Genomic DNA, 110,585 nt, shown 5'->3' on the forward strand with positions numbered 1-110,585 from the left:
GTACCGCACCATAATTCACGAAAGTATATATAAAAAGCAAAAAAAAGTCAATTTTACGACGGTAATTAATATTTTAAGGTTTGGACAATTGGGGACAAGAGGTGACAGGAAAAGACAGGAAAGTAACATGGTATAGGCACGTTTTAGGCACCGTTTTTTTAAGAAAATTGTTGCCAGATATTAACCTATGGCCTTGCGTGTCTTTTTATTTATCATTTTCGCTAAATATTTGTCATGATTACGTGCAACATCCTTTTTAACTTCTTTAATTAAACCAACTATTTTTTTTAGATTTATTGATTTTTTAATCATGTGGAACCTCTATCTTTTGAGTTAATGGGGGGTGGCAATTTGCCCCCACCCTTTTGAAAGTTCCATATCGCGGCGGCGCATATCCTTAATATATCCATCCGGTTGGACAGAATCCGTGAGAGCCGCCACAATATCCCCAATAACACTAACTGTTATATGGTCTTTCCTGCGATCGAGCGAAATGTATCTTTAGACTTATTTTAAATAGAATTCCGCAACCTCAATACCACCTTGGGGGTAGTATAGGTCAAGCTATTTTGTCAGCTTGGCAGATAGTGCTATGTATCTTATAAGTTTTTTTTGGTTTATTTACGGGCAGTGCCTGCTACACGGCGGCCTGTGCTACTTTCAGTCATCTACAAATTGTAAACAAATCAATTCATTTTGTTAAAAAAGCTAATATCTCTGTTTCTTTTTCTTCTTCTAAAGCTTTTTGTATCATCTTTTGCCATTTTTTTGGAAGAGAAATATATAAATCTTTTAATTTATCTTTTTGGCCTATTTGAATTAAGGCTTTTAATATTTGAATTGCCATAAACTTGTCTTTTTCAGCTTTTTCTTTCTTTTGTCTTCTTTCGGAGATAATTAGCTTATGAAGGGCAAATATTATTGGGTTTGGCAGAGTGACTGGAATTCCTTCTATTTCTACAGTAATTGTGTTTTCTGTCAAAATATTTAGGAATCTCAAGGGCTGTGCATTTATACTAAATTTGGGTAGTGAAAACGGTTTATCTGAGCCTTTGCCTTTTTCAGGTATGAGAAACTCAATTATCAAATCCGGGTGCTCAAACTTCATATATCCTGATGGATAAGACCTATTGATAATGAATCCCATGTCTTCCAAGAGTTTTGCAATGTCTACATTTTTTCTTATCCGTGATGGTGAAGGTATCAGAAAATCAATATCGCGAGTTCTAAAAGCAAGATCGTAATCGGTATTCTTAAAATATTCTTTATAGAATGGCAAACACCAGCTTCCAATAAGAATGACATTAGCCAGTATGCCATTTTCATTAAAACGCTTTAGTACTTCTATACAAAGTTCATATTGCTTCTTTTCCACGTATAGTTCCTTTGATAAACTTAATCTGTTTCTTCACCTGTGATAAAAGTTTTCTATATTTAGCTCTTTTTTCCTTACCTTCTTTGTACATTTTTATTTCCTTTTCTGATAGGCTTCCCAAATAAACGTCTTTAAATTTACCATTTTCCCGCTTTGCCAAGTAATAGTAAACTTTTCCTGTAATCTTTTTTGCCCGCAAACTGCCATTGGGCAGTTTACTCAAGGCTTTTTCATATCCCTTTTTCATTGAGATTGAATTTTTTAACTCTTCTTTTAAAACTGATTTAATAAATGGCATATATCCTCTCACAAATTAAGTTACCCAACAAACATGCGAATATTATACTTTGTTGGGTAAAAATAGTCAAAATATATTCCTTACTAGATTTTCTTTAGAACATATTTCTCCTGCAATAAAGAGAGATATTCCTTCTCCATTAGGATCATAATAAAGTATTTTTTTGAATCAACATCAATTCCTCTAACTAATACTTCTACCATATCTCTAATTACTTTTTTGTTATAGAGTAAAAGAAATAAATTCATCTTATTTCGTAGAATTATCCGGAAAAACAATCTTGTTTTTGAATTAATGAGTTTTAAAACTTCATTAAACTTCTTATCTGATTTAATTCTTCTAAAACCGGCACTAGCTTTTAACATGGTAATTGATGTAAGCTTCCCATACTCATCAGCCCATGATAAAATATCTTTTATGTCTTTTGCTTTTTCATTTTGTAATATATAAAAATCGTCCATTTTTTCATCCTTTATTAATGTATTTTACTATATTTGGGTGTAATTTAGCTAACTAAATATCTCTTAGTTGCGCCTTTTGACATTGCTACCATTTTGTTGACATCAACAAAACGATGATTTACTGGTTTTCCAGCATTCTCGTATCCTATTTTGGTTTTATCCATCACCTGAACTGTAAGGCTTGAGATCAGACCAGCGACCCAGTTAGCGACCCAGTCGACGCATCTAAACCTGGTTCTAACTAAAATGAATATATGAGGTTGAGTCTTGCATATATTTTGGATCCATGTGTAAGTATATTTCAGTTGTTTTTGTGGAAGAATGCCCTAGAATCTTTGAAAGTTTTAAAATATTCATACCTTTCATCACGCATTTACTGGCAAACGTATGCCTTAGAGTATGAAAACCTAATCCCTTTCTGTAAATTCCAAGCGATTTTAATACCTTAACAAATTTTTTATTGTAATATTTGTATATTTTATCAGAATCAGTATTTCTATTGATTATATTAAGTTCTTTGTCTCCCCAGGTTTTGTCAATAACAAAACCTGTTTTACTCGTTAATTTATGAGCTCTTAGAACAGGCAACAAATCGTCTTCAATATGAAAATCACGCACTTCATAGTCCTTAGGGCTCCAAATATCGGTACAAAATATTGTTTCAAAAATTATGAAAATATGGCATTTGTCACAAATTGGGCACAAATTGTATAATTTCAAATAAATATATTAATAAAATATGATTGAAATTATAGGGAATTTACGATATTTAAAAAATAGGCAGGGAAAGGTTTTGCAAACCTTTTGAAAACGGTGTCACTTTACTATAAGAATTTCTTTACTTGATATCAATTTGATTAGACTTAGGAAGCGTGCTTATTTTTCCGTTGTTATACGACACCATTTCACCGGTCTCGTACTTCAAGCAAGCGCCTTCTGTGTAACTGTTTCGTTTTACAAGCCCTAAAACAACAATACCTTTTGGAAGCTCGTTTTGACCTATAAGCTGGTGTGCTAATTCCATAGACTTTGCATCTGTATATATTTCAACGTACATGTCACATATCCCCCGTCTTAAAATATTAATATATAATTAACGATCATTCATTCGCTTTTTATATTATACATTATTTATTTTATCTTTGTTTTTAATTTTAAGATTTCAGCGATTTTATGTTTAACTTGCGGGATTTTTACAGATGATACACTAAAATTTGTTAATCCCAGATCAAGCAATTTCTTTGTGTAATTTACATCAGCTGCAAGTTCGCCGCAAAGGATACATTCTTTATTCTGTTTTTTGGCTTCAGATATGACTTTACCTATATTTTCCAAAACAATTTCCGCACCAGCATCGAAATATTCTGCGACTGAAACATTTTCCCTTCCTGCAGCCATGACATATTGAATAAGGTCGTTCGAGCCTATGCTGACAAAATCCACAAGAGCCAGTATCTCTTTAATCTTTATAACAGAAGCTGGCGTCTCTATCATAGCCCCGACTTGTATTTTCCTGTCTTCATGTTTTTTCAGGCAGTTTTTTAACATTTCCTTAACCTGAACAATTTCCTTAGGAATACTTACCATAGGGATAAGCAGTTTTAAATTGTACTTTTTACTTAAAGTTACAAAAGCTTTCAGCTGAGTTTCCAGCAATTTAGGGTTTTTCAGCAATACTCTTATTCCTCTTAAGCCAAGTAAAGATTCATTTCCTTCCATATCGATATATGGTAATGTCTTGTCGCCGCCCACATCCAACAGCCTTACGGTTATCTCTCTTTTACCGATACCGGCGAATGAATCATTCAGTATCTGAACCAATTCATCAGAATTTGGCGGGATCCTTCTGCCCATATATATCATCTCGATCCTATATAAACCTATACCGTCACAGTTGTAGTCTATGGCTTGTTTTATGTTTCTTTTTAAACTTGCATTAGCAAGAACTTTAATGCCCGTATCTTTTTTTATTAAAGCTACATCCTTGATATTTTTACTTATATCTATTTCTTCCTGCTTTTTCTTTTTAATAGACTCTTCGTATTCACGAATCTCTTTTTTATCAGGATTTACTATTATTCTGCCCTTATCGGCATCAGCGATTATATAGGCATTGTTATTAATATCTTCCATACTTTTGTTTGTTTTTGCTATGTAAGGCACATTCATGCTTCTTGCCAACAATGCAGCGTGTGAATTCTTGCTTCCCTGTTCTGTAATTATCGCATTTACGTTGTCCCTGTTAAGACGTACTGTATCAGAAGGAAGAAGGCGTTCTGATACTAATATACTGCCTTTGGGAAGCCGTGCCAGGATATCAGCATCTTTCCCTGTCAGTGTAAGGAGCAACCTTCTGGCCAGGTCAGCGATATCATCTGACTTATCCCTTATGATCTCATTTTCCGAAACTTTAAACCTGTTTTCTAACCTCTTAAAAACTATTTTCACAATTTGTTCGGCATTAAGTTTTTCGCGCCTGATCTCATCCTCCAGGTTTTTTATTATCTGCGAATCGCTCAACATTACGCTTTGAGCATCAAAGATATCGGCATATTTTTTTTCAAGAACATGTTCAACACGGTCTCTTGTTTTAATAATATCTTTTTTAACCTCTTTTAAAGCGCTGCATATCCTTTTGAATTCAAGTTCAACTTCTTCTTCTTTTAATTCGCGAAACTCTATCTCTCTTGTCAATATATCCTTGTATAAAAAAGCTTTGCCCATGGCTATGCCGCCGGAGATCGGAGTGCCGGTTATTTCGTACCTGATACTTTTTGTCCTATGCCTGAAATCAATTATGCCTTCTTTTATTTTCTGGGCTTCGGTTTCTAAAATTGTCTTTTTATTCCTGTCAAAAATACTGATTTTTTCCTTACCTGACCTCTTGGCCTTATATAAAGCATCATCTGCAACTTCTAACAGTGTTTTTGCGTCATCAACATTTGACCTGTTAAAAAAGGAAACACCTATGCTTACAGAGATATCTATCATGCCATTATTTGCTTTAAATGAGGTTTTACGAACAGCCTTAAACAATTTCGAGGCAATTAGCTGAGCATGTTTTTTCGAACATTCAGGCAAAAGCACCACAAATTCATCCCCGCCAAACCTGTAAACAATATCTGATTTCTTTCTATGCTTAAGCAAAACAGCGACAACTTTATTAACTACTTTATCACCAGCAATATGCCCAAATTTATCATTTATCTTTTTCAATTTATCCAGATCAATAAATAATATTGATAATTTGCCCCCATCTTTTCTTATCTGCTTGATCTTAATATCCAGATCATGAAAAAGAATCCTCTTGTCAAACAATTTGCTGCCCAGATCTAAAACCGCAGATTTTGCTATGCTTGTTATTTGAGCTTCTTTTATTATTGTAGAGTCGTGCATAATTTCTTTTTGATTCCTGAAAAAATCCAGGACCGCGACCTGAATACTTATCCTTCTTTTCAGTTTACTTTCAATATGTTTTTTATGCTTTACTATTTTGTTAAAAGTATTTTTTGCTTCCCCGGGGCTTTTAATGAATATATGTGTAAGAAAGTATATAACTTCAACATAGAACGCATTCCCTAATTCTTTCTTATACTGTTTTATTAATTTTGCATCCGAAGCAGTACCCCTGGTGTCACCGGCCAATATTTCTATCATTTTTATGTTAATTTCATGCTTATTGGCTATCTTCAGCTCTTCTTCTTCTTTGTTTAAATGTATCTGTTTCATTTTTCAATCCTCATTTTTACAATATTGATTAGAATAAATATGATAAATTACAGACAACAATGTTTATTTTGTAGCTTAGCAAATTGTTGTCAATAAATGAATCTGTATAAATATATTTTATCGTGAAAGACAAGCCTTCTTGTACAATTTTTTCAAGGCCGCTTTCAAAATAGAAAGTGTCAGTTCTATTGTCATTGTTTACTTGCTGAGACCCCGGACCTGCTTTGATTGACATTCTTACACCGTTCACCAAACCTCTTCTATATGCGGCTATATAACGTTGAAAATTGATAGTCTCAGGGTTAAAATATCCTATAGCGTTTATATTTGTATTTCTGAACTGGCGGTGCCATACCTGTAGAGACAATCCTTCTGGCGGAAGAAACAAGATACCTTTTAAAAGCAAACCTGTTCTTTCATTCCCATCACTGAAACTTCTGGAGTCGACGCCCGCTATTGCTACAAACTTTTTATGAATTGGAACATCAAGGCTTGCAAACAAAGTCGTGACAGATATATCATTATCAAAACAAATGAAAGTATCTACTATGGTTTTGTCTACAGTTGTTTCAAACCGGAATCCGCCAGGAGTTGTATAGACTGCATTACCTCCAAATAACGGCATTGATCTTTTCAGGTATTGAAGCGACCCTCCTTGTAAAGAAAATAGCCACCTGTCATATGCTTTATTCGTATATTTTAATTGATAAGATTGAGTACTTTGTGATCTTATTGAATCGTTATACCCGGAATAACCAAACAACAAACCAAGCGTTGAATGTTTTCTCAGTGCATCATTAATAGAGAAAATATGCTGCTCAACGAACAGGTTATCGCTGTCCTTGGCATAATATCCTTCGTAAGCCGGAAAAAATGCATCGCACATGACAGATAAGAACAACAAAATGGAAGTTGCGACAATTACTTTCCTCATCTTGAACCCCACGTTTTTTTCAGGGACAATAGCTCCGTAAAATAGCCTGAAACAGATGCCGGTGAAAGGAAGAATTGATACACAGTAATATACATTAAGAATCCCCATAAATTTCTTCTTACTTTCAGTCCCTGCGTATAAAACATTTTATTTTGTATCGTAAACATTAAATAATTCATAATAAAAGTCAACGGCAAAACGAGCAAAGTGTAAGGCCCTGCAATGAAAAAGTATCCGAATAAAGCCAGGATAATACCCGGAACGAATATGAAGAGATAAACAGAATCAAGCATTGGAAACGCCAAGTTCCAGAATATGAACAAAGTTGAGAACCTGTCTTGAAATAGTATCCTGGGGTTATACTTGAAACCTTCTATCATGCCTCTGGCCCAGCGTTTTTTCTGCTGGTAAAATGCTTTATATGTCTCAGGAACATTAGTAAATGATACTGCGTTTTCCGCAAACCCGGTGCGGTAGCCTCGGCTCAATAAATCCCATGTTAGAACTATATCTTCACCTACAACCGTCCTCCATCCGCCTATCTTCTTAAGGATATCTTTCCGGTATATTGAGAATGCCCCCTGCACTACAAGCGTACCCTGAAAAAGGCTCTGCATCCTCTTTATTGAGCCTATACCCAGGAAATAATCCCATTCCTGCAGTTTTGTCAGCATATTCTTCCTGGAGTTCCTTGCAAGCACAGCTCCGGCTACAGCTGCGGTATTTTGCGGATCAGAATACATACGTTCAACTATGTTCTTTAAAGCATTACGCCACAGATATGTATCTGAATCAACTGATACTATGAGGTCGTACTTAGCCTCTCTTAACCCTGCATTTAACGCCTCCGCTTTACCCTTGTGGTTATTATTTAGAACCTTTATTCCTGGCAAGGCTGTAAGTATTAGTGAAGTCCTGTCTGTAGAACCGTCGTCAACGACTATTATCTCTAAAGGCCCTTCATATCCATTTTTCTGTATAGATTCAACCGTATCCACAATTTTATTCGACTCATTATAATCAGGAATGAGAATAGTTAAACCCGGATATTCAGAACAATATTTCGTCTGCGGGCGATGGTCAGCCAGGAGGCTCAGGGCTAAAAACATATATATGTAACCAGGAATGATCGCTATGGAATATACAAGAAAACAAGCAATAATGAAAGGCATATATTTCGCAAGGCTTTCCATCCATGGAGTAGCCAGATATATGCACAAAACCACCCACAACATTGAAGCTGTCAGGCAGAAATAGAATTTATTTTTTACGGGAATGTACATAGAATGTGGAACCCCTCAGGTAGTCCCGCATTGCGGGAGTTTAAATAACGTGACATCCCGCTATGGCGGGATCGATGAGGTTATTTCATAAAACAGCGCTGCTTTTTAGCACAACTTTTTTAGAAATTGAAAATACTTCTACCGGTATAGGAATATTTTTGAAAGAGAGTTTTCCTTTTGTCACCGCGGCAAAAGGGAATCCCTCTTGGTTATTATTTTTTAAACCGGCTTTTTCAATGGTTTCAGCAAGGGTCAGGATTTCTCCGGCCTTTGCTACGGAGCACAGGCGGCTTGCCAGATTTACAGCATGGCCAAGGGCCGTATAATCCATCCGGTTGCTCGTTCCATAAGCGCCTATTACTGTCTCACCCGTAGCTACGCCTAAACCCAACGGCCGGAATGGACGTCCCAAAGACGAACGTTCCTCCATCCATCTCAGGTGTGCCAGTTGAATGGCAACAGAAGCTTCCAGCGCTCGCAGAGCGTGGTCATCCTGGCGGAACGGAGCTCCGAATAAAGCCATAAATCCGTCACCCAGGAACTTGTCTATCATCCCGTCTGCTTTCTCAACACCGGCAACCATAACCTCAAGGAAAGAGTTAAGAGTCTCCTGGATATCTTCCGGTGTTACCTCATTGGCAAGGGTGGTGAAGCCTCGCAGATCGCCGAATAATACCGTTATTTCACGCCTTTCCATTTTAAGGAATTCGCTTATATTTCTTTTCTTCATAGTTTCCACAACTTTAGGAGAAACAAAGCGGGAGAACGTGTATTCAAGGAACTGGTTCTTATCTTTTAGGAACTCTCTTGTGGCCTTAAGCGTCAGATGCGTTTCTACGCGGGCACGGACTTCCTCTGAATGAAAGGGTTTAGTTATGTAATCTACACCTCCAGCAGCGAAAGCTTTTACCTTATCCTCCTGTTCGCTGAGAGCGCTTAAGAAAATAACAGGTATATCTTTAAGTTTCTCATCCTCTTTCAAGCATCGGCACACTTCGTAGCCGTTCATTTCAGGCATGTTTATATCTAAAAGGATAAGGTCGGGTGCATCGTTATGAGCTGCCTCAAGTGCAATTTTCCCGCTGACGGCGGCTCTGATCTTGTAACGGCGTTCATCCAGCATAGCAAAAAGCAGTTCCAGGTTTGCGGGTGTGTCGTCTACAATAAGAATTTTAGGAATGTTTTGGTGAAAAATAGCATTATCTGTCATTTAGCATCCTTTTTATCCCGCCATGGCGTGATGTCACGTTATTCATCCCGCTTTGCGGGACAGCTCATGCCGGATGGGTTCCACAGAGATGGTATCGGGCACGGCCTGCTTGCTTGGCTTGATACATAGCGATATCGGCGTTTTTCATGAGGGTACTTTCATCTATTCCATCATTGGGATAGACAGCGATTCCAACACTCGTTGTCACAACAAGTTGATGGCCGTCAATGAGAAATGGCTTGCAAAAACTCTCAACTATCTGATGTACAACCTGGATTGAATCTTCTATTTCCTTAAGGCCTGGAAGTATCAACACAAACTCGTCGCCGCCGAAACGCGCAACGGTATCACATTTTCTCAGAGCTGCACTTAGCCGCTCTGCCGCAGCTTTTAGAAGGTTATCCCCCACAGCATGTCCCAGGGTATCATTTACACCCTTAAAATTGTCAAGGTCGAGCATAGCGATCCCTACTTCTTTTTTATCCCTCTGGGCCTGGGCTAAAGCAATATCCAGGCGATCTGAGAAAAGCTTCCGGTTCGGAAGGCCAGTCAGGGAATCATGGTAAACCATTTGCTGTATTTTTTCCTCTGACTGCTTTCGTTGAGTGATGTCTTCGATAGCCAGAAGGATTATCCGTTCCTTGCCCATACCTCTTTTAATTTGCCTGGCATTCAAGAGCATGATGTGCCTGCCTATTGCGGTAAAATCGTGTTCAACCTCATAGTTATCAAAGGTTGTCTTTTGTGGAAGGATAGTTTCCAATAGCTCCCTCAGCTTCGGGATATTCCATTGTTTATTGCCTAAATCATATATAAGCTGTCCCACGGTCTCTTCAGGTTTAACCTTAAAAAATTCATAGAAGGAACGGCTTACTGAAACAACTCTGAGGTCTTGATCCAAAGAAATTAAGGGTTCACGTACGGTATTGATAATGCTCTCGGCGTATTCGCGAGCTTCATCTACTTCGTCATGCAAAGACTTTACTTTTAGAAGCGACTTTACCCTGATTAAAAGCTCATGTTTATCAAAAGGTTTAGAGATAAAATCATCGCACCCTGCTTCAAGAGCTTTTATCCTGTCTTCTGTCTCATTAAGCGCCGTGACCATAACTACAGGGATTAGATGCGTCTTTTCATCGGAGCGTAATTCCTTAAGCACTTCAAAACCGGACATCCTGGGCATCATTATGTCTAAGAGGACCAGATCGATTTGAATGCCTGAAAGTTTTTCCAGCGCTTCTTGGCCGCTTGCCGCTTTAACAACTTCATAACCCTGCGGAACAAGCTGTGCTTCCAGAAGTTCTATGTTTTTAGGCTCGTCATCAACAATTAAAATTACCGGTTTAGTTTTCACCCTACATCCCTATGTTTATTTTTTTATTATTTAATATGTTGAGCGATTTCTTTTGCAAAGGTGCGCGTATTTATCGGTTTGCCTATAAATCCTGAGTTCGTTATGTCTTTTATCTCGTCTCTGCCTTCTCCCATTACAGAAGCAGTCACAAAAACAATTGGAATATCGCTTGTGTCTTTACCTTGACGCAACAGCCTGGCTGCATCGGAACCACGCATATCAGGAAGCCTAATATCCATAATGATAACATCCGGCTTTTCTCTTTTTGCAATAGCAATTCCATCTGCGACATTTTCAGCTTCGAACACTTCAAAATCGGCAACTTCTAAAAGGTCTTTTTCCAGCATAAGATTATTTCTATTGTCATCGACAATTAATACTTTCTTTTTCATAACACAATCACCTCTCTGGATATAATAGGTAAAGTAAACCTGACCAGCGTGCCTTTATTTAAGCCTTTTGATTCTACGGAAAGCTTCCCGCCGTGCAGTTCAACGAGCTTTTTAGAGAGCGGCAAACCAAGCCCGGTGCCTTCAGTTACCCGTGAATAAGGGGTATCAACGCGAAAAAATCCTTCAAATATTTTCTCCATGTTTTCAGGCGCAATACCGTCACCAGTATCCCATACCTCTACTTCAATATCTGAACCCGTGTTCTTCGCACGCATGCCGATATTACCTCCCTCCGGGGTAAACTTAACTGCGTTTGATAGCAGATTGTAAATTATCTCCTTTACCTTGAGCTCGTCTGCCTCAATATTCGGCAGGTCATCTGCTATTTCAAGCTGCATTTGAAGCTTCTTTTTACTGACCAGATCCGCTATCAGAAGAGAGATTTCGTTTAGCAGGCTTTTTAACGGCAAGGTGGATAACGATGTCTTCATCTTTCCAGATTCGACTTTTGCCATATCAAGTATCTGATTTATAAGTAAGAGAAGGTGCTTTCCGCTGGTCAAAACGTTGTTAACATATTTCTTCTGCTTGTCATTAAGCGGACCGAAAGTCTGGTCGTATAATACTTCCGAAAAACCGTTAATCGAGTTTAGCGGTGTCCTAAGTTCATGCGACATGTTTGCCAGAAATATGGATTTTGCTTTAGTGGTACGTTTTAACTCGATAGCCAACTCTTGTAATTCTTCATGTGCTTTTTCCAAACCATTCTCTATCTCCCTGCGTTCCGTAATGTCTTCAATGGCAAGAAGGATGATCCTCTCTTTTCCCAGCACTCTGTGTATCTGCCGGGCATTCAAAAGCATGATGCGCCTGCCAATGGCGGCAAAATCATGTTCAACTTCATAGTTATCAAAAGTTGCCTTTTGGGGAAGGATAGTTTCCAGCAATTCCCTCAATTTTGGGATATTCCACTGTTTATTGCCCAAGTCATAAATAAGCTGTCCCACTGTCTCCTCAGGTTTCACCTTAAAGACTTCATAGAAGGAACGGCTGACCGAGACTACCCTTAGATCTTGATCCAGGGATATAAGAGGTTCACGCACAGTGTTAATAACGCTCTCGGCGTATTCGCGGGCCGCATCTTCGGATATTTTAGTTACTTCCAGTTCTTTACGGACTTTTTCCAGGCCGTTTTCTATTTCCCTGCGGGCTGTAATGTCCTCGATTGACAGGAGGATAATCCGCTCTTTCCCCAACACTCTTTTAATCTGCCGGGCATTCAAAAGCATGATACGCCGGCCAATGGTTGTAAAATCGTGTTCAACTTCATAGTTATCAAATGTTGCCTTTTGGGGAAGGATGGTTTCAAGGAGTTCCCTAAGTTTCGGGATATTCCATTGTTTATTACCGAGGTCATAAATAAGCTGCCCCACGGTTTCTTCAGGTTTCACCTTAAAGACTTCATAGAAGGAACGGCTGACCGAGACCACCCTTAGATCTTGATCCATAGCGATCAAGGGTTCACGCACGGTGTTGATAATGCTCTCTGAGTATTCGCGGGCCGCATCTTCGGATATTTTAGTTATTTCCAGTTCTTTACGGACTTTTTCCAGCCCGTTTTCTATCTCCCTTCGCTCGGTTATGTCTTCGATAGCCAGAAGGATTATCCTCTCTTTTCCCAACACTCGTTTAATCTGCCGGGCATTCAAAAGCATGATACGCCTGCCAATAGTGGCAAAATCGTGTTCAACCTCATAGTTATCAAAGGTTGCCTTTTGGGGAAGGATGGTTTCCAGCAGTTCACGCAACTTAGGGATGTCCCACTGTTTATTGCCCAGATCATAAATAAGCTGTCCCACGGTCTCTTCGGGTTTTACCTTAAAGACTTCATAGAAAGAACGGCTGACCGAAACCACTCTTAGATCTTGGTCCAAAGAAATTAATGGTTCTCGAACAGTGTTAATAACGCTCTCAGCAAATTCACTGACATCATCTGCTGATTTCTTTATAGTTTCCAGTTCTTTACGCGCTTTTTCCAGCCCGTTTTCTATCTCCCTGCGCGCTGTGATGTCTTCGATGGCAAGGAGGATGATGCGTCTTTTCCCCGATTCTCTTTTAATCTGGCGGGCATTTAAAAGCATGGTGCGCCTGCCGATAGTGGCAAAATCGTGTTCAACCTCATAGTTATCAAAAGTTGCCTTTTGAGGAAGGATGGTTTCCAGCAGTTCCCTAAGTTTGTGAATATCCCACTGTTTATTTCCCAAGTCATAAATAAGCTGTCCAACGGTTTCTTCAGGTTTTACCTTAAAAACTTCATAGAAGGAACGGCTGGCGGTAACCACCCTCAGATCTTTATCTAGTGCGATCAAGGGTTCACGTACTGTGTTAATAATGCTTTCTGCGTATTCGCGGGCTTCATCTTCGTACATTTTAGTTGTTTTTAATAGCAGATGTTGTGTTTCTTGATACGTCAGAAAGGTTAACACAAATGCAAATAAAAGCATAATCAGTCCGATTATAACGATGGTTATAAACAGGTAGCGCATGTTAGATTGGAACTCTGCTTCGTGATGATCTAACGCTTCTTCTTCTATCTGGATGAAGCCGCGCATCTCGGCCCGGATCGAATCCATCAACCGATTGCCCTGGCTGCTGCGTACATTTTCCAAGGAGGCGCTCATGTCATGGTTGCGGCGTAATTTAATGCTGTATGCCAGATATGACAATTTAGACCCTATCAATGGTTTCAGCACATCCAGCCGCTTATGGGCATCGCCGATCAATGTAAGGTGACGCAATTCATTCAATCGTCCCTTGATACTATCGCACACCGCTAAATAGGGTTTCAGAAAAACCTCGTCGCCTGTCAGAGAATAGCCTCGCTGGCCTGTCTCGGCATCTATCAATGAAGACATCAAATCGTTAGCGCGGTTTATCAGAATTAACGAATGCTGCCGTGACGCGGCTGCTTTTTTTATCTGATTGAAAGCCCAGAACGAAACTACCACCATCGCAATAAGTATCGCCGCTCCAACAAGCGAAGCAATAACTTTATAAGTATTTTTCACAGAGACCTCCATAAAATCTAGCGTGGAGCGTATAGCGCATAGCGGATAGTAATTTTTTGACTTGCCTATACCCTAAACTCTCTACGCTATACGCTGTCACTTAATTATCGCAAACTTGCCTTTCTTTGTTTCTCCGTTTGCTGGATTTGTGGTAAAAAATATGTAGATGCCGCTTGCGAGTTTTTCGCCGTTGTCATTTCGCATATCCCACGCATAAAAATCAACGGAAACATCAGTTTTATTCAATGCTGCAACAAGCTCTCCTGCCATGTTAAAAACTTTAATTATCGCTGCCGGTGTAAGCGCTTTAAAAGTTAGGCCCTGCGCATAATATGGGCTGCCGGGCGAGTTAGGCTTAATGGGATTAGGATAAACAAATGCAGTTTCAAGGTTGGGAGACGCAGCATTTGTATTTATTGTATTTTGAACTATAATATCTCCTGATTGAACTGAATAATTACTACTTTTCGGTATTACTTCGCTAAAAATAGCCTGCCCTAAAACTCCCACTGACACAGAATAGTTTTTAGAAGATGGAGATCCGTTGCCGCCAGTGACTTGTCCTAATAGTACTTTATAGCGCTCGCTTACTGATACAACTGCAAGGCAAAGAGATACTGCAGCTATTAAACAAAAAACAGCAGCTATATATTTATTATTTTTCATCCGAACACACCTCTACTTTTGATCGATTATTCATTAAGTGCTACTCGGGTTTTAAACTTAAACTATACCAAGTACTCGGATGACCCTCCGAAGCTATGTCGTAAATGCGGCGAATAGCCGCGACTATTTACGACATGTCAAGCGAAGGAGGGTAACTTCTATACTGATTTTTGTCTATATTTACCAAACTTCAAGAGTACTACCGGCCTTTGCCGTAATCGCTGTGCTGGTAACTTCTCCTGCAAATCTGACCGTAACGGTTCCACTCTCTGAAGGGATGATCATTCCTTCAATTATCGCTACATTCCCTGTATAAAGTGAGTCTGTATTGCAAGCTGCCGGCATATCAAAGGCTGATACATAATTTACTGTCAGAGATGTCTCGCTAAGAGTGTACATTGACATATAGCTTAACAATGTTGGCGCCGTTGCTGTAACATCAGACCCATTCTTCTCATTTATCGACCATCTTGTCCCGCTTGTTAGCACTTCAGCAGTATACATTATCGTTGCATGGAATCTATACTTCGTTCCGGCTATAACCGCAAAACTCAATCCTGTAACATCTTTAATAGTATTTGTGGTAGCATCATTATTGATCACATCAGATCCTAAAACTATCAGTTGTCTTCCATTAAGGCCCGATATACCTGACAAACCGGATAGTCCTGATAAACCCGTTACACCGGATATCCCTGACAACCCTGAAAGGCCGGATATTCCTATTGTGCCTGAAATTCCGGATAAACCAGAGAGTCCAGATAGGCCAGACAACCCCGATAAGCCGGATATTCCTGTTGTACCCGATATTCCGGATAATCCGGAGAGCCCTGACAAACCGGACACACCTACACCGGAAATTCCTGATAATCCCAAGAGGCCGGATATTCCTGATATGCCGGATACTCCTATTACACCTGATATCCCTGACAAACCCGAAAGGCCGGATATCCCGGATATCCCAGATATACCTACTGTACCAACTATTCCAGATACCCCTGATAAGCCTGAGAGTCCTGATAAACCCGACAACCCGGATAAACCTGAAATCCCTGATATAGCACACGGCAATCCAGATATTCCGGACAACCCGGAAAAACCTGATACTCCCGATAATCCAGATAAGCCGGACGGACCAAAACTAATACTTATCCATGTAGGAGCTGCCGCACCATTGCTGGACAATACAAAGCCAGGTTCTCCAGGCGTTAAAAGGCCTGTTGTATTTGAACCTGATTGATACGGAATCGCTCCGGCTGTTCCACCGGTTAAATTATTACTATATGTTGATGTCCCGCTTCTAACCGAATATGTTGCTGTGCCTGAAATAACGGAATAATGGGAATTGGCAGCAGTAAAGTTTATAGAACGCGCATCTATATTGGAAGCAAAGTTTGAAACAGTTATTGTACTGTCTGCTATTTGATAACCGCCTATACTTTTTGCACCGATGTTTTTGCTAATTTCGGGTTTACCAGTAATATTTTGCCATGCAACGCTTTTTGCATAAGTTGCCGTATCAGCTCCGACAGCATAAAAAGAGTATACAGCTGATGTTAACCTGAACCTCGGACTCATTTCCAGATCATTGCCAATGGCCATCCCCAGCCAATATTGATTTTCAAAAGTTAGATCAATGGGAGTAGAACTGCCAAGCATTACACTATATACCCCGCTTTCATCAAGTTTAACATTTTGGTTTTCACTCCAAACAGACACACCTCCTATTTCATCGGTATAAAACTTAAACTTTATATTTATAGTACCTGCTACTGATTTCCCACCGGCGCCTGCAATTTTACCCTGAAAGTTAATATACCTGGGAACTGCTGCAAAAGAAGTAATTGAAGCAAAAAAAGATATAAATAAAACTGCGGTTAGCTTGAAAATCATATATTTCATCTTTATTCCTTTTGTCGATTTGACAATATAACTTTTGTCTTTTCAACAATATCAAAAGCTATTTTCTCAGATTTAACTGTTTTTGAGCCTGTGCGGCCTTTACCTGGAGATAAATAATCGCCCACTGCATTTAAGAGAACTATCTTTTTCTGCACATTTTCATCTGCAAACACCTTAATACTTCTTTCTTTCGTTGTAATTTCAATAAAGTTAATTATTACTATAGCTCCATATTTGTTTGCCTGCATATCTCTGAGTGTCGCTCCTGAACCAAGTTTGACATAATTACCATCCTTTTTCAGCATTTCTGCTACTTTTAGGATAACTGGGTCGTTAGGCCTATATAAATTAGAAAATATCAACACTTTGCCTGAAGGTTTTTTGTCCCCTTTCTCAATAGCCATTTCATGCCCTGCAAACACAAAAAATAAGGCACAAATCAGTAGTAAACCAATAATTAACCTGCCACTTATATATTTTATATTCAAAGTAAAACCTCTGGATGCCCGGATTTGAGGTGATTTCAAGGTGCGAAGAGGGAGCAATGCAGTAAGCATTGTAACCGATGAGCAACGCAGAAATCGCCCAAAGGCGGGCATCCCCTAAAATACCCTCAGCAAATGTCAAGGTATTTCAGGGACACTACACTAGCTCTTTGAGCCGGTAAAGCAGGTATTCGCCAACCATGATATCTGAACTTATCATACTGCTCCCGCCGAGCGATCCGATAAATACTCGCCTCGTTTGGGATATTATATTTCAAATGGTTTGACTATGCTCACCATTCTAAAGGTCTTCGCCTGACCTCAGCCGAATGTTTTTACCGAAGGATCTGGCTGCCCAAATCATTATTTATTACGAGTCAGCTCTGAAACGACAGCGCCGGAAACATTGACAGCTTTCTTTACGCTTTTTGAAAGATCATTCGCGATATCGACTACATTCTCTTTTGTCGTAGCAATTTTGTCATTCACTATTTCTACTTTTTCTTTCACTGCCTCCACAACTTTGTCAACACGTTCTCCGATGGTCTTTTTTTCATCCATGATGTTATCTCCTTTTAGCCTATTTTTCCGTACCGTTAATGTTTATTTCTTTAAAATATAATTAAAATGCTATTTAGCCATTGCTGTTGTTCCTATTAAGTCGCCACTCACAATAATCTCTACACGGCGGTTTTTCTGCCTGCCTTCAGCGGTGTCATTTGATTCTATGGGATTGTTTTTTCCAAATCCGCGTGACATTATGTCATTAGCCTTCACACCCTGGCTCACAAGGTAATCCCTCGATGACTGGGCCCTCTTTTCCGATAACCCCTGATTGTATTCATCACTGCCAACACTGTCTGTGTGTCCTTCAACATCCAGTTTTAACCCGGAATGAGAGGATACGATCCCAGCAATTTTTGCCAATTTTTCGCGTACCAGCGGCTGTAGTTCTGAACTTCCGGTTTTGAAAAGAGCACCTGACATATTTACAATAAGTCCTCGGGCGGAATCCTGCGTTTGAAGAATTGAATTTAACTGAGTTAATAGCTGAGCGCGTAAAACGGCTTTTTCGCCTTCTGCTGTTTGTGCTCTATTAATGGCTGCGTCAGCCTGGCTTTTGGATTTTACTGCAGCGGCTCGTGCGACTTTCGCATCTGCCTGGGCTGCAACAGAAGATGCGGCGGCGTTGGTTGCCAGAGAAAGCGCTATAGTGCGTTCTGCATCCGACTGCCCTTTTGCCTTTTCGGCTTTTGCTTGAGCATTTTCTGCTTTTACCTGGCCTACGTTTGCGACAAAAGCTTCATTGTTGGCACTATTGATTTTATCTTTCGCATCCTGTCGTTCCAAGGCAAGAGCTTCATCCGCCTGGCGTTTCACTGAGATAGAGCGGCTGTCCTCGGCGCTTTGAACTGCTTCACGCGCTGTCATTGCCCGGCCTTTTTTGCCGTTTTCTTTTTTTTCAGCTGCTGCAAGCAGCCTCTCTGCATTTCTGAAAGCATCGATCGCATAAACTTCTGCGTTCGCAGCTTTGGCTATTTTTACAGCGTTGCGGGCCTGATAAACCATGAACGGCGTCTTTTTATCCATAGCCTGCGGCAGAAGGTCCGTAGCGGATATATTCTTTACGTATTCTCCTCTCGGAAGCAATTCGTATTTGGCGTCAATTAATTCTACATTCTTTTTATTGCCTGGTTTGATAGCATTTTCCAGGATAACCGCATTGCTCGGTTGTGAAACAGCGAAGTAAGGCTCCGCAGACACCAGAAGGCTCATGGCCTGTAGAGGTGTTTTTGCATTTATGTAACTTTTGCCATTTTTAACGATCAGTTCCCCGAGATTTGTCGCGCGTCCATCCGGTGACACTGCCCAAAGAACATAGGTCAGATATATGGGGCCGAATTGAGTAGCTGATGTCAAGTTCTCAAATTCCGCCTTAATTTCCATGACGCCTGATCTGTTCTTAATGTAAGCGGTGCCTTTTGCATCGGTAAGAAGCACAGTGCCTTTAAAATCAATTTCTACTGATCCTTTCAGATTCCTATAATTGATCGCTTTTGCTGCTGTTTGCACTACAGAGACCTGCGAAAGAGCTGCCGCTTGAACCTGGCTTTGCCCCATCAAAAATGCTGTGAAAATGAACAATACTGCTAATTTTTTCTTCATAAAATATCTCTCCTTTTTTAATTTAATATCAAACTCGTTTAAACACCTTATAGTAATCTCGAAACTGCAATTTCGAAATCCGAAAAAAACTACAATATCAAAAATTCAAAACTTCAATGCTCTGTTTTTTGCAGTGTTGCTTTTTGTTTTTTGAATATTTTTTCGAAATTCGAGATTCGAAGTTGCCTTTATTTTATAACACTCTGCGGCCTTGAATTATGCGGATAAGCACTGCAATGATCGCCAGCACCAATAAAATATGAATGAACCCTCCCAATGTATAAGCGCTAACTAATCCTAATAACCATAAAACCGTTAATCAAGAGCAACTGTCCAAAGCATATTTTAACCTCCTCTGCTTTCTTGCGTACTTTAAAATAAAAAATTCAGGGCGATAGTGATCATCGAACCACTGTCCTGATATGTTTTATCAATTAAATTTGCGTCCTTGGATGTCACACTTTCAAGCCAGATATAGCGGTAACTTCCATCCAGAGATAATCCCTCGTTCACCATGAGCTCAAAACCAAAACCGAGATGCGTGCCAAATCTTGATGTGTCATGGCTAAAACCTGCCGCGCCGTCTACCTGGGTATAATACCATCCTCCGCCTCCGAGCAGGTAGGGGCTCCAGTTCATCCCGCTTAAAAGATACGCCAGCAAGCTCGCCTGGACAGGGTAAGTTCTGATCGTGGTGAACCTGCCGTAATCATTGCGGCGATAATCGATAGAACCCTCCAAGCCCATGGTCGGTGATACATGCAGGCGTACTTGAGCGCCAGCATACCATTGCCCCTGGTCTGCATCTTTTGGAATTGAATAGGTTGCGCGGGGACCGATAGACAATTGTTTCATTCCTACTTGAGCGGTCTCAGCAGATACCATTGCCGGTAAAATCAAAAATAATGCCGCTGTTATGACAGACATCTTAAGCTTTAAACCATTCATCTTACATCTCCTTTTTTAACTTAAGCTTCGCTTAACAAATTCAATTAATGGCGAATTTGACTCCGATACCAACACGGGTTTCTTCGCGTTTAAATAATTGGCCGTAATATTCCGGGCCTGTAGTGTACTCTAAAAAATAGGAAATACTCCTCCCGTTCTTTGACTTTCGTCCTACTTTTATCCCGATCTGCGAGTTAAATTGCGCTTTCATATCTGTTCGTTCCCACCATTGCATATCATTAGCCCAGTATGCCTTTGCATAGCCGTTGCCGAAGAAATTTGAGGTAAGCTCAAAACCCGATTGGAAAGTATGTTTTTTTTGTTCCGGAGGATAAACTAAGAGGTGGTAGGTATATCCGCCATATAAACGCAGAGCAGAGTTAATATCGTAGGATAGAATAGACCTCAGGCTGTTCCATGAATTACTGCTGGCGATCTGGCCACTCGTGCGAATGTAGTCGTCGCCTAGATGAGAACTGACGTGATAAACCATAAATCGGCCTGACCATTTATTCAAACGCACATCGAATGGTATATTTCCATAAAAATCTATAACCTGAAGGTCCCTGTTATTTGCGAAGTTGAAACGCGGGAATATTCCTCCACCTATATTCACTTGCACCGCTCCTCTGTCGTTGGAAAATGCCCAGCGATAGATGCCATAATAGTGCCCGATCGCTACTTCCGCAGCAGCTCCGTCTTTCTGAGGAAATGCCATGCGCAGCGCGAAATGCAACTCTCTCGGGTCTGCCAAAAGCGGGACAAAAAGCTCATCCGGAGGCGGGGCCAGCCCGGTTATGAATTGTGCCTGGCCCTCAGCCAAAATAGGAATAGAAAGAACACTTAGAAAAACAAACAATAACAATATTTTTTTCATTCAATAGATTCATCATGAACCGTTTCATTTAAGGTTGTTTTCCTGAGGCCGGTATCGTTTTTGTGTTTCTTACGAAGACTTCAAAGAGAACTCTCATGTTGGCTCGCGCTTGCTTTGTGTTGACCATCTCACATACCGGTTCATAGCTGGACGGTGTCGTCTCTCCATAACCAATCGTTGTTATCTTTTCCGGCGCTATACCGGCTTCTTTAAGTATCGCCTTTACAGTATTTGCCCTTTTTTCGCTCAACTTCTGGTTGTACTCTGCAGTGCCTGAGCAAGAGGTATACCCCGCAATACGTATTTTAGCTTCAGGGTTTTCATTCAAAATTTGAAGATTCCTTAGCATTTCCTGAGCCCCTTTTTTTGTAAGAGTATCCGTACCTAATTTAAAATGTGTATCCTCAAGGACTATCATCTTCTCGAGAATAATAACGGTCGGCCCTTTCGTTGTAGCACAACCCCAAAACAAGGTTAGTCCGACAACTCCTAACATAGACAATAAAATAATTTTCTTCATTTTTCCTCTTTTTGTTCGGTAGGGGCGGGCCTTGCGTCCGCCCATTTTGATGATTCTATATTATTTTTATATCGGGCGGACGCAAGGCCCGCCCCTACAGATTTTACAAATTGTTTTTATTTCACCATTATTTCAAAAAGAACTCTCATATTGGCTTTAGCTTCCTTGGAGTTAATATCTCCCGGGGAGACTTCACACATTGCCGGTTTTGTTCTGCCATAACCTATTGTGGTTATTCTTTCTTTCGCGATACCTTTTTCGATAAGATAGTTCCCTACAGAATTTGCTCTTCTCTCGCTTAATTTTTGATTGCTTTCGTCACTGCCTTGAGCTGAGGTATAGCCTGCCATGCGCACCTTCATTTTTGGATTTTCTTTTAAGACCAGAACTTCCTTATCCAGCAAAGCTTTCGCTGTATTGGTAAGAGTCGACTCATTATAATCGAAATGCGTATCGCCAAAGGCGATCACGTCTTCGTCAGGCTGCTTATCAAGTACAAGCATCATGACCTTGAGGTCTGAAAGGTTCTTTTGAGACAACTCCACCTTGGGTGCCTGCCTGAACAGCATAACCGAAAGGATTACTACGATAATGCATAACATTCCAATAATACCAAGAAGAACGTTGCGCATAAATTCGCTGCGTTTGGCCCTGGGCCGTGCTCCGGTTTTCATCAGCCGTTCTGCTTCAAGCCAGTCAACAAATTCATTACCGTCCTGAAAACCGTGTTTTTCGTATAGCTCGTACGCTTTGGCTCGTATTTCCTTGTTTTCTTCATTCAATTCTTTCTGTATCATTTTTCCCTCTTTTTTTAATTATTTCGATAGTTTTTTATGGACTTAGGATTTAAACTGTAGAATGCATAGAATAGACACAACGACGTATAATATTCCCAGCATTGTAAAAATTATATTTTGTGTTTGTTTCCTGCTTTTCAACCTGATCTTTGTTCCCATATCCCGTTCCGCTTCAAGCCAATCAATAAATTCATCGCCATCTCTAAAACCGTGTTTTTCATAGAATTCAAACGCCTTGTTCTTTGTTCCTTTATTTTCTTGTGTCATTTTATCCTCCAGTCTACAATTACAATGTCAAAGTCACTTGAACCTTTGTTTTCCAAAATTAGAAACCAAATATATAAAACAAATTGATTCAAGTCTTGCAGTTTTCCTTTTGCCTCCTTGATATTTTATCTCCCATCCCAATGACTTGATCTTATTAAATCAAGTCATTGGGGATAAGCGTTCTTTAATATTCTATATTGTTTCTAATCATTCCTATTTTTCTGTTATCCTAATCTCAAGAAGCACTCTCATGTTAGCTTTTGCTGACTTTGAGTCAATGATCTTGCATACCTTTTCAAATTCGGCAGGGCTGTTTTCCCCATAGCCGATTGTTGATACCCTTTCCGGCGCAATGCCATCTGCAACGAGTACTTCCTTTACTGCTATTGCCCGTCTTTCGCTCAGCTTTTGGTTGTACTCTTTGGCACCCGAACAGGAGGTATAGCCTGCAATATGGGCTGTAGCTCCAGGGTGATCTTTCAGGATCTGGATATTTTGTGACACTACCTTTTTTCCGTCAGACGTAAGAACCGCTGAATCAAATGTAAAATGCGTGCTATCCTCAAGGACTACCACCTTATCAAACAGGATAATGTGTTCAGGCACAGGAGGCGGAGGCGGAGGCGCTGGCACATACTTAATGACCTCAACAACATTTTCTTTTACAGGTTCCGGGCATTTTTTAGGCGAGAATCTGTACGTTAAGCTGATACGCTGTGAGGTGCCGAGATCTCCATACGGAAGGTAGGCATAATCAAGTATTATATCCCTGACAACCTTAACACCTAAACCTACGGTAACTCCGCTGATGCCGTCAAGCTTGTTATCTTCAGCTTCATACGTGTAGCCTGCGCGAAGAGCTACCATATCATCAAGCCAGTCTTCAATTCCCACATTAACGCGGTCTAACCCGCCGTCGGGGTGAAGGTCGCTGGCAAGCGCTAAAATCAGTTTCTTGTTCACATCGTAGGAGGCGCCTGCACGCCAGCCTGAATCAAGCCGCCTGCCTACCACTTCCGTGCCAATATTGGCATAGACCAAGCCAAGGTTTAAGCGGTTAAGCGGGTTCCATAAAACTCCGAGAGTAGCAGCATAAGCTTCATACGCCTTGTTGGCAAGAGTCTGCTGATTGTACTTTAAGGCTACACCGGCGGAAAAACCGGGAACCCATTGTTTGCCCCAGCCTATACTGCCGCCTATATCTCCGGCGGTGTAGTTGCTGGTCAGGTTACCTGCGCTGTCTCTGCCTTCAAAGGTTCCATTATCCACGTAATTCAAAGATGCTGCAAAGCCTCCCAGGGAACACTTGGGCATACCAAAAGCTATTTTGTCGTTTTGGGTATCACCCACTCCGGCGTTGTGGTACACGCCAAGTTCCATATACTCACCCATTGTGCCGAGCCCTGCCGGGTTCCAAAACAATGATGCTACTCCCAGCGACGGCATACCTACGACCGCAGACCCCATTGACATGGCCCGGGCTGTGCCGCCCTCCTGAGACAAGGGCATGGCTATGTTCGTGTTATCAGCCGCAAAACTCAAGCCGCTGATCAAAACTGCGGATAAAAATCCGGTTACCAATCTCTTAATGTTCTTAATTTTCATGTGTTTGACCTCCTTATTTATTTTCATGATCTCCTCCTTAGTGTTGAACAACGAACTTGCGCTTGGAGTACTTCTCAGTACTTCCATTATCATACGTCATTTTCAAAAGGTATAAATAAACCCCAGGCGCCAGCCTGCCAACATCGATGCTTGAACCCTGTGTGCCCGCTGACTTTCTTTCGTCCTGAGCGTACATCAGGTTCCCGATCTCGTTGTAAACACGGAGATTCACTTGCCCTGCTCCAGCCATGAAATAGGCTATGCTGGCAGTGCTCCCTGTGGTGGGTGATGGAAATATATAAGGGTCAAAGTAACCGTTGACAACGGGCGTGAGAAAGTACGTAAATTTATCCGCAGGAACAATGGCGGATGAACCGTTCAAGCTCGTAGCTACAACGTCTACTACCCCTACTGCATGTGCATTTGTTACAGCCGTTATCTGATTATCAGAATCAACGCTATAACTCGCTGCGTTCAGGTCTCCAAATTTGACGCCGTTTGCGCCGATAACTCGGGTAAACCCTGAACCGGTAATGACTACTGTTGTGCCGCCTGCTGAGGTACCGATAGCCGGATTGAGCCCTGTGATCGAAGGCGCTGGCATGGCCACACTATAATAAGTGTAGTTATCTGCCGGCACGATCGCAGATGAGCCGTTCAAGCTCGTAACTACGATGTCCACAACCCCGGCTAGATGCGCCGGTGATACAGCCGTGATCTGCGTATTTGAATCAACAGTATAACTCGTAGCATTTAACTCACCGAACTTGACCCCGTTCACGCCTGTGACCGGGTTTGCACCGTTGAACCCTGTGCCGGTAATTACTACCGTTGTGCCTCCGTCAACAAGGCCGAGAGTCGGGCTTATGCTTGTGATACTTGGCGCTGGCGCTGGCGGTGTGACAGTAGAACCTACTAATGTATATGTGTAGTTATCCGCAGCCACTACAGGTGAGACACCGATCAGTGTTGTCACTATAATGTCTACAATCCCTGCCGCATGCGGCGGCGTCACAGCCGTTATCTGTGTGCTGGAATTCACGCTATATTTTGCGGCGTTCAGCAGGTCGAATGTGACTTTGGTTGTACCGACAAACCCGGTACCGCTGATTTGAACCGTTGTGCCACCCAGGAGCGTGCCTCCGGCCGGTTTAACACCGGTTATTGCAGGAGCGACCTGTGTGGAACCTGTTACAAAATATGTGTATATATCATTTGGATTAATCGCAGATGAACCATTCAGTGTCGTAGCTACTATGTCCACCGGGCCCGATGCATGAGCCGGCGCTACAGCCGTGATCTGTGTACTAGTATTCACGGTATAACTCGTGGCTGCCAGAACGCCGAAATTGACGCTGGTTGCATCGGTAAAGCCGGTACCGTTAATTATGACCGTAGTACCGCCTGCTGGGACGCCTCCTGTCGGATTAACCTTGGTAATCGTTGGAGCTGGCGTGGGCGTCGTAGAAGTTGAAATTGGTAAAATATATGTATATCTGTCATTCAGCCCGCTCGCAGATGAGCCTGCAGGATTCGTAGCTACGATGTGCACTACCCCCGCCGCATGTGGCGGTGAATTCGCAGTGATCTTCGTGCTCGAATTAACTACATAATTCGTGGTCAGAATTGAGAGCACATCGAACTTAAGGTTGTTGATGAAGTTAAACCCTGTGCCGGTAATGACTACTGATGTGCCACCTACTGTTGTGCCTGAGGGCGGCAAAACACCGGTTACTACGGGCACTCCATAATACGTGTAGTTATCTGCCAGCACGATCGGAGTTGTGCCCGCCGGGCTCGTCGCCCTGACGTCCACCACACCAGCCGATATCTGCGCAGGCGGTATAGCTGTCATCTTTGTACTCGTGATCACGTTATAACTCACAGCATTCACTGTGCCGAACGAGACATTGGTCACACCGGTAAACCCGGAGCCGAAAATTACGACAGGCGTTGTACTGCCTGTGACGGGCCCGAAATTCAGGTTAACGCTGGTTATCGCAGGTAAAAGCGCCGGTGATGTAGCTGATATCTTTGTTATGAAACCGTCTTTATCTCCTGCCTTTGATGCGAAAAGCGGAACAGCAGTCGGGTAATCAGCTGAATTGGTCCATCCGGACAAGTAAATATTATTTCCGGCATCCATGGCGATTCCCGTACCTTCCTGATCCGTCACGCCGCCTATAAATGTATTCCATACACGGGTATCTCCTGCAGGCCCTATTTCAGTAATAAAGGCTTTAGCAGTCCCGTTCTGTGCTGTATACATGGGTGTATTAATGGAAAGAGGGTTCACAGTAAGAAAATCTGTGGACTCTGTTCTGCCTGTCACATATGCGTCTCCGAAAGTATCTATTATCATTGCATTCAAAGTATCCAGGCCTGAACCGCCCAGGAAGGTACAATATATACCGTCTGAATGGCCTGTATTAAGCATTTTCATTTTAAATACAAAATTGTCAAAATTGCCTACGATCGTTGTTTGTCCGACCTTTGCAAATCCGACCGTAATACCGTCTGTTATAGCGTCCGGGAAACTGCCGGAATTATTTTGGCCGGCTACATAAACATTGCCCGTGCCGTCCAATACTATGGCTGTCCCCTTTGATATCCCTGCGCCTCCCAGATAGGAGGAATAAACTAAATCTAAAGAGCCATTGCCATTGGGGGCTATCTTTGTTATAAATGCGTCTTGCGCACCGCCAATCGTCAGCTTAAATGCGCGCGCCAGAGGAAGTACGCCTGAAGGAAATGTAGGCCAGTTTGCCACGGTTCCGCCGGTCACATATATATTGCCTGTGCCGTCAACCGCGATGGCATTGCCCTGAGTCTGGTAAACACCCGGGTCAGTGGCTCCGCCGAGATACGTAAAATACTGCCTTAGGCCTGCTGAGTTGAATTTGGCAACAAAAGCATTTGCCACTCCTCCAGCTCCGCCGCCATTTTGTGTCTGATAAGCGCCGACCGTTGCCGGCAGTCCGGTTCCTAAGGTATTATTAGAGGTTGTTCCTCCGGTCACATAGGCATTGCCTATGGTGTCTAAACAAACAGCGTTCGCAAAATCAAGGCCCGCGCCGCCTATGAATGTCGAATATACCAAACTATTTCCGTCTGCATTCACTGCAGTGAGAAACCCGTCAATGCCGCCTTTATTCACTACCTGAAATGCGCCGGTGCTGAACGGAAACGAAGCGCCCGCAGTAAAGGTAGTGGAACCGCAGATATACACGATACCTGAAGGGCCCACAGCAATGGATTTACCGATGTCGTCTCCTGCGCCGCCCAAATAGGTGGCCCACATGATCGAGCCTTGAGGGCTGAGCTTTATGACAAAAGCGTCAAAAGCTCCGCCTTTGTTTGCGGATTGATAATGCGCCGCAACACCAGGGAAGAGATCTGCTACTACAGCCGTCTGGCCTGTCATATATACAGTGCCGTCAGCTGTCACAGCCATGCCGTTGATCCTGTCTTCTACGGTCGTTCCTAAATAGGTTGAATATACTAATGTAGGATCTATAATAAGTTCTTTACTTTTATCGTAAGCTCCAACCTTAAAACGAACCTGAGTATTGCTTGCCATAACAAAACAGCCTTCTACAGGTTGTCTTATATCCCCTGTTTTCTGGTAGAGCGCCGGGGCATTGAATGCCAACTGGCTGTCCTTTAAACTAAGTACCAGGTTGCCCTGCTTATCAAGTTCAAGGTTTTTGGCTCCCTGAAAATCCATGCTGATAAGGCCGGGGTTTGCACCAGGAGCGACTACGAAGTCATATTCCAATTGCCCTTCATTGCCATAATATATCATGTCGATCCCGGGATAGACCTGCTTATACGCAACTTTGGAATACTTCTCCACGTTGGTCTGCCATTTCTTAGGGTCATTACCGGTCATGTAGTTACTATGACTTGCCAAAACATCCAGCCCTTGTATTATCGGGTCGGCATTGGCGCCTTTAAGGCTCATGCGCACCACATCAAGCCCTTGGGCAGTTTGTGTTTTTAAACTCAGCACGGCTTCTGCAGGAGTTAAAAACAATGTATATCCCTTGCCGCGCGCGAGGAATTTGACCGATGCATCGGTTTGTCCGCGGTTAGCTTCAAAAGATATTGGCAGTTTGGAATATTTCTCTTCTGCCTTGGCCTGAGCGCTTAGATCCATTGTCTTGGCCTGCCCGAATCCGTTCAGGGCTTCCATTTTCGGCGACATACTCATTGCCGCTGCCGCAGGAGTTATTGCCGCGGAACTTATTATCAAATTCGTTACTAAGATCATACAAATTAACCTTGAAATTGATTTCATGTCTATTTCTCCTTTTTTAAATTTTCCCAGCACTTTCTACATTATCTTCTTAAAACAGTCTTTGCTAATTTTACAAACTGCGCTTTAAAACTTTTCCTCCTTTGAATTTTAAATTAATCATGTTCATCTTGTCCTATCAGTCTTGTCCCTGCTGATTTACAGAGATCCTGCCAGATGTATATTCGATTATATGCTAAGTTCAGTTAGCGGTCAATTGTACCTTGGTATAACATTGTTTATTTTTCAAAAAAGAATATTTAACGCTAACGTGACCATTGTACCGCTGTCCTGAAAGTTTTTGTCAAGCGCATTCAAATCCTTGGATGTTACACTCTGCAGCCAGACATAGCGATAGCTTGCATCCAGAGAAAGCCCCTCGTTAATCATGATCTCAAAACCTGCCCCTGCATGCAGGCCGAACCGGAAATCAGTATTGCTGAAATTGGCCGGCCCGTTCACCTCGGTATAATACCATCCTCCGCCGGCGAGCAAGAATGGGTTCAAGCTGTTTCCCGGCATTAGATATACCAGTAAGCTGCCTTGAAAAGGATAAGTTGTGATAATTGTGAAACTGTTGAAATTATTGCGGCGATAATCAATAGAACCTTCCAATCTCAAACTGGGAGTTAGATGAAACCTGGCTTGAGCTCCGGCATACCACTGCCCTTGGTCTGCGTCTACCGGAGTGGAATAGGTCGCGTGGGGCCCGATTGAAAATACTTTTTCGCTAATGCCAATTTCTCCGAATACAGCCAGCGGCAAAACCAGCAATAAAGCTGACGTTATGATACATTCCTTAAGAGTGAAACTATTTTTATTCATTGGGATCCTTTTAGTCCTTAAAAGCTTTTGCAAGATGTATCTTCACATCATCATCAGATTTCAACCTGACGATTCTCATATTTGGCTGATTGAATTTGACTTCAAATCCGGTTTCCTTCCTAATTATATTTTCGAGGCCTTTATAAGACCAATTTTTAGGATCAAATTTTACAATGTTTAATTTACCTACGTCCAAAGAACTCCTGGACGTTCCAGGAAGATATATTGCCCCGGTACCAAAGTCAACAGCAAAGGCAATGATCCCTGGAATTACAAACAACAATAATCCTACCCCGTCCATAACAGCGACTCCTGCATCGATCTTGCCGGCATGCTGCCCTCTGCGTTGAGGGTACAGAATAGTTCCGCAACCTAAAAATTGCGCAATTAAGACAGTGCAAATCAATACTTCTAATACACGGGCTAATTTTGAAAACATTTTTCCTCCGATAAAATATGAATCTGATTCAAATACTTATTTATCTGGTGCGGGATTAATATTAAAATCTTTACACTTTTACTTCATCGCTATAAGGTTCTTTTAGCTCTATCTTGACTCCGTCAATATTGCAGGTTGCCGCCTTTTTAACTTTGTTACCGGCATCTTTGCTGAACTTATAGGCCGCGTTTACCGCTTCCGTTGCGGCTATAGAAGCTGTTTTCTTGACATCTATGCCCATTTCCTTTGCTGAATGAATAACCCCCCTAAGCAGGCCTTTGGTCGCGGCGTTAAGGTCTGCTTCTGCTGCTATCGCCGCCTTAATTATCGCCCTTGCTAAAGAAGAGATAGATGCTATGGAACATAAAGAAATGAATTTATCATCTCCTTTAGCCGTCAGCCCTTTCAATATTCCTATTACTAGGGCTTTTACGCCGTTCTCCAAATTCTTTCCTGTTTCAACCACGCTAGTTATAGTAGAACTGATAACGTGCTGCAGAGATTCTATCAACTCTTCGCCGTTTTTCTCTGTATCTTCAACAAGTTTTGTCACTTTTGGGTAGATATTATCAACAATATTGTTTACGATATTTTCTGTGCCTTTTATCACGCACTTGATGTCCTTATTTACTCCCTTAATAATGCTTTGGGCTGTCTTCTTCATATTATCTCTCCTCAAACCTATTTTATCTTGCAGGCATTAGCGCCCTCTTTTTCGTTCCCGCAAGCATCATCATCTATAGTTGATTTACCGGCATCCTGACCGCCGATACAGGGTTTGATGATCATGTTATTTACCACACCCGTGACGCCCTTTATGTTCTTGGCAAGTTTTCCTGCCAGCGCTTTTTCTTCATTATTGGAGACTGAACCGCTTAGGGTCACCAACCCGTTGTTCGTGCTAACCCTGCTGTTAACAGCGCTGGTAGTGCGATGAAACAAGAGCGCCACTTTAACCCTGGCAGTGATGGATGCATCATATATATTTTCAATCGTACTTTGCTTCGCAATATTTAATCCCTTATCAGCTGGAATTTCATTCTTGGCAACTTTGACACCTACTGCATCGTGATATTTAGGCAGATTTGCATTTTTTTTGATTGTTTTTTTAGCTGCTTTCTTCGGAGATTCCTTTACTGTTTTTTTTGGATCGGTCTGCTCCGTGCTGCATTTAAGCGGGCACGAGCCGCTCTTCATAATCCCGCAGGTATCACAGATATCGGCAAAACCTAAGCCTGCCATAAAAAATGTAGTTAAAATACAAATAGAAATAAGTTTCATAATAAACATCCTTTTGGTCATAATATCCTAAAATTCATCCGGAGCCTCAAAACGGGACAGATAAGACCTTCGTTTCTTTTTCCGTTTTCAGGTTCTTCATGTTTTGGGCCTCAGCAGCAGTTACTTTTCCTTTTTTGTTTTTTGTTGTTGTTTTTACTGGTTTATTTGATGCTTTATTTAATGCCTTCTTTTTGTCGCTCTGGGTTGCGCTGCATTTGAGCGGGCAAGTGCCTTCCTTCATTCCTGCACAAGAATTACATTCTGCGTAAATCATGCAGTTCATCAAGATCAGGGTTAAAACAATATTAATACAAAGCTTCAGAATTGAATCAACTGCCTTACTTGGGGCTATTTTCATTTTTTATATCCTTAATTGGCTGCTCTGTCTTTTGTTCCGTCTGCACTCCGTATCCTGCTCCTTCGTGCCCAATAAAATTCTGCAAAGTCCGGCTGCAGCCGGTCATGGCCATTACCAGGATCAACAGCATTAAACCCTGGTATTTTTTTATTACATGCGACATGAAAACCTCCGACTTTATTCGGAGAATGAATGCAAATGTTGTCGCAGTAGGCCGCGTTATCAAAGAAGCCTCCGGCTTCAGCCGGAGGAGCGTCACTGCCGGCAGGCATGTTTTTATTTTATTTATTTGCATCTTGTTTCTTAATATACCTTATTGATCAAATCTACTAATTCCTGGGCATTAACCGGTTTTTGCAAAAACCCGGCGCCCCCGGTCTTTAAAACCTTATTCTTCAAACCGCCGTTTTTGTCCGCTGAGATTATAATAACCGGACGTTTTGATCCGGACTCAATGATACGCTTTAACGCTTCCATCCCGTCCAAACCTGGCATGTGAATATCCATGACTAAACAGCCCTTAGCGCTATTAGGCATCGCACTGAAATATTTCTCTGCGGAAAGATAAATGCTTACTTCAAACCCAAAAGTCATTAACAGGCATTTAAGCGCCCGGCATACCGATTCATCGTCATCTACAATAAAGATATGTTTCTTGTCTGCCAACATTTGCCCGCGCTCCTTGAGATATGCTTTGTGCTTTATATTTGATTGTATGCTTAATTCAGGAAGCTATCAATTGTACCTTGGTATAACAACCCCTTTCTGGAACAGATGCTTTACTGAACCTCCTTCAACTATTCATTGTGAATTAATTGGTTACGGGTTGAGAGATAGCGTTTTGATAGACTCTTCTAATGAATTTTTTTTCTACCAGATAAAAAAAGGTGAAGACTATAAGTTGATTTATTAAAACCGCGATCAAACCGTATTTTGAACCGCACAGAGCCGCAAGCGCGTAAGCCTGGAATTGCCCGACCCCGTACATGGGATTCTTGAAATATTTGTACGGCCCGGTTTTTACGAAGCCTGCTATTTTTTTTCCGAGGAACATGTCTTTCCAATAATAGATATCTATCGAAACCACTCTTGCAGCCCACAGTTTCATGGTAAAGCCAAATATACAGACTATTACTAATAATATGTATAGAAACCCCTTATGAATAAAATCCGGCAGGCTTCCCGCTGTTGAAGAGATGATATACCCGATACTTACTGCATTGTGAAAAAAAATAAAACCCAGTGTCGCTTCATATGCTAAATACCCTTCATTTTCACTGCCCCATTTCTTAATGAACCAATGGCGATACCCATCTTCTGAAAGGACAAGGGTTATAAAACATATATAAAACACCTCTATCATGACAAAATAGAAAATAGCAAGCGTGTAGTTGTACGGCTGGTAATTGACAAGATATATGAAAAAAATAAAAGATAGTAATAGGGCAATTATTCTGGGCTGAGTGGTGTGTTTTATTACAAATCCCGAAATGGAGGCCACAAGCTCTATAAAAATGTTGGTCTCCTTAAAGAGATTAGTAAAGTAATATTGAATTCGATTTTCTCGCTTTATTGCATTCTTGGAGTTCATAGTTGGATTATATGGCAAATACAGTAAGCGGTCAATTGTACCTTGGTATAACAGGTTTTTGGCGATTGGTTATTTATTTTAGATTTTTTAAGGATTCGTAATTGTAGTTTCGAAATTGTCTGTATTTGTTGACGGGCTTAGGCAGGATCTTTCTGATTTTACAATATAGTTTTTTTACACTTTAATCTTCTCGTGCAATGTTTTTCCATTTTTTTTATCTTTACCGTACAGCTCTATGGATTCTACTTTTGGGATCAATGCTCCTGATGCAGTTATGAAAACTTTATTTAGGTAAGCCGGTTTGCCATTAATGACCATTTCGGCTCTGACCATTTTCTTGTCATGATAAACCTTTATTTCTCTTTTATCGAAAGACTTTATCAATAGTTTATATACACCGGTGTTTTTATCGAAATCACATTGGAAACCGTATGCTTTACGGTCCATCGCGCTAAGTTCTTCACGTTTTCCATCCTTGGCCAGCAATAACCAATACGCGGCAACCGGCTGCTTCTGGTCTATCTTGCCGTCAGCGCCCACATTTGCGTCATACCGCACGATATTCGCATTTTTACTGCGTCCAATTACGAATAGTTGGTTTGTTTGAGCTCCGAAAACATTAACGGACAACATAACAAAAACAATAATATATACGAAGCGTTTCATAGTTAGATCCTTTACTGCAAAATTAGTATGTATTAAAAGGCCCGGCTCATTCTTATGCCAAGATTCTTCTCTTTTACAACAGGCTGAATAGTCCAGCCTTTGTAGGGTTTTGTCAACATATATGTGCTGACAAAGGCTATAGTCGCGCCAGCAAAGACATCTATGGGATAATGGACATTGGTCCTGAGCCTGTCATAGCCGACATATGATGCTATGAAATAGGCAGGCAGGCCGTACTTCCACCCATACCGTTTGTACAGGAATTCTGCGGATGCAACCGTAATAGTCGTGTGCCCTGATGGAAAGGACTGGGGTTCTCCATTGGGACGTGTAGAAGTGACCGTATATTTCAGGGCCAGGGTAATACCCATCGCAGTCCCTGCGGACTGGGCAAACTGCAGTGTCCCGGCTTTATCTTTTTCTACGAGGGTCATTCCAAAAGCAAATGCCGGTAGAACATACACTACCGCATTGTCAATATTGTTAAGCATATCTCCCTGTTCCGTAACACTGCCAGCTTCAGGAACAGAGAAAAGACAGAAAATCGTTGTAATCATGGTAAAGGTAATGAAATTTTTAGCGAAATTCATATATTTGTTTACTCTTCCGGCATATTGTCGCGCCACTCTACGGCGCCAAAATCTGTATGGCTTAGGAAATTGTAAGTTAGGGTAATAGTTCTGACTAATTGATCCCTGCCAGGTAAACTACTGCTATAGCGCGCGTTGCGGCTGGCCAAAAGATAACCTATAGATAAAGCATGACGGCCAAAGACCCGCACAGCCAGCGACGTGCTGAGGTATTGAATACGCTCCTCGCCTGGAGCCCTGCTTGCGATTATATCTGTAATGAAATAATTATGCCCTGAAGCATCGATCATGACACTTTTGCCCATAATAAGGCGCAGTGCCACGAGCTGTTGAGGAGTGACTCCGTAATGAAAATCCGTTTCAGAGCTGTCCGGAAGGATCGTTCCTGCGCCGCCAAACCCCAAGCCTATCAGGCCGGTCGCCTGCAGCGCTACTTTTTTAGATACCCACCACTGTCCAGTGGTCCCGAACGAGCCCGCAGTTGAAGAAAGCCGGTAAACCTGGGGAGCCAGGTAGTCGAAAGTTCCATACAAGCCCCAAATGCCGCGGTAATTATCGCCTGACTCATAGAGCGCTCCAAAAAGCAAACCTCGGATCATAGCGCTGTTATACTGGCTGGTTTTTTCAATGCGCGAATCTATTTCAAAATCGAAATAATCAAAAGGGCGATTGTAACTATAACCGGGTTTTCCCGGTAAACCGTAAACAATCTTAAAATCGGCGTAACTGACCGTGTTCACCAAGGTCGTATGATTACCGATAACATTGAGGTCAACATTGGAGCCTGTGCCAGCCTGCAGGCGGTAAAAAATCGCAGGATCACGGCTTGTCAGAACAGGGCCGTAACGTTTCCCGAAAACAAGCCGGTTAAGTTCCGTAGGAGGATAGACAAGGCCTGCCATAAATTTACGCCATGCCGCAGGATGCCCCCCTCCATTTTCAATTATTAAATTAGAAAGGCGGTAAAGCACTTCTCCGACAAAGCTCCCGGCTGTACCACTGGCTACTTGATCGTTCAAAGAAGGGTCTGTAGTTTCACCGCCGACTTCCCAGGCGAAAGCGCCCGCATTACTGTATATAAGAGACTCCCAATAATTCAAACCCGCTGAACGTGCGAACCCATAATAGAGCGCGCCCGAATATGGGTGTCCGATCTGATTCATCGTGAAAGCGTCTTGATCTACAACCCAGGGGCCTTTATTAACATGGTCCCGGATCGAATAATTGCTGACATCATACTCTCCAGGGCCGTAGAAAAGAAGGTCTAAACGATTCAATAGGATAATGAATGCCGGGATCTCAAGAGCAGGAATAAGATAGCTTTTTCGTGTTGGAGGTTCTCCTGGTTTAACACGGTCAGGAGAAGTAGGCCCCTGGTTATCGGCTGTATCTTTTGTAGGCATTATCACAGTACTCGGCGTAACTTTGATCGGAGCCGCAAAACCTCCGGCAGTTAAAAAAAAGATCAAAAAAATGCTTTCCACGGCTATAAAGTATTTATTCACAATACTCCAGGAACGGCCCGGCGCCTTATCCGCATAAACAGCTGTTCTTCTTTGTTTTCTTTCATGTATTTCTCTTCATATGCACTCACTTAAAGCTCATCTCGTCTTCTATTTCAGGTTTAGCTTGATACTTTAAACCAGGTTTTACTGTATGGTTCCGTGTTGTCCAGCTTTCCAGCAGCACTGAAGTTACAGTAAGGGCTAAAGGCCCCAGAATGAGCCCTGAAGAACCAAAGAATATCAGGCCCCCGACTATAGACAAGAATGCTAAAATGGTGTGGAATTTAAGCCGTTTCCCCACCAGGACGGGGCGAAGCAGGTTGTCTACAGTACCGACAACAAAGCTGCCCCATAATGTGAGGATCAAGGCTTTTCCCCAACTGCCTTTCAAAAGCAATAAAATAGCCGCCGGAACCCAAATAATGAAAGCACCCAGCACGGGTATCACTGATAGCAAAGCCATAACCACTCCCCATAGCAGCGGAGCGGGTAAACCCAGCCACCAGAACATCAATCCGCCTAACAGGCCTTGAATGGATGCCACGGCCAGCGTTCCGTATACCGTGGCATAAATAGTATCACTGACCCGGCAAAACAGGCTGTCCATTTCTTTTTCAGAGAGCGGCGATAAAGACCTGAGCGATCTAAGCGCTGCACGCCGGTCGCGCAGAAAAAAGAAAAGCATATAGAAGGTCATAGCAATATCAATCAGCTGGAACAAGGAACCTTTTACAATAGACCCTGCCGTAGAACTCAACCATTTAGCAAGTGTAGTAACTGTTCCGGGCAAATCTATCTGCTGCTCGATCTTATCGGCAATAGGCGCCAGGCGCGGATGGCCTTCAAGCACGTGCCGCCATTCGCCGGACTTGACCTCCGTTTCGATAAGTTCCGCTCCTTTCTCCGCCTGTATGAAAAGACGCTCCCCTACGAATGTTGCCGGGGCCACTACGATAAAGCCTATTGCCAAAACTGAGACTAGCGCAGCCAGGCTGGGGCGTTTAAGTTTTAACTCAAGCCACTCTTGCAACGGAGTGAACAAGACCGCCAGCGCCAGGGCCCATGTAAGCGAAGGTAAGAATGGCTCGGACAACCTGTAACAGAGATAGATCCCAAAAGCAGTCGCAACTATCAACACGAGGGTCCGGATGCGGCTTTGTGATTCCCATTCATGAAAGGCCGAAGTAGCCTGGTGCTTATCTGGTTTACTCATAATTTTAACCCCTCTTTGTTTTCAGCAATTTCTAACAAAACAAATTATGTGCGTATTATTCTCTTATTGTTTTCAAGTCCGCTTTAATAGAGCCGATAGCTATTTCAGAACTCATCTCGACCGGTGTTTTTTTGTTATCATCCGTCAACCAGACGCTAAGGCTGCCCTTAGCCTGGAATATCCCGGTGCCTTCTCTTATGTTCGGTTCAACTACATAGCATTTAAAACTGCCTGCAGGCACTTTTATTTCTTCTTTTCTCAAGATCCTGACTGACAGCGGCCAGGATTTCCCTCCGGAATTAGCGTCAATACTAATAGTTTTCCCGTCTGATATATTTTTCGTCCTTAGATAATAAAGGCTGGACAATACATCCTGCGCCCAGTTAGGGATCGCTCCAATTTTTTTTGTTTCAGGAATATAGTAGGTATGCCGTACCTGGTCAAAGATCAGAGTTTCCGTGTTCCTGTAATTTCCTTCAGACAACTGCTGGCGGAATTTAAGCGAGCATAAGCTCTTTGTGTCGATCCAGGATTCATTGACATCTCTGACCTTGAAAAAATGATCAAAGAACGCGGCTGTCCTTGCTTCGGTCACTATGTGATAGCAGTCCCTGTTTTGAAATTTTTCTATATTCTTGACAGCCATAGTGGCGTAACCTATGACCACGAATTTATATCTTATATCGAACTCAAGATATTCGCCGACCTTGAAGGCGTCGTTCTTCTCCTGCCGCCATACAAATTTCTTTATTTTGTTCTGTTTGTGCGTCTTTTGAGGCTTCTGAGTGGCAGAAAAAACAGGAAGTATCAGATAAACCGATATCAATAGCGCTGTAACACATTTTTTAAGCATAAGTTATCTCCGGGTATTAAATATAAAATACGAAAAAAAATATTTTCGAAATTACGTATTTTGCGATTTAACGAATTAAATCGAGAAGTAGGTAGACGCTGTAAGGACTGAATAGAGCACCGGCAACCTTGGCTCAAGCGCCTTGCCGACAAAAACATTGAACTTTAAATTAATATGCTCAAATAATATCATGTCACACCCCAAACCGGCGCTGAGAGATGACTTCATGTTGTAGGAGTAGCCAAAATCGGCGACATTACCGATCTGCGCGGTCTCGGATGTTATATCTATAGTTAGTATCTGTAATTTGGCTCTTAAGGCGTGTTTCTTAACGTTTCTTACTATCGGGATGTGGTAGTTCAATTTGCCGTATGCAAGGGTGTTGCCATAGAATTCATTATAACCATAGCCTCTTAGCAGGTCATACCCGCCGGCAAAATACACATCGCTCAAGGGCCTGAAGTCTGTGGTGATCGGAAAATAGAACTTGAGGTATGCCTCCAGGTAATCCCATTTCTGCGGCATATAAGTGCTCTTTATATCGATCTCTCCCTTTGTGAATTCGTAATCGCTTCCCGTCCCGCGGTAAGACCCTGAAAAAGTGCCCGAAAGCTTACTGCCGTTGGGAACAGGGTTCAACGGGTCTGCCGTATCGTATTTGATATTAACAGACTCAAGTAAGACATTGCCCTTGTCGTATTGGACGTTCTTGTCTACCGAAGCTGTGACCGTATTGGCTACGGAGACAGCGGTTTTTACCTGGGTAAATTTGTCGAGGTTATACCCGAAATACGGGACGATCTCGTGTGTTCGCTGAAAGTATGTTTTGGGGCCAAGGTTCAGCTCAAAATAGATCGTGTCGGCAAGGGACGCACCCGTGAAGAACTTTGAAAAATTGTACCGCAGGTCAAACCCGATATTAAAAAATGTATTTAGCATATCGTATCTGGAGGTTATGTCGAACGTAGTGCTGGATATCTGCTGATGAACTGAGAACTCTATCTCGCTGTTCGGCAACACAAATCTGAAGTGCGGCATCTGCACCATTCTTGCATCCGTGATCTTTATATCTGCCACCTCGGCCAGTGCCGGCACAGCTGGCACACACAGCAGAAAAGCCGCAAACAGGACACCTCTCATCATAAAAACTGTCTTTGACCTGCTCATTGAATTATTCTTTCCACATTTTCTTTTAAGGTTCCGCTGTTTATCGTAAGATCCGTACATTGTTTACTGTTAACATCATAATCTATCTGCCAGAACGCACTCCCGCCTTTTGAAACATCCACATACTCTTTTTTCCATTTAGCGTGTTTTTTGCGGTCGTACATAAAGAAATTGCAGTATACAACCTTCCGGCTGTCAAAATTTATGCCCATATATTGGACTCTGTATTTCCACAAAAGATCGCGGATTCTGGTGATCTGTCTTTTATTGGGTGCAATCCTATTTTGGGTAGTTACGGCCATTTCTTCATTCTTTAACTTTGAGAGTTTTGTAATATACCTGCTTACCGCGGCCAAAGCTTCATCGGTTTGCTGATTTGTAGGGATCCAAAATCCTGCGGATACAATAGTATCCGGCTTCTTCTCAAGCACAATCTGGTGTTCTCGTTCAATAATGTCTTCACAAAAAACGGGTTCAAGTGCAGTAAATGTAATTCCAGCAGTGACTATCGCGCAAATAATAATGTTGAAATGTTTATAAAGCACATCCATTTTTCTTTCAATATCCATACCAAGCTCCTTTTACATATATTCTTTACGTCTTAGGGTTCCGGGTCAGGTATCCTGACAAAAATAATGCCAGCAGTGTGTATGTCAGGAACAGGTAATACCCGGGCTCTAGAGAAGTGCCGTTGGTAGTCAGCATAGCCGTTTCACCGGCTGCTATTTTCATGTCGCTAAGCTGGCTGGTAATTATCCCGTTAAAGCCGACATAGGCCATGAATATAGCGACCACCATGACATCTGCCATGGACCATTTCCCTGATTTTAAGACAAAAAACTTAATAACAGGGTTCTCCTTTGCGCTGTGAAAATTGTAATAATACAACACTGACGAAGCTATTTTTAACAGCGGGAAAAAAATACTGAAGGTAATGACCAGGAGCCCGACTAATTTCATTTCTATATCTTTGTGGACTATCATGATGCGAAATATATCTACGATACTTTTGCTTTGAAAATACAATACCTGGTTCTCGAATTGTATAGGATGCCCGAGCAATACAAAACTCATGTGCGAGATCTTTGCTTCTATATCTATCATTGGTGTGGTTACGCCGGTTACCAAAAGCAGGATAAGAGACGCAACCAGAATTAGATATCTTGAAGGGACTAAAGGCTGTTCGCTAAAACCGGATAAAGCAAAAAGACTAATAGATAATATGATAAGCAGAACAGTTTCCTTAGAAACCAGCTTGTATTTAACTGAAATTACTTCATTAAGTTTGATCCTCGCGCTTTCAACATCCTTAGAATCGGTCTTAAGAAGAATACTATCTATTTTAGATGTATCCTGTGTATTATGTGTTTGGCTAATATATTGTTTAAGCTGTTTGTTCAGCACATCCTTTAGCTGCCCTTCTGTCTTCACAGTCGTCATCTCACGAAGAATGGCATTCGTATATTCAGGAATTCCTTTTTTTATATCCTTGATACTGACAAAAATATTCATAAAGGCTTGTTTAAACCACCCTCCGGCTGAGCCTTTGTTCTCTTTTTTGATATTCTTGGCAACTTTATCAATAAGGGTGTTTAACAGGACTTCAATATGTTTTCTGAGCGCCCGCTCGTTCGTCCTTGACAAAGACAGCTTGTTAATCTCCTCTGTAAGAATTACGCTGAGCTGGCGCTTCCATTCATCAACGCTTAAAAGCCCGTATTTGATATGGTTGAGCTCGGCATAATCGTTCTTGTTCTTCTGGTTGGAGATCGAATTTGAAATGATCTGCTGGCACAGAACAGCCGATACCATGATAATTACTAAGGATAAGATAAGATTGATTTGTTTCATAATGGTTACCTTCATTGTCTCCAAATTGTAGGGGCGGGCCTTGCGTCCGCCTATAAAAAGAATTCGTATTTATGTGGTCATTATTCATTCGGGCGGACGCAAGGCCCGCCCCTACAGGACAAATATTATTAACCGTCAATAATCGAACTTCCAGAACAGATCTACTCCTGATGTCTTCGGGTCACCGAGCTGTGAATTTAAGCTGTAATGTTTGTCTAATTTGTAATCCAGCAAGGTCTGGGGGCTCTCATCCTGGCCGGAACGCCATTCGTATTTTGCCGTAAGCCTGTCCGTTATATTCTTGCCCACGCCCCAGGAGCCTTCGGAAGGCTTAAGGGTCAACTCATCTATAGGAACGACCTTGCTGACCATTCCTTTGATGTCTTTTTCTGCGAACCCGGCCATTACATCGAAAGACGTATTCTGCAGAGAAGCGCTCTGCGACTGCGACAGTTTGGTGGACTGGGCTCCGAAAGCAAGGTATGCTATGATGTCTTTGCGCTCCATGGACGGGTCGCTTTGAAAAGTTATTATAGGGTTATCCAGCGTGCCTCCAAGTAACACGTCTATAGAAACATCCCCAATGACACAGGATGCTTTTGCATTGATCAGTGAAGTCAGGAAATCCGATCCTCTGGGAATGATCTTCGCTCTGGTTATAGAAAGGGGCCTCTCGTTTATCTTATAGATACCGCGCAATGCGTTGATCTCTCCGGCATAGGACATGGGACCATTCTTTTTTTTTGTTATATCCAGGTCACCTTTTACCTCGGCTGATACGTTCTGGGCATATACCCAGGTTTTTCCCGGTGCCAGCACGTGGAGATCCAGGCTGAGCAGTTTGTAGAACTCAGGGGAAGCTGTAGCTGACGGCACCGTCATTACGGCTCCGCCCCGGTCGGTTTTTATGAACTCTATCTCACTCAATACAACCCTGGTATGGGACGGGATATTAACTACCCCTTGAGTGAGGGTCACATTTCCTGCGGCATAAAGCCCTTTTATTTTTATATCTGAATCGATGCTTCCCGTAAAAATATTTGTGTTCATTACCTTGAAATCACGGCAGGCCAGCTTCAATTCTGCATCCGCAGGAACAAAGCCTTTAAGCATTATTTTTCCTGTAAGTTCGGCGTTCCCATCTCCGCTTTTAAGGGTGAAATGACGCAATAATATCTCGTTGTTGTCCAACTCGATACTGGCGTTTATGTCGTGGTACTCGGCCTCAGTCGCGGCAAGGGTCAAAGTCCCGCCGGTTATGCCGATATTTCCCTTGATCTTTGGGGACATGGGGTCGCCCTCGATAAGGATATCAGCCTGTATCTTTCCGGACGATGATCTGACCTGTTCTGTTATCCCGGGAAGGATATCAAAGCCAAGCCCGGTGTTCTTAATAGAAACCCTGAGGCCTGTACGCTGGATGCGTTTCTTTACCGGGCCGAGAGACAGGTCCACAGGGACCGCGCCTTCCACTGAAAAAAGCGTCTTACCCTTATTTTCAACCCGCGCTTCGAACTTGAGATTTTTTTCCGCGTATTTGAGCTTTGCTGGTATTTTATCGAACGATAAACCTCTTGCCTCAGCATTTACTATATCAACAGTGCCTGATATATGAGGTGAAAGGTAACTGCCTTCTATTCCTATATCTGCGTTTACAATCCCTTCCAGCGGAATATCTATTCCGGTCAATAAGCCGAGCCCTCTTGTGTCCGCATTCTTTACTCTAAGATCCATGTTCATATTCTTTAAGCTGCCTATCACTCCGCTTGCTGTTATGAGCTGAGGGCCGTTTGATATCCGCAGAGACTCAACTTTTATTTGTTTTGATGAGGCCTCTATTTTTATATCGCCGTCATTGGACCAAGTAGATGTACCGGCAGAAACGCTTATTTTGTTAATGTCAAAGAGAAAAATACTTTTGCCTGTCTCTTTAAAACCTGCATTAGCAAGAAATTCTACGTTAGTATTCGTTCCTGCTCTAAGTTTAACTAAACCTGTATTTTCCCTGTTTTGCGCCAGGATAGATATATTGTCAAAGGCCGTTCCTCCGGCTTTAAAACCGGTTATCTGAACATCTGCGGTTCCGTCAGGAGGCAGTTTAAATCCTTTAAGTGATACTTTAGCTTTTACACTGTCCGCGGCGAGCCCTGAAAACAACAGGTCCCTGCCTTCCAGCTCAGCTGATATATCGGATGAAGATAGCGTGCCCTTTAAGCTACCGGTAGAAGATAAAATGCCTTCCATTTTTACTGAATCAAGGAAAACAGATACAAATCCGAGGTCAACCTGTTTAAGGTTGTAGGTCATATCGAGAGCTTCGTTCCTGCCATAACCCATAACCCCTTTAGAAGAAAGCCCAAAATGGGCCGACTCTACCTTAAGTTTATCGAGCCTGAAAGCTTTTTCGCCTGCCAAACCCAGGGCAGCGATGGCAAAATGCTCTCTAAAAACTTCGATATCTGCGTTCAATGAAACAAGCCTCTTTGCGATAACCGCGGTTATGGTGCTTTCACCTACGCTGAAGCCCGCGAACTTTGAAGGATGGATCTTTACCGAAACGCTTGAGCGGAGTCCGTCTAAATTTCTGCCTTGAGCCTGTATACTGATATCCAAAGAGAGCTCGCCTGTCGGGCAGGCTTCTTTTTTGTATACCGCAAAAACTGGCATTATGTCGCACGGCTTAAGGCCTGTGATCCTGCTATTTACCACTAGACTGGGTACCTCGGGCCGAAAGAGCGCTTCGTTATCTATCTTAAGTGAGTTATATTTAAAAGATTGGACTATTTTAAGTTCGTCAAGGCCGCCCGTGAGCTTTATATTACTGGAGAACGCTCCTATAGGCCTTATTCGCGGGTCCAGCGCCGAGATATCCTTGAGAGAACCCTCAGGGCAGTCAATATTGATGTCAAATACAGGCCTGGCCATATGCTTTATAGTTCCGTCAATACTGAGTTTCGAATACTCTGTACTTAAACGGAGCCCTTTTATATTCAGGTCTCGGCCCTTGACCTGCACACTGCCGCTAACGGCCTTTATATCTAGAGCAGGCCTTGTGCTTTTTGCGCTAAGCGTGGTAATGCCTACATTAGTAGTATCTCCATTGATAGCAGCTGACGCAGAAAGGTTAATGTTTGTTATCTCTATAACCGCCGGCTTGTTCCTGAATTTCACCGATACAGTGCCGTTGTTTATGCGGACTTCTCTTAACAAGACAGAGTTGCCTGCGCCGCTTTTCGAAGATGGAAAAAGCCCGCTGTAACTCCAGCGGAGGGCTGAGTCCTGCGATATGGTAAAAGATGGACTTGTCAGGGTAATATTATTGAAATAATACCTGCCTGCCATGAGTGCGGGTAAGGAGTAAAAGGCTTCGATCTTTTCGGAGTAGAACACCTGTCCGCCGGCCCCTGCGAGCCTGACCTCCTCAAGAGTTATGCCGGTAAAGACGTTGCCGCTTATTTTGTTAACGGTAAATCTCCCCCCGGTAATAGGTCCTATTTGAGAGGCCAGAGTATTTTTTAAATAACTTTTAAAATACCCTGTTTCGACAAAAACAACCGCGGCAATAGCGATCACAGCCACAGACAAAAGTAAGTATTTGGATATCTTAAGTATTATATGCATATATTAGACCCAATAGAATGTAGGGGCGGGCCTTGCGTCCGCCCGTAACAATATACAATTGCATAATATTCAACGGTTTTAATAATCGGGCGGACGCAAGGCCCGCCCCTACAATGGTTTTAAAATGGTATCATCATTCAAAATCCTTGCCCTATGGTCAGGTAAAAGTGATATGACCCGAGATCTACGTTACGGTAATTTTCAGCTGGGAACGCCAGGTCAATCCCCAGGGGGCCTATGGGTGTAATGTATCTTACGCCTGTACCTACGCCGTAGTTGAGGCTGTAAGTATTAAAAGAAAAACTTGACTGGTAAATATCGCCTGAGTCCACAAAAACCACGCCCTTAAAATTGCCCTTGATCGGGAAACGGAGCTCTATGTTACCTTCAATCAGGTACTGCCCGCCCAGAGGGTTTCCTTCCGGATCCTTAGGCCCGATCTGTTGGAACCCGTAGCCCCTGACACTGTAGCTCCCGCCTGTGAAAAATCTCTTGAATATCGGTATATCGGTAGTGAAACGGTTTGGCCTGATGAATCCTATCTTGATCCTGGATGCGGCTATCAGTTCTCTAAAAAGAGTGCCGTAGAGATGGGTTTCCATGACACCTTTAAAGTAATCAACTTCCGACCCGAGCAGGAACGTGGCTGGTTCAAAGTAAAGCGAATAGGTGGAACCGTGAGACGGGTAAGCGGGGTTGTCTACAAAAGAATAGTTCAAGCCCGCGGATAGGCTCGAAATGTAATACGATGAACCCGGGGTCGCGGTAAGTATGTCAGAAAGAAGAGTGTCGTGCAGGTCCACCGGCCTGTTCACTTCCAGGTTGTAGGCCGTAAAAATCGAAAAGTTATTTTGTAAATTCCTTTTTACCTGTAGTTGCGAAGATATCTTTTCGTTCGTGTAACTCGGAACGACTTCTTTGTCCAGGGCGCTTGTAACGCTCAAGCTGTTCTTTCGGTCTATAAAATATGGTTGGATGACAGTACCTGTAATGTTCTGTTCTATAGAAGAGTACAATGCCCCCAGGGTCAGAGTCCTGGGCCTGCCCCAGAGGTAATAGCGGCTCCATTGGACGCTTGTCCTGACTTTGGCTTCTGTAGCATAACCCAGCCCAAGCCTGATCTGCCTCTTGTCACCTTCTTCCATCGCGATATTTATTGGAACGATCGCGGAAGCCGAACTAATTACCGGAGTTACGGACACCAAGCGGAAAACACTCAGATTGAATATGTTTTCACGGCTCTGGTCGATCTTTGTGTTCGAGAATACATCACCCGGTTTAAAAGCCAGCTCCGCCGTTATATCTTTTTCTCTTACGCTCTTATTGCCGTTTAGTGTCACAGCGCCGAATCTCTGGAGCAGGCCCTCATCAACGGAATACTCTATATCTACTGAGTGAGCCTGCTTATTTACAAGAGCCTTGCCTGCCACGGAGGAAGTTCCGTAACCGTTGTTTTTAAGGCGATCCTGTATATTTTTTTTTGACGTTTCGTAAAGCTCATACCTGAAACGTTTCCCTCTTTCAAGCGTTACTAGACCGTACAAGGTTGATATAAGTTCTTTATCCTTGCCTGTCATGCTCAAAGTTATTTTTTCTGTCAGGCTCGGCCGGCCTTCGATAATACCGATAATTATCTTTGCGACCGCCTTTTTTTTATCCTTCATTATTGTATAGCCGGCCGAAGCGTCAAAGTATCCGTTTGACTGATAATACGTTTCTATGTTCTTCATATCGCTTTTCAAGATGCCTTCATCCAGCGCGGGTTTTTTAGCGAATGGCAGCCAACCCGGGAATTTTGTATCCATTATCATTTTGATGTCACCGGCCTTAAGTTCTTTTATGCCTGAAAATCTTATACTAGCTATACGTGTTTTTACGGTATTTTCAGCGAGCGAAGGCGATGAAAATAAAAAAACCAATCCTACTGCAAAAATGATAGATATTCTTTTGCGTTGAGGCATTGTTTATTGATCCTCGCACATGTGAGCGCACGTTAAAGACATTACCTGATATATTTTTAAGTGACAATTGAAGACGAAGCATATCCGCACATCCTAACGGGGTGTTGACTTTGCAATTTCAGAAGGAAGCACCCTGCCTGAATATTGCTTGGCATAGGCTCGTGTAAACTGCGCACCGTAAAAAACTATCATAGAAGAATAAGAGGCCCAGATCATGATCAAGATGACAGAACCTGCTGCGCCGTACCCCAGGCCAGGGTTTACTTGCCCAAAATATAACCCCAGGCCAAATTTCATGATCTCAAACAGAAAGGCGGTAACAAGCGAGCCGATCCATACATGCCGCCATTTTATTTTTGCATCCGGAATGTATTTGAACATAAACGCGAATAACACGGAGAGAATACTCAAGGATAAAATGAAATTGAATATCTCAAGCGTCATGAAAAATGAATTAGAAAAATGGCCTGACAGCCAATTACCGAAAGCCGCAAGTGTTGCGGAGATCACAAGAGATACGATTAGCATGAACGCAACAGAAACTAACAGGCCGAATGAAAACAACCGCACTCTGATTAAATTCCAAATACCCGACTTAGAAGGGTCTGCCTTTACTTCCCAGATAATGTTTAATGATTTTTGGAACTGCGCAAATACTCCTGTTGCGCCTATAATGATCGTTACCACCCCTATCACTGTTGCCAGGGTGTTGTTCTTTAATTCGCCTGCTGTTGTGATCATACTCTTAATTTGTTCCGCTGTGTCTGCCCCAAGAGTAGCCGTGATCTGGGCTGTCACATGGTCGCTCACTGTATCGCGCCCGAACAGGTACCCGGCAAGCGTTGTTATCACCACAAGCAGCCCCGGCAGCGAAAAGATCGAATAGTACGCGATCACGGCGCTTTCACGTAACGGGTCTTTTTCCATCCATTCTTTATAGGCGGTTTTAAAAATATTAGAAATATTATGAAAATGCAGCTTCATTTGTTTTGGGCCTCATTCTGTTATCACTATAAATATATCTTATGTAAATATCAGTAAGCACTCAATTGTACCTGGGTATAACAGAGTTATGGCAAGGTTGGTTTGTAAACAATATAGGAGTGAATAGATACTTAAAGTGAATTAATGAAATGTGATCAGAGTGCTAACTTTTGGAAGAAATAATGCCTGCTTTTTGGGCGAAGTGGATAAGTTCTGTTACGGTTGTAGCCTGCATCTTCTGCATGACTCTGCCGCGGTGGACTTTTATTGTCTGAAGGGAAGTCCCCCTCTTGTAGGCGATCTGTTTGCTCAGCATCCCCTTGGTTACCAAATGAAAAACTTCCAGTTCCCGCGGGGACAAGGTTTTGATGCGTTGCTTAATTTTTGATATTTCGGCGAATTCTTTGTTTAGAATTTTGCTTTTTGAAATTGCAAGCGTCACGGCGCCAAGCAGTTTCTTCTCGGTAAAGGGTTTGGGAAGAAAATCAACAGCTCCTGCCTTCATGCCTTTCACGCTCATCGGGATATTCCCGTGTCCGGTTATAAAAACAATGGGTATAGCAAGCTCTCGAAGTGTCATTGCCTCTTGAAGGTCAAGCCCGCTCATATCCGGCATTTGTATGTCGCTTACCAGGCACGACGGCAATTTAAAATGTTTAAAAGCTAAAAAATCGGCTGCACAGGTAAATGTCTCAACCGCAAACCCATGTGATTTTAACAATAAGGATAGGGCTCTGCACACAGAAGTATTATCGTCAACAACATAGATGATAGGTTTAATCATCGAGAATCCTTTGTCTTAACTGGAATGGTGAAATAGAACGTTACACCGCGTTCAGGATTATTTTCTGCATATAATCGTCCGCCATGCGCCTCGATAATGGAACGGCTGATAGACAACCCCATGCCCAACCCATCCGGTTTGCTGGTGAAAAAGTGAGTAAAGAGCTTAGGCATATTTTGCGCAGTGATCCCGCTTCCGGAATCCTTTACCGCCACCATGATCGCATCAGTGCCTTTCAGTACCTTTTGCGATGTGCGGATCGCTATTTCTCGAGGGCCTTTATTGTCCTCCATGGCATCAAAGCTATTGCTTATAAGGTTCAGTAGGACCTGTTGCAGTTGTATCCTGTCGCCCTGGACAAGAGGAAGGCCGCTCTCCAGCTGAAGTTTTATTAAAGTGTTCCTTACAATAGCATCAGTTGAGCTAAGGATCATAGTCTCATTAATAAGAGTATTTACATCAAGAGGTTTTATTTCAGGCCTGCCCTTCTTCAATAGTGACCGTAATCGCTGGATAACCTCACTTGCCCGCTGGTCATCATCAATAATATATGACAGTATTTTCTCTAATTCGGTGGCCTTGCCGGCAAGCATACGTTTGGCAGCCTGGGCGTAGGAAAGGATGGACGTAAGAGGCTGGCTTATCTCATGAGCCAGAGACGAGACAAATTCAGCAAGTTTCCCCACCCTGGTAACGTGTAAAAGCTCCTCGCGCTGTGTGTTGATCATTAACTCTTTCTGCTTTATCAAAGTAATGTCTGTAAAAACTATACAGACCCCGGCATTATCTATTTTCAGAGGGCTGCAAGAGATATGCATAGATAAGATTGTTTCATCTTTTCTCCTGACCGTAACTTCTCCGCTGCTTGAACCCAACAACCCTTGTGCTATTATTGAGTTATATTTGGCAAGATCTTGCGGTTGAATAAATTCTTTTATCGAGTTGCCGGTAATTCTTTTAATCGGAACCCCAAGCATTTGTGACAAGCGCTTATTACAATACATCACTGTACCATCGGAAGTAAGTGTAGCTGCGCCTTCATTCATGGTTTCTACAAGGATGCGATAGGCATAATCAGCGCCTTTAAAAGTAAAGACTTTTTCGCCTTTATGCCCGGTTACCACAAGCGCATCAACATTACCTTTTCGTATGGCATTTAGAGTTTCTTCCACTTCACTGAGCCTAAGGCTCAGCTTCTCGTTTTCCTTTAATGTTCCGGCAGTGATTTCTTTTCTGCTCTCATTTCCGAGTGTCTTATTCTTTTCTTTTGGCGCTAAACCCAGGCCCACAAGAAGCTTTTCGATATTTGACATATCTCCGATAAATCTTCGCGAAGGCTCAGGAAACTCCTTAATTAAGGTAGGTGCTGCAATAATATGCCAGTCTTTGGCTAATTTTGGATTCTGATAAATATCGATTATCTCAAGATCATGCCGTCCTTCCAGGCATTCACGGCACAGTTTCTTTATATTCGCTATTGCCTTTTGAGATTTTGGAGTTAATCCGGACACAAAAAGCTTTAGCACATATTTTTCTTTTTGTTTTTTTTCAGTCTTCTGTTCGAGAGAGTTTTTTATACTATTTTTTTGCATATTAATAATTCCTTGCAACTAGTACATTCTAAGTTTTCGGCACTATATCTAAGCCTATAAGAACTTTTTGTGTGTTAGAGAAATCGCCTATGATCTTTCTTAAGGGAGGAGGTAACCGCTTTACAAGCGTTGGGATAGCCAGTATCTGATCCCCTTTAGCAAGCCTGGGATTGGCCAATATATCAATTATCTTAATTGAATACTTTCCTTTGAGATGGTCCTCGCATATTTTCTTTATATTAGCAAATGCCGCCATTGATTTAACTGTCTGGCCGGCAATATACAACCTTAACATCCATCTTTCTTTTTGTTTGGCCATTTTAGCCCGCCTTTTTGGTTTTTAGGCCATTATTTATCTGCACACCGTTATTAGTTATAAAGAATTCCCTTATCTGATTAGAGTGATGCATGCCGCGTGATTTCAGGATGCTTATGATCCGGGTGCGCTCATTGCCTCTTTCAATATTCAGCAGTTTGATCCAGGAATCACATAGAGAAGAGATATTTATTTCTGTCTGTTCGGCTCTATCCCCAATGGTGAACAGGTCTGTCATGAGAAGGGTTATTTGAGAAGCCTTCAAAAAATCGATGAGCCGGGTCAACATTGCTTGCGCTTCGATGAGCGTACCTGAAGTAATTAAATTAGATATTGGATCGAACACTACAACATTGGGCTTGAATTCATTTATCATATTGTGTGCATTCACAAGGTGCCTTTCCAGCCCGTAAAGAGCGGGGCGAGAGGCCGAAATCCTTAAAAGGCCTTTATCTGCCCATTTTTTAAGGTTGATACCTATATTGCCCATATCTCGGATGATCTGATTTTCTGACTCTTCAAAAGCAAAGAAGATGCATTTCTTTCCACGGCTGCATACCGAATCAGCGAAATGAGAGACAAAACTTGTTTTTCCTGTTCCTGAACCGCCGGAAACGAGAATGGCGCTGCCGCGATAATATCCTTTATTATCAAGCATACCATCAAGGTCTTTTATCCCGGAAGAAATTCTTTCAGAAGATACAGGGTAGTCTAATCCTAATGAAGTGACAGGAAGTACTGATAGGCCTTTTTTGTCGATCAAAAACGGGTATTCGTTGCTCCCGTGTATTGAGCCGCGATATTTGATTATTTTAAACCGCCTGGTCGAGATCTGCTCATTTACTCTATGGTCCAGGAGAATAACGCAATCGGCGACATATTCCTCAAGGCCGTATCTTGTCAGGCTCTTATCGCCGCGTTCGCCCGTTATTATTGATGTAACACCTTTCGTCTTAAGCCACCGGAAAAGCCTTCTTAGTTCTGCTCTCAGGACATTTTCATTGTTTAATCCCGTAAAGAGCGCTTCAATGGTATCCAGCACTACCCGTTTTGCGCCTATAGAATCGATCGCATGCCCCAGCCTTACAAATAATCCTTCAAGATCATACTCGCCTGCTTCCTCGATTTCACTGCGTTCAATGAAAACATGATCAATGATCAATTTTTTGTGTTTTATAAGATTATTTAATTCAAATCCGAGTGAAGAAAAATTCTTTGTCAATTCTTCGGCATTTTCTTCAAATGACATATAGACACCCGGCTCGTTAAACTCATTTGTTCCGCGGGTAAGAAATTCCATCGCAAATAGCGTCTTCCCGCACCCCGCGTTACCGCACACAAGCGTAGTCCGTTCTCGAGGCAATCCGCCAAATGTAATCTCATCCACACCCTGAATACCGGTCGGACACTTTAGCAACTCAAACTTCTCTACTTTTAGTTTTTTTGTTGATTTAGACATGCTTTCTCCCTTTAAGAATTATGTCAAGTATGGGTTGGTTATAAATACGCGGCTTTCTTTTCGATCGTTTTGGAGTAATTAAAGTGTTGGTGTAAGGTAGATATTTTTTAGATTAGTATATAGGATTCTTTACCCTTCCATAGCTCCGGTTTTATTGTACTACTATTAGAATAATTGGTCAAGCTGCATTTGTTTTTTGGGATATGATTTCCGACGTAATCTTATGATCTTTCTGCCGAATGCATATTTGATCGCGGTTCTCAGCCTAAGCAAAAACGAACATTAAAACCGATAAAACCAGGAACAAAACTCCTGTTAAAAGCTTAACTGCCCTTACTTGTTTTCTGCCCAAAGCCTGCATTCTGCCTGATCTTGAACTGATCAGCACCCCTACGAATATGAATACAAGAGGCAGAATGAAAACAAATGAATAGATGGTAAGATAAAATACAGCTTTTCCTATCATCTCCGGTACGCTTACCATATACATTATCGTAGGCAGATAGATCTGCCCAGTGCAGAAAAACTCCATGAAGGAGACCACTATGCCAAGAATAAAACCGAATGGTATCAAGTATCGCACATCAGCGTATTTATGTATAAAATCGTGCATCTTTACCTTCATCCACATAGGAAGCTGAAGCGTGACATTAGCCTCTTTCCCAAGCTCAGCCCCTTTAAGCGAAAAGTAATCCTTAAAGCTTAAGAATGACAATACCAAAGTGCCGCAGCCCATGATAATATACAATATTTTAGCAACGTATTTTATGGCGTTAAGGGCGACAAAGACCTTTGCAAGGCCTACCCCTATCAAAAAGTAAACAATAAAAATCCCTAAGATATACATCATCCCGGTCCAGAAGACTTCATAGAAAGCTTTCTTTTGTATCAGGCTTAAGTATGCCACAAGAAATATTATTCCTGCAAAGGCACACGGGTTTATCCCGTCTATAAGGGCGGCGGCTACTATCGGGAAGACCTTCAAGGATTTCATCCTTTCAGTTGTTTCCTGTTTTACTATTTTATCATCCGGCGTGAACAAATCCTGCTTTGCTTGTGCCGGATTATTTTTTAATGCCGACACATACTTTTCAAACCCGCCTTCTATCTTTTCCTGCCCGCCGAATATCTCGCCCCCGACGACTATCGCAGGAAGCTTATTTCCTTTACTGTTTAGTCTGTTTTCCACAAGAACGAACCTTTCATAATTTTCTTTAACATTAAGCAGGTAGTTTTTTATATCAAACTTTAGATTATATTTTTGCGCGAGTTCCGGCAGTATCTTTCCTTTTAGTTTTTTGCAGTATGAACAACCAGGAGTGGCGTACAGCTCTATTTCGATTACTGAGTTCTGGACCATGAGTATCGAGTCTTGGGTCGTGAGTCCTGAGTCTTGAGTCTTGGGTCCTGTTCCCTGGTCACCGGTAACTGGTAACTGTTCACTGTTAGCTACCACTTCGCCTTCAATAAGCCATGTTATGGAAGCATTGTCAGGGTCGTTACTATCAATGAAAATATATTCACTTTTTTTGCCCGGAGAAAGCTCTTTTGGGTCTAAGGATATCTTGAAATCACATTTTTGGTTTTGTTTTATTACGGCTTTTGCCGGGGTTATTGAGATGCACGGGCATGAACTTCTGGCTGATACTTCTAAATTTCCAGTTCCTATGTTGCGTACCGAGAGAGTTTCATTGATCACAGTCCCCTTAATTATCTTTCCAGTATCCCAATAAGCTTTTGACAATGAAACTTTAGGCTGGGCGAATAAGCAAGACGGTAATAAAACAAGCAAATAGAATATTTTTAAACATTTCATTTGTATACTCTCCTATTTTAAAAAAACAAGCGGCAGAAATCTTTTGCCCGCTATATTTCATATTATAGGGAATTTCAAGAAAAGGCTCAATTGTACCTTGGTATAACATATATTATGCCCAAATATGGCATTTCGTAAAATGTGATACAATTAAAATAGTTTTTTGTATATTAAACTTTTATAAATATTAGGCACAAATCAGGATTGGGAGTATTAGAAATGTGTTAAAAAAAATATTAAAGATTAACGGAATTCTACTACTAACTGTTTATGAAACATAGAAGCTATTTTTTCTAACGTTCCTATGGTTACGTTATTATCATGCCGCTCTATTTTTGAAACAGTCTGCTGTGTAATTTTAAGTTTTTTTGCCATCTGTCTCTGGGTTAAGCGATACCTTTTCCTTAATCCTTCAATCTGAACGGCAATTAAAGCCCTTGTATGTGCTTTATCAAAGGCTTTCTTGAATTCTGGATTCTTTAATGCTTCTTTTTTAATTTCGTCAAATGACACTGATGTTTTCATGGTAAAATCCTCCCTTCTAGTTTATAAAAATTCTGCATATGATTTTTAGCTGTCTGTATCTCTTCCTCAGGCACATGGTTTGTTTTCTTAAAGAATCCATGCGTAATGATTATCTCTCTGCCGGAATAAAAGTAAAGTAATCTTATTTCCAGTCTCCCGAATGAAGCACGAAGCTCATAAATCTTGTCTTTCAGCTTATCAGCATAAGGCCGCCTTAACATCGTTCCTTGCTGTTGTAATAGCTCCATTCGCTTGTATAGTTTAGCTCTTACTTCTTGCGTTAATCCTTCCAAAAAATCCATAACAGGTATATTGCCGCGCTCGTTTCGGTAGAATCTAATCTTATACATATAGCTCCTTTTGTAATAATATTATACAGCTTATAGGTTGTATTGTCAATAGCCCCCAAAAAAATATTTTTTAGGATATCTCTTGATTGTACTAACTTAAAATTATCCATTTGAAAAAATAGAGAAGTGTTATTAATGATGCAAAGAGAAGGCACAAATTAGGCACAAATGAGGTTTTTGACTTGATTTGCGTGGTTAAAAAGTGATTGAAATTACAGTGAAATATAGATATGGGTTAAAGTTTTAGCTAAAGGTTTTGCAGACCTCTCCCTTAGCCACTTGGGTACCGCACCATAATTCACGAAAGTATATATAAAAAGCAAAAAAAAGTCAATTTTTAGACGGAAATAAATATTTTAATGTTTGGACAATTGGGGACAAGAGAGGACAAGAAAAGACAGGAAAGGAACATGGTATAGTAACCGTTTGGTAACCGTTTTTATGATAAAATTCGATGCAAAAAAATGCGCTTTTATTTTCTGAAAAAAAGTATTCAAAAAACAAAAAAACCACGCGCACATGCGGTGGTTTTTTTTGTCAAAATATAGCACTACTTCGTTAAGTCGAACGTTCCACGACAGTCTTTTTTCTTCGGTGTCTTTGCGAGGAGCGAAGCGACGTGGCAATCTCCAAAACGCCGAGATTGCTTCGCCTCCGGCTCGCAATGACAAACCTCACTTAACGAAGTAGTGATAGAAATTGACGCAATCTCCTCAAATAATCATCCTTTTGAACACAATAAGTCACATAAGTCATGCTTGGCACCGATTTGGCACCGATCTATCATGTATCTTACAATTGTTTCCGCAATAAAGGCATGACCATCCTTATTAGGATGTGCGTCATCTTGGCTTAGCCAGAAGGCACTTATATCTTCCCATCCATTCTTTTCCATTATTTCCTGGTAAACAGGATAACTGTCAATAACATAGTAACCATAATCACTAAGCTTTTTTACTATGGGTTGGTGAAAAAGAGTATAAAGAGGGTCATCCATGAAATTTGAGTAGCGCTTTATCCATGGATTGAACACAAAAGCTATTACAGGTATATTGTGTAATTTTGCATTTTCAGCTAAGGCCTTTAGTTCATTTAATTGTGTATCATAAGTTTTTCCTGAGTAATAATAATACGAGTATGCTTTGTCAGGGTTTGTGGGATCAGACTCCATAAAAGTCGTCATTTTTTTCACTTGGTGAAGACGCCATTTTTGAATAAGTAATTTCAGTATCATGGAGCCTAAAATATTGTTCCCATATTCAGGTGAGATATAATTTGGAGGTTTTGTGTCTATTGGTTCGGGATCGTTGTGGTCGTAATGCAGTATAACAAGGTCCGGCCCCCAAGGTAGAACAAACTTTTCAAAAGCGGCTCTATTGTGTTGGCAGTTATATCCAGGCACACTGAAATTGCCGAGTTCAATTTTTTTATTATAATGTTTTTCAAGCATTATTCTTAAAAGTTCCGCATATGTCTGGTTATATTCAACACCCCATCCAAAAGGTGATGAATCACCTAAGACAGCGATACGAAAATCTGGGTTCTTTATTTTAATATTATTGGAAGAAATGCGCCGTCTCCCATGTTTGGATGTAGCAATACGCACTCCCTTCCATTCTATATTGATGCCAGGTTTAAGCTTATACACCATTTTAGGATAAGGGCTCGGCTTAGTGAATTCTGCTATCAATGTTTTGTCATCTGTTTTTTGTTGAGAAATTGAAGGGAATTTATTTAAAAAAAATAATCTAAATATAATTTCAGCTGCCAAACATGAAAATATCAATGATAAAATACATAGGGAAATGGATTTTAACAATCTGTATTTGTATATATTCATAATCCGGTATCACCTCTAACTTCACTAACTATTTTGCATCTTAATGTATCTATTGACTTGTTCTTCAGCCACGTCCAAACCCGCATCGGACGCGGCAATCATTGTTTCTTTCCCTTTTAAGTGTAGGGTCAAGAGTTGGCGCAGTAGTTTAGGTTATGCCTATCTATTTCTGTCCCTTTCGTCTGACAGTGCCTCATTAGCGTAACCATGCCCCGTTTCCAACTCCTGCCACATCAAACCGTACGTGAGGTTCTCCCTCATACGGCTTTCCGACAACATTCTTCTGTTGCATTCAAAGTGCCTGTTTCTCGGCTCTTCTTGGCTGACAGATATAACGTGAGCTGGAGTTCTCGTGATTTTTTTTCTGGTGTTGTTGGCCTGTTAGGGCATGCACCGTCACTTACCTCCGTTACATGTCTTGTTGAAGCAGAGACCCTTCCCTATGAAAAGTTATGTTGTCTTTTCAATCATCGGTACTATGACCTCATCCGACTTCTTGACAGGCTTCGTTCAGAGTTTCGCTTTCGCTTATATCCTTACTTCCGCCTACTTCTTGCGACCTGTCAAGCTCTCCCTTGTTTCATAAAATACTTTCCCAGCATTCCGCTCCCCATATGCCGAAGAGTTCTTCAGGGCTGCTTCTCCAGATTCTTCACCCCTTATTTCGCCTTCGCTACATTAGAACAGCTCGGCTCTCTTTCTTAAAGCTAACGACACTGCAGGATTCCCTTTAATGGTACGGACTGCTGTTTTGCATCTCATCCTCTGAGATTTCATCCGCTTTGACGCATCCAGTCACCCAGTGCATCAGGATTTAGCTATCTGGCTCTCTGGCGATTACCAGTATCGGACTTCCACCGATGAGTATTCTATGCCTTGCAAGGCACACCAATATGTATCTTATGTCCGGAAACCGGCATGAAATTCTTTGTGTCTGGCGGCTAAAGAATATTCATCCAAGGATTACGGTGCTTGGCTTATCTAACCGGCTACTTCAACAGCTTAACATGTTTTGACAGGCCTAAATAATTTTTTTTTGTGGAAACTCGCTTGCCTGTTTCTTTTTCGTGATATTCTCTTGCCTTGCCGGCCACAGTGCCGCCTCTTTTTGCAACATCTTTGTTTTGCTCGAAACCTATCGCATCTTCGGTCTGGGCAATATCTGTTGTGGAAGCTTCGCCTAGCATTGTAAATATCAACTCAAGGTCTGTCATGTGGTCGCGCAGGTTTTCTCGTTTCAGGTGTTTGAATTTCACATACTGGCTTGGAGTCATGCCGAAAGTTGCTTTCGATATTTCCGCGGTAAGTATTGAGTATTCTCTTTCTTCCTTTACGTTCCGGTTTTTCCATTCATCCGTGAGTTTGTCACGGACGGCAATACCGCGCATTCGTTTTTCTATCCAATCATCAGGATAACCCTTGAGTTTATAAAGCATTCTGGTTCTTTTAGTGGCAAGCTCCGGGTTCTCTATTTCCTGTACCCGTTCATAGCCCACTTTCGCCAGCCAGCGTTTGAAAGGTTCAGCTTTGGGTGATGGGATTGACTGGATTATCCTGAAAATGCCTTCTGTATTGGCACAGTTCATTTTCTGCCTGCCTCCCCCTGTCTGGATTTCAAGGGTATGGACAATTTGTCCATACCCTTTGGAAAGCTCTTCATCTCTAAGACGCATTTTGTTTATATAGTCTTTAGGGTTGTGAGTATTGGTCAACGCTAAAACTACATCTTCAACAACAAACCACCACTCATTATTGTGAATTGTTTTTCTGATGTTTTTGTTTTTGAACACGGCTATTTTTGTTTCCATTTCATCCTCCCAAAGAATTTTGAGATTTTGGCGGCTTCTCTAACCTTACTTACTCTTTTGTGATTAAATATATCGTAAGACTTATTCTTCGAATCGCGACAATATATAGAGTTTAGTCAAGCCTGACCTGGCACAGTTCTAGTTCTCTTATTTATATTTCTTACTAGATTTTCTTTAGAACATATTTCTCCTGCAATAAAGAGAGATATTCGTTTTCCATTAAGATCATAATAAAATATTCTTTTGAATCAACATCAATTCCTCTCACAAATATTTCTACCATATCTCTAATTACTTTTTTGTTATAGAGCAAAAGAAATAAATTCATCTTATTTCTTAGAATTATCCGGAAAAACAATCCCGTTTTTGAATTAATGAGTTTTAAAACTTCATTAAACTTTTTATCTGATTTAATTCTTCTTAAACCGTCATTAGCTTTTAACATGGTAACCGATGTAAGCTTCCCATGCTCATCAGCCCACAATAGAATATCTTTTATGTCTTTTACTTTTTCATTTTTTAATATATAGAAATCGTCCATTTTCTCATCCTTTATTAATGTATTTTACTATATTTGGGTGTAATTTAGCTAACTAATTCATCTCGTTATTTGCGCCTTTTGGCATTGGTATCGTTTGTTGACATCAACAAAACGATGATTTACCGGTTCTCCAGCATTCTCGTATGCATCTATATATCATAATCAATATCTGGTGTGGAATCATGTAAAAATTCTTTACTTAGATGTATATATATCATTGTGGTTTTTGTTGATGAATGCCCCATTATTTCTGTATCCAGGCAGGACAAACAGATGAGATAGTATATACTATAGTCGATTTGTTATGTGGCGCGCCACAGAAGATTTAGAGACAATGAAATGTGAACGGGTGAGGGTTTAAAGCCATAAAGAAGTTAGTATACTTAGCGAAGCCAGGCACAGATTTCTTTGCGCTATATGCTTGCCTACCGATCTTTTCGGGTTGCTTTCAGCATCTCCTGCATTTTTTGTATTCCTTCTTTAAGCCTTGTGGCATCAGCCTCGCTTATACCCGGCATGGACAAAGCCTGCTGCATGTTATTAATGATATCGTTTGCCTGAGCTCCCCCAAGCATGCCAACCGGATTACCCGATGCTTCATCAGCCGGATGTTCCGGCATGGCTTCCGTATTAGTGTTTTGCAGGTTCATCCTTTTAAGCTCATCAAAACTATGTTGCAGCTCCCTTGCTTTTTGGGCAGCCCGTTCGTTGGCTTCTCTTGCTTTCCCTTTATCTTTTTCTTCTTTTTTCGCCAGCTCAACCTGTTCCTTTATCTGTTTTACAAGTTCATTGGCAAAGGCTATAGCCTGCTCGGCATCATCCTTCTTCCTGTTAAACTTCAATGTAGCACAAAACCCGCTTTTTGTTGGTTTTATATACATTTTCTTGTTTTCCGGCTTTATCTCGCCCAGGTTGTCCCTGCCACCCGCCACTTGCCCCCTGTCCCCTGATGTTGATAGCGCCTTATTTACCAGAGTTTCAAGGTTTTTTACTGAAAGTCCTTCTTTGTCAATCCTTTCAATCATAGCGATTTGCATTGCAGTATCAGTCAGTTTTGATATCTGGTTGATATGGGCTATACCAATTGTAAATCGATTTACAATTTCGCGGACAGGCTCAGAAAGCTCTGTAGCAGCAATATATTGGCTTACATGTGCATGCGTTTTTTTCAAGTCCGCAGCCAGTTCTTCCTGTGTCTTCCCCCCTGCTTCCATAGCCCATTTATATGATAAACCCCTATCAACAGGCAGCAAGTCCTCACGCTCATCGTTCTCCGAAATAGTGATCCGGGCCTTGTCATACTCTGAAAGCCCTTCCCTTACAAGGCACCTGATCTGCGGCCAGTTGAGCTGTTTTGCTGCCAACAGCCTCCCCTGTCCTGCTATAAGTTCATACCGAACTTGCCCTTCCGTAGCCTTGTGCGAAGGAGGGTCCTTTTTACAAACAACAATATCCTGAAGCTGCCCTATCGTTTTCATATCCTGCGCCAGCTCAGCCACCTTCCCAGCATCATGGTACCTGCCCCACTGTATTGATTCCCCGGGAATCATGTGGGGCCTTACATGCCCAGGCAAGTCTATAAGCCCCACATCCACCAACCGAATTTCCTCAGGCATCCAACCCCTCCATCTAATTTGGCTATTTATAGAAACCTTAGCGTTCTATCAATTTTCGTATCCCCTTGCGGGATACGAAAATTAACGTTCCATAAATATCGGTATCCCCTTGCGGGATAGGAACAGTCAAAATCTACTCTTATATAAGTATTGTGTCCCCCGATTTCCCAATTATGTAGAATTATCTGCTTTCTCTTTTTGCTTTTTTTATAAGCCTTTTCTCTTTCAATGTTTTCTCTGCTGTCTTTTTTACTTCTTTTCTTGCCTTTTGGTCTTTACCCATGGTTTTTCTCCTTTACTTAATTTTACATCTACTGCTAAATATTGTTTTAAATTTTTAAGTCTTAATAACGCCTTAAGAGCAAGCAAATTATCGCCATGAATGATCATGTTCTTGGTATCTTTATCACCATATGACAGTTTAGGATTTTCTTCAAGTATACGTGGTTCAATATTTGAGATATCGTACTCAGGGTTATCTTTACCAATCCATGTCAGTTCAAGTTTCTGTTTCATTTATTTTCCCTTTGTTTTGTACGCCTGATCCGGATGATTCTTAATAGTCGGGTATTTAAGCTCAAGTACGCCTTCATTAACCATGGAGGTTAAATACTTCTCTTGCAAAGCTTTCGGGTTTCTGTTAAGAAGCCGGCTCAGCTCTTTTAAAGAAACTGCTCTGTTTCTGCACAACCCCTTGATAATGGCCTGCATATCAGCCTGTTTTACCTTTCCTGGCATTGTTTTATACCCTAACGATGCAAGGATTTCTGCTAATAAAGCATTCAAATATGGGGAGTTCCCGCTCAAATGTGGTGAGTTCCCATCCAAATATGGGGAGTTACCGCTCAAATGTGGGGAGTTCCTTCCCAAATCTTGGGAGTTCCCTGCTAAATCTTGGGAGTTGTCCATTGATGAAGATATACTTATATCATCTGATTTTTCAGGTTGTTTTTGAATTTCAGCTGGTAGTTTGTAAAAACTTGCCCTGGTTTCTCCTTCTTTAACCAAAATATGTTCCTGCACAAGAGCGGCAAGCATTGCGGTTATATCACTGCGATGGGCTGTGGAAAGCTGTTTGACTCTGTCATGATTGACCATGCCTTCCGTTGCCGCGGTAACCAGGATAATCCTGCCAAGTTCGGGCAGCTGCCGGAAGCGTTCCCCAAAAAGGCCGTCAAGCATGCGCACACTTTCATCGGGAAGCAGGCTTATCATTCTGAGTTCAAGCAGGGTGTACTCATGCCGCTTATCTTCAGAAAGCAGCGGTGCCCGCCAGTGCTGCTGTTTCCAGTTCCGGAAAATCTTTGAGAGGCCGGAGCCTGCCTGATCGCCAAGCCCCACATAGCGGAACATAGCCTGAATGCGGCGGTTTCTGCAGTCGCTGATGCCTCCGCGAAGCGCTTCTTCAAGAGAAACACGCATAAGGCCCGGGTTTCTGAACCCGAACATATCCGGGCGCTTGACTACAAGTACCGAAACACGACCCGTAAAATCCGCATGGATAAGCGTATTAGTCAAGGCTTCACGTACAGCTTCATGAACAGGAGTGTCATCAGTGCGGACGCCTTCTTTTAACTGGAACGGGATTTTCAAATCAGAGGTAAGCTTTCGGTATGCCTTTTGAAAAAAATCGTACAGATTACCCGACCAGGTACCATCAGGCACTAGCCGGTCTTTCCAGCGTGGCCCTGCCGTGGTCTCCGGCTCCTCTTGATAATCCACCATATAATTCGGGAATATATCCCGGATAGCTTCGTATTTCCCAAACATGAGAAGCCCGCCCGCACGAAGCCCTGATTTTCCGCTGTTTCTGTCTTTGCCTGTTGCACCAATTTTCTCAAGGAACTCCACAACCGGCAAATCTATCCAAGGATTGCCTCGCCTGACAGCTGAGAATAGGTTACGGTACCCATCGATTGTTTCCTTATCAAGGTCATCAATAGTAAAGCCATCCAATATTTTATCATCACGGGAATCTTCGATACTTTCCGCTAGCATACGCTTTACGGTTTCATCATCAGCTTTGTAATCTCCTTCATGTCTGCGTACATATGTGTTGCCTAACGGGTTTGTACCCAGGTACACCGGCTTGTCTTGCCGGCGGGCTCTGGGAATGGTAGCCCTAATAATCTCTTTATCATCTACAACAATAACCTCTACATCGGAATCCTGAAGAATATTTTTATTAACTTTGTTTTTACCGTTAATTGTATCCCACAGGGATTTTTTTACTTTATTTGTATCTTTTATACCTAAAACATTTAATGACCCGGGCTCCTTTTCTTCTATGCCAAGAAAAATTTCGCCGCCGTCAGTATTGGCCATGGCGCTGTATGTTTCCCAGAAGTTATTAGGAAGTTCTCCACTGCCGTCGCGCCCTTGAGCAGACTTAAATTCAAGATCAACTGCTTCGCCCTGAGCAACAATATCTTCAAGCTTGTATTCTTTCATACCTATACCTCAACTTTGATTTATAGTACCTTCAATTGTATCAAAAACAGTTCATTTCTGCTTGCCCTTTGTTTCCAATCCCATCTTTAGCAAAAGTTTTGGCTTTACTTTTTCAACACAATGCATCCTTGCCCTTGTCTGATTGTATTAGTGAAGCCAGGCACAGATTTCATGATATTGGAGTTCTGTTTTTTGTGCTTTAAAGAATCAAAAATACCTAAGATGCTCATTCCTTACATTCTCCCTGTGCCTTCACATACAGGATATTCCGCAATTTCAAGTCCGACACTGTTCTACAACGACGAAGGAGTCCTGACGCAAATTCATTTTCTTCTCGATTCCGAGAGGCCGATTGCTATCGCTTGTTTCCTGCTTTTGACCCTAGGGCCATTTTTTCCGATAGTCAGCTTTCCTTGCTTGAATTTATGCATCGCTTTTTCAACCGTCTGCTGTGATTTTTTGTTGTATCGTGTCATTTTATTTTCTGCCCCTTCCTGATATTCTCCCCGGTTTCTCTTTTTTTATAAAGTCTAAGATGCGGTCACATTATTTCTTTATAACTTATAAGTATCATTAGGCACGCCTGCCACGAATCCTTTACAATAAGTCACATAAGTCATGCCTGGCACCGTTTCTTCGTTAAGTGAGGTTTGTCATTGCGAGCCGGAGGCGAAGCAATCTCGACGTTTTGGAGATTGCCACGTCGCTTCGCTCCTCGCAAAGACACCGAAGAAAAAAGACTGTCGTGGAACGTTCGACTTAACGAAGTAGTGATAGATTATGTCGCATTCTTGTTTTGTCAATATTATTTAATCCCATTATTTCCTTATGTCTTTTTTAATGCTCCATCAAGACGAAGCATAACGAACTGTATCATTACCAAACAAAGCTGCCTTAAAAGACGTGCTTGGTCTTTTTCAGCCATATAAGGATGAGAGCCGGTATGACTAAGTAGACCATATATTTTATCAATTGTTTCTTTCTCTTTCTTTTCAACTAAACCTTTTTTTTCAAGATATTCACGAACTTCAACCGGCCTTTTAAAAGATATACTTTCACCAAATGATGCTGCATATTTACTGGCTACTTGTTCTAATATAGCTTCAAAAAACTTTCGTGCATTGCTAATACAATCAGACCAGAGCCCTGCCACATAATGGTCTTCAGCTATTTTTAGAAATTCAAATGTCTGTTTTATATCTGGCAAGCTTAAAGAACTATGAAGTTTTTCTAACAATCCTTTTTCTGCTTCAGAATCAAGAATGTCAGTTTCTTCTTGATAAAGCTCGTCATCTTTAAAAACATAACCATCCATTTCTAAACAGCGAATCATTTCATCATGCAATTCCGTTAATTTATCGTGCTCGTATCCCGTAGTTTTTCTATACCATATGCTAATATCACGAGAAAGATTTTTAAGATAAGATTGGCCTAATGTTTTCCTCTGTTCCCAAGACCAATTCAGAGTATTTTGCGCAAAACTTTCTCCTGTATGAATTTGCATTAGAAATTCCTGGAGTTTTCTTATACTATAATGTTGCGATTTTACTAAATTACAAAACCAGGCATCATAATTAAGTTCATAAAGATAATCATAAAAAGTATCACTATGAATTACTTCTTTTGTAGCAGTATTACCATAATCGTAAATTCTATCAATATACGTAAATTTTCTAGTGTAAATCTTGGCTATTACATTTGCTGTTTTACGACTAATCATCTTGCACTCCAAATTTGTTATTTTTTAAAATAGTGAAATTAGCTAAATAATACAATATTCAATTTTATCAATCATTTCTAGTCAATTGCAGCTATCTTCCTGATGAAGACCTAATCATTTTTTTGACAAAAGTGTAACCACTGCTAATGCACACGTGGCAATTGCTAATACCCAAGTCCCAATTACAAGCCACATAGAATGTGATAGTTGTTTTTTGTTGTATTCATTTTGCTGCCAAAGTATTTTCTTCTGTTGCTCGTTCTGTTCGCTTAATAATTGTTGTTGTAATTTATATTGAAAAAAGTATTCGCCAATTTCTTTCTCAAATGTAATACTAACAACTGTTTGTAATTTCTCCAGGATTTCTTCTATACTCATGTCTTTATTAAACTTAGGCATACATTTGTCCCCCTATTACGTCATATTGGATCGTATGACTTATTCTACTTCCCTTTGCTATATCTCATCAATTTCTTTACGAAAAGAACCACCCCTGACCTGAATGAAAGCTTCGATAATTTCCCATAATGGATGATTCAAGACTTTATAAAATTCCTGATAATCAGTATCTTCAATTTTTTTTAATAACAATTCAAAATAACCAGCAACAATGCAGTCAGCAAAAAATGGTTTTCTTTCTGCCATCGCGTCGCCACGCGAAATATATGCCCTGCTTTTAGGTTGACTTATAAAATGATTTTTATATCCGTTAATCATGTTGCCATGATTCAAATCATAGTGCGAAGCAACATGATTCCTCATCCTTTCACATAATTCCTTCAAAGGTTTGTATTTATCATATTCAGGAATGTTTTTTTGTACATTTTTTGAAACATCTATGAACATATTCCATTTTTCACGAGCTTCCTTTGATAATTTTCTTAGCACTTCTTCAAATAATGGATGTGAGAGGATTGCTTCTGATTTGGATATATTCTCCATTAATTCACGCAATATACTGAACCATAACTTTCGTATATACCATGTCATTCCACTGTATTGTCCCGCATGTCTATTACACTTTCCCGGAGAAATAGGCTTATCTTCATTAATACATACATTTATCTGCGATAAATATTTTAAGTCATTATATGCTAAAGATAGCATAAGCATAAAGCTACATACATCTGCAGTATCAGAATTGTCCTTATCATTGGGTAGAAAAACATTGGCATCAAAGCTATATAAATCCCCAATTTCATGTACACGTAAAATACCCATAAACATCCTTTTAGTGTAAGTTATTAGTTAAGCGTCTATATCTTTACTATTTTTTGACTTATTGTATCTATTGACTGTTTCTCTAAGAACATGTCAATTTATAGAAATAGACTCAATCTATGGTTATTTAAGTATTGTGTCCCCCGAATTCTAAAGGCGAAATTCTCCTTTTTTTGCAGCTGTTCTTAATAATTCTATTTCTTCTTGCGTAAGCTCCTTTTTTCTATAGTTCCTATAATATTTACTTCCTTCACATAAAACTGTTTTACATAAGGTTATCAAAGATATTAAATCAATCATATTTCGCCCCTTTTTACGATTTATATTTCTTCCTTGGGCAAGCAGTGAAGTTTAGTAAAGCAAGTAAAGACTGACACCGTTTTCCTGCTTCCTGCAAATACCGGCCAATCTGGCTACCAGGGAGTCTATTGTTTTCCGTATCTCCCAATACATTCGATATCTGCTCTATGTTCGCTTCGTTAAATTCCGAAATAACCATTTATTGACACCTTAATCTTTGAAGTTAATCTCTATTAATTTAGTACTGCAACTAAAATCATTCACTTTTACGTCTTCCTCTTCTATCGAGAGCATAATTATTTGGTGCTAAATTCGTATGTTTCGCCCAATCCATTAATATTTTCGCATTGGTTTTTGCTGTTGAGATGGCCCAATCGGCATTTAGCTTTTGCTTTAATTTAATTCCTAAATCATTCAAATTTAAGCCATTTTCTATTTTCGCATTTTCATTCAACACCTCAATAAAATATTTAAACATAGGATAATGTTGTATTGCTTTTTCTGCAAAAAGCCTTGGCCGTTCAGTAACATTCCCAACAAAAATAAAAGCATCCTGGAATAAATTGATCGTTTTAGATTTATCTTCTCTCGAAATAAAACCTATGGTTTCTAATACTGCCAAAGATTTTGATATAGTACTTCTAGCGAGGCCATCCCAATCAATTCTCCCGCCAGTTTTCGCTGCATTAACCATCCTGCAAAGGATCTCTTCCATTGGCGAATATTGAATAATAGATGATCCGCTTCTCTTTCTAATTACAAATTTATTCTCGCGGATTTGAGTCCCATGTTCATATTTAAGAATATTGCCTTTTTCTACTAAAACAAGGTCAGCGGAATCCATCCATCCCATAAAATTACGGGCATAACTTAACCAAGTATTTTTAGATGCAGCAATATATGGACAGGATTCTTCTAATATCGCCGCCACTTCCTGCAAAGATAATTTCCCTTTACTTACAAGTTGTTGCAGAATTTTATTTATCAATCTGTTTCTTTTCAAATTGTCATTCAAATATGTTCTCAATAATTTGTCAAATTCTTTATCATCTTTCATCTCTATATTTAAACTTAATAATCCATTTTTGATTTTTGAAATACCAAGTAATTCCATGTCTTTAGCAACATTAAACAATGTTCTTTTTGATAACCCTGTATTGCCTTGAAAAGCTTCTATTTTTTGTTGACCCATTCTTGTTAATGCTTTTGTTACTTTATAAACACTTTGTATGGGAGATCTAATAATGTAATTTTCCTGCTCAGGTAATTTTCCAGAATTTAGATAGTCTCTAAATATATCCCAGTAAATATCGTATTTATGTCCGATTTTAACAACAAGTCTTTTAGTTATCAAAGGTTGAATAATTTCTAAGCGAAATTCTTCCCCTATTTCGTTAACGCTAATAGGAGCAGATTTTGCGATACTACGCAATGCACTTTCCTCTTTAGAACTCAAACCAATCATATCTGCCTTGAACAATTCCTCAACGTTTAAGACACCGGTTGCTATGTCGGCCTGAGAAATACCTTTGTCACGCTGTGCTTTAACATGCGCGCATAGTTTTTTCAATAACCAAGGGTATCCTTGCGAATATTCAGAAAGAAAAAATTTCAGATCGTTGCGTAAAGAAGATTTAATTTCCTTACTAAGTTTATCCAACAAACAGTTAATTTCCTGCTCTGAAAATATACCAAGGGATATACACTGGCTTTGACTTGATATTGAGTCGCGTAATTCAAAGGGAAACTCGCTTGTTAAACCGATTAAATCAGATTTCCATGAAAACCCAAAGACTATATTCAACTTTTTGTCACATATTTTCAAGAACAAATTACAAATATTTTTTAATGTCTCTTGCTTATAGAAGATGTTCTCAAACTGGTCATAAAATATTACCAATAACTTATTTTGAGGTTTTAGTCTATCGGAAACCTTTTCCAACATTTTAAATGCCCCATCATATCCCGAGATGGTATTGTCTTCTGATTTCATTAGATCAACAACACTTTTACTCTCAATAACATACTTTACCACATTTAAAACAAATCTTGAGGATGAAGCAGATCTGGAGTCTATAGCAATAGAAATATGCCCGTTTTGCGTTAGACTTTCTACACATTTGAGCACAGTTGAACTCTTTCCCCATCCCGAATTTGCTTCAAAATATACACCCCTTGATGCGACCTCGCCATTGACAACTTTTGCTGTAAAATCATTAAATTCTTTAAGAATATTTTCCCTGCCAACATAGTACTGAGGCGATGCAGGGAACTGATACTCAAAACATGCATCGCTACCTCTCACCTCAACAATTACCTCAATATCCTGTGTCGTCTGATGAGATGAATTAATTGGTGTGCTTAAGGGTAGGATTTCAAAATCCTTCAATTCGGGAATATTGTCTATAATATATTTTACATCCGCGGCATTACCTATCACATTTCCTTTTCCATCAAATAATGCAACATATCTTGGGATTACGTCTCCTGCTTTAATAACATATTGCAGCCAAAAGTATCCTTTATCGGAATAAATAATGTTCCAATCACCAGCTTCGCCAACTTCTTTGGGAATTTTCTGTGCAATCACATCAGCCCCGACAATTAAGCCTGAATCAAATATTGCATCCAGAACATGTTCTTCTTCAAATAATTTCAAAGTAATTTCAGAATTTGGTTCTATACTTTCATGATAGAATCCTTTTGCATGGCTGTTTAATCCCGGAATCGCAATAAATATACCGTGAGTCTTCTTACACTTCCCCCATTTTGCCATATATTTTCCAAAGAATGCCTGTATCTTAGGGGAATCTATTTCGTTTTCATAGAATTTACATTCCGCATAAAGAGGGATATCTGTTGCAATATGTTTGCCCTCAATATCTATTTCCATTCCAGCATAATTCACAGAAGGATTGCGATCTATCTGATATCCGTAATGCTTCAATACTTCTGCCATAAGCTTCTCAAAAAGCTTTCCTTTTTGTTGATTTTTCCCTTGTACTGAATCTGAATCGGACAGTATCTTTAATTTACTCATATACAACTCCTCGTTTTCCTAAGTTCCGCTAATGGTTTCGGTGTCACTTTACTTGCTTTACTAATTGATGATTTATTCAGTGCCGTCTTCAACGATCTTTATTTCTTCTTTTGTGAGGCCATATAGTTTATAAACCATCTGGTCAATTTGTTTTTCGTATTCTTTGACTTCTTCTTTTTTTGTGGGATTTTCCATATAATCGTTGAATTTAGTAACCACCAATATTTTATCAACGATCTCGATGATTTGATTCCGTTGCTTCTCCGAAGTTGCCTTGATGACAAGGTTCTCAACATGCTCTTTCTTGATCTCAGCGAGGGCCTCACCCTTTTCAGGGTTGAGCCACTGAAAATAATAGTTAAGCAGTCGTGAATTAAGCAGACCCAAGATGAATTTCAAATCATACGTCTTGTTTCGTTGAGTAATAGTGTGCATGTTTTTCATGCAAATGAACTGCTTCGAGTCGAGCGTGGCTATTAGAGAGTCTCCGGTTTGACGGATGACTATCTTTTCTGCCGCATCGAATGTCTCAACACGGCGAGGAGCAGCTAGGTTCGGCCCATACTTAATCCAGCGATGACCATCCCACTTCGTCACATACCGATCGATATCCCGGCCTCTTAATAGTGGCCTGTACGTCTTGTCCTTCTTGTGGTCGGCATCGTAAATGCGCTTATTGAGGTCGGACCTGGTTTGTCTCGGCGTGCCCTTTCCAACTTCATAGGGACTCATCCCTGCCAAGACCTCGCACAGCTCCTTGAGGCGAACTGATTCCGCCCTAATTTTTTCAATCAGCGCCTCTTGATTGGAATCGACGAAAATGTTGACAGGGTCGCCGCCCGTCGAAGCCCATTTCTGTTGTTCAACGAACCGATCGATTGAGGAACCTGCATCGGTTACAAGTCTGACCAATACACGATTGTTTTTTGGGATCTCTTTACTGACGATTACCACCTCCGTGTCAACGGTGGCATCAAACACCTTACGCGCATAGTGAATAATCTCTCGAACGCTTTGCTGTCCGAACAGGAAGCATCGAATCTTTCTGAGCTTCAGATTGATGAGCCAAGGGTTGGGGATGATATAAGCGAGAACGGCGGCTGTATGCAGGAGGTCGAACCCCCTTTCTAGAAAAAGGAGGTAGCTGTCCAGCTGGTAATCTTGATGGTGGTACTGGCGCAGAAACACTTGCTTCTCCGGTGCAGAGAATCGTGCACCGTAGGGTGGGTTTCCAATCACAATATCAAAACCACCATTTTCAAAAACATCTGCAAAGTGAAGTTTCCAGAGAAAGAATGGTTTTGTGTTTGATTTTTTGAATTGCTCTATTTTTTTCAGTTCAGATATTTTATTCTGCTCTTTAAGCGTGGCTTCAATAAAATCCCACCCAATTTTATCAATCTGTTTTTTAATTTTACCCTTTGCTTCCTTCTCGTTGGTTTCAAATAATTCCTTGTGAAGTTGCTTTAACATCTCTCTTTTTTGCTTTGCCTCATTTTGGCCGTCAAAAAGTCCGGCGGTTTCCTCAGCTTTAATGTCCTGCTTGTCTAAACCTTTCAATTGTTTATCAAGCTTTTTTAATTCTTCATTTAATCCTGCCTGCTTAATTTTTGTAAGTTTATTTTTTGCGTGAAGATCCAAATATTCTTTTTGCAATTCTGACTGTTTCTGTTTTATTGATTCAATGAGTTTTTGTTTGTCAAAATCATTACTGGTAATAAGTTTTTCATCAAAAAGTTTTACGCCCTCATATTCTTCAAGCAGGCTATTGCCCTGCATAATCTTAAAATCAAGATTTGGCAATGGTTCAATGTCCCAGTTTTCTTTCGTTTTATCAATCCCTTCGTCAACCAAAAGAGAGATAAAAAAGCGCAGTTTTGCAATTTCTACAGCAATCTGTTGAATATCAACGCCATATATACATTTTTGAATTAAATACAGTTTTCGCCCGTAATCCGCATTTTTACCTTTGAAAAATTCTTCAATACGATTTTTGGTATCCTGCTTGATACGCGAATCGGGTATTGTATCTGCCGCCGAAAGCTGGGCTTGTTTCCAAAGTTCATTACACGGATCAACTTTATTTAAAATAAATACCAATTTATTAAGTGCACCCATTGGAAAAGCGCCAGAACCGACCGCCGGATCAACAATTCTAACACTTTCAATCAGTTCTACAAGTTTTTTTGACTCTGCTTTATTAAAAGGATTTTCTTCGCTTCCCGTTGAAAAAAGTCGGACAATTTTGTCATCTAAATCTGGAATAGCTGAAAGATGTGTTTTGAAATATGCCTTAAGCGATTCGGTTACCATATAATCAACTATTTCTCTTGGGGTGTAATAACTGCCAGTGGCTTTGCGGGCAGTAGTAGAGGTTTCAGGATTAAAACTTGCCAGAAGATTTTCAAATACTCTACCCAAAAGCTCGGGGTCAAGGGCGATATCCTGATCGTCCGGTGAGTTCTCATCAATGGTAAAATTAAACGAAGAAAGAATATCTAAAAGTCCTCTAACTTTATAGGTTTGGTTTTTTGTGCCGTAGGCATTATTGAGATCAGCTTTTTGTTCCCCGCTAAAAAAAAGAAAATTCGGAACATTTGGCTGGTTCTTTTTGGTGCGGGAAAATCCATCAATATAGATTCTTTCTTCTTTGTTATCTAAACATTCAAAAAGTCCACCATTTAAAAAAGGTATTTCATTAAAATAGTCCTTTAATTTATCCTGATCCGTAAAACACTCGTGATACCGAAACAGACTGTGATTTCCAAAATCTTCATTGTAACCTTTACCAAATCGTTTTTTATCAGTAAATTTTCTTTGGTCTTTCGGCGTACTCAAAGTCGCAAAGAATAGATTTTGTAAAATTGCTTTGTAATATGTTGATTCATCAGGAGATAAATCTTTTAACCGCTCAGCTATTTTTTTATTATCAAATAAATCTTTCGGTACAAGTCCTCGTTCTCGCATAAACCAGATAAAAATCATTCTGGTAATTAGGCGAATGACCGCAATATTTCTGCCGTTTTCCTCTTCCTCTGCATCTTTTGGGAAAGTACTATGTTTGACCGCCCAAAAATACCAATTAGCAATATCTTCATAAAACTCTTTGGTAACCTTCTCAACTGAAAAAGCGTCTTTTATTTTCTCTAAACTGGAGAAGTCGCCGTCGCCTATTCGTTGTTTGAATGTTTTATTGGTAAAATCGTTTCCGACAAAATAAGTAAAACGGCGAAAAGCGCTCCAATCTCTTTTTTTACCAAGATAATTAGCGTAAATAAGAGAAAACCGGAAACTGCCCACTTTATTATAATAAATAAAAATACCGGCATCAGTTTGAGTTTCTTTGAGGATTTTCTTTCCTAATTCATATTGTGCTTTTTTGCCGGAGCGTTCAGAAAGCTCTTGTTTTGCTTCAAAAGCACAGACAAGCAGCGTGCCGTCATCCAAATGCAGCTCGCCAAGTTTCAAACCACCGAAAAAATTATCGGTATTATAAAAATCGTAACTTTCTTCTTTTGGGCGAAATTTCCCATTTTTTTCTGAAAAAAAACGCTTTAATCTTTGAATATCAAAATTGTCTATTATATTTTGCAATATTTCTCTACTCATAGTTTTTGGTTCTCAATAGCTATAATAATTTCTTTGGACAAATCTTTCTGTCGGTCTTTTTCTTTTCGTAGATAATTCTCGCCTCCTAATTCTTTTTTAATCGCATCAATTTCTTTGACAGTATATTTAATATTCTTATCGTCACTACTTTCCAAATTGGAAATTCGGCGCAATGTGTAGTCCGAAAGCGTGCCGTAGTCAATAACATCTTCAAGCAAGGTCCGCAGGAAGTCTTTATGAGGCATTATCTCTTCGTGCTGAACAGTATTTATTAAGGATTTGAGATTAATAATCGCTTTTTGCTCCAAGCTCTGCTCACTAATTGGGCTTACACGATATTCTTTGAAATTTTTAACATTTTCGTATGATTCCCAAGCGCGGTCTGAATATTTTAATGGTTTTTCTTCTTTATCGCAAATTATGTTATTAAATACATCCTCAAAAGTGGTTGGAGAAACTTGGTCTTTCCCATCTTCGCTGTATTTAACGCTATGGACATACAGCCGGCCTTTTTTTAGGAATACCAAAAGTTCATTTTCTTTATACTTTTTTGCAATTTTAATTCGTGGCGGATATTTTTTCAGTGCCTCAATAAGTTCCGGGTTCTCTTTTCTGATTCTTTCATATTCATTTAGCGCCTTGGTATAAAAACTTTCTTCTTCCAGCTTGTCTGGGTTTTGCTGAACCTTTTGATAAAGTCCGGCTGGTGTTGGCTCTTCATCAATATCAAATATCTTGGCATCTTCGCCTAATGTATTATGAATGAGAAACATTTTATTTGAAGCAATTTCTCTTGATTTGACTAACTTCGCACCTCTTTCAGTGGGAAAGAAATTTACTATATTAAGCTCTTCAAAAACCTTCTTGCTGATACGGTTGATACGGCCGACGCGCTGAATAACCCGCACCGGATTCCATGGGATATCATAATTGACCACCATTCCGGCACGATTAAGATTAAACCCTTCAGATATTTTGTCGGTAGATAACAAAACATCAAATTCATTTTCTTGGCTCTCGTAAGATGCATCAAAATTTTTATTTATAGAGAATATTTTTTGCGTAGATAAATCGCCAGCTACAACGAGCAAGCGCTCTCCAAAATGCTCTTTTAGAATTGGTTCAAGATATTTGACAGTGTCAAGATATTCAGAAAAAACAATTATTTTTCTTTTGGGGTCTCTCTTGTTTGGTTTCTCCTCTAAAACTGCCTCTAAGTTATTAAGCAAACAATCTGTTTTGGGATCATTTTTGACAAGATCTAATTCTTCTAAATCTTTCAAGATTTTGTCAAAAAGCTTCAAGTCTGCTTCAATATGGGCTATGAATTCGTCTTTGTATCTAAAATCATTGAGCTTGTATATTTTATGATTTTTGGGATATTCACCGTTTTTAATCTTCTCTGAATAATCAATAAGATATGCTTCAATTTTATCTGGAGTTTTTTTGTAGATATCTTCCATTAAATCTCTGTCCAGAATATATTTACTGGTTTTATTTATAAACTTCTGTGCAGTTTCAGTAATTTTTATAAAGTTTTTAATACTTTGCCTAAATGAACCAAACGAACTTTCAAATCGTTTGACCATTAAGCGGCGCATAAAATCATACAAGTTACGTTGTTGAACTAATTGAAAGTTTTCTTTTTCTGTCAACTTCTCATTTTTTACTTTTTCTTTTTCTACTTCATATTCAAATGGACGATAAATTGCACCTTTAAACTGACCACCGTCATCTGGATCGCCAAAATATACAGTAATAATTTTGTCGTAAAAGTCAGATTGCTCTTTGGTCAATTCAAAAAACCATTCTTTTGGGTCGGCAACTTTTGACAGATTCTTTACTTCGTCTTTGTAATACGGATTATTCTGTAAATCTAAACGATTGCGCCGTATTGTTACTGGCTCAATAACGTCTCTTATTTGCTTTGCGAGATATTTTGATCTTTGCTTTATTTTATCAAGATTTATATTTTTCTCTTCAAATAGCCCCTCGTAATATGCCAAAGCCTTTCTCCTTTTGGCTTCTTCTGTAGAATTCCAATACTTTTTTATGTAGCCTAGTCTGTCAAATATTCCTTTAAATGACTGAAATCTCGCAACCAAGTTGTTTTCCAGAGTAATTGAGGACTTTTTAGGGGTAATAAAAAGCTTGAGCAAAGATAGAATATCCCCCGGCCTATTATTGAATGGGGTAGCTGTCAGCAATATCACTGTTTTGTCTCTACAAATGTTTTTTAGATATTCATAATCCTTTGTGTCTTGATTCCTAAATCTGTGAGCTTCATCAATAATAATAACTTCAATATCTTTTGTTTTTTGAACGAATTCGGCAATATTTTCCAAATCCCCCAGCGAGCGCACCTCCCAATCATACATACCAAATTCTTCTGCATATTTTTTCCAACCAGAATTTTTGTTCTTATCGCCAATCAACCCCGGCGGACAAATTACAACGCCTCGCTTTTTTAGCTTTTTGGCAACTGCGCAAGCAATAATTGTTTTCCCCAGCCCCACGACATCAGCGATAATTACGCCATTATTCTTTTCTATAATCGCAAGGGCTTGCTTAACAGCATCTAATTGATAGCGATAGGGAGTGTATCCATTATCCTTTAATGTTTTAATGAGCGATTCCCCGACTTCTTTTTGCTCAAAAGAACCAAGGTAGGCCTGAAGTACTAGCACAAAAGCATCAAAAGGAGATATCTCTTTTACGAGAGTTTCATTTTCAACAACCTCTAATAACTTCTTTTTTGTAACGTCGTTCTCTGTAATTTTAATTGCTTCTTCCCAGAGAGAATCAAAATATTTTTCAGTATCTTCAAAACCATAATCACTGATTTCTACATTGAATTCTTCTTGTGTAGAAAGTCCGGAATTAGTTAAATTACTACTGCCGGTGATAAATAAGTTTTTTCTGCCAACTTGGCCTTCTTGGAGCTTGAAAATATAAACTTTAGCGTGGTTTGGATTGTATGTTTTTCTGATGATTAGTTTATTTTCACGAATTAGTTTAATAAAATATTTCACTTGTTCATAAAAATCTTTTTTATCAAAATTTTCAGTGTTTAGAGATATTTTTATGGATTCAAAAAATTTATAGCAGCGTTCCTCATCAGAAAGTTGTTTTTCAGGGTCGCCGTACTCCATGAGGCCATAATTTGACTTGTCAACATTAAGACCGACAAGAACTTTAATTTTTACGTTTGGATTGTCTTTTAATCCTTGATATAGCTCCCTAATTCCAGAGAAATAGAAAAACCCAACCAAAAATTTTAATTCGTCGCTTTTGTTTATAAGCTCTATCAGACGTTTTTTTAAATTCTCTGCGCCACTGTTTGTAATAAAATTGCTCATGTATTAGACTCCAGATTCATTTAAAAAGTGCTTTGCTATTGGGGTCAAGTCTTGTAATTTTAACGTTTGCTTGAATATGTCATCGCTGACTCAAAACCGTCCTTTATTCCTATTTTAATTTAACTTAGCAAAAACCACACTGATATTTCAATGTGGTTTCATAAATGCATATACTATCATTAACCCCATTGTTCGTATAGAAATTTTAACTCTTTTAGGTTGTTTAGTCAATTTACTAAAGCCTAGTTTCAGCCCCAGAACCAATTTTGACCATATCGCTAATGCCGGCGAAATGGTCATCAATATTTTGCACGCTGTTTTTGCAAGATTCTTTAGCTCTTTCAATCGCGGGCAGGAATTTTCCATATTCGGTAGTCTATAAGTTTTGCAAGCTTTGAAAAAACTGACCTATAATATTTAATTTCTTTACTTTATATCAATTTGATCGGATTTAGGCATTGAAATAGCTTTCCCGTTATTATAAGAAACCATTTCTCCGGTATCGTATTTCAAGCAGGCGCCTTCTACATACCCGTTACGTTTTACAAGCCCCATAACAACAGCGCCTTTTGGCAACTCCTGTTCCCCTTTAAACTTAAGCGCTAACTCTATAGATTTTTCATCAGTAAAAACTTCAACATACATAGACAACCCCTTTCCTACTAACTCTCTTTACTTCCTTTAGCTGAGTTACGATCTCAGAATCTGACATGTTTCTTTCCGTTATAATAATATTTTGTGTTCTTTCAACTATTTACAGGATATGACGCAAACTTTATTTTAATATTAGTGTAGAATCCTAACACCATATCTTACTATTTATATTTTATAGTCAGCTTTTCTTAAATACCTCACTTCAATAATAAGTTTATAATCTTGAACTAATTTCATGAATTTATCTTTTGTCATTTCTGGGTCACTGTCAGACAATCGCGAAATATAATATCCGGATTTATAATAACCATCAGAAGCGATACCAACTGTACCCAAATTACATCTAAGGTCAATGGTCTTTTCTAATGGAATATATTTAAGCTTAAGATACATGCAATCTCTGCCTTTTACTTTTTCGATTTTCCAGTTCTGTGAATTTTTAGTTAAATCATAATTTTCAATAATATAATATCTATCATAAATATTAACAATTGCTTGTCCAATATTATCAATATTATTTTCTAAAACATTTTCAATATCTTTTCCGATTATACTATAATTTTTATCAGCGAATATTAGTTTATATTTATAGAGTTTCCCAGAATCAAGCATAATCATAAATGTCATTATAACAATTAAACATGCTAATGAAATATAGCCCCAATCACATGCTTTTTTCCATAACAAAATACCAAAATAAATAATTGATAGTGTTAGTAAAGTATAAATCATTTATTGTTTCCTCCTATGTTTTGTTTGAAAATTTAGGAACATCTACCTTAATTATGGTATAGCTATTATTTATTTCGAGAATGACACCATTTTTGGATCATTGGACTCATTCCTATACCTTTTAACAGCTAAATCCTTAATTCCATCGCTTAAAACGTCTTTAATAAGCCCTTCCCAGAAGTCTTCATATCTCTCCAATAGTTAAATTAAGAAATTATTTTAGAATCGAAGATATTACTTTGTGCTGTTCCTGTCTTGGTTTCTTTTGGTTGAGTGTTTTTTACCAGTGTTTCAAGCAACTCAACTATTTTATTGATTTTAAAGTACCAGCACACTATTTCCCTACCTAGTAAAAACAATACAAGGCTTACAATAATAAAAGTAATAAATCCTGGCCAAAAATTAAACATAAATACCCTCTATTTTTCGATATAAAGCAGATTAAACCCCTGCCTTTCTGCCGCTATTGTTAATCCCTGAACGAATTTGTATCTGACCGCAATAATAAAAGCGGAGCTTGGAACAAAAATCGGCGGAATAAGATATATCTCTTGATACTATGCTGTACTCTAATGATAGTTTATTGGAAGCATATCCTATCTGTTTTCTTTTTTTGCTTTTTTTATAAGCCTCTTCTCTTTCAATGTTTTTTCTGCAATCTTTTTTACCTCTTTTCTTACTTTTTGATCTTTACCCATGGTTTTTCTCCTTTACTTTATTTTAAACCTAATACTAAATATTGTTTTTAATTATTCAAGTCTTAATATAGATTGAACGCGATTTCTTTTGTATATTTTAATTAGTTAAAGTAATTCTCTTCTAACTTTTTCAGCAACATGTCGTTTTTGAAAATATCAGTGAGTTTATATGGATAATAACCTTTCAGACCTTCTCTTATTTGCTCTTCCATATTCATCCCTTCACCTAAGATCCTCAAATGTTTAAAAGCAAGGAAATCCTCTACTGGTATAGGATTTACTATATGCAACCTTAATCTACTATTTTTTTCTTTTATAGCTCTTAATATTATATCGTTGATATTATCATCTCTAAATGAATAGCCTATTACTAACAGGTCCACGTCACCTTTCATTAGAATATTTTCAAATACCTCATGATAATAATTTAACAGTGGCTCAGATTTTGATTGCTCCTTTTTATTGTAACCAATAATCATAGCGCTTTCTTTGTCTTTATTATACCAATTACATGACCCATGCAATTTGATATAAAATAATTTAGAGTCAATGTTAGGTCTGTTTTCGATTTTTACTACCATATCTTCGTTCACAGGTACAGCATAATAGTATTTCTCACTTAGTGGTTCTTTTGGCTCTATCCCACATATATTAGTTGCTTTTACCTCTTCGGGGAAACCGGGAATATAGAAACCTGCTTTAATATGTCTCTCCATAAATAAATCCTGATTCAAAGTAAAAATATAATTTTCTGTTTCTTTATTAATGAAATTGTTTATTAATCTATTCCATTTTGTATGCCCGGGAGTATATATAGTATTATTTATTTTTTGATAAAGAGGATATCCTTTCACAATCTCATCTATCCAGTTGTATGCCGACCTTATAACGTCTTTCATTGCAGTTCTTATGTTTCCTTCATATGGTGTATATTTACCAGCATCATATTTTCCTGAAAGTATTCTTTGATATGCAGCTTCATAATCATATTCTTTCGAATAAACGAAAGTACCGTCGCCATGAGGTTTACAAAGTTGTGCATAAAAAAGAGCTTCGACTATTTCTTTATGTTTACTTGCAGATTTATCATTAAAAATATATGACCACATTTCACTTGCAAGAGGTGTTCCTATATTACTGGTAAATCCTGCTCCTGTCAATAACACATGCTTATTTATAACCATTTTCATTCATTTTGCTTCATAATGGTATCTTAATCTTTAATTTCAATTCATTCAAAAATTTACTAAATAAAAAAGATCATAGCGAAATAACTGAGTGATCGTATATCGATTACATATAAAACTCTATGATATTCATACGGAAATTATACATCTTTACAGGGATATTTTCAAATGAATGTAAAATCGGCAAATTATCTGGATTAATATTGCTTCATATGACAAAAAAGTAATAGGATTAGAGAATTTAATTGGAAAGTATTATAGGGTCAGGAGAGGACAAATGAGGTCATAAGCGGAACATAGAGTAGTAACCGTTTGGTAACAAGTGAGGTTTTTATGGGAAACTAATTGATTGAAATATGATTGAAATTGCAAGGAGTTATTGAATTGAGTTAAAGTTTTAGATAAAGGTTTTGCAGACCTGTCCCTTAGCCACTTGGGTACCGCACCATTTGAATTAAAAATATACTTAAATTGCAAATAAAAGTCAATTGCGTCGTCAGAAATAATATTTTATTCATAATTTTGTTTGGGTGAAATATGTTATCATAAAAAGAAGTACAATATCATAAAAAGAACATCAAAATGGCACAAATGTGGCACATATATGGCACATGTTTTTCGGTTGTTTTACATTACAAATCGCTATTTTATACATTTTGTAGTGTAAAAGAAATATCTTAAAATTTATCATTTTATTGCTATCCTTTCAAATACTGCTGACCTTTTGCTGTGATTTTATATTTCTGCAGGAAGTTGTTTGGCTTATCGGGAATTGTCATTTACAAAAAACCTTTTGTTATCAATAGTAATAGATATAGCCGGTTAAAAATAACTAATCGCCAGCTATTAACAAATACAATCAACTATCGCCAACTAATCGCCAGAATCGCCAACTATTAACAAATACAACCAACTATCATTATCTATTTGCCAAGATATATTTTACACTGCGACCTTTACCTTTTGAAATGAAAATTTTCCAGTTTACTATTTCTCTTAAATCTTTTAGAGCACCTTCATCTGAAAGATTAAATAATTTTCTATACTCTCTATTAGTTATTTTTCCATTTTTCTTAACATATTTCACCGCTTGTAATTGTCTTTCATTTAACCCTATTTTTGCCAAAGTATCTTCTGTAAAGATGTCTCGCGCAAGGATTGTCTTAAACTCAAGATTTCGGATAGAAACAAAATCTGGATCCGGCAAGCCTTGTTTTCTACATTGTTTAATCATCTCAATTGTACCAGTGCCGGCTTGCTGTATATAGTCAGCTAAATACATAACAGTTGCTAATGAAGGGCTAGGTGGATGAGAAGCATGCGGTTTTTTTAGATCTTCGATTTTTAAATGAGAAGGCAAGGTACCTGAATTCCATACTTCTACTCGATCAAGAAATACCATTACCTGGACCGAAGATGTCGTATTGTAATCACGATGAGCAACAGCATTTACGATTGCTTCTTGTATAGCAAACAACGGAATCTCAAGGGGGCGGGTAACTTGAGCAGTGTGTTCCTGCTGAATTACCGGGTATTTAAGGGCTCCTAAAACAAAACTTACAGCTTTGTCTATTTGTTCAAAAAGGTTATCTTCATAAATGTGATATGAAGTAAACGGTTTTTCAACTTCAGTACTTGATATTTGAATGCACTTAATCTTAGCTTGATCAAAATATTTTCTCGGGTCTTTACCAAAAAGTAATATAGCAGCATTAGTTAGGTTGTCATCTTTTGTAAGTTTTAAGTGAGTAAAAACATCTTGAGTTGAAGAATCAAGAGCAAGCGGAAAGTTTCGTTTGGTTTTAGCAATTTTTAAAAACCATCTAACTTTATCATCATTGATATCAGCAAAAGATGCTCCATCACATATTCTCTGATCAAAACCTGCTCTTCCGATTTCCCCTTTTTCTCTTAAACAGACTATTAAACTTTCGTATATAAGATCAGTTAACTCGTTTATTTCATTAAACCTTCTATAACTGTAGCCGGCCTTAGGGTCGCGGATTTCCTTAATCAGTTTCTGTACTCCGGCCTCACGGTTTTTATCTTCAATATTTTGACCCTTTATATAAATAAGAATATCTTTATGTTTTGCTTTAGCTTCCCAAAACTCAGCTTCTGTGGGAGATATCGTTTTTTTTCTAGCACTTCCATATTGGACACCTATAATCCCAATATAAATATCACATTTTCTCACTTCATCAATATATGCTTTTTCTGCTGATTTACTATTTGCTGGAGAATGTTCAAAAATAAATACATCAAAATATTCAGAAAGCAGAACATCTTTTTGAATGAAATCCTTTACTGCTCGACGTTCTGATTTTAGTTCTTTTTGAACACCGCTCACAAATATCTTGTATTTTTTCATAAATTAAATATCCTTTTGAAATATTTATAATTTTACATCATTTTTAGAATTTTCTCAAACTTGAAATGGCTAGATAGGTAGTTTTATATATCATAATCAATATCTGGTGTGGAATCATGTAAAAATTCTTTGCTTAGATGTATATATATCATTGTGGTTTTTGTTGAAGAATGCCCCATTATTTCTGCTAGAGCAACTATGCTTGTTCCTCCCATTATACATTTGCTTGCAAAAGTGTGCCTAAAAGTATGAAATCCAATACCCTTTTCATAGATCCCTAATTTTTTTAATACTTTATCTAATTTCTTTATATATCGTTTATAATATTTTCCGTTATCAGAGTTCCTATAAAGTCTATCTTTTTCCCTGTCTCCGCAGCTTTTATCTATCACAAAACTGGAGAGGCTGCAATTTTTATGTTTTTTTAAATCTATTTCTAGTTTGTTTTGCAGCTTTATCTCTCTTAATTCATAGTCCTTTGGGCTCCATATGTCATTTTCACATATTATTATTTTTTTACTATCAAAATTAACGTTGCTCCATTCTAAAAATAATAGCTCGCTAACTCTTAACCCTGTGTGGATTAGTATTTTAATTAAAATTGATAAATCATAATCGCTTATTTCTAATATTTTCTTTATTTCTTCATCGGAGAATATTCTCGGTCTTGGGTTTTTTTCTGTTTTAACTTTCTTTATACCTTTAAGTGGATTTGCCGGTAAGTAATTCCACAAATAAGCCTTATTAAAAAGAGCTTTGACAACAGTAATGAATCCGTTCACGGTGTACGGGCTTTTGTTTTCTACTTTTAAAATATTTTGTATTTGTTCATCTATTATTTTGTGCAGATTTCTTTGTAGTTCTGATAGTTTTGTATCTGTGTTAATCATCTTTTCCAGTTTATTACATATTTGAATATCCTTTTTGTAAGTAGTACTCTTTTTTGTTGCCTTTGAGTTTTTTAAGTATTCATTAATTAATTGCTTTAAGGTAATATCCATAGGAATCCCATATTGGTATTTGTATGCATTTACCTGCTCCTCATAAAGAATTCTTTTTGCTGTTCTCAGATCAGTATGGACAATTGTTCTTCTCCGTTTTCCGTTAACTTTACGGTCTAAACGGTATTTGTTACTTAGTTTGTTTATTCTCATAAACTCTCCTTATCCTAATAAGTTATCCAAATATTTGTATAGTGCTATGCGCTCAACATAATATTTGTTTCCGATTTTTATACTATAATGCTTGAATTTTGTAACAATAAGCTGGAGTGCCCTTCGTTTTGTCATGTCTCTTCTTTTGCTTTTTTTAAATATTCTCATTAATCCATGTGCATCAGTATATCTTTCAGTAAATCCATCAACGCTTAGTTTAGAAAATATCCATCTGTTATTTGCTCTATTTGCCTTTATGTATCCTTGTCTTACGCAATTAATGAGCATGTTTCGTGACATGATGAGGTTTTTATCGGCTAAAATCGTTAGACTAGTATCTATTGAATAAGAATCATCTTTGGTTATAGAGCTAACTTGTTTCATATACAAAGGTTTAAATGGATTAAATATTTCTTCTGAGCAACTCTTTGTCGGTGTGATTTTGCTTTCGGATTTATAAAGCTTTTGTTGAAAATTATATTTATATAAAAACGTTTCATTATAGTGTTTATCAGTATCCTTTAACATATCTAAGTAAACATAGTAACAATACAAAGTTTTTGGGTCAGCCCCTGTTATTTTACTTATGTCATCGATGGACATTCCCCATCGCCTGGCATATACAATAAATGATTTACGCATAAAATATAAGGTCGATTTTTTTACAAATTTATTATCAACTCCTACTTTACGCAAAGCACTTCTGAATTGATCTGTAAGAGTGCAATATGAAGCTCTTCTGTAGAATCTACTCATAAACAATGGTGTCCCAGCTTCTGTCATCTTTGATGTTTTACTTAAAGGAAGAGTTCTATGTTTTAGTTTTAAGATGTGATTTCTTACTTGTAACACCTGTGCAGTAATTGTAAATATAGGTCCAAAATACCGTTTTTCCGGCCTTATTTTGTATATAGATTCTTTAACCGGAGGACAAACTGTAGGAAAACTATTATAGAATCTAGAATTAATAGGATTGGCAAGATCTGTACTAAATTTCCCTAACATTTCTATAATGCAGCTTTCGTAGTCTACAGGCCGCGGGCCATTTAAGAATCCAAAAGCTAAAATTAAAGCTTCTTGCAATACATCATGATATTTCATCATGTGTCTGATATCCATAATTTGCCATTTTGGTTCAAGCCCGCTTTGTATAGAATTTGCCATTGCACTAATGTAATTTGCAATTTTGTCCATGTCTTCTTCACTGAATACTGGAGTAACAAAGAATTCTGGTTCATCCGGATCATTAAGATTAACCATTACTTGTTTTCTTGAAATCTTTCGAGAATAATAATTACTTTTATCTTTTGGTAATTTAATAGTATCAAGTATTGGTTTTCTAAGAATCCTAGATTTGTTGTCTTTGGCAATTACGGTAAAGGGGTCTTGTTCCATGTTCAATTCCAGCCACATTATTTTAAAGAATCGTCGTACATATCCCAGTTCTCTATTTTTTGCTTTATATTGGTAGGTTATTGTTCCTTTTTTTGTTTTTCTTGTTCTAACTCTTTCAAAATATTCCTTAATTCGATAGGCACCTCTTTCTCCGTTTAGCTCCGCAAATGATTTGATTCTCAAGTCCAATATCAACTTTCTTAGGGTATTTCGACATGATTTTAAAGTTGTATTGCTTATTACTTCACCGCGCTCTTCTTGATCAAATTCTCTGTAGCAATCTAGAAAAGTGTTTAATTTGTTGTTTATTTCAATAGGTACGCTTAAGTTTAAAAAAATAGACTCTTTTGCAGGCTCAGTTATTAAACTAAATGGAAAAATACCAAAATATACTTCACAAGTTCCTTTAGGGAGTGAGCTGGTATCAAAACAATCACAATATTCATGAAGATTTGGTATAAGTGATAATTCAAAAGCTAATGGCAGCAATTTGTATTTGTTACATAATAAAATAAGTATATTCCTATAATAATTCTTTGCCCAATGGCCATCCGAAATATTCATTTCTTTTAGCATTTCATAATATAAATCCTCTAAAATGAAATCTCGAATAGTCTTTCTTTTTTTCTTAAGAAAGTTTAATAAATTATTTGCATAGAATTTATTCTTGCTATCAATTTTTGATATGTCCTGAATTGCCTTTTCTAGAGCATTCATGTCTATAGAAATCTTTGGGATAGGAATATTGTAATGCTGATGTATTTTTATGCCGTTCATATCTATCATGTTTGAGAGTCTCCCTTAACTTTATTTCCCCTTCTACTAATAAAGTAAACCAGGTTTTCGCAAACGGCAACATTATTTATTGAAGTGTAACGATAGTGAAATAGGATAGGTATAAAAGATGAAATATGAGACGGTGAAGAATTTATGTGAAAGGTGAAAAATGTAATCAAATGGTGAAGAGTGTATATAGTGCACTTTGAACCCCCTCCTGGGAGGCTCGAATTACCCACAAACAAATTACCGTCAATAAAAGAAATTGAAGGTTTTTCAATCGACTTAAACTCTCTAATATGTGAAGTAAGACCTGCAAAGATAGTGCAATTTGTCATTTTGTTTTATTTTTACCAAGTTTTGATATCCATTCATCAATATCAGCATAAAGGAATCTTATGGCGCCCAATGGAAGCCGTATATAGGGTATTTTATTGTCAGCAATGTAACGATCAAGGCGAGGAATTGATATACCCAAATATATTGCAGTCTCTTTTCGTTTTTTAAGATACTGCATGTTGCCGATAACAGTGTTTTTCAATTTAAATATATCATTGTTAACCCTATACTTTTCTACCCACTTTTCTATTTCAGGCAAAGAAAAGCGCTTAGATCCCAATGGCATTGGTACAAAAGGAATAATATTAGCGCTTACATAGTGTTGTATAGTGCGCTTTGTAAGGCAAAGGTATTCACCTATTTGGTTGTATTTTAGTAAGACTGACACTTGATGTTCCTTTACTCTTTTGATTTTTGCGGTATTTTAGAATTTATCTTTCGCTTACAGGTTCGTGTTAATCTCAAGATATAAAAACTTATTTGAGAAAGGAACATTATTATGAGTAATTAAAATAATTAATAGAATTAATTGATTTTAAGACGATAGGAATAATGATTTGTAAATGTTTGAAATGTATTGAAAAGTTTTGAAAATGCAGCGAAATTCTAGTGTTGGATAGGTGTTTTATGAATTCGAGGAATTCATGGATTTACGATATCTTTCGGCATTTAATAAATAGTCTTCTCGTTTTGATCCTATAAAAACTTTTATATTTATTTTATTTTCATCTAAGACTTTGTTTATAGCTTTTCTTAGATGTCTCATAATTTTTGTTACATAAATATGCTCTTCAGGTTTAATCTCTCCCACCCAGGCTTTGGGAAGTCTGTCTATTTTAGATTTCACTATCCGTACAACATGTGCTAGAGTCGTAGACTGTGTCCTTGAACGATTCATATTTAACAGCTTTTTAAGACATTCTGCATACACTCTTGGCCATTCAGGTTTTAATATTTTATTATATGATTCTCTCACAAAAAATACAGGATACTTAACTCCCATATAGTATAAATTAATTTGATTATTCTTGGTTGTCTCTATAGCTGGCAAATTGGCAATTCTGCCAGTGGTTGCCTTCGTCAAATTAGTTTTATTGCTTTGCCTAACTTCAAAAAGCATATTCAAAAGTTCTGCATGAAGAGATATAAATTTATTGAATAATGCCTTTTTATTAGGGGAAATTAAACGTACCTCTAACGATGACAAAGGATATGGTTGCCAATTAGATTGATTTTTCATTTATCTCTTTATCCCAATTTATCTATTTTACAATAGTATTATACTCACAAAGTAGCTTTGATTTTATACTATTTTATCTATAAATATATCGGATTATATTCATAGTATAAAAAGAGGATAAAAAGGGTATTTTGGAGATAAATGGAGAATTTACATGCTTATGATAATAAATTATAATGCTACATAGTTAACCTTCTTAAAAACGACATTTGCGTGTAATTTGAAGCCATTTTTGATTCCAGCAGTTACTAATTTCTTTGCAATTATGCCAGTTTTGTTAGCAATTATTTTTGCAAAAACGTTAATATTCTTGTTGATGTTCTTGTAATCATAAACATTAATATTAACATAAGCTTCAGGTGTTTTCTTTAAATAATATTTATAATAATTTATACGAAAATCATTGAAACTACACGGATCTTTTGTCCCATAAGGAAAACATTTTATTAGTTGAATGTACTTTTTGGGAATATCATTAAATTCTTCCCCATTAATTTTAATAATACTGTTATTGATAATCTCAATATTAGGGATTAATGATGGTTTTTCTGGATAATCATCTTTATTGTTAGTATATGTCCGTTTTGAGTGCCTACTATAAATATATCTTTCTTCTTCATTTTTGAAAATTATCATTTTCCCAAATAACTTAATAAACCTACATATTTCTGTGTGATACGTTATGACAACAGATATTTCATCTCCACGTTCCGGGCGATAAACTCTCCTATTATAGTTATCTTGGGAATTTTGATATGCAGAAGAGCTATATGGGTAAATAGATGCATGTGTTTTTGAATAAACTAACTTGCCTATACATGAATCTATGAATGATCCTTGCAATGTGCTTAAAAGTTCTGCATTTTTATCAAACGATAAACTATTTATCGCTATATAGACACTAAAATAGGCATTTTCAAAAAGAAAAGGATTGTATTCTGTCTTAAGGTTTTCAACTACAAACGTACTTTTCCCCATCAGATAAGAAGCTAGTGGCTCTCTTTGTTTTAAATCTAAATCATATTCATTTTTAATGTTGTCTATCACGAATATTTCAAAATGTTGATCAAGAAAGAGTTTAATATTATTTAAAACAATGTTTTCATATTTTAAATATACAACGCAATCTTTTTTGTCTAAATACTTCTTGTTTATATCTATCTCCTCAACTCCCAACCTTCTTTTACTACCAATCATTAATACTCTTGACATAATTGATTACCTCCGGATTTATATTTTATACAAAATAAAGCCACAAGTTATAGTTCTAGTTTTCTGGATTTTAATGGTTAAAAAACTACCAAAAAGGAGGATTTGTGCATGAATAAATAGGTAAATTTAGATTTTTATATTTAAGCAAACAAAACAAAGTCGGTACAGCTATTAGGTAATATAGAAGTAAAAATAAAAGATAATAGAAATAAGGCATTACAAATACTAATATTAGAATAAATACGTTTGATTTGTAAATACATAAGTAAGATAAGGAGTTTTAACATTTATTGATGCATAATATGTAGATAATTTTTATTAATAAAAACGCTAGTTTGGGTTCCCGGGCCCAAACTGGCGTTTTTTTTGTTTCTAAATGAAATCAAAACTAAAAAGGAGGATTTACCATGACTAAACATTTGGACTATTTCGCATATGCAGGAGAAATTAGGAGTAAACCGCTTTTGACAGAATTAGAAATAAAGCAGCTTTTACTAAAAGAAGAAAGAAACAAAGCTTTAGAGATCATAATATCAAGGACTTTAAGACTCGTTTGTAAACATGTTCAGCGCTACAGCAGCTTTTCCAAAAGGCTAGGTTTAGAACAATTCGACCTTTTTCAAGCTGGTGCAACCGGTTTAATTTTGGCGCTAGCAAAGTATTCCTGCAATAAAGGATACTTCTACAATTACGTAACTAAATACATTAAGGCATACATCATAAATGAGGTATTTTCAAATTTTGGATACTCAAGAAACATTTGTCTGAAGAAAATGAAGCTTGGCCAGAATATTAATCCTACAGATTCATTGGAGTCGATTGTTTCGGACAATTCTGAAGATAACTCCCCCATCCTTTTGCAAGATGTAATTCCATGCCCTAATGATAAGAAGGTTTATCTTACTATGGAAATCAACAACCTTCTTTCTACACTAAGAAAAGATCATAAAACACCTTCTAACTTGTCACGGGAAGTACTTGAACTAAGATATTCGGTAGGTTCCAGGCGGTATTTAAATAGACCGATGAGTTTTGTAGAAGTTGGCCGTATTTTAAAACTCTCAAAGGAAACTGTAAGAAAGGTTGAGTTGAAGGCAATAAAACATTTACGAGCTATTTAATAGCCATTTTAGGTTTCCTGGTTTACTATCTAAATGTAGGTAATTTGAAAAGGAGGCAGCAAATGAAGAACAAGTATAAGCCGTTAAAAGGACAAGGTTTAAGAATTGACGAACTGCAGAAGTATGTAAATGTTTCGATAAGCGGGCATGGGATTGTAACCCATAGGATAATTGCTAGCAGGTTAACTAATTCCCCCATCTGTATTCCCCATTTTTTGGGCAACCAGGAAGGCCCACATGGCGATAGCAATCTTCCCGGAATAGCTGCTATGGCTAGAAAATGCAGATACGGAGGCCATACTGCTCTTCATGATGATACTGCATTTTACATAAAGGCATATGGTTTAAACCCTACCAAAGCGAAGTATAAAGAAATCAAAGGAACCCGAGATGAACTGAGCTTTTCTTTAGATGTAAATAAGACCTTTTATAAGGCTAACCATCTCATGTATACCTGGATGTGGTCAAGGAAGGATATGTTTGATCTAAAAAAACGAGATAGAAAGTGTTACACCTCCATAAAGATAGAATATCCCACTAATCTTCTGTATTACCAGATAGCTTTCGGAGTAAATACACAGCTTAAAGGAAATCCTGTACTAGTTAAGGTCGATTCTCTGGGCAATAATAAGGTTCTTAAAAGGCTTATTACAAGGCCTGAAATACATGAAGATTACGGGATGCTTGAGATGAACGAAGAAGATATGTTGTGTAAGTATTACTGGGTTGAGATTAGAAAGCCGGAATTAGGCTCAACTTATAAAATCGTCTGGAAAGCTAATTAAAGGAGGCTTATACCAATGAAAAACAGATTTATTATCAAAGAGTACTGTAAATACATAGTACCATCCTTTAGCGGCTATGGGGTAGCTTTCCATGAAATAACTGCTGTTAATAAGAAGTGTTCTGAGCCTCTTGCCATTGATCATAGCTTCGGCTGGGATGAAGGCTTGACCCCATGTCTCGGCAGTATCGAAGAAGCACAAAAGAGGTTCTTGGGCAAAAAACAGCCCAAGAACAGTAGTGAGTACAGCTTCCATGTTGTATCAAAACAGGGATTTCGCAATGAGGGAATAATCAAGGAAGTTTCTACTGATCAGCCATATAAAACATTCAGGTTATTCTGGGATCTGTCTTTTGGATTTAGAAGTGAAGCAAAATATCTCTGGTGCTGGCTAAGCCCGGTAATGTTTACCACATACAAGAAGAAAGAAACACGGCATAGTCTGTTAAAGATTGAATATCCCACTAAGAAACTCGTGTTTAAAGCCATTTTCCATAGGTTCTCCCCTGTAGATACTAATCCTGTGCTAGTAATTATTAAAGAGAACGGAAAAGAGCATAAGATTGGAACACTTAAGGAAGTTAATCTTAATAAAGAAGAATTAGGATTCAATCTTGAACAAAGAGAAAGTTTTAAGTGTTACACAGCTACTGTTAAAAATCCAAAAGTAGGACAGGTATACAAAGTTGTATGGAAAAATGGTTATAAGGAATTGGAAAAATATCTCGGCTGGTTTGAGGCCAAGCGATAAGGGAGGTGATTTCAAATGTACAGTAATGATGAGGACTGGCTAGAATTTTGTTTTAAATTCTTGTCCGTTTATGTGCTGGGTGGAATAGCAACCATTATGGGTGTTTTTATAAACATAGCTGCCAATATCTTGATAGCCGTCCCGTTCTGGCTTATCTGGACGGTATTTAAAATCGGAGCTAAATATTTCTATTTTCTACCGGATTTATATCATAATATTTCACTTTGGAGCTGTATAGGAATCTTTTTATGTATTGGAATGGTAAAACTGCTTTTTGCTCACAATTCGGCTACAGTAAATACGAAATAGATAAGTTACGGACAAAACTCAATGGGAGGTGACATTATACATGCAAGTAAAGGAAATATCAGTTAAAAGGCACATAACCCTGCCTGATGGGCAGGGTATGGACATAGCAGTATCCGGTTGCGCAGAGATAGGTGTTGATATGGAGCTGGCAAAGCTTGAGCTGCAAAATGTGTTAAACAGCGGGGTTTTAACCGTTTTAAAAAATGAAATACTCCGGCCCCTGGAAGAAAAGTATTCAAGACCTGTCCAAAGACAGGCATTGAAAGCCTCCTAAGAAAATGTAGTAGACGCATATACTTGCATAAAAGGATTACACATGAAAAAAGCAGCAAACCTTAAAAGCATTATTGGAATGTTTAAAGACAAAAGAAACGTTTCTAGAAATCATGATAAGTATGTATTTAGTGAAAAGCCAAGAAGAAAATTGTCTAAGCGTTTTAGGCTAATGAAAAAAATGAAGGAAGATAAAGATTTATTTGAAAATAACCCAAAAGGAGAGTGATGAATATGAAATGGTTTTACACAGTACTATGCTGGCTAACCGCCGGCATAGTATTTTACGGAATGTTTTTTAAGCTGGCGCCATACATTTGCACACTTGTACCGGCAGGCCAGTGGCAAGGACTGATAAAAGTAGGAATCTACTTTATTATTGCTTACGGCGGCGGTATAGGAATACCTCTAATCCTGGTATTTTTTAGTACAATAATACTGTTAAAATCAAGTGAATTTGATAACTTCTAAATGAGAGGCATAAAATGAAACTAATGGTTACTACTGATTTGCACGGAAACACATGGAAATATAAAAAGCTATATCAGGAAGCCTGCAAAGTGCGCCCCGACGTTTTAATCAACGCCGGGGACATGTTCCCTAATGACGGCAATAATCTCTACCGCCAAAAGGAATATATTGAAAATCAGATAAACGAGCATTTCTATGCATTTAATAAATCTGGGATGTACTACCTGTGTTTCCCGGGAAATGACGATCTTATGACATTTGACGGGCTTTTTCAGGAGGTATGCGACAGGTATCCGTATGTCAAGAACATTGCACAGCGCAAGGTGCAAATAAACGGTTATGATTTTATCGGTATGTCATGGGTAGTTGACTATCCGTTCCTCATCAAAGACAGGTGCCGGAAAGACACGGAAGATCGTGAAATAGGATTCCAGAAAGGCACGGCTCTGCATTCAACAGTAACCGGTTTAAAGGAAATCCCAAACTGGAAGGAATATGTATCAACTCTGCCAACAATAGAAGAAGAGCTTGAGAAACTCGAGCGACCGGCTAATATGAAAAAGGCAATCTATGTTACTCATATGCCGCCTTGTAATCTGGAGCTGGACGTTTGCATAAATGGAGAAAGGGTTGGTTCTGAAGCATTGTACTTTTTCATCAGAGACAATCAGCCTCTGTTAACCCTTCACGGCCATATACATGAATCTCCTGCCATGACAGGCTGCTGGAAGGCTCAATTAGATTCAACTATCTGCATCCAGGCAGGCCAAACAGATGATCTAGTCTATGTTGTAGTGAATTTAGAAACTATGGAATGCGAGCGGGTGTTGGTGTAATGCAAAAAATAGTTTATATACTTAGTGAAGTCAGGCGCCGATTTTTTATTATCATATAATTATCCTTTCCCCTTCCAACATCTGAAATCAGCTGACAGACTCGCAGGTGAGGGTCAGCAGGATTGATTTTTTAGGATTTTAGTACAATTCCCACTGATTGTAGACATCGGTTATATATCCTTTTTTTTGTAAGTTTTCTGCAAAACGCAAGATATAGTTTAAAAGACCAAATAAATTTTCGGTTGATGATTTTAACTCATCGGGATTATAATCTCTAACCAATGGGACATATCCTTTACCTCGATGTATCTTTTTGTCAACCCGGGAAAATGAAATTTCATCTTTGCCAATAAAATTAGGATCATAATATGAATGAATATAAGTATTTCTTTCCTTTCGGAAAGAGTCTGACTTCGAAATTATGTAAGACAATTGTTCAATTAAGTCTTTGTCATTTACTCTAAACCTAAATAAAGCATCTAATACATCTAGCAATGTATTGAATTGAAGTTTTGATGCTATAATTACCCCAACTTTAGGATTAGCTTTATCATTTAAACATGAAAATATACCTATCAATTCATGTTCTAGTGACTGGAATGCAATAATATATTCTCCTATTGCAGCATGGGTTTTCTCGTTGCTATGTGATTTATTCATTTAGTTATCTATATCTTAAGAGACGTTGTTAGGCAATTCGGTATTAGAGTATTTTCCACATTTTAAGTCCATATTGTATCTATAGTGTCAATAAATGACTTTTTATCTACAAATTCTTAAGCCGTCTGTACAGACTTACTTATTTCTGGATATTCTGAATTTTCTTTTCCTCAGACTCAGAGAGTATTTTGATGAACTTGTTAAAGCGATCTGCCATCCAATCATAAATAGACTGAGCAAGCCGCTTATTAACCTTTACGGTGCAGTTATAGTAAACAGCATCGTCCTTTTTATTTTTTGCCTTTAAGTGAACTTCTTTTATATTTCTCTTTCTAAGTTCAGAGTTAATAGTGGCTGTAATTGAATGAAAAAATGAAATATCAAATTGTTCATCTTTTATGCTTTCAATATGTTTTTGAAACTCCTCTCTGTATTGGTCTGAGCAGAAGAACTTCTTTCCTGAAATCCCTAATTCCCAAGCAGAAAGAAACTCCTTCTTGTTCTTAGCAGCCCAGACTCTACCCTTAAGGCCATTCTTCAATACGACTTCTTCCTCATCCTTAGGATTAGATACAGCTTTAAATCGAGAAAGGGCTTCTCTTTCCTTAGCAATGCAGTCATTACATTTAGCTTGAGTCTCAGAAGAATCCTTAAATGGAGCTATTTCACCAATGGTTTTCTTACAACTGGAACATATTATTTTCATACTTATAGTCTTTAATTAGACGTTATGTAATAGAACAACTCCTTACAACATCTTATATGTAATTTATTACAGATTATATAGACTAATTTAATTAACTTTTGTTATGATAAAAGGGACAAACTTTTCCTGAGCAACAACAATTTCTTCTCCAAGTTTTGTTTCTATCTGCGGCACTAATATCTCAAAATTGAAATCTAGCCTTCGCCTAGTAGCAGGATCTTTAAGAATTTCATTTCTTATTTTCTCAGCTACTATCCGATCTGCATAAGACAATATTTTGCCTAAGATAATATCATCAAAATCAAATGAAGCCGCATACATAATCTCATGATAATAGTCAACCAGCGATGTATAGCTTGCTTTTCCTAATATATCTAGGTTATACATCCTAAAATCATAAAAATAAATAGATTTTTCTTTTGTTATCCCTAATCGTTTATGATATAAGCCATAATCTGGATTCATTGTTTTCAGACCTTTTCTATGCTTCTAATCTATTTATAGATACATTATTTCCTTACGCCTTCACCTATTTCAAAATCCAGTGTTTTCTCAAACCATCAGAAAATAATAGTTTCGCATAAGCCTTTGGACCATATTTTTTCATATTTCTTTTACGCTGAACTTCCCCTTCACTTTCAGCTTTTGCATATGCATCGATAATTAGATCTTTATTCCCATGTAACTGCATATATAATTCACGCATTTTATCTCTTTGGTTCATAAAACCTCATTTCTCTTAAGGAACGTGTATATTTACGATATTCTATTGTCCGACTGTGTTTCATTTTTTTTATTGTATTCTTTGTAAATCAATTCAAACAAGGCATATTTTAATTTTTCTCTTAGTTTGTCATTCTCTACTAACTTCTTGTAAAATTTCATATTGCTGTTTAGGAGCTTGGACATTTCATCTTCAAAATATTTATCAAATACAGCGCGGACATTTTGTTTTGAATTATTCTCGATCTTATTTGTAAGGTCACTGTTATCCAAAAGATTGTCTTTAACTCTTGTTAAAAATATCTTGTCATCACCATTAAAATCTGTTCCAAAGGCTTCATTTAAATCTTTCAATATTGTAGAAAGCTTTTTGCTAGCTTCTGCGGAGTATCTACCCGCTTCTTCTGACATTGGTTTAAGACTTTCGCCTGCGGTAAGACCTATTTCTTTTTTACCTTTATCTACAATCTTATAAGATTCCATATCTACATCATCAAGAACATTATAAGGCAAAGGATTATTTATCGTAGGGAGCTTCTTTGAAAGGAATTTATTAAAGATATACAGTTTCTCAAGATTGATATCAGTAAAGGGAATCAATTGCGATAGAAAAGAGTATATATTCTGATACCTTCTAATAGTTTTCTTGAATTCAACCTGTTCAGGCTTGCTTCTTTTAGAAAATTCCATAACAATCGGGCTCAATATATAATGCAAAACTGCCTGAGATTCTTTCTTTTTATAGCTTTTGACAAAGCTTTCTACCTCATCTTTATTAAAAATCCTTAATTCGTAAAGCTTTTGTTCAAGTTCATATAACTTATGAGGATCAGTCCCGCCCTCCAAATAAGTAGATTCATAATAAGGCTGAAAAGCCTTCTGAATAACATCTGGCTTGTTGGCAAAATCAATTATCAAAGTATCTTTTTTAAAAGGATATATTCTATTAGCCCTGCTTAAGGTCTGAACAGCAGTTATCCCATTTAATTGCTTGTCTATATACATTGTATGAAGCAGCGGCTCATCAAAACCAGTCTGAAACTTACTAGCTACAATTAATATCCTATAGGGATTCTTTCCAAATGCGTCTTGAATAGACTGCTTAGGGCCTAAGTTATTCATTGATTTTTCGGTATAATCTTGCTCGTCATGCTTTACAACACCTGTAAACGCTACAAGTGTCTTGATTGGGTATCCACCTGCCTTTATCTGCTTGTCAAAAGCTTTTTTGTAAAGAACTGCATGAAGTCTTGACCTTGTCACTACCATAGCCCTTGCTTTGCCGTTTATTTTATTGATTGTAGAACTCATAAAATGCGTAAGCATTATATCTGTTTTTCTATCAATGGCAACAGGATGCTTTTCCACAAAAGACCTTAACAATCTTTTCGTTTTCTTTTCTTCAAATTCAGGATCCTCTTCAATCTTTTTAATAAGCTTAAAATAAGTGTCATAGTCAACATAATTCTTTAAGATGTCTAAAATAAAGCCCTCATCTATTGCTTGTTTCATAGAATACAAATGGAAAGGATAATAATTGTCATGCTTATCTTTTATTCCAAACATTTCAAGAGTTTTGTTCTTCGGAGTTGCCGTGAATGCAAAAAAGCTGACATTTTTCAAATTTCTTGAAGATTCTAAATCTCTTAATATCTCTTCTTCAAAATCATCAAGGTCTTCTGCATCAATTAGCTCTGCTTCATCAAGACTTTTGGCAGATAATACCTGTTTCATCTTTCTGGCTGTAGTTCCTGTTTGCGATGAATGAGCTTCATCTATTATCACAGCATAATTTCTATTCTTTAAATCTCCTAGTTCCTTTAAAACAAATGGGAACTTCTGAATTGTTGTAACCACAATATTGCTTCCATGTACAAGAGCTTCCTGCAATTGCTTTGAGTCTTTATCAATTCTCTCTACAACACCTCTTGTTTTCTCAAAAGCCTGAACCTGGTTTTGTAATTGTTTGTCAATTATTTTTCTGTCTGAAACAACAATTATCATGTTGTAAATTCTTTCATCCATCTTGTCAAATTTATTCATTAAGCCATGTGCAAGCCATGCAATGGTTTTTGTCTTGCCGCTTCCAGCACTATGCTGAATAAGATAGTTATTTCCTGGAAAACATTGATTCAATAAAAGGTTTACACAGTCAAGCTGGTGGAATCTCGGGAAAATAGGATATTCCTGTCCAGACTCTTCATTCTTCTCCATAAAAATGAAGCTTGAGATAAGCCTAGACAGCTTGTTTATCTGAAAAATATCATTGTATAAATAAGACGTTTTATAATCGTTCTGAATAGCAGGATTTTCAAGACCTTTATTAAATGGCAAAAACTTGGTTGTATGGCCTTCCAACTTTGTTGCCATGTATATTTTTTCATCGCTCATAGCAAAATGAACCAGACACCTGTTGAAAATAGGTTCTTTTGGATTCCTGTCTTGTTTATACTGGGAGATTGCCTTCTCTACACCCTGCGTAAAAGTGTCTTTGAGCTCTATTGTAATTATGGGCACGCCATTGATGAACAAAACAAGATCAATTCTATTACCTGCATCTCGCTGCTCATACTCCAATTCATCTATTACAGAAAATATGTTCTTTTCATGTTTTTCAAATAAATCGGGGTTTTTATTATTATTAGGCTTTGGATAAAAGAGTTGAAAATTACAGCCGACATCCTTGAAACCATTCCTTAAAATGTATATTGTTCCCTTGTTCTCAATTTCCTTCAATAGCCTGAAAAGAAATTTCTGTTCAGACTGTTCTCCATACAATTTACAGAATTTAGACCATTCTTTTGGTTGTGTATCTTGAATGAACTTAATTGCCAACTCAGGGTCAAGGCAGGAAGATTTATTGTAGTTACACATACTCCTTTTTTTATAGCCAGTAGAGCACAAATGGGCAATTATCTGATTCTGAAATGACTTTTCCGAAGTATCTGTGTTAGGCATTTTCTCGTTCCTCTGTTTCATCAAACACTATTACTTCCTCATTAATGCAGCAGTTTTTGTTTATAAGATTTAATATTTTCTGAGTTCTCTTAATTAAGAATGGTTCGAATCTATCATTTTTTAGATCATTATACATTTCTTCGTCTATCAAATGATCCTTTAGAATAGATTTAAAATCTGGTATGTTCTCATATAATTTAAAATACTCCTTGGGATCTTTTTTCTTAATCTCCTGATTTATTTCACTGCTAATAATACAGATATTCGCAATATTATTTATTATAGCATTAGCAACTTTATCATTTTTGTATTTCTCTCTGATCACCTTAGCTAATTTAGAATTATATGGGATTATATGGTGTTTATTGTTTTTTGTACTAGTCCCTATGTATTCTACTAGATTTATTTCAGTTTTTCCGTTAAAATCTTTTGGTTTTAGTGAGTTTAACAGCAAGATTACTGATTTATACAAATAATTTTGATTGTCATAACCAGTATCGATTAGTTTACTTTTATCTATTTGTAAATCTTCATTTAATATTGATAGATTTCTGTCTCTTTTAATATGTTGAAGAAATTTATCTTTTCCAGATGAATATTCTTTTAAGTCAGCCTCAATTCTCTGTAGTTGAGCACCAGGAAATCGATTAAAAACCATTGTATTCCAAAACCATTTATTCAAAACATCTAAATCTGCTTTGGAGTATTTCTCTTTTGAAAATATATAGGCTAAAAAAGAAAGTATCTTATTGTCTGTAAAATCTACATCGATAGCATTAAGATTGACTTGATTCTTAAAATAGTTGTTTATATTCTCCAATACACTTCTTACCCCTAATAATTTATCTTGAATGGATTGAGCCTTCAATTTATAAATGTCTTCTTTTTGTAATCCTACTTTGTTATCGCTATTTATAAATACTGAGATAATTCTTAATAGTGTGGTAGAATCAATGTTGTAATAAAGGTTTTCATCATCAGGAAGAGTCTCCTCAGGAGATAATTTTAATGGGTTAAGTTCATTCTTATACTTTACCTTTAATATGGCTTTACCAAGATTGAAGGTATATGTTTTATCATTAAATAGCACATTCTCATAAGTTTTTGCGACCATTATATCAAAAATATCAAGCTTAACATTTTGCGTATTAATTCTCTCGAATACTGTAACTACTTTATCCAAATCCTCAGATGTCAGGATTTGATGTATTTTATAGGATTTTATTATTTCTTTAAAATTTTCTAAAGGTTTTTCTTTGCTTTTTAAGTACTCTCTTCTTCTTTGATATTCTGTTTTGGAAATCATTTCTTTATCAAATTCATTATCTATCTTTTCTCTCTCTTTATCAATCAAGTTTTTAGGGAAGTTTAAATCTTCATTATATAGATGACTCATGTCAATAAACCTAAATTTATCAAAATTATCTTCACTAATTAGTTTTCTAATACTTTTATCCTGAAACTCTTTAAGTTTTTGATTTTCGGTAACAAATTCGTCGTTTTCTATGTCAAAATAAATCTTATACAATTTAGCATTCTTTTTTCCAAATCTGTAAAGTGGCTTACCTTTAAGAACCCCGTATAGAGTAGTAACTCTTTGCTGTCCATCTAAAATATAAGTATAACCCGAACTTCTTACATCTTCTAAAGGGATAGTCTCTTTTTCTCCGACTCTCCTATGGGCTAGTTTTTCATCAGTCTTCCATAACAGTAGATTCCCTATAGTATAGCCTCTATAAATACTGTCAAATAAAAGTGTAAACTTATCTGCTCCCCAAACAAAGTCTCTTTGAAATTCTGGAATAACCCAATTCCCTTCTTCAATTTCATTGATAATTTTTGAAATATGTATTGGTGGGGCATAACTATCCTCCCCTTCATTTTTCTTTACCCTTTTATATTCTTTTTCTAAATTTGTTTCCATTAGGCCACCTTCCTTATATCTATTTTCCCAGTTACTGCATGATGGATAAGGGATTTTTTATATTCTTCGAGCAGACTAATTTTATTTTCGATTTTATTAATAGTTTTATCAATTTTTGAGGTTGTCTTGTCTAAATAGTCTACTATTTGGATTTGTTCGGATTTGGGCGGATAAGGTATTTTTATGTTTCCTATTGTATCCGTGTTTAAATTAAGCTGTGTGCCAAGTTTTCCAAGCCCCTTATAAGGTTCACCTCCGATAAATACCCAAAACAAATAATCAGGAAATAACTTTAATCTTTGAAAATAAACAAATCCATCATGAATACAACATTTCATTTTTGTAATTATTGGCTTCCCAACGCTACCTGCAATTGAAATAAATATTTCTCCAGGTTTTAAGGGAACGCTCAAGGATTTTCCTAGAACTGATAATTTCTCATAAGTTTGTGTAAGATATCTGCTACTTGCAGTCACATCCTCTATTCTAACCCAACCATATTCACCGTTTTCATCAAAATACTTCGGCTCATCTATAGGTCTGGGAGACGCCCCTCTTCTAACATATGAAAGCTTATTTATTTTCCTAACTTCCCAATGCTCAGGAATCTTACCAATCCATTCAATACCAGAAGCCTTGAGCTTTGCTTTGGAATTCAGCCCTTTTGTTACAGCACTATTTATTAGAGAAACTCTTTTTTCTTTCAAGAGATCAATAAGTTTTGCGTCTGTCTCAATAGTCTTGTCAATTTTATCTGTTGTTTTATCGAGATATACAGCGATTTGAATTTGTTCTTGTTTTGGCGGTAGTGGTAATTTGATATTACTTAATTGGATGGAATCTGCTCTAGGCATTTTTACACCATCTGTTAAAGAATTTACGTAATCGATATACCCACTTGATAATAATCTATATTTAAAAAATATCGGATTGGTTTTTTCATCGCATTCATAAATGATTAATTCAGATGTGCAGAAACCATCCGTATCACAAACAATCACCTTGGCTAAATAAGGTCTCAATTTGCAAAACAAAACATAACCTTTCTTAAATTTTAATGATTCACCTTCTATATTTTCTATTGAATTATAGGAAATTAGTTTTCCACTCATAGATTCTATATTTTCTAGTCCGATGAAATGACTGGATTCATCCGCTTCTGTTGTTTTATTACGCTTTTCAGTAGTGAAGAATTTTATCTTCTTGACTTCCCAATGTTCAGGGATCTTACCTATCCATTTAATACCGGAGTTATTATATTTTTGGTAAGGCTGAAACCTCATTTTAGAATTCCTCTTTAAGAAGCGTTTGTATTTCAACTGTCACCTTATCAATATCTTTTTTTATAGCTTCAAGCCCTCTTGGTGGCTCGTATTTGTAGAAATACTTGGTAAAGTTTAATTCATAACCAATTTTGTCCTTGGTTCTATCCATCCACGCATCATGATAGTATGGTTTTACTTCCCTCTCAAAATACTTATCTATATTCTGTCCTAAAGTTATTTTTTCAGAGTCCCTTAAATTGCTATCAGGCTGATACTTACTCTTTACATCAAGAACATAATCTGCTGTTTCGTCGTGTTCAGACAAAGCTAATATTATTGATTTGATGAATGTTGGCTTTAAATCAAATCCTTTCAATGCCTTACTGACTTCTTTTTCAAATGCTTTCCAATTCCTATATAAGCGATTGCCGATGTTCTTCAAAGCTTTAATAATTTTATCCTGTCTCTGCTTCCCTTGCACCTCTTCGTCTAATTTATTTATTGGATTTTTGCTATTACTTTCGGCCAATCCTGAAAAAGCACCTACAGCATAAAGATTTTCAAGCCTTTCTTCGTTGACCTGATAATTAAGTTGCAAAGGTCGCTCTACTATAACCTTTGTATATCCAAATTCTTCTTTCGCAAATATCTTGCAGAATTCATTTTCCTCAAATCCATTATATAGTTCTACTATTTTCTGTATATGTTCAGGGGAGAGTTCGTTCCTTTTGTTGCCTAGGCTTTTTCTCATTTTATGGAAATAGGAAGTCGCATTAATAAGCTGTATCTTGTCAACTCTCTGAGTAGGTTTGTCATTTGTCATAACCCAAATATAGGTATTTATGCCAGTATTGTAAAATAACTGATTAGGGAGAGCGATAATCGCTTCAAGCATGTCATTTTCAATTATCCATTTTCGAATATCACTTTCCCCCTGGCCTGCATCACCCGTAAACAATGGAGAACCATTTGTAATGGCCGCTATTCTTGATCTCTCTTCCTTTTTCATCTTTGATATCATGTTCTGAATAAATAGCAACTGACCGTCATTGATCCTGGGAACTCCTGCGCCAAATCTTCCATCAAATCCTTTCTCTGCCTCTTTATTAACAGCTTCCTCATCCTTTTCCCATTTCGTGCCATAAGGCGGATTTGAAATTATAAAATCAAACTTCATATCAGAAAACTGGTCTTTTGAAAGTGTGCTCAAAGGTCCCTTAATATTATCAGAATTCTCACCCTTCATAAGCATATCGGCCTTGCAAATAGCGTAAATTTCCGGTTGTAATTCCTGACCGAAAAGAACTACCTCAACAGCCTTGTTTATGCTTGTAATATAATCCTTAGAGCCAGTAAGCATCCCTCCAGTACCGCAGGCAGGGTCATAAACAGTTTTTATAATATTCTTCTTTTTTATATCAACTTCACTGTTTTCAAACATCAGGTGGGTCATCAGGCTTACAACTTCCCTGGGTGTAAAGTGGTCTCCGGCTTCCTCATTTGATTGTTCTGAAAACTTTCTTACTAATTCCTCAAAAATAGTGCCCATTTCATGATTGGAAACTTGATCAGGGTGTAAATCTACTTTTGAGTCTGAAAATTTCTTTATTAAAAGATACAGAATATCAGATTTGGCAAGCTGCTTAATATGCTCTTTAATTCCAAAATTATCAAAAATATCCTGAACATTTTTACTAAAACTATCCATATAATGCAGTAAATTTTGCTCTATATGTTCAGGATCTTCCAGAAGTGTCTTAAAATCATACTTTGAGTAATTATAAAACCCCAAAGTCTCACCCTTCTTGTTCTTTGAAGCAGACCTTAAAACATGTTCTAAGTTCTCAAATTTATCTTTATACTTGTTATAAGCCTCCAGCACAGCCTTTTTGCTATCACTTAACACACAGTCAAACCTTTTGAGCACAGTGAAAGGCAATATCACTTTCTGATATTCATTCCTCTTAAAATCGCCCCTCAACAGGTCGGCCAAATCCCATATGAACGTTATTTTTTCTTGAAAGTTACTCATTTTCTGATTCCTTAGATTGTTCTCTTAAAGGGAAAAACCCGTATCTATCTACATTTTCATTCTTTGAAAAATGCTCATAAGTAATTAATTTTTTTATTTTAAGTTCAGGGTCTTTGTTCTCTAATATAAATATTTGGAAATCACTATCTTTACCATATTTTGATAAACTTTTGTAAAATAATTCTTGAATATTCTGAGGAACTTTGTCGTCTTTTGGGATGTTGTCTTTATCCTGTTCTTTATAAGTTGTTAATGGGGAATCTAACACAAGGAAAAAAGGGTGAAATTTATTATTAGTCAAACAATAATCCATTAGGCCTACCATAAAGGCTGATTGGTATATAGCTCTAAACCCTTTTCCGCAATGACTTCTTGGTTTATCATCAATTTCAATATCATTTTCAGTTTTATCAAAATAAACTTTATTGCAATGAAGCCCCCATTCTGCAAGATATTTTTTTATATCATCAGAAAATAGGTCGTAAAGCTCATTTGGAACAGATCTTCCTGGTATCTTCTTAACTTTTTCTTCAAGCTTTGCACTATAATATTTTTTATCCCTTGTAAGTTGATTAATCTCTTCGTTTAAAACCATTACCCTAGACTTATCTTCTTTAAGATTTAAATACTCCTCAAGTTTTTTTCTGTTTATTTTTGAAATAGGATTCAGTTTATTGATTATATACTTATCTATTGCATGATATTCAATTATCCTGGATTTCAGTTGCTTACCGAGTTCATCTTTTTGATTATTAAGCTGTTCTAAAGTATCAATGAGCTCCTTTTGCTTCAGTTTAATATTATTTGATTCGGACACTAAAGATTTTATTATACTATCTGTATTATTCTTTTCATACTTATCAAGAACATCTTGCTTTATTTGAGAACCACAGATAGGGCAACTAATATCTTGAAGCTGGTCAATAAATTGTTTGCCCTCATTAATAAATTCAAGCCTATCCACATCGCTCTTGTAGTGCTTACTTAATAAATTGAACCTTTTCTCCAACTCATCTATCTGTGTAATCTGACTTTTTAACGATTCAATTTCTTTCCATACATCTGCTCTTTTCTTTTCTTCTTCTATTACATTATTATGAGACTCATTTATTAGTTTGGTAAATTCATCAATCATTAAGTTTATATTTTCTAATTCCAAGTCTTGAAGACGCTTACTTAATTCATCTAGTATTTTACTTTTACTAACGATTGATTCTTCAATAAATTCAATTTTACCTTTAATTTTATTTTTATAAATCTTAGGGTCTTCAAGAGATTCTAATTCATCGTCATCTTTACCAGACAAAATAAGCTTAAAAACAGATTCTTCTACAGTTTTATTAATAACTTGTCCCGAATAAATGGGAGAAATTGTAGAAATTATCAATTCTTCATTAATAAGACAAAGGTTTGCGATATCTCGAAAACTTATAATTCTTTTCTCATTCCTAGCGTTTACGCTCATTTTTTTTCCTTCCAAGCCAATTAAACTTAATAGGAAATAAGATATATTATCATCAGACTTTGAGCTATGTATTGAATTTAATTTGTTTGTACTCACTTTGTCAAAATTATCAATGACAGTCTGAGCTACATAAATTTTTGAATCTCCAAACTTTCTAGAAATTGTAAAATCCCTATTATCATAGGTACACAAATTCAACCTGATTTCATCATACCCTTCCGCTTCTTTTATTTTATTAGGCTCTTTATTACTACCAAGAACATAGTTAATACAAGTGAATACATAAGATTTTCCTGTGTCAGATGCACCTTGAAGAACATTTAAGCCCTTATTAAATGATAGTTTTGCAGGTTTCACATTTTTACCAACAACCCGTAATTCTTTAAAATAAAAGCCTTTATGCATTGTTTAAATCCCCCACTAGGTGAAATTCACGCGAAAATTCAGCACCCCACTTACCAAGATTGCCCTGCATAAACGCATTTAACTTATGATCTTGCATAGAGTCAAATACCTCACAAATCCATCTTGCCCTTTTATCAAGTTCTTTTGAGTAGTTAGCATTTAAATTGCTTAGAAAAAGTGATGTATTTGTATTGGAATTATACTTGATTCCAGTTTTTGAATATTTAACACAAATTAAACCTTTTGAAAGGAGAATATCAATTCCTTTTTGAATAATTTTTCTGCCTATTACAATTTCACATGACCTGTTTGGCATTTCAGGGTGCAAACTTTCGAAGGGAGCATCCGGTATATCAGATGAATGAACTAAAATATAATGATAATAAATTAGTCTCTGTAAGTCTATAAATCGTTTTTTGCTATTTTTAAATATATATAGTAGTCTTAACCCTGTTTCTAAGGGTGAATTGAAAAATAATGGTGCCTTTATTTCTTCCATTTTATATCATCTCTCTCATTGGCTAAATGATGACAAATGCCCTTTCTGTCATCTAATTTAACTTCACTCATTAGTGGATTGTTAGTTATTTGTAATGCATCTGCACGGTCTAATACTTTTTTTAGCCTTACAAATCCATTCTCAGCGTCTTCTTCTATAGTATTTATAATCCCTGAGTATATTTCATTCTTTAAGTTTTCAAAATGCTTGAAATCAGGGTCATTGATATCCCTTGAAAATGCTTTTAAAGACTCTGCACAGAAAAAATATTCCCTTTGCCTATTGAAGTTATTTTTCAAATCAGGATAAGCATCTAATTTTTTAGTATTTTCAATATCTTGCTTCAGATATTCACTATATGCTTCCAATATTTTTCTGATATAAACAGATTCTATATCCTGAATTTCTTGAGGCGCTGGTTGCGGCAGGGGGCGTGTTTTGGCAAATCCACCAAAGCGAGAGGTAAAGTAGCAAGTCGTTTTATACTGTTCAACAAATTCTAAAGGTTCAATGTAATCAAATATACTAAAGCTGAAATTATCAATATATTGTCTAAAGTTCTTATCCAAATCTATTTTTTTATCTGTCTTAATTTTATTCTTACAATTTTTGTCCCAATCATTTATTAATGTCTGTTTAAGACCTTCTGGTTTTTTTAGTAAATCGTGAGCTTTTGTTCCTACACCTAATGGCGAAACAAAATAATATTTATTTGGAATAGTCAGTTCTTTATTGAAACAATAATAACAAAGCTTGCCTATCTCGAGCAAAATATCAGGTAAACCAAGTTTGCGGTCATAGTGCTTGCATTGGTAATTATCCCAAATATCGTTCTTATAGTCTGAATAAGCTGCTATGTCTCTACCTTTGTCCCCTGACCCACCCAGATGATATACTTTCTCATATTTTGTTTTTAAATACCCAAAAGCCCATTCATGTACTATTTCTTCAAAGCTATCTTCGTCAATTACCTTTAGTAACTTTAATGGTGGCAGGGGCTTAGATAGGATTTGAGCATTTGATAAATCAATCCTATAATTGGGCTTTTCTACATCCTGGATTTCACTCATATTATCTTACATATACCTTGCATTTAAATACTTTTTATCCTAAAGGATTGGCATACGCCTTCAAAAGTTTCAAGGCAACCGTTCCGCAAGTCTCGATTTTATCACGCAATTGATTAAGTCTGTTATTATCATCAGTTGCACTATTAACAATATCCATAAGTTCTTTTAAGTTCGCTTTATCAGCTGGTATTGGAAATAAGGCATTAAGACGTTCAGGAGAGAGGTTTGTAACCTTTGCGATTTCTTGTGAAAGTTCTTCATCTGTCTGTTGCGCAGCCTTTTTAGAAGCGTCATCAAATCTATTTGCCATTGCTACCCTCCTGAACAAAGGTTTGCTTTGCATCCTGAACCAATGTTCCTAAATCCTCTATTTTACCTTCATAAACCGATATCTTATCTAGGGTTTTGTTCAGTTTATCAAAAGGAATAATCCTATTTAACGGCATATTAATAGTCTTTAACAGTTCATCACGAGTAGCATTTACCTTTTCAGCTGATCTCAAATGTGCCGTCAGAGTCTCATTCACTGCTTCCATTTGATCATAGTGATCTTCAATTTTTACTCTTAGACTTTTTCCTATATCACTCAAGGCATCAACAAGAGCGGTTCTTCTTTCTTCTATACGTTTGCTGGCAGATTCCCCAAATTCTTGAATAATTTGATACTTTTCATCTTCATCTTTTGCTTTATTCAGTTCTTTCACCACATCTTTATCTTTATTTTTAGTAAAGTTTTCCATGAATTTAGGAATCCATTGGTTTTTCATAAAATCGTCAATCCTATTTCTACGCTCAACAAGATATTCATCTAATAATGCAATATGAGCAGCTCTACAGTTACGAATCATTCCAGAAAGTTCCTGACTAAGCATAGCTGATTGCTTTGGAGTACTAGCACAAGCAGCCAATATTACAAGCAAAAATAAAACTGATATTTTTTTATACATAAAACCCTCCGAATTATACAGAAGCAATCCATTTTATTCTACCTCTTTTTGACACAATTTACCAACATGTAAGACCTAAACCTATTTATTTGTTGTTCTGTCTTTTGATATATTGGGTCATCTCGTATTGTTGTATTATTGTATCTACTATTACCTTTATTGAATCTACCAGAATACTGTCTTTTCTGTAATCAGCAGGGGCTATAAAATTAACCCTGTCGGCTTCAAGCAATTTCTGGCAAGTATTCTTGCCTTTTGGCTCACCGGGTTTATATATTGCTATTGCATAGCCACCATTCTTCTTGGTTACATTCATGGCAGGGACATCTGAGAGGCCATCACCGATGTATATCATGTTCTTAAAGGGTATCGGGCGGTCGTTTTCAGGTGTGTGTTCATTGATGCTTTCGCCTATTTTTTCTTTTCCTTTATTTATTCTGAATAAATACTGTGTTTTTACTGTGTCTGTGATAGCAACTTTTGGGAAATCTGGATAGCCTTCTTTGTCATACAGATATTCAGAACCGAAAACATTGAAAAACTCATTCCTGATTGAAATTCCATCAAGTATCTCCTTCAATCCTGAAGATATTATATAATGCCTTACTTCCATATTTCCCTTAACTTTGCTTTCAATATACTTGTTTATGTTGTCAAAATAGCCCGGAACTCCAGCAAAGTAAGTTATATCTCCACCTATTTTGTTGAAATACTCTTTGGAGATAGGTGTTCCTTCATTTTTTGCCAGATCTATTATCTTCTTCATCCACATTAAGGTATTTTCAGCTTGCAAATGTACGCAATCTTTATATATGCCATCCCAAAATTTACGGGCATCCTTAACACCTATTTTGGGAAGCAAGGTATATTCCTGCATAGAGTTTGGGGTAAGTGTCCCGTCAAAATCATAAACTAAAGCAATAATGTTTTGTTTGTATTTTCTCATAATTTTCCTTTTTTCTGCGAGTGTTATAAATAACAGAGAATCATCTGTGAATTTATTTAATCAAAAGTCATAATACACTATACTTTTTATAGAATTTCTCTGTAATATTCCATAAATCAGGTTCTAATATCTTCTTTACCCATTCTTTGATATGATCAGGAACAGAGCCATAATATGCTTCTGCAATACCACCTGTTATGCACGCTAATGTGTCGCTATCCCCTCCAATTGATACAGCATTTCTAAGAGCGTCTTCAAAATCGGTTGAATCAAGAAAAGCAATAATAGCCTGAGGTACGGTTCCCTGACAGGATCCATTAAAGGTGTAATCCGGCCTTATATCTTCAACGGTTGAGGACAAATCATAGCCAAATTTCTTTTTAATATAATTTTTAATATTAGTTTTATTTTTTTCAGTCCTTGCAATGAAAATTGCCGCTGCGGTTGCTTCGGCTCCTTTAATCCCTTCCGGATGATTATGGGTAATTTCTGCACTTTTTCTTGCCATGTCTAATGTTTTTTCTATTGAATTATATGCAAACCCTACAGGGCTAACTCTCATGGCAGACCCATTTCCCCAGCTATAATAAGGTTCCGGTTCACCATATCTTGCCCACGACGCAAAATTACCACCATATCCTCTTCCTGGATATGATATAAAGTACTCCTGTAATTTTTTAGCGAACGGTTTCTTATTTATAATACAATCAGCTACTGCCACGGTTAATACTGAATCGTCTGTAAAGTCACATCCGGGGCTAAAGAGCGGAAAATCTTTAGTCTTAATGTTATTAAATTCATATTTTGAACCGATAATATCACCAGCTATTGCACCTATCATTTATTCCTTTTCATTAGTTTTGAGTTCAGCACTTATTTAATTACAATTTATAGATTATTTAAAAGCCTATTTTAAATTATATCCCAAAAGTTAACTTTGCTGAAAGGTTTGTAATATGTCCGTGTTTGTTTCTAATATTCTATCCTGTATGTAGCATTTATGTGCGATTAGTAATGCTTCCGTAAGTGCCACACTTCTTACATTTATCACCTTCAAAATTTTGATTAGGGCAATCCTTAATTTTACATCCTTCGGCACCGCAGTGTAAACATTTGAAAATTAATTGCCCACAAAAACCTCCATCAGATTTCCTTTTGTCACAGTATTTACTCATAAACAACCTCCTTGGTTTTAGAATCTCGTGTCATCTAACTAGCTTCACTAACTTACAATTGACTTTTCTATAATCGCGACAAAGTATCGTGTCTAAATATTCCTTTTTAATATCGCATTATCAAACAAGTTTCCAATCTTTTAATTTAACCCTTATTTTATTAAATTTTTTGTAACGACGTTGCTTATTTAATTTGTTTGCCCTTGAGTCTTTACTATATATTTGTCTAAATAAAGCTTCCAATTCATGAATTTCATCTTTGTATATGTTTTCATGTACTTCGAAAATAGTGAAGTGCGTCCATTGTTTATGTTTCTTCTTAGAATGTTTTCTAATCCTGCCGAGCACCCCTGCTTTTTCCCCAGCAGAAAGACCAATATAAACAACATTGTAAACACCATGTCCCTTATCTTCCTTTAAAAGAGCATAAATACCCTTTGTATTGCGGGGGATCTTATTAATATCTTCTTGTGGTCTGAATTCATCCCAGCGCTTTATAAACCTACATGTGGACATTTGAATTTTCTCCTTTTACGAAAGAAATAGGGGACTGAGTCATGCAATTCGGTATTCGTTTTCTCCCTTCTTGACATATTGTATCTTTATTCTAAATTATTGACGTGTAGACATACCCCATTCACTTCGATATTTCAACATTTACAGCTAGAGCAATATCTAAAATATGTTTTCTCAAATACCCTTGATCAGCAAAATCAGTTTGATCTTTCCCCGAAAAAGTGGACACAAGGAATGGTTAGGCTGCTTGTGTTAGGCCCTGCAGTTCTTCAAACCGGGCAGGGGATTTATAACCCAGCGTAGAATGCCTGCGGAACCTATTGTAGAACATTTCAATGTACTCAAACAAGCTCGTCTTTGCCTCCTCTCTTGTCCTGTAACGCTCAAAATATACCAACTCCGTCTTTAACGTATGAAAAAACGACTCTGCACAAGCATTGTCATAACAATTACCAGCTCCGCTCATGCTTTGCAGAAAACTCCTTGCTGAAAGCCTCTTCCTGAACTCATAACTCGCATACTGGCTGCCTCTATCCGAATGAAATATAAGCCCAGCCATGGGATTCCTGTTTATACATGCCATTTCAAACGCTTTTATTACCAAGTCATCCGTTAGCCGTTCTTTTACCGCCCAACCTACTATGCGCCTTGAATACAAGTCCAGAATAGTCGCCAGATACGACCAGCCTTCATCAGTCCAGATATACGTTATGTCCGATACCCAGATTCTGTTCGGCACAGTAACCGTAAAATTCTGGTTTAACAGGTTATCAGCTACCGGCCTGTTATGCCTGGAATTCGTAGTCACCTTATACTTCTTCTTGGTCTTGGCACGTATAGCGTTCTTACGCATCAGCCGTGCCACACGGTTCTTACCAACCGTTATCCCGTCATCAAATAAAGCACTTTTTATGCTCGGGCTTCCATACGTTTTCCTGCTTAATTCAAAGATCCCTTTTATCTGTTTCAACAACAGCTCATTTTCTTCTTCCCGAATACTTTTCTTGCGATTATGCCAGCGGTAATAACCGCTTCGGCTCACCTCTAATACTTCGCACATTCCCTCTACCGTGAATTCGCAAGTATGCTCACGGATAAAACAAT

At 38.3% G+C, this 110,585-nt stretch carries 97 protein-coding genes and 2 pseudogenes; 8 read left to right on the plus strand and 91 right to left on the minus strand.

The window, feature by feature from the left end:
- Positions 1–691 precede the first annotated feature (691 nt).
- The 74 genes and pseudogenes from LHV68_08340 to LHV68_08705 all read right to left on the minus strand — a co-directional run bounded on the left by LHV68_08340 (position 692) and on the right by LHV68_08705 (position 87,645).
- On the minus strand, positions 692–1,375 hold the full coding sequence (locus LHV68_08340; GenBank protein ID MCB4791882.1) for a nucleotidyltransferase domain-containing protein: 684 nt from the start codon (positions 1,373–1,375) through the stop codon (positions 692–694).
- Entirely contained in the window at positions 1,356–1,673 is a 318-nt protein-coding gene (locus LHV68_08345) for a hypothetical protein (protein ID MCB4791883.1), read from the minus strand. Before LHV68_08345 ends, LHV68_08340 begins: the two co-directional genes overlap by 20 nt.
- A gap of 83 nt (positions 1,674–1,756) precedes the next feature.
- Positions 1,757–2,134, minus strand: a complete 378-nt coding sequence (locus LHV68_08350; GenBank protein MCB4791884.1) for a hypothetical protein — start codon at positions 2,132–2,134, stop codon at positions 1,757–1,759.
- A gap of 237 nt (positions 2,135–2,371) precedes the next feature.
- A complete protein-coding gene (locus tag LHV68_08355) occupies positions 2,372–2,752 on the minus strand; it encodes a tyrosine-type recombinase/integrase (GenBank protein ID MCB4791885.1) in 381 nt (126 codons plus the stop codon).
- Positions 2,753–2,972: 220 nt separating this feature from the next.
- The gene (locus LHV68_08360; GenBank protein ID MCB4791886.1) at positions 2,973–3,191 is read right to left on the minus strand and encodes a hypothetical protein; all 219 of its coding nucleotides are present in this window, start codon (positions 3,189–3,191) and stop codon (positions 2,973–2,975) included.
- Between the two features lie 74 nt (positions 3,192–3,265).
- Positions 3,266–5,863, minus strand: coding sequence for a phosphoenolpyruvate--protein phosphotransferase (gene ptsP, locus LHV68_08365; GenBank protein MCB4791887.1), 2,598 nt, complete (start codon positions 5,861–5,863; stop codon positions 3,266–3,268).
- 28 nt (positions 5,864–5,891) lie between these two features.
- The gene (locus LHV68_08370) at positions 5,892–6,797 is read right to left on the minus strand and encodes a hypothetical protein (protein MCB4791888.1); all 906 of its coding nucleotides are present in this window, start codon (positions 6,795–6,797) and stop codon (positions 5,892–5,894) included.
- Positions 6,794–8,080: a glycosyltransferase family 2 protein gene (locus LHV68_08375; protein ID MCB4791889.1), complete on the minus strand. Its 1,287-nt coding sequence runs from the start codon at positions 8,078–8,080 to the stop codon at positions 6,794–6,796. The genes LHV68_08370 and LHV68_08375 overlap by 4 nt, the downstream gene beginning before the upstream one ends.
- Before the next feature lie 85 nt (positions 8,081–8,165).
- Positions 8,166–9,290: a response regulator gene (locus LHV68_08380; GenBank protein MCB4791890.1), complete on the minus strand. Its 1,125-nt coding sequence runs from the start codon at positions 9,288–9,290 to the stop codon at positions 8,166–8,168.
- A 64-nt stretch (positions 9,291–9,354) separates the two neighbouring features.
- A complete protein-coding gene (locus tag LHV68_08385; protein MCB4791891.1) occupies positions 9,355–10,644 on the minus strand; it encodes a diguanylate cyclase in 1,290 nt (429 codons plus the stop codon).
- 26 nt (positions 10,645–10,670) lie between these two features.
- Positions 10,671–11,036, minus strand: coding sequence for a response regulator (locus LHV68_08390; GenBank protein ID MCB4791892.1), 366 nt, complete (start codon positions 11,034–11,036; stop codon positions 10,671–10,673).
- Positions 11,033–14,104, minus strand: coding sequence for a PAS domain-containing protein (locus tag LHV68_08395; GenBank protein ID MCB4791893.1), 3,072 nt, complete (start codon positions 14,102–14,104; stop codon positions 11,033–11,035). The genes LHV68_08390 and LHV68_08395 overlap by 4 nt, the downstream gene beginning before the upstream one ends.
- A 96-nt stretch (positions 14,105–14,200) precedes the next feature.
- Entirely contained in the window at positions 14,201–14,770 is a 570-nt protein-coding gene (locus tag LHV68_08400) for a hypothetical protein (GenBank protein ID MCB4791894.1), read from the minus strand.
- Between the two features lie 180 nt (positions 14,771–14,950).
- Positions 14,951–16,672 (minus strand): hypothetical protein, encoded by a 1,722-nt coding sequence (locus tag LHV68_08405; GenBank protein ID MCB4791895.1) that lies wholly within the window; start codon positions 16,670–16,672, stop codon positions 14,951–14,953.
- A gap of 2 nt (positions 16,673–16,674) precedes the next feature.
- The gene (locus LHV68_08410) at positions 16,675–17,076 is read right to left on the minus strand and encodes a hypothetical protein (GenBank protein ID MCB4791896.1); all 402 of its coding nucleotides are present in this window, start codon (positions 17,074–17,076) and stop codon (positions 16,675–16,677) included.
- Positions 17,077–17,520: 444 nt separating this feature from the next.
- Positions 17,521–17,718 carry a hypothetical protein gene (locus LHV68_08415; protein MCB4791897.1) on the minus strand — a complete coding sequence of 66 codons (198 nt, stop codon included), beginning with the start codon at positions 17,716–17,718 and terminating at the stop codon, positions 17,521–17,523.
- 69 nt (positions 17,719–17,787) lie between these two features.
- Entirely contained in the window at positions 17,788–19,323 is a 1,536-nt protein-coding gene (locus LHV68_08420) for an OmpA family protein (protein MCB4791898.1), read from the minus strand.
- A 193-nt stretch (positions 19,324–19,516) separates the two neighbouring features.
- Positions 19,517–19,660, minus strand: a pseudogene (locus LHV68_08425) (lmo0937 family membrane protein).
- 35 nt (positions 19,661–19,695) lie between these two features.
- Positions 19,696–20,271 carry a porin family protein gene (locus tag LHV68_08430; GenBank protein ID MCB4791899.1) on the minus strand — a complete coding sequence of 192 codons (576 nt, stop codon included), beginning with the start codon at positions 20,269–20,271 and terminating at the stop codon, positions 19,696–19,698.
- A gap of 40 nt (positions 20,272–20,311) precedes the next feature.
- Positions 20,312–21,148, minus strand: a complete 837-nt coding sequence (locus LHV68_08435) for a DUF1207 domain-containing protein (protein MCB4791900.1) — start codon at positions 21,146–21,148, stop codon at positions 20,312–20,314.
- Positions 21,149–21,176: 28 nt separating this feature from the next.
- Positions 21,177–21,668: an OmpA family protein gene (locus LHV68_08440; protein MCB4791901.1), complete on the minus strand. Its 492-nt coding sequence runs from the start codon at positions 21,666–21,668 to the stop codon at positions 21,177–21,179.
- A gap of 116 nt (positions 21,669–21,784) precedes the next feature.
- Positions 21,785–22,465, minus strand: coding sequence for an OmpA family protein (locus tag LHV68_08445; protein MCB4791902.1), 681 nt, complete (start codon positions 22,463–22,465; stop codon positions 21,785–21,787).
- Between the two features lie 42 nt (positions 22,466–22,507).
- On the minus strand, positions 22,508–22,732 hold the full coding sequence (locus LHV68_08450; protein MCB4791903.1) for a DUF2934 domain-containing protein: 225 nt from the start codon (positions 22,730–22,732) through the stop codon (positions 22,508–22,510).
- 213 nt (positions 22,733–22,945) lie between these two features.
- Positions 22,946–24,364 (minus strand): PorV/PorQ family protein, encoded by a 1,419-nt coding sequence (locus tag LHV68_08455; protein ID MCB4791904.1) that lies wholly within the window; start codon positions 24,362–24,364, stop codon positions 22,946–22,948.
- 10 nt (positions 24,365–24,374) lie between these two features.
- Entirely contained in the window at positions 24,375–28,637 is a 4,263-nt protein-coding gene (locus LHV68_08460; protein MCB4791905.1) for an IPT/TIG domain-containing protein, read from the minus strand.
- 243 nt (positions 28,638–28,880) lie between these two features.
- The gene (locus LHV68_08465) at positions 28,881–29,459 is read right to left on the minus strand and encodes a porin family protein (GenBank protein MCB4791906.1); all 579 of its coding nucleotides are present in this window, start codon (positions 29,457–29,459) and stop codon (positions 28,881–28,883) included.
- Between the two features lie 10 nt (positions 29,460–29,469).
- Positions 29,470–29,898, minus strand: a complete 429-nt coding sequence (locus LHV68_08470) for a hypothetical protein (GenBank protein MCB4791907.1) — start codon at positions 29,896–29,898, stop codon at positions 29,470–29,472.
- 70 nt (positions 29,899–29,968) lie between these two features.
- Positions 29,969–30,562, minus strand: a complete 594-nt coding sequence (locus LHV68_08475) for a hypothetical protein (GenBank protein ID MCB4791908.1) — start codon at positions 30,560–30,562, stop codon at positions 29,969–29,971.
- A 17-nt stretch (positions 30,563–30,579) separates the two neighbouring features.
- A complete protein-coding gene (locus tag LHV68_08480; GenBank protein ID MCB4791909.1) occupies positions 30,580–31,179 on the minus strand; it encodes a BON domain-containing protein in 600 nt (199 codons plus the stop codon).
- A 46-nt stretch (positions 31,180–31,225) separates the two neighbouring features.
- Entirely contained in the window at positions 31,226–31,537 is a 312-nt protein-coding gene (locus tag LHV68_08485) for a hypothetical protein (protein MCB4791910.1), read from the minus strand.
- Positions 31,518–31,700 (minus strand): hypothetical protein, encoded by a 183-nt coding sequence (locus tag LHV68_08490; GenBank protein ID MCB4791911.1) that lies wholly within the window; start codon positions 31,698–31,700, stop codon positions 31,518–31,520. The genes LHV68_08485 and LHV68_08490 overlap by 20 nt, the downstream gene beginning before the upstream one ends.
- Positions 31,701–31,840: 140 nt before the next feature.
- Positions 31,841–32,206 (minus strand): response regulator, encoded by a 366-nt coding sequence (locus LHV68_08495; GenBank protein ID MCB4791912.1) that lies wholly within the window; start codon positions 32,204–32,206, stop codon positions 31,841–31,843.
- Between the two features lie 142 nt (positions 32,207–32,348).
- Complete coding sequence (locus LHV68_08500; protein ID MCB4791913.1) at positions 32,349–33,128, minus strand: phosphatidylethanolamine N-methyltransferase family protein; 780 nt, start codon at positions 33,126–33,128, stop codon at positions 32,349–32,351.
- Between the two features lie 174 nt (positions 33,129–33,302).
- A complete protein-coding gene (locus LHV68_08505) occupies positions 33,303–33,794 on the minus strand; it encodes a DUF4833 domain-containing protein (protein MCB4791914.1) in 492 nt (163 codons plus the stop codon).
- A 32-nt stretch (positions 33,795–33,826) separates the two neighbouring features.
- A complete protein-coding gene (locus LHV68_08510; GenBank protein ID MCB4791915.1) occupies positions 33,827–34,420 on the minus strand; it encodes a phosphatase PAP2 family protein in 594 nt (197 codons plus the stop codon).
- Positions 34,393–35,889 carry a DUF3943 domain-containing protein gene (locus tag LHV68_08515; GenBank protein MCB4791916.1) on the minus strand — a complete coding sequence of 499 codons (1,497 nt, stop codon included), beginning with the start codon at positions 35,887–35,889 and terminating at the stop codon, positions 34,393–34,395. The genes LHV68_08510 and LHV68_08515 overlap by 28 nt, the downstream gene beginning before the upstream one ends.
- A gap of 85 nt (positions 35,890–35,974) precedes the next feature.
- On the minus strand, positions 35,975–37,027 hold the full coding sequence (locus tag LHV68_08520; protein MCB4791917.1) for an AI-2E family transporter: 1,053 nt from the start codon (positions 37,025–37,027) through the stop codon (positions 35,975–35,977).
- A gap of 130 nt (positions 37,028–37,157) precedes the next feature.
- Entirely contained in the window at positions 37,158–37,955 is a 798-nt protein-coding gene (locus LHV68_08525) for a DUF3108 domain-containing protein (GenBank protein MCB4791918.1), read from the minus strand.
- Between the two features lie 75 nt (positions 37,956–38,030).
- Complete coding sequence (locus tag LHV68_08530; GenBank protein ID MCB4791919.1) at positions 38,031–39,122, minus strand: hypothetical protein; 1,092 nt, start codon at positions 39,120–39,122, stop codon at positions 38,031–38,033.
- A complete protein-coding gene (locus tag LHV68_08535) occupies positions 39,119–39,691 on the minus strand; it encodes a hypothetical protein (protein ID MCB4791920.1) in 573 nt (190 codons plus the stop codon). Before LHV68_08535 ends, LHV68_08530 begins: the two co-directional genes overlap by 4 nt.
- 25 nt (positions 39,692–39,716) lie before the next feature.
- Complete coding sequence (locus LHV68_08540; GenBank protein MCB4791921.1) at positions 39,717–40,973, minus strand: paraquat-inducible protein A; 1,257 nt, start codon at positions 40,971–40,973, stop codon at positions 39,717–39,719.
- A gap of 135 nt (positions 40,974–41,108) precedes the next feature.
- Positions 41,109–44,594 (minus strand): translocation/assembly module TamB domain-containing protein, encoded by a 3,486-nt coding sequence (locus LHV68_08545; GenBank protein MCB4791922.1) that lies wholly within the window; start codon positions 44,592–44,594, stop codon positions 41,109–41,111.
- A 137-nt stretch (positions 44,595–44,731) separates the two neighbouring features.
- The gene (locus tag LHV68_08550; protein MCB4791923.1) at positions 44,732–46,555 is read right to left on the minus strand and encodes a BamA/TamA family outer membrane protein; all 1,824 of its coding nucleotides are present in this window, start codon (positions 46,553–46,555) and stop codon (positions 44,732–44,734) included.
- 93 nt (positions 46,556–46,648) lie between these two features.
- A complete protein-coding gene (locus LHV68_08555) occupies positions 46,649–47,539 on the minus strand; it encodes a YihY/virulence factor BrkB family protein (GenBank protein MCB4791924.1) in 891 nt (296 codons plus the stop codon).
- A 163-nt stretch (positions 47,540–47,702) separates the two neighbouring features.
- A complete protein-coding gene (locus tag LHV68_08560; GenBank protein ID MCB4791925.1) occupies positions 47,703–48,323 on the minus strand; it encodes a response regulator in 621 nt (206 codons plus the stop codon).
- Positions 48,320–49,915, minus strand: a complete 1,596-nt coding sequence (locus LHV68_08565) for a PAS domain-containing protein (GenBank protein ID MCB4791926.1) — start codon at positions 49,913–49,915, stop codon at positions 48,320–48,322. Before LHV68_08565 ends, LHV68_08560 begins: the two co-directional genes overlap by 4 nt.
- A gap of 28 nt (positions 49,916–49,943) precedes the next feature.
- Positions 49,944–50,234: a circadian clock protein KaiB gene (gene kaiB, locus LHV68_08570; protein ID MCB4791927.1), complete on the minus strand. Its 291-nt coding sequence runs from the start codon at positions 50,232–50,234 to the stop codon at positions 49,944–49,946.
- 1 nt (position 50,235) lies between these two features.
- Positions 50,236–51,690, minus strand: a complete 1,455-nt coding sequence (gene kaiC / locus LHV68_08575; GenBank protein ID MCB4791928.1) for a circadian clock protein KaiC — start codon at positions 51,688–51,690, stop codon at positions 50,236–50,238.
- 265 nt (positions 51,691–51,955) lie between these two features.
- A complete protein-coding gene (locus LHV68_08580) occupies positions 51,956–53,506 on the minus strand; it encodes a DUF1573 domain-containing protein (protein MCB4791929.1) in 1,551 nt (516 codons plus the stop codon).
- A gap of 243 nt (positions 53,507–53,749) precedes the next feature.
- Positions 53,750–54,031, minus strand: coding sequence for a helix-turn-helix domain-containing protein (locus LHV68_08585; GenBank protein ID MCB4791930.1), 282 nt, complete (start codon positions 54,029–54,031; stop codon positions 53,750–53,752).
- Positions 54,028–54,381: a type II toxin-antitoxin system RelE/ParE family toxin gene (locus tag LHV68_08590; protein MCB4791931.1), complete on the minus strand. Its 354-nt coding sequence runs from the start codon at positions 54,379–54,381 to the stop codon at positions 54,028–54,030. The genes LHV68_08585 and LHV68_08590 overlap by 4 nt, the downstream gene beginning before the upstream one ends.
- Before the next feature lie 721 nt (positions 54,382–55,102).
- Positions 55,103–56,221: an SGNH/GDSL hydrolase family protein gene (locus LHV68_08595; protein MCB4791932.1), complete on the minus strand. Its 1,119-nt coding sequence runs from the start codon at positions 56,219–56,221 to the stop codon at positions 55,103–55,105.
- Positions 56,222–57,210: 989 nt separating this feature from the next.
- Positions 57,211–58,029 carry a Bro-N domain-containing protein gene (locus LHV68_08600; GenBank protein MCB4791933.1) on the minus strand — a complete coding sequence of 273 codons (819 nt, stop codon included), beginning with the start codon at positions 58,027–58,029 and terminating at the stop codon, positions 57,211–57,213.
- A gap of 163 nt (positions 58,030–58,192) precedes the next feature.
- A complete protein-coding gene (locus tag LHV68_08605; GenBank protein MCB4791934.1) occupies positions 58,193–58,570 on the minus strand; it encodes a hypothetical protein in 378 nt (125 codons plus the stop codon).
- 425 nt (positions 58,571–58,995) lie between these two features.
- On the minus strand, positions 58,996–60,186 hold the full coding sequence (locus LHV68_08610) for a ParB/RepB/Spo0J family partition protein (GenBank protein ID MCB4791935.1): 1,191 nt from the start codon (positions 60,184–60,186) through the stop codon (positions 58,996–58,998).
- 348 nt (positions 60,187–60,534) lie between these two features.
- Positions 60,535–60,702 (minus strand): annotated as a pseudogene (locus LHV68_08615) (site-specific DNA-methyltransferase).
- Positions 60,703–62,637: a putative DNA binding domain-containing protein gene (locus LHV68_08620; GenBank protein MCB4791936.1), complete on the minus strand. Its 1,935-nt coding sequence runs from the start codon at positions 62,635–62,637 to the stop codon at positions 60,703–60,705.
- 323 nt (positions 62,638–62,960) lie between these two features.
- Positions 62,961–63,113: a DUF6496 domain-containing protein gene (locus tag LHV68_08625; protein MCB4791937.1), complete on the minus strand. Its 153-nt coding sequence runs from the start codon at positions 63,111–63,113 to the stop codon at positions 62,961–62,963.
- A 350-nt stretch (positions 63,114–63,463) separates the two neighbouring features.
- Entirely contained in the window at positions 63,464–64,357 is an 894-nt protein-coding gene (locus LHV68_08630; GenBank protein MCB4791938.1) for a hypothetical protein, read from the minus strand.
- Positions 64,358–64,471: 114 nt separating this feature from the next.
- On the minus strand, positions 64,472–64,756 hold the full coding sequence (locus LHV68_08635) for a hypothetical protein (GenBank protein MCB4791939.1): 285 nt from the start codon (positions 64,754–64,756) through the stop codon (positions 64,472–64,474).
- A 57-nt stretch (positions 64,757–64,813) separates the two neighbouring features.
- Positions 64,814–65,578: a hypothetical protein gene (locus LHV68_08640; GenBank protein ID MCB4791940.1), complete on the minus strand. Its 765-nt coding sequence runs from the start codon at positions 65,576–65,578 to the stop codon at positions 64,814–64,816.
- A gap of 150 nt (positions 65,579–65,728) precedes the next feature.
- Complete coding sequence (locus tag LHV68_08645; GenBank protein MCB4791941.1) at positions 65,729–65,878, minus strand: hypothetical protein; 150 nt, start codon at positions 65,876–65,878, stop codon at positions 65,729–65,731.
- A 256-nt stretch (positions 65,879–66,134) separates the two neighbouring features.
- The gene (locus LHV68_08650) at positions 66,135–68,918 is read right to left on the minus strand and encodes a restriction endonuclease (GenBank protein MCB4791942.1); all 2,784 of its coding nucleotides are present in this window, start codon (positions 68,916–68,918) and stop codon (positions 66,135–66,137) included.
- A 72-nt stretch (positions 68,919–68,990) separates the two neighbouring features.
- On the minus strand, positions 68,991–72,527 hold the full coding sequence (locus tag LHV68_08655) for an Eco57I restriction-modification methylase domain-containing protein (protein ID MCB4791943.1): 3,537 nt from the start codon (positions 72,525–72,527) through the stop codon (positions 68,991–68,993).
- On the minus strand, positions 72,524–75,886 hold the full coding sequence (locus LHV68_08660) for a phospholipase D-like domain-containing protein (protein ID MCB4791944.1): 3,363 nt from the start codon (positions 75,884–75,886) through the stop codon (positions 72,524–72,526). Before LHV68_08660 ends, LHV68_08655 begins: the two co-directional genes overlap by 4 nt.
- 426 nt (positions 75,887–76,312) lie before the next feature.
- Positions 76,313–76,531 (minus strand): hypothetical protein, encoded by a 219-nt coding sequence (locus tag LHV68_08665; GenBank protein MCB4791945.1) that lies wholly within the window; start codon positions 76,529–76,531, stop codon positions 76,313–76,315.
- 174 nt (positions 76,532–76,705) lie between these two features.
- Positions 76,706–77,272, minus strand: coding sequence for a hypothetical protein (locus LHV68_08670; GenBank protein MCB4791946.1), 567 nt, complete (start codon positions 77,270–77,272; stop codon positions 76,706–76,708).
- A gap of 799 nt (positions 77,273–78,071) precedes the next feature.
- Positions 78,072–79,160, minus strand: a complete 1,089-nt coding sequence (locus LHV68_08675; protein ID MCB4791947.1) for an SIR2 family protein — start codon at positions 79,158–79,160, stop codon at positions 78,072–78,074.
- 916 nt (positions 79,161–80,076) lie between these two features.
- Positions 80,077–81,528: a DUF4062 domain-containing protein gene (locus LHV68_08680; protein ID MCB4791948.1), complete on the minus strand. Its 1,452-nt coding sequence runs from the start codon at positions 81,526–81,528 to the stop codon at positions 80,077–80,079.
- 83 nt (positions 81,529–81,611) lie between these two features.
- Entirely contained in the window at positions 81,612–82,682 is a 1,071-nt protein-coding gene (locus LHV68_08685; protein MCB4791949.1) for a site-specific integrase, read from the minus strand.
- A gap of 9 nt (positions 82,683–82,691) precedes the next feature.
- Positions 82,692–84,863 (minus strand): hypothetical protein, encoded by a 2,172-nt coding sequence (locus LHV68_08690; GenBank protein MCB4791950.1) that lies wholly within the window; start codon positions 84,861–84,863, stop codon positions 82,692–82,694.
- Between the two features lie 325 nt (positions 84,864–85,188).
- Positions 85,189–85,452, minus strand: coding sequence for a helix-turn-helix domain-containing protein (locus LHV68_08695; protein ID MCB4791951.1), 264 nt, complete (start codon positions 85,450–85,452; stop codon positions 85,189–85,191).
- A gap of 366 nt (positions 85,453–85,818) precedes the next feature.
- The gene (locus LHV68_08700) at positions 85,819–86,433 is read right to left on the minus strand and encodes a hypothetical protein (protein MCB4791952.1); all 615 of its coding nucleotides are present in this window, start codon (positions 86,431–86,433) and stop codon (positions 85,819–85,821) included.
- Between the two features lie 171 nt (positions 86,434–86,604).
- Positions 86,605–87,645: a hypothetical protein gene (locus LHV68_08705; protein MCB4791953.1), complete on the minus strand. Its 1,041-nt coding sequence runs from the start codon at positions 87,643–87,645 to the stop codon at positions 86,605–86,607.
- 407 nt (positions 87,646–88,052) lie between these two features.
- Between LHV68_08705 and LHV68_08710 the strand changes: the two genes are divergently transcribed.
- The 8 genes from LHV68_08710 (at position 88,053) to LHV68_08745 (ending at position 92,190) form a co-directional block, all read left to right on the plus strand.
- Positions 88,053–88,766 carry a sigma-70 family RNA polymerase sigma factor gene (locus tag LHV68_08710; GenBank protein ID MCB4791954.1) on the plus strand — a complete coding sequence of 238 codons (714 nt, stop codon included), beginning with the start codon at positions 88,053–88,055 and terminating at the stop codon, positions 88,764–88,766.
- A gap of 62 nt (positions 88,767–88,828) precedes the next feature.
- A complete protein-coding gene (locus LHV68_08715) occupies positions 88,829–89,551 on the plus strand; it encodes a hypothetical protein (GenBank protein MCB4791955.1) in 723 nt (240 codons plus the stop codon).
- 15 nt (positions 89,552–89,566) lie between these two features.
- A complete protein-coding gene (locus LHV68_08720) occupies positions 89,567–90,301 on the plus strand; it encodes a hypothetical protein (protein MCB4791956.1) in 735 nt (244 codons plus the stop codon).
- Positions 90,302–90,316: 15 nt separating this feature from the next.
- Positions 90,317–90,610, plus strand: a complete 294-nt coding sequence (locus LHV68_08725) for a hypothetical protein (GenBank protein MCB4791957.1) — start codon at positions 90,317–90,319, stop codon at positions 90,608–90,610.
- 40 nt (positions 90,611–90,650) lie between these two features.
- Positions 90,651–90,884: a hypothetical protein gene (locus LHV68_08730; protein ID MCB4791958.1), complete on the plus strand. Its 234-nt coding sequence runs from the start codon at positions 90,651–90,653 to the stop codon at positions 90,882–90,884.
- 42 nt (positions 90,885–90,926) lie between these two features.
- Positions 90,927–91,112: a hypothetical protein gene (locus LHV68_08735; GenBank protein MCB4791959.1), complete on the plus strand. Its 186-nt coding sequence runs from the start codon at positions 90,927–90,929 to the stop codon at positions 91,110–91,112.
- Between the two features lie 5 nt (positions 91,113–91,117).
- Positions 91,118–91,354, plus strand: a complete 237-nt coding sequence (locus tag LHV68_08740; GenBank protein ID MCB4791960.1) for a hypothetical protein — start codon at positions 91,118–91,120, stop codon at positions 91,352–91,354.
- Between the two features lie 14 nt (positions 91,355–91,368).
- Positions 91,369–92,190 carry a metallophosphoesterase gene (locus tag LHV68_08745; GenBank protein MCB4791961.1) on the plus strand — a complete coding sequence of 274 codons (822 nt, stop codon included), beginning with the start codon at positions 91,369–91,371 and terminating at the stop codon, positions 92,188–92,190.
- 138 nt (positions 92,191–92,328) lie between these two features.
- Here LHV68_08745 and LHV68_08750 read toward each other — a convergent pair whose 3' ends face one another.
- The 17 genes from LHV68_08750 to LHV68_08830 all read right to left on the minus strand — a co-directional run.
- Complete coding sequence (locus LHV68_08750) at positions 92,329–92,850, minus strand: hypothetical protein (protein MCB4791962.1); 522 nt, start codon at positions 92,848–92,850, stop codon at positions 92,329–92,331.
- A gap of 139 nt (positions 92,851–92,989) precedes the next feature.
- Complete coding sequence (locus LHV68_08755) at positions 92,990–93,556, minus strand: hypothetical protein (protein MCB4791963.1); 567 nt, start codon at positions 93,554–93,556, stop codon at positions 92,990–92,992.
- A gap of 87 nt (positions 93,557–93,643) precedes the next feature.
- Positions 93,644–94,021 carry a hypothetical protein gene (locus LHV68_08760; protein MCB4791964.1) on the minus strand — a complete coding sequence of 126 codons (378 nt, stop codon included), beginning with the start codon at positions 94,019–94,021 and terminating at the stop codon, positions 93,644–93,646.
- Between the two features lie 64 nt (positions 94,022–94,085).
- The gene (locus tag LHV68_08765; GenBank protein MCB4791965.1) at positions 94,086–94,280 is read right to left on the minus strand and encodes a hypothetical protein; all 195 of its coding nucleotides are present in this window, start codon (positions 94,278–94,280) and stop codon (positions 94,086–94,088) included.
- 32 nt (positions 94,281–94,312) lie between these two features.
- On the minus strand, positions 94,313–97,237 hold the full coding sequence (locus LHV68_08770; protein MCB4791966.1) for a DEAD/DEAH box helicase family protein: 2,925 nt from the start codon (positions 97,235–97,237) through the stop codon (positions 94,313–94,315).
- Positions 97,230–99,161 carry a DUF262 domain-containing protein gene (locus LHV68_08775; GenBank protein MCB4791967.1) on the minus strand — a complete coding sequence of 644 codons (1,932 nt, stop codon included), beginning with the start codon at positions 99,159–99,161 and terminating at the stop codon, positions 97,230–97,232. Before LHV68_08775 ends, LHV68_08770 begins: the two co-directional genes overlap by 8 nt.
- Positions 99,161–100,444 carry a restriction endonuclease subunit S gene (locus LHV68_08780; GenBank protein ID MCB4791968.1) on the minus strand — a complete coding sequence of 428 codons (1,284 nt, stop codon included), beginning with the start codon at positions 100,442–100,444 and terminating at the stop codon, positions 99,161–99,163. The genes LHV68_08775 and LHV68_08780 overlap by 1 nt, the downstream gene beginning before the upstream one ends.
- Before the next feature lies 1 nt (position 100,445).
- A complete protein-coding gene (locus tag LHV68_08785; GenBank protein ID MCB4791969.1) occupies positions 100,446–102,458 on the minus strand; it encodes a type I restriction-modification system subunit M in 2,013 nt (670 codons plus the stop codon).
- Complete coding sequence (locus tag LHV68_08790; protein MCB4791970.1) at positions 102,451–104,328, minus strand: hypothetical protein; 1,878 nt, start codon at positions 104,326–104,328, stop codon at positions 102,451–102,453. The genes LHV68_08785 and LHV68_08790 overlap by 8 nt, the downstream gene beginning before the upstream one ends.
- Positions 104,321–104,827 carry a hypothetical protein gene (locus LHV68_08795; GenBank protein MCB4791971.1) on the minus strand — a complete coding sequence of 169 codons (507 nt, stop codon included), beginning with the start codon at positions 104,825–104,827 and terminating at the stop codon, positions 104,321–104,323. The genes LHV68_08790 and LHV68_08795 overlap by 8 nt, the downstream gene beginning before the upstream one ends.
- Positions 104,815–105,897 (minus strand): restriction endonuclease, encoded by a 1,083-nt coding sequence (locus LHV68_08800; protein MCB4791972.1) that lies wholly within the window; start codon positions 105,895–105,897, stop codon positions 104,815–104,817. The genes LHV68_08795 and LHV68_08800 overlap by 13 nt, the downstream gene beginning before the upstream one ends.
- A 34-nt stretch (positions 105,898–105,931) precedes the next feature.
- Positions 105,932–106,207: a hypothetical protein gene (locus LHV68_08805; GenBank protein ID MCB4791973.1), complete on the minus strand. Its 276-nt coding sequence runs from the start codon at positions 106,205–106,207 to the stop codon at positions 105,932–105,934.
- Complete coding sequence (locus LHV68_08810; GenBank protein ID MCB4791974.1) at positions 106,197–106,844, minus strand: hypothetical protein; 648 nt, start codon at positions 106,842–106,844, stop codon at positions 106,197–106,199. The genes LHV68_08805 and LHV68_08810 overlap by 11 nt, the downstream gene beginning before the upstream one ends.
- Positions 106,845–106,929: 85 nt before the next feature.
- The gene (locus LHV68_08815; protein ID MCB4791975.1) at positions 106,930–107,790 is read right to left on the minus strand and encodes a haloacid dehalogenase-like hydrolase; all 861 of its coding nucleotides are present in this window, start codon (positions 107,788–107,790) and stop codon (positions 106,930–106,932) included.
- 67 nt (positions 107,791–107,857) lie between these two features.
- Complete coding sequence (locus LHV68_08820; GenBank protein ID MCB4791976.1) at positions 107,858–108,631, minus strand: ADP-ribosylglycohydrolase family protein; 774 nt, start codon at positions 108,629–108,631, stop codon at positions 107,858–107,860.
- Positions 108,632–109,085: 454 nt separating this feature from the next.
- Complete coding sequence (locus LHV68_08825) at positions 109,086–109,481, minus strand: GIY-YIG nuclease family protein (GenBank protein MCB4791977.1); 396 nt, start codon at positions 109,479–109,481, stop codon at positions 109,086–109,088.
- A gap of 238 nt (positions 109,482–109,719) precedes the next feature.
- Positions 109,720–110,585: IS3 family transposase (locus LHV68_08830; GenBank protein MCB4791978.1), on the minus strand; the 866-nt coding region annotated here is incomplete at its 5' end.

Source organism: Candidatus Liberimonas magnetica (genome assembly GCA_020523885.1).
Classification (GTDB): Bacteria; Elusimicrobiota; Endomicrobiia; order Endomicrobiales; family JAFGIL01; genus Liberimonas; species Liberimonas magnetica.

Coding starts and splice junctions, on each gene's coding strand:
- LHV68_08390 (MCB4791892.1), bottom strand. CDS start 11,036: ATGAAAAAGAAAGTATTAATTGTCGATGACAATAGAAATAATCTTATG.
- LHV68_08490 (MCB4791911.1), bottom strand. CDS start 31,700: ATGTCGCATGTAATAAAAAAATACCAGGGTTTAATGCTGTTGATCCTG.
- LHV68_08375 (MCB4791889.1), bottom strand. CDS start 8,080: ATGTACATTCCCGTAAAAAATAAATTCTATTTCTGCCTGACAGCTTCA.
- LHV68_08400 (MCB4791894.1), bottom strand. CDS start 14,770: ATGAAAAATAATAAATATATAGCTGCTGTTTTTTGTTTAATAGCTGCA.
- LHV68_08665 (MCB4791945.1), bottom strand. CDS start 76,531: ATGTATGTTGAAGTTTTTACTGATGAAAAATCTATAGAGTTAGCGCTT.
- LHV68_08430 (MCB4791899.1), bottom strand. CDS start 20,271: ATGAATGGTTTAAAGCTTAAGATGTCTGTCATAACAGCGGCATTATTT.
- LHV68_08720 (MCB4791956.1), top strand. CDS start 89,567: ATGAAAAACAGATTTATTATCAAAGAGTACTGTAAATACATAGTACCA.
- LHV68_08760 (MCB4791964.1), bottom strand. CDS start 94,021: ATGAATCCAGATTATGGCTTATATCATAAACGATTAGGGATAACAAAA.
- kaiB (MCB4791927.1), bottom strand. CDS start 50,234: ATGGCCAAACAAAAAGAAAGATGGATGTTAAGGTTGTATATTGCCGGC.
- LHV68_08815 (MCB4791975.1), bottom strand. CDS start 107,790: ATGAGAAAATACAAACAAAACATTATTGCTTTAGTTTATGATTTTGAC.
- LHV68_08590 (MCB4791931.1), bottom strand. CDS start 54,381: ATGTATAAGATTAGATTCTACCGAAACGAGCGCGGCAATATACCTGTT.
- LHV68_08530 (MCB4791919.1), bottom strand. CDS start 39,122: ATGAGCAGGTCAAAGACAGTTTTTATGATGAGAGGTGTCCTGTTTGCG.
- LHV68_08560 (MCB4791925.1), bottom strand. CDS start 48,323: ATGATTAAACCTATCATCTATGTTGTTGACGATAATACTTCTGTGTGC.
- LHV68_08555 (MCB4791924.1), bottom strand. CDS start 47,539: ATGAAGCTGCATTTTCATAATATTTCTAATATTTTTAAAACCGCCTAT.
- LHV68_08440 (MCB4791901.1), bottom strand. CDS start 21,668: ATGAAGAAAATTATTTTATTGTCTATGTTAGGAGTTGTCGGACTAACC.
- LHV68_08725 (MCB4791957.1), top strand. CDS start 90,317: ATGTACAGTAATGATGAGGACTGGCTAGAATTTTGTTTTAAATTCTTG.
- LHV68_08680 (MCB4791948.1), bottom strand. CDS start 81,528: ATGAAAAAATACAAGATATTTGTGAGCGGTGTTCAAAAAGAACTAAAA.
- LHV68_08585 (MCB4791930.1), bottom strand. CDS start 54,031: ATGAAAACATCAGTGTCATTTGACGAAATTAAAAAAGAAGCATTAAAG.
- LHV68_08645 (MCB4791941.1), bottom strand. CDS start 65,878: ATGATTGATTTAATATCTTTGATAACCTTATGTAAAACAGTTTTATGT.
- LHV68_08625 (MCB4791937.1), bottom strand. CDS start 63,113: ATGACACGATACAACAAAAAATCACAGCAGACGGTTGAAAAAGCGATG.
- LHV68_08775 (MCB4791967.1), bottom strand. CDS start 99,161: ATGGAAACAAATTTAGAAAAAGAATATAAAAGGGTAAAGAAAAATGAA.
- LHV68_08545 (MCB4791922.1), bottom strand. CDS start 44,594: ATGCATATAATACTTAAGATATCCAAATACTTACTTTTGTCTGTGGCT.
- LHV68_08710 (MCB4791954.1), top strand. CDS start 88,053: ATGACTAAACATTTGGACTATTTCGCATATGCAGGAGAAATTAGGAGT.
- LHV68_08465 (MCB4791906.1), bottom strand. CDS start 29,459: ATGAATAAAAATAGTTTCACTCTTAAGGAATGTATCATAACGTCAGCT.
- ptsP (MCB4791887.1), bottom strand. CDS start 5,863: ATGAAACAGATACATTTAAACAAAGAAGAAGAAGAGCTGAAGATAGCC.
- LHV68_08610 (MCB4791935.1), bottom strand. CDS start 60,186: ATGCCTGAGGAAATTCGGTTGGTGGATGTGGGGCTTATAGACTTGCCT.
- LHV68_08785 (MCB4791969.1), bottom strand. CDS start 102,458: ATGAGTAACTTTCAAGAAAAAATAACGTTCATATGGGATTTGGCCGAC.
- kaiC (MCB4791928.1), bottom strand. CDS start 51,690: ATGTCTAAATCAACAAAAAAACTAAAAGTAGAGAAGTTTGAGTTGCTA.
- LHV68_08750 (MCB4791962.1), bottom strand. CDS start 92,850: ATGAATAAATCACATAGCAACGAGAAAACCCATGCTGCAATAGGAGAA.
- LHV68_08780 (MCB4791968.1), bottom strand. CDS start 100,444: ATGAGGTTTCAGCCTTACCAAAAATATAATAACTCCGGTATTAAATGG.
- LHV68_08350 (MCB4791884.1), bottom strand. CDS start 2,134: ATGGACGATTTTTATATATTACAAAATGAAAAAGCAAAAGACATAAAA.
- LHV68_08435 (MCB4791900.1), bottom strand. CDS start 21,148: ATGAAAAAAATATTGTTATTGTTTGTTTTTCTAAGTGTTCTTTCTATT.
- LHV68_08650 (MCB4791942.1), bottom strand. CDS start 68,918: ATGAGTAAATTAAAGATACTGTCCGATTCAGATTCAGTACAAGGGAAA.
- LHV68_08450 (MCB4791903.1), bottom strand. CDS start 22,732: ATGACACAAGAAAATAAAGGAACAAAGAACAAGGCGTTTGAATTCTAT.
- LHV68_08455 (MCB4791904.1), bottom strand. CDS start 24,364: ATGAAAATAAATAAGGAGGTCAAACACATGAAAATTAAGAACATTAAG.
- LHV68_08770 (MCB4791966.1), bottom strand. CDS start 97,237: ATGCCTAACACAGATACTTCGGAAAAGTCATTTCAGAATCAGATAATT.
- LHV68_08740 (MCB4791960.1), top strand. CDS start 91,118: ATGAAATGGTTTTACACAGTACTATGCTGGCTAACCGCCGGCATAGTA.
- LHV68_08505 (MCB4791914.1), bottom strand. CDS start 33,794: ATGAAACGCTTCGTATATATTATTGTTTTTGTTATGTTGTCCGTTAAT.
- LHV68_08660 (MCB4791944.1), bottom strand. CDS start 75,886: ATGAGCAATTTTATTACAAACAGTGGCGCAGAGAATTTAAAAAAACGT.
- LHV68_08800 (MCB4791972.1), bottom strand. CDS start 105,897: ATGAGTGAAATCCAGGATGTAGAAAAGCCCAATTATAGGATTGATTTA.
- LHV68_08705 (MCB4791953.1), bottom strand. CDS start 87,645: ATGTCAAGAGTATTAATGATTGGTAGTAAAAGAAGGTTGGGAGTTGAG.
- LHV68_08795 (MCB4791971.1), bottom strand. CDS start 104,827: ATGGAAGAAATAAAGGCACCATTATTTTTCAATTCACCCTTAGAAACA.
- LHV68_08405 (MCB4791895.1), bottom strand. CDS start 16,672: ATGAAATATATGATTTTCAAGCTAACCGCAGTTTTATTTATATCTTTT.
- LHV68_08600 (MCB4791933.1), bottom strand. CDS start 58,029: ATGGAAACAAAAATAGCCGTGTTCAAAAACAAAAACATCAGAAAAACA.
- LHV68_08480 (MCB4791909.1), bottom strand. CDS start 31,179: ATGAAACTTATTTCTATTTGTATTTTAACTACATTTTTTATGGCAGGC.
- LHV68_08535 (MCB4791920.1), bottom strand. CDS start 39,691: ATGGATATTGAAAGAAAAATGGATGTGCTTTATAAACATTTCAACATT.
- LHV68_08460 (MCB4791905.1), bottom strand. CDS start 28,637: ATGAAATCAATTTCAAGGTTAATTTGTATGATCTTAGTAACGAATTTG.
- LHV68_08670 (MCB4791946.1), bottom strand. CDS start 77,272: ATGATTTATACTTTACTAACACTATCAATTATTTATTTTGGTATTTTG.
- LHV68_08475 (MCB4791908.1), bottom strand. CDS start 30,562: ATGAAGAAGACAGCCCAAAGCATTATTAAGGGAGTAAATAAGGACATC.
- LHV68_08605 (MCB4791934.1), bottom strand. CDS start 58,570: ATGGACGATTTCTATATATTAAAAAATGAAAAAGTAAAAGACATAAAA.
- LHV68_08580 (MCB4791929.1), bottom strand. CDS start 53,506: ATGAAATGTTTAAAAATATTCTATTTGCTTGTTTTATTACCGTCTTGC.
- LHV68_08700 (MCB4791952.1), bottom strand. CDS start 86,433: ATGAAAAATCAATCTAATTGGCAACCATATCCTTTGTCATCGTTAGAG.
- LHV68_08745 (MCB4791961.1), top strand. CDS start 91,369: ATGAAACTAATGGTTACTACTGATTTGCACGGAAACACATGGAAATAT.
- LHV68_08630 (MCB4791938.1), bottom strand. CDS start 64,357: ATGATTAGTCGTAAAACAGCAAATGTAATAGCCAAGATTTACACTAGA.
- LHV68_08420 (MCB4791898.1), bottom strand. CDS start 19,323: ATGAAGAAAAAATTAGCAGTATTGTTCATTTTCACAGCATTTTTGATG.
- LHV68_08640 (MCB4791940.1), bottom strand. CDS start 65,578: ATGGGTATTTTACGTGTACATGAAATTGGGGATTTATATAGCTTTGAT.
- LHV68_08370 (MCB4791888.1), bottom strand. CDS start 6,797: ATGAGGAAAGTAATTGTCGCAACTTCCATTTTGTTGTTCTTATCTGTC.
- LHV68_08525 (MCB4791918.1), bottom strand. CDS start 37,955: ATGCTTAAAAAATGTGTTACAGCGCTATTGATATCGGTTTATCTGATA.
- LHV68_08690 (MCB4791950.1), bottom strand. CDS start 84,863: ATGATAGATATGAACGGCATAAAAATACATCAGCATTACAATATTCCT.
- LHV68_08735 (MCB4791959.1), top strand. CDS start 90,927: ATGAAAAAAGCAGCAAACCTTAAAAGCATTATTGGAATGTTTAAAGAC.
- LHV68_08550 (MCB4791923.1), bottom strand. CDS start 46,555: ATGCCTCAACGCAAAAGAATATCTATCATTTTTGCAGTAGGATTGGTT.
- LHV68_08655 (MCB4791943.1), bottom strand. CDS start 72,527: ATGAGTAGAGAAATATTGCAAAATATAATAGACAATTTTGATATTCAA.
- LHV68_08360 (MCB4791886.1), bottom strand. CDS start 3,191: ATGTACGTTGAAATATATACAGATGCAAAGTCTATGGAATTAGCACAC.
- LHV68_08765 (MCB4791965.1), bottom strand. CDS start 94,280: ATGAACCAAAGAGATAAAATGCGTGAATTATATATGCAGTTACATGGG.
- LHV68_08470 (MCB4791907.1), bottom strand. CDS start 29,898: ATGTTTTCAAAATTAGCCCGTGTATTAGAAGTATTGATTTGCACTGTC.
- LHV68_08595 (MCB4791932.1), bottom strand. CDS start 56,221: ATGAATATATACAAATACAGATTGTTAAAATCCATTTCCCTATGTATT.
- LHV68_08825 (MCB4791977.1), bottom strand. CDS start 109,481: ATGTCCACATGTAGGTTTATAAAGCGCTGGGATGAATTCAGACCACAA.
- LHV68_08620 (MCB4791936.1), bottom strand. CDS start 62,637: ATGAAAGAATACAAGCTTGAAGATATTGTTGCTCAGGGCGAAGCAGTT.
- LHV68_08415 (MCB4791897.1), bottom strand. CDS start 17,718: ATGGATGAAAAAAAGACCATCGGAGAACGTGTTGACAAAGTTGTGGAG.
- LHV68_08685 (MCB4791949.1), bottom strand. CDS start 82,682: ATGAGAATAAACAAACTAAGTAACAAATACCGTTTAGACCGTAAAGTT.
- LHV68_08790 (MCB4791970.1), bottom strand. CDS start 104,328: ATGCATAAAGGCTTTTATTTTAAAGAATTACGGGTTGTTGGTAAAAAT.
- LHV68_08820 (MCB4791976.1), bottom strand. CDS start 108,631: ATGATAGGTGCAATAGCTGGTGATATTATCGGTTCAAAATATGAATTT.
- LHV68_08445 (MCB4791902.1), bottom strand. CDS start 22,465: ATGATACAGAAAGAATTGAATGAAGAAAACAAGGAAATACGAGCCAAA.
- LHV68_08410 (MCB4791896.1), bottom strand. CDS start 17,076: ATGGCTATTGAGAAAGGGGACAAAAAACCTTCAGGCAAAGTGTTGATA.
- LHV68_08345 (MCB4791883.1), bottom strand. CDS start 1,673: ATGCCATTTATTAAATCAGTTTTAAAAGAAGAGTTAAAAAATTCAATC.
- LHV68_08805 (MCB4791973.1), bottom strand. CDS start 106,207: ATGGCAAATAGATTTGATGACGCTTCTAAAAAGGCTGCGCAACAGACA.
- LHV68_08715 (MCB4791955.1), top strand. CDS start 88,829: ATGAAGAACAAGTATAAGCCGTTAAAAGGACAAGGTTTAAGAATTGAC.
- LHV68_08380 (MCB4791890.1), bottom strand. CDS start 9,290: ATGACAGATAATGCTATTTTTCACCAAAACATTCCTAAAATTCTTATT.
- LHV68_08565 (MCB4791926.1), bottom strand. CDS start 49,915: ATGCAAAAAAATAGTATAAAAAACTCTCTCGAACAGAAGACTGAAAAA.
- LHV68_08540 (MCB4791921.1), bottom strand. CDS start 40,973: ATGAAACAAATCAATCTTATCTTATCCTTAGTAATTATCATGGTATCG.
- LHV68_08730 (MCB4791958.1), top strand. CDS start 90,651: ATGCAAGTAAAGGAAATATCAGTTAAAAGGCACATAACCCTGCCTGAT.
- LHV68_08485 (MCB4791910.1), bottom strand. CDS start 31,537: ATGAAAATAGCCCCAAGTAAGGCAGTTGATTCAATTCTGAAGCTTTGT.
- LHV68_08500 (MCB4791913.1), bottom strand. CDS start 33,128: ATGAACTCCAAGAATGCAATAAAGCGAGAAAATCGAATTCAATATTAC.
- LHV68_08635 (MCB4791939.1), bottom strand. CDS start 64,756: ATGCCTAAGTTTAATAAAGACATGAGTATAGAAGAAATCCTGGAGAAA.
- LHV68_08755 (MCB4791963.1), bottom strand. CDS start 93,556: ATGAAAATAATATGTTCCAGTTGTAAGAAAACCATTGGTGAAATAGCT.
- LHV68_08810 (MCB4791974.1), bottom strand. CDS start 106,844: ATGTATAAAAAAATATCAGTTTTATTTTTGCTTGTAATATTGGCTGCT.
- LHV68_08675 (MCB4791947.1), bottom strand. CDS start 79,160: ATGAAAATGGTTATAAATAAGCATGTGTTATTGACAGGAGCAGGATTT.
- LHV68_08495 (MCB4791912.1), bottom strand. CDS start 32,206: ATGTTGGCAGACAAGAAACATATCTTTATTGTAGATGACGATGAATCG.